At 40.3% G+C, this 115,343-nt stretch carries 101 protein-coding genes, 5 tRNA genes, 1 pseudogene and 1 CRISPR repeat array (2 of these 108 cut by a window edge); of the genes and pseudogenes, 43 read left to right on the top strand and 64 right to left on the bottom strand.

Features of this window, described 5'->3' with window-relative positions; all coding sequences use genetic code 11:
- The 4 genes from BuS5_RS18275 to BuS5_RS18260 all read right to left on the bottom strand — a co-directional run.
- Positions 1 to 442: the 5' portion of a penicillin-binding protein activator gene (locus BuS5_RS18275; protein WP_157487300.1), read on the bottom strand. 1,505 nt of this gene lie to the left of the window's left edge; 442 of the gene's 1,947 nt are visible here — the first part of the coding sequence; the start codon lies at positions 440 to 442; its stop codon lies off the left edge, out of view.
- 150 nt (positions 443 to 592) lie between these two features.
- A tRNA-Phe gene (locus BuS5_RS18270) sits at positions 593 to 665 on the bottom strand.
- Positions 666 to 758: 93 nt separating this feature from the next.
- Positions 759 to 2,375, bottom strand: coding sequence for an SLC13 family permease (locus BuS5_RS18265; RefSeq protein ID WP_027352860.1), 1,617 nt, complete (start codon positions 2,373 to 2,375; stop codon positions 759 to 761).
- Between the two features lie 453 nt (positions 2,376 to 2,828).
- Entirely contained in the window at positions 2,829 to 3,041 is a 213-nt protein-coding gene (locus BuS5_RS18260) for a dodecin family protein (RefSeq protein WP_027352859.1), read from the bottom strand.
- Between the two features lie 439 nt (positions 3,042 to 3,480).
- On the opposite strand from BuS5_RS18260, the gene BuS5_RS18255 reads away from it, so the two are divergent.
- Entirely contained in the window at positions 3,481 to 4,035 is a 555-nt protein-coding gene (locus tag BuS5_RS18255; RefSeq protein ID WP_027352858.1) for a CBS domain-containing protein, read from the top strand.
- A 438-nt stretch (positions 4,036 to 4,473) separates the two neighbouring features.
- Here BuS5_RS18255 and BuS5_RS18250 read toward each other — a convergent pair whose 3' ends face one another.
- The 6 genes from BuS5_RS18250 to BuS5_RS18225 all read right to left on the bottom strand — a co-directional run bounded on the left by BuS5_RS18250 (position 4,474) and on the right by BuS5_RS18225 (position 10,781).
- A complete protein-coding gene (locus tag BuS5_RS18250; protein ID WP_051374543.1) occupies positions 4,474 to 5,184 on the bottom strand; it encodes a response regulator in 711 nt (236 codons plus the stop codon).
- Positions 5,185 to 5,241: 57 nt separating this feature from the next.
- Positions 5,242 to 5,511: a hypothetical protein gene (locus BuS5_RS18245; protein WP_027352857.1), complete on the bottom strand. Its 270-nt coding sequence runs from the start codon at positions 5,509 to 5,511 to the stop codon at positions 5,242 to 5,244.
- A 121-nt stretch (positions 5,512 to 5,632) separates the two neighbouring features.
- Complete coding sequence (locus tag BuS5_RS18240) at positions 5,633 to 5,938, bottom strand: hypothetical protein (RefSeq protein WP_027352856.1); 306 nt, start codon at positions 5,936 to 5,938, stop codon at positions 5,633 to 5,635.
- A gap of 393 nt (positions 5,939 to 6,331) precedes the next feature.
- A complete protein-coding gene (locus tag BuS5_RS18235) occupies positions 6,332 to 7,009 on the bottom strand; it encodes a response regulator (RefSeq protein ID WP_027352855.1) in 678 nt (225 codons plus the stop codon).
- Entirely contained in the window at positions 7,002 to 8,843 is a 1,842-nt protein-coding gene (locus BuS5_RS18230) for a hybrid sensor histidine kinase/response regulator (RefSeq protein WP_051374542.1), read from the bottom strand. Before BuS5_RS18230 ends, BuS5_RS18235 begins: the two co-directional genes overlap by 8 nt.
- A gap of 285 nt (positions 8,844 to 9,128) precedes the next feature.
- Positions 9,129 to 10,781 (bottom strand): sensor histidine kinase, encoded by a 1,653-nt coding sequence (locus BuS5_RS18225; protein WP_051374541.1) that lies wholly within the window; start codon positions 10,779 to 10,781, stop codon positions 9,129 to 9,131.
- Positions 10,782 to 10,942: 161 nt separating this feature from the next.
- On the opposite strand from BuS5_RS18225, the gene BuS5_RS18220 reads away from it, so the two are divergent.
- Positions 10,943 to 11,731, top strand: coding sequence for an enoyl-CoA hydratase/isomerase family protein (locus BuS5_RS18220; protein ID WP_035264214.1), 789 nt, complete (start codon positions 10,943 to 10,945; stop codon positions 11,729 to 11,731).
- Here the strand turns inward: BuS5_RS18220 and grxC are convergent.
- The 7 genes from grxC to BuS5_RS18185 form a co-directional block, all read right to left on the bottom strand.
- Positions 11,718 to 11,984 carry a glutaredoxin 3 gene (grxC, locus tag BuS5_RS18215; RefSeq protein ID WP_027352853.1) on the bottom strand — a complete coding sequence of 89 codons (267 nt, stop codon included), beginning with the start codon at positions 11,982 to 11,984 and terminating at the stop codon, positions 11,718 to 11,720. The genes BuS5_RS18220 and grxC overlap by 14 nt on opposite strands.
- Positions 11,981 to 12,691, bottom strand: coding sequence for a hypothetical protein (locus BuS5_RS18210; protein WP_157487299.1), 711 nt, complete (start codon positions 12,689 to 12,691; stop codon positions 11,981 to 11,983). Before BuS5_RS18210 ends, grxC begins: the two co-directional genes overlap by 4 nt.
- A 157-nt stretch (positions 12,692 to 12,848) precedes the next feature.
- Positions 12,849 to 13,616 (bottom strand): enoyl-CoA hydratase/isomerase family protein, encoded by a 768-nt coding sequence (locus BuS5_RS18205; RefSeq protein ID WP_051374540.1) that lies wholly within the window; start codon positions 13,614 to 13,616, stop codon positions 12,849 to 12,851.
- A 97-nt stretch (positions 13,617 to 13,713) separates the two neighbouring features.
- Positions 13,714 to 15,054 (bottom strand): phosphoglycerate kinase, encoded by a 1,341-nt coding sequence (locus BuS5_RS18200; RefSeq protein WP_035264210.1) that lies wholly within the window; start codon positions 15,052 to 15,054, stop codon positions 13,714 to 13,716.
- A 167-nt stretch (positions 15,055 to 15,221) separates the two neighbouring features.
- Positions 15,222 to 16,298 (bottom strand): PHP-associated domain-containing protein, encoded by a 1,077-nt coding sequence (locus BuS5_RS18195; protein ID WP_027352851.1) that lies wholly within the window; start codon positions 16,296 to 16,298, stop codon positions 15,222 to 15,224.
- A 24-nt stretch (positions 16,299 to 16,322) separates the two neighbouring features.
- Positions 16,323 to 16,811 carry a hypothetical protein gene (locus BuS5_RS18190; RefSeq protein ID WP_027352850.1) on the bottom strand — a complete coding sequence of 163 codons (489 nt, stop codon included), beginning with the start codon at positions 16,809 to 16,811 and terminating at the stop codon, positions 16,323 to 16,325.
- Between the two features lie 26 nt (positions 16,812 to 16,837).
- Positions 16,838 to 17,692, bottom strand: a complete 855-nt coding sequence (locus BuS5_RS18185; RefSeq protein WP_027352849.1) for an SDR family oxidoreductase — start codon at positions 17,690 to 17,692, stop codon at positions 16,838 to 16,840.
- A 935-nt stretch (positions 17,693 to 18,627) separates the two neighbouring features.
- On the opposite strand from BuS5_RS18185, the gene BuS5_RS18180 reads away from it, so the two are divergent.
- The 5 genes from BuS5_RS18180 to BuS5_RS18160 all read left to right on the top strand — a co-directional run bounded on the left by BuS5_RS18180 (position 18,628) and on the right by BuS5_RS18160 (position 22,951).
- Complete coding sequence (locus tag BuS5_RS18180; protein WP_027352848.1) at positions 18,628 to 20,034, top strand: hypothetical protein; 1,407 nt, start codon at positions 18,628 to 18,630, stop codon at positions 20,032 to 20,034.
- Between the two features lie 399 nt (positions 20,035 to 20,433).
- Positions 20,434 to 21,063, top strand: a complete 630-nt coding sequence (locus tag BuS5_RS18175; RefSeq protein ID WP_051374539.1) for a hypothetical protein — start codon at positions 20,434 to 20,436, stop codon at positions 21,061 to 21,063.
- A 138-nt stretch (positions 21,064 to 21,201) separates the two neighbouring features.
- Positions 21,202 to 21,558 carry a hypothetical protein gene (locus tag BuS5_RS18170; RefSeq protein ID WP_051374538.1) on the top strand — a complete coding sequence of 119 codons (357 nt, stop codon included), beginning with the start codon at positions 21,202 to 21,204 and terminating at the stop codon, positions 21,556 to 21,558.
- A 578-nt stretch (positions 21,559 to 22,136) separates the two neighbouring features.
- The gene (locus BuS5_RS18165; RefSeq protein ID WP_027352847.1) at positions 22,137 to 22,331 is read left to right on the top strand and encodes a hypothetical protein; all 195 of its coding nucleotides are present in this window, start codon (positions 22,137 to 22,139) and stop codon (positions 22,329 to 22,331) included.
- Positions 22,332 to 22,444: 113 nt separating this feature from the next.
- Positions 22,445 to 22,951, top strand: coding sequence for a PilZ domain-containing protein (locus tag BuS5_RS18160; RefSeq protein WP_027352846.1), 507 nt, complete (start codon positions 22,445 to 22,447; stop codon positions 22,949 to 22,951).
- A 6-nt stretch (positions 22,952 to 22,957) separates the two neighbouring features.
- Here BuS5_RS18160 and BuS5_RS18155 read toward each other — a convergent pair whose 3' ends face one another.
- From BuS5_RS18155 to BuS5_RS18125, 7 genes are all read right to left on the bottom strand, one after another.
- Positions 22,958 to 24,004 (bottom strand): GAF domain-containing protein, encoded by a 1,047-nt coding sequence (locus BuS5_RS18155; protein ID WP_027352845.1) that lies wholly within the window; start codon positions 24,002 to 24,004, stop codon positions 22,958 to 22,960.
- Positions 24,005 to 24,038: 34 nt separating this feature from the next.
- Entirely contained in the window at positions 24,039 to 25,214 is a 1,176-nt protein-coding gene (gene phaC / locus BuS5_RS18150; RefSeq protein ID WP_084445557.1) for a class III poly(R)-hydroxyalkanoic acid synthase subunit PhaC, read from the bottom strand.
- Positions 25,215 to 25,246: 32 nt separating this feature from the next.
- The gene (locus BuS5_RS18145) at positions 25,247 to 26,143 is read right to left on the bottom strand and encodes a poly(R)-hydroxyalkanoic acid synthase subunit PhaE (protein WP_027352844.1); all 897 of its coding nucleotides are present in this window, start codon (positions 26,141 to 26,143) and stop codon (positions 25,247 to 25,249) included.
- Positions 26,136 to 26,645 (bottom strand): hypothetical protein, encoded by a 510-nt coding sequence (locus tag BuS5_RS18140; RefSeq protein ID WP_027352843.1) that lies wholly within the window; start codon positions 26,643 to 26,645, stop codon positions 26,136 to 26,138. Before BuS5_RS18140 ends, BuS5_RS18145 begins: the two co-directional genes overlap by 8 nt.
- On the bottom strand, positions 26,638 to 28,215 hold the full coding sequence (locus BuS5_RS18135) for a metal transporter (RefSeq protein WP_157487298.1): 1,578 nt from the start codon (positions 28,213 to 28,215) through the stop codon (positions 26,638 to 26,640). The genes BuS5_RS18140 and BuS5_RS18135 overlap by 8 nt, the downstream gene beginning before the upstream one ends.
- Before the next feature lie 157 nt (positions 28,216 to 28,372).
- The gene (locus BuS5_RS18130) at positions 28,373 to 28,636 is read right to left on the bottom strand and encodes a hypothetical protein (RefSeq protein WP_027352842.1); all 264 of its coding nucleotides are present in this window, start codon (positions 28,634 to 28,636) and stop codon (positions 28,373 to 28,375) included.
- A 21-nt stretch (positions 28,637 to 28,657) separates the two neighbouring features.
- Complete coding sequence (locus tag BuS5_RS18125) at positions 28,658 to 28,933, bottom strand: hypothetical protein (protein WP_051374537.1); 276 nt, start codon at positions 28,931 to 28,933, stop codon at positions 28,658 to 28,660.
- Positions 28,934 to 29,340: 407 nt separating this feature from the next.
- Between BuS5_RS18125 and BuS5_RS18120 the strand changes: the two genes are divergently transcribed.
- The 3 genes from BuS5_RS18120 (at position 29,341) to BuS5_RS18110 (ending at position 31,121) form a co-directional block, all read left to right on the top strand.
- Entirely contained in the window at positions 29,341 to 29,802 is a 462-nt protein-coding gene (locus BuS5_RS18120) for a polyhydroxyalkanoate synthesis regulator DNA-binding domain-containing protein (RefSeq protein ID WP_027352840.1), read from the top strand.
- Positions 29,803 to 29,946: 144 nt separating this feature from the next.
- Positions 29,947 to 30,372 (top strand): nucleoside-diphosphate kinase, encoded by a 426-nt coding sequence (gene ndk / locus BuS5_RS18115; protein ID WP_027352839.1) that lies wholly within the window; start codon positions 29,947 to 29,949, stop codon positions 30,370 to 30,372.
- On the top strand, positions 30,369 to 31,121 hold the full coding sequence (locus BuS5_RS18110; protein WP_027352838.1) for an RNA methyltransferase: 753 nt from the start codon (positions 30,369 to 30,371) through the stop codon (positions 31,119 to 31,121). The genes ndk and BuS5_RS18110 overlap by 4 nt, the downstream gene beginning before the upstream one ends.
- On the opposite strand, the gene BuS5_RS18105 is transcribed toward BuS5_RS18110, so the two are convergent.
- From BuS5_RS18105 to dtd, 4 genes are read right to left on the bottom strand one after another with little or no spacing between them, the layout of a single operon-like run.
- Positions 31,118 to 32,440, bottom strand: coding sequence for an ATP-dependent 6-phosphofructokinase (locus BuS5_RS18105; RefSeq protein ID WP_027352837.1), 1,323 nt, complete (start codon positions 32,438 to 32,440; stop codon positions 31,118 to 31,120). The two genes, BuS5_RS18110 and BuS5_RS18105, sit on opposite strands and share 4 nt — an antisense overlap.
- 8 nt (positions 32,441 to 32,448) lie before the next feature.
- A complete protein-coding gene (locus BuS5_RS18100) occupies positions 32,449 to 33,711 on the bottom strand; it encodes a glycosyltransferase family 4 protein (protein WP_027352836.1) in 1,263 nt (420 codons plus the stop codon).
- A gap of 28 nt (positions 33,712 to 33,739) precedes the next feature.
- Positions 33,740 to 34,132: a response regulator gene (locus BuS5_RS18095; RefSeq protein WP_027352835.1), complete on the bottom strand. Its 393-nt coding sequence runs from the start codon at positions 34,130 to 34,132 to the stop codon at positions 33,740 to 33,742.
- Positions 34,104 to 34,598, bottom strand: a complete 495-nt coding sequence (gene dtd, locus BuS5_RS18090; RefSeq protein WP_051374536.1) for a D-aminoacyl-tRNA deacylase — start codon at positions 34,596 to 34,598, stop codon at positions 34,104 to 34,106. The genes BuS5_RS18095 and dtd overlap by 29 nt, the downstream gene beginning before the upstream one ends.
- 842 nt (positions 34,599 to 35,440) lie before the next feature.
- On the opposite strand from dtd, the gene BuS5_RS18085 reads away from it, so the two are divergent.
- The 3 genes from BuS5_RS18085 to BuS5_RS18075 all read left to right on the top strand — a co-directional run bounded on the left by BuS5_RS18085 (position 35,441) and on the right by BuS5_RS18075 (position 39,174).
- Positions 35,441 to 36,229, top strand: coding sequence for an electron transfer flavoprotein subunit beta/FixA family protein (locus BuS5_RS18085; RefSeq protein WP_027352834.1), 789 nt, complete (start codon positions 35,441 to 35,443; stop codon positions 36,227 to 36,229).
- A 15-nt stretch (positions 36,230 to 36,244) separates the two neighbouring features.
- Complete coding sequence (locus BuS5_RS18080) at positions 36,245 to 37,216, top strand: electron transfer flavoprotein subunit alpha/FixB family protein (protein WP_027352833.1); 972 nt, start codon at positions 36,245 to 36,247, stop codon at positions 37,214 to 37,216.
- A 269-nt stretch (positions 37,217 to 37,485) separates the two neighbouring features.
- Positions 37,486 to 39,174: an electron transfer flavoprotein-ubiquinone oxidoreductase gene (locus BuS5_RS18075; RefSeq protein ID WP_027352832.1), complete on the top strand. Its 1,689-nt coding sequence runs from the start codon at positions 37,486 to 37,488 to the stop codon at positions 39,172 to 39,174.
- 215 nt (positions 39,175 to 39,389) lie between these two features.
- Here the strand turns inward: BuS5_RS18075 and BuS5_RS20595 are convergent.
- Positions 39,390 to 39,509 (bottom strand): annotated as a pseudogene (locus tag BuS5_RS20595) (hypothetical protein); the annotation flags it as partial.
- A 217-nt stretch (positions 39,510 to 39,726) separates the two neighbouring features.
- Here BuS5_RS20595 and BuS5_RS18065 point away from each other — a divergent pair.
- The 4 genes from BuS5_RS18065 (at position 39,727) to gdhA (ending at position 47,040) form a co-directional block, all read left to right on the top strand.
- Positions 39,727 to 40,446 (top strand): GAF and ANTAR domain-containing protein, encoded by a 720-nt coding sequence (locus BuS5_RS18065; protein ID WP_027352831.1) that lies wholly within the window; start codon positions 39,727 to 39,729, stop codon positions 40,444 to 40,446.
- Between the two features lie 572 nt (positions 40,447 to 41,018).
- A complete protein-coding gene (locus BuS5_RS18060) occupies positions 41,019 to 42,602 on the top strand; it encodes a glutamate synthase-related protein (protein ID WP_027352830.1) in 1,584 nt (527 codons plus the stop codon).
- Between the two features lie 28 nt (positions 42,603 to 42,630).
- Positions 42,631 to 45,597: a PEP/pyruvate-binding domain-containing protein gene (locus BuS5_RS18055; RefSeq protein WP_027352829.1), complete on the top strand. Its 2,967-nt coding sequence runs from the start codon at positions 42,631 to 42,633 to the stop codon at positions 45,595 to 45,597.
- Between the two features lie 93 nt (positions 45,598 to 45,690).
- Positions 45,691 to 47,040 carry an NADP-specific glutamate dehydrogenase gene (gene gdhA / locus BuS5_RS18050; RefSeq protein ID WP_027352828.1) on the top strand — a complete coding sequence of 450 codons (1,350 nt, stop codon included), beginning with the start codon at positions 45,691 to 45,693 and terminating at the stop codon, positions 47,038 to 47,040.
- 104 nt (positions 47,041 to 47,144) lie between these two features.
- Here the strand turns inward: gdhA and BuS5_RS18045 are convergent, their stop codons facing one another.
- Positions 47,145 to 47,546, bottom strand: a complete 402-nt coding sequence (locus BuS5_RS18045; protein WP_274427845.1) for a cobalamin B12-binding domain-containing protein — start codon at positions 47,544 to 47,546, stop codon at positions 47,145 to 47,147.
- A gap of 121 nt (positions 47,547 to 47,667) precedes the next feature.
- Between BuS5_RS18045 and BuS5_RS18040 the strand changes: the two genes are divergently transcribed.
- Together BuS5_RS18040 and BuS5_RS18035 are read left to right on the top strand one after the other, a co-directional pair.
- Positions 47,668 to 47,898, top strand: a complete 231-nt coding sequence (locus tag BuS5_RS18040; protein WP_274427844.1) for a hypothetical protein — start codon at positions 47,668 to 47,670, stop codon at positions 47,896 to 47,898.
- The gene (locus BuS5_RS18035; RefSeq protein WP_274427843.1) at positions 47,888 to 48,262 is read left to right on the top strand and encodes a type II toxin-antitoxin system VapC family toxin; all 375 of its coding nucleotides are present in this window, start codon (positions 47,888 to 47,890) and stop codon (positions 48,260 to 48,262) included. The genes BuS5_RS18040 and BuS5_RS18035 overlap by 11 nt, the downstream gene beginning before the upstream one ends.
- Here BuS5_RS18035 and BuS5_RS18030 read toward each other — a convergent pair.
- The 9 genes from BuS5_RS18030 to BuS5_RS17990 form a co-directional block, all read right to left on the bottom strand.
- Positions 48,179 to 48,688 (bottom strand): cobalamin B12-binding domain-containing protein, encoded by a 510-nt coding sequence (locus tag BuS5_RS18030; protein ID WP_274427842.1) that lies wholly within the window; start codon positions 48,686 to 48,688, stop codon positions 48,179 to 48,181. The genes BuS5_RS18035 and BuS5_RS18030 overlap by 84 nt on opposite strands.
- Positions 48,689 to 48,750: 62 nt before the next feature.
- Positions 48,751 to 50,412 carry an acyl-CoA mutase large subunit family protein gene (locus BuS5_RS18025; RefSeq protein ID WP_027353561.1) on the bottom strand — a complete coding sequence of 554 codons (1,662 nt, stop codon included), beginning with the start codon at positions 50,410 to 50,412 and terminating at the stop codon, positions 48,751 to 48,753.
- A 51-nt stretch (positions 50,413 to 50,463) separates the two neighbouring features.
- Positions 50,464 to 51,804: an MmgE/PrpD family protein gene (locus tag BuS5_RS18020; RefSeq protein ID WP_035264937.1), complete on the bottom strand. Its 1,341-nt coding sequence runs from the start codon at positions 51,802 to 51,804 to the stop codon at positions 50,464 to 50,466.
- A gap of 244 nt (positions 51,805 to 52,048) precedes the next feature.
- Positions 52,049 to 53,251, bottom strand: coding sequence for an acetyl-CoA acetyltransferase (locus BuS5_RS18015; protein ID WP_027353562.1), 1,203 nt, complete (start codon positions 53,249 to 53,251; stop codon positions 52,049 to 52,051).
- A 26-nt stretch (positions 53,252 to 53,277) separates the two neighbouring features.
- Entirely contained in the window at positions 53,278 to 54,720 is a 1,443-nt protein-coding gene (locus tag BuS5_RS18010) for a hydroxymethylglutaryl-CoA synthase family protein (protein ID WP_027353563.1), read from the bottom strand.
- Positions 54,721 to 54,789: 69 nt separating this feature from the next.
- Entirely contained in the window at positions 54,790 to 55,182 is a 393-nt protein-coding gene (locus tag BuS5_RS18005) for a cobalamin B12-binding domain-containing protein (RefSeq protein WP_027353564.1), read from the bottom strand.
- 200 nt (positions 55,183 to 55,382) lie between these two features.
- The gene (locus tag BuS5_RS18000) at positions 55,383 to 57,074 is read right to left on the bottom strand and encodes an acyl-CoA mutase large subunit family protein (protein WP_051374681.1); all 1,692 of its coding nucleotides are present in this window, start codon (positions 57,072 to 57,074) and stop codon (positions 55,383 to 55,385) included.
- Positions 57,075 to 57,364: 290 nt separating this feature from the next.
- Positions 57,365 to 58,330 (bottom strand): methylmalonyl Co-A mutase-associated GTPase MeaB, encoded by a 966-nt coding sequence (gene meaB / locus BuS5_RS17995; RefSeq protein ID WP_051374682.1) that lies wholly within the window; start codon positions 58,328 to 58,330, stop codon positions 57,365 to 57,367.
- Between the two features lie 22 nt (positions 58,331 to 58,352).
- Positions 58,353 to 59,564 carry a CaiB/BaiF CoA transferase family protein gene (locus BuS5_RS17990; RefSeq protein ID WP_027353567.1) on the bottom strand — a complete coding sequence of 404 codons (1,212 nt, stop codon included), beginning with the start codon at positions 59,562 to 59,564 and terminating at the stop codon, positions 58,353 to 58,355.
- Positions 59,565 to 59,862: 298 nt separating this feature from the next.
- Here BuS5_RS17990 and BuS5_RS17985 point away from each other — a divergent pair, with 298 nt between their 5' ends.
- Genes BuS5_RS17985 through ligA form a run of 3 tightly spaced genes read left to right on the top strand, consistent with a single transcriptional unit; the run spans position 59,863 to position 62,906 of the window.
- The gene (locus BuS5_RS17985) at positions 59,863 to 60,114 is read left to right on the top strand and encodes a hypothetical protein (protein ID WP_027353568.1); all 252 of its coding nucleotides are present in this window, start codon (positions 59,863 to 59,865) and stop codon (positions 60,112 to 60,114) included.
- Positions 60,115 to 60,123: 9 nt separating this feature from the next.
- On the top strand, positions 60,124 to 60,900 hold the full coding sequence (locus BuS5_RS17980; RefSeq protein ID WP_198012218.1) for a nucleoside phosphorylase: 777 nt from the start codon (positions 60,124 to 60,126) through the stop codon (positions 60,898 to 60,900).
- A complete protein-coding gene (ligA, locus tag BuS5_RS17975) occupies positions 60,885 to 62,906 on the top strand; it encodes an NAD-dependent DNA ligase LigA (RefSeq protein WP_035264939.1) in 2,022 nt (673 codons plus the stop codon). The genes BuS5_RS17980 and ligA overlap by 16 nt, the downstream gene beginning before the upstream one ends.
- A 51-nt stretch (positions 62,907 to 62,957) precedes the next feature.
- On the opposite strand, the gene BuS5_RS17970 is transcribed toward ligA, so the two are convergent.
- The 7 genes from BuS5_RS17970 to BuS5_RS17940 all read right to left on the bottom strand — a co-directional run bounded on the left by BuS5_RS17970 (position 62,958) and on the right by BuS5_RS17940 (position 69,032).
- A tRNA-Asp gene (locus tag BuS5_RS17970) sits at positions 62,958 to 63,036 on the bottom strand.
- Positions 63,037 to 63,068: 32 nt separating this feature from the next.
- Positions 63,069 to 63,144: transfer RNA gene (locus BuS5_RS17965), tRNA-Val, on the bottom strand.
- 108 nt (positions 63,145 to 63,252) lie between these two features.
- The gene (gene lon / locus BuS5_RS17960; RefSeq protein WP_027353569.1) at positions 63,253 to 65,691 is read right to left on the bottom strand and encodes an endopeptidase La; all 2,439 of its coding nucleotides are present in this window, start codon (positions 65,689 to 65,691) and stop codon (positions 63,253 to 63,255) included.
- Positions 65,692 to 65,705: 14 nt separating this feature from the next.
- Entirely contained in the window at positions 65,706 to 66,950 is a 1,245-nt protein-coding gene (gene clpX / locus BuS5_RS17955; protein ID WP_027353570.1) for an ATP-dependent Clp protease ATP-binding subunit ClpX, read from the bottom strand.
- A 1-nt stretch (position 66,951) separates the two neighbouring features.
- On the bottom strand, positions 66,952 to 67,569 hold the full coding sequence (clpP, locus tag BuS5_RS17950) for an ATP-dependent Clp endopeptidase proteolytic subunit ClpP (protein ID WP_027353571.1): 618 nt from the start codon (positions 67,567 to 67,569) through the stop codon (positions 66,952 to 66,954).
- A 32-nt stretch (positions 67,570 to 67,601) separates the two neighbouring features.
- A complete protein-coding gene (gene tig, locus BuS5_RS17945) occupies positions 67,602 to 68,906 on the bottom strand; it encodes a trigger factor (protein ID WP_027353572.1) in 1,305 nt (434 codons plus the stop codon).
- Between the two features lie 42 nt (positions 68,907 to 68,948).
- Positions 68,949 to 69,032 (bottom strand) — tRNA-Leu (locus BuS5_RS17940).
- A gap of 145 nt (positions 69,033 to 69,177) precedes the next feature.
- Here BuS5_RS17940 and BuS5_RS17935 point away from each other — a divergent pair.
- Entirely contained in the window at positions 69,178 to 69,927 is a 750-nt protein-coding gene (locus BuS5_RS17935) for an N-acetylmuramoyl-L-alanine amidase family protein (RefSeq protein WP_027353573.1), read from the top strand.
- A 13-nt stretch (positions 69,928 to 69,940) separates the two neighbouring features.
- Here BuS5_RS17935 and BuS5_RS17930 read toward each other — a convergent pair whose 3' ends face one another.
- The 7 genes from BuS5_RS17930 to hisB form a co-directional block, all read right to left on the bottom strand.
- Positions 69,941 to 71,077 carry a Nif3-like dinuclear metal center hexameric protein gene (locus BuS5_RS17930; RefSeq protein ID WP_027353574.1) on the bottom strand — a complete coding sequence of 379 codons (1,137 nt, stop codon included), beginning with the start codon at positions 71,075 to 71,077 and terminating at the stop codon, positions 69,941 to 69,943.
- Between the two features lie 79 nt (positions 71,078 to 71,156).
- Positions 71,157 to 71,229: transfer RNA gene (locus tag BuS5_RS17925), tRNA-Ile, on the bottom strand.
- Positions 71,230 to 71,294: 65 nt separating this feature from the next.
- Complete coding sequence (rpoD, locus tag BuS5_RS17920) at positions 71,295 to 73,061, bottom strand: RNA polymerase sigma factor RpoD (protein WP_027353575.1); 1,767 nt, start codon at positions 73,059 to 73,061, stop codon at positions 71,295 to 71,297.
- A gap of 22 nt (positions 73,062 to 73,083) precedes the next feature.
- Complete coding sequence (gene dnaG / locus BuS5_RS17915; protein ID WP_198012219.1) at positions 73,084 to 74,925, bottom strand: DNA primase; 1,842 nt, start codon at positions 74,923 to 74,925, stop codon at positions 73,084 to 73,086.
- 100 nt (positions 74,926 to 75,025) lie between these two features.
- Positions 75,026 to 75,769 (bottom strand): 1-(5-phosphoribosyl)-5-[(5-phosphoribosylamino)methylideneamino]imidazole-4-carboxamide isomerase, encoded by a 744-nt coding sequence (gene hisA, locus BuS5_RS17910; RefSeq protein ID WP_027353576.1) that lies wholly within the window; start codon positions 75,767 to 75,769, stop codon positions 75,026 to 75,028.
- A complete protein-coding gene (locus BuS5_RS17905) occupies positions 75,766 to 76,437 on the bottom strand; it encodes a hypothetical protein (RefSeq protein WP_027353577.1) in 672 nt (223 codons plus the stop codon). Before BuS5_RS17905 ends, hisA begins: the two co-directional genes overlap by 4 nt.
- Before the next feature lie 17 nt (positions 76,438 to 76,454).
- A complete protein-coding gene (gene hisB, locus BuS5_RS17900) occupies positions 76,455 to 77,042 on the bottom strand; it encodes an imidazoleglycerol-phosphate dehydratase HisB (RefSeq protein ID WP_027353578.1) in 588 nt (195 codons plus the stop codon).
- A 210-nt stretch (positions 77,043 to 77,252) separates the two neighbouring features.
- Here hisB and BuS5_RS17895 point away from each other — a divergent pair, with 210 nt between their 5' ends.
- A complete protein-coding gene (locus tag BuS5_RS17895) occupies positions 77,253 to 78,023 on the top strand; it encodes an SDR family oxidoreductase (RefSeq protein ID WP_027353579.1) in 771 nt (256 codons plus the stop codon).
- Positions 78,024 to 78,168: 145 nt separating this feature from the next.
- Here the strand turns inward: BuS5_RS17895 and BuS5_RS17890 are convergent, their stop codons facing one another.
- Genes BuS5_RS17890 through guaB form a run of 4 tightly spaced genes read right to left on the bottom strand, consistent with a single transcriptional unit; the run spans position 78,169 to position 85,682 of the window.
- Positions 78,169 to 79,302, bottom strand: coding sequence for a DegT/DnrJ/EryC1/StrS family aminotransferase (locus BuS5_RS17890; RefSeq protein ID WP_027353580.1), 1,134 nt, complete (start codon positions 79,300 to 79,302; stop codon positions 78,169 to 78,171).
- Between the two features lie 6 nt (positions 79,303 to 79,308).
- Positions 79,309 to 80,679: a mannose-1-phosphate guanylyltransferase/mannose-6-phosphate isomerase gene (locus BuS5_RS17885; protein WP_051374685.1), complete on the bottom strand. Its 1,371-nt coding sequence runs from the start codon at positions 80,677 to 80,679 to the stop codon at positions 79,309 to 79,311.
- Positions 80,666 to 84,211, bottom strand: coding sequence for a DNA polymerase III subunit alpha (gene dnaE / locus BuS5_RS17880; RefSeq protein ID WP_035264942.1), 3,546 nt, complete (start codon positions 84,209 to 84,211; stop codon positions 80,666 to 80,668). The genes BuS5_RS17885 and dnaE overlap by 14 nt, the downstream gene beginning before the upstream one ends.
- Before the next feature lie 7 nt (positions 84,212 to 84,218).
- Positions 84,219 to 85,682 carry an IMP dehydrogenase gene (guaB, locus tag BuS5_RS17875; protein WP_027353582.1) on the bottom strand — a complete coding sequence of 488 codons (1,464 nt, stop codon included), beginning with the start codon at positions 85,680 to 85,682 and terminating at the stop codon, positions 84,219 to 84,221.
- Positions 85,683 to 85,857: 175 nt separating this feature from the next.
- On the opposite strand from guaB, the gene BuS5_RS17870 reads away from it, so the two are divergent.
- Entirely contained in the window at positions 85,858 to 86,466 is a 609-nt protein-coding gene (locus BuS5_RS17870; RefSeq protein ID WP_027353583.1) for an L-threonylcarbamoyladenylate synthase, read from the top strand.
- A gap of 19 nt (positions 86,467 to 86,485) precedes the next feature.
- Here BuS5_RS17870 and sppA read toward each other — a convergent pair whose 3' ends face one another.
- The 4 genes from sppA to BuS5_RS17845 all read right to left on the bottom strand — a co-directional run bounded on the left by sppA (position 86,486) and on the right by BuS5_RS17845 (position 91,775).
- A complete protein-coding gene (gene sppA, locus BuS5_RS17865; RefSeq protein ID WP_027353584.1) occupies positions 86,486 to 87,391 on the bottom strand; it encodes a signal peptide peptidase SppA in 906 nt (301 codons plus the stop codon).
- Between the two features lie 50 nt (positions 87,392 to 87,441).
- Positions 87,442 to 89,307 (bottom strand): 30S ribosomal protein S1, encoded by a 1,866-nt coding sequence (locus tag BuS5_RS17860; protein ID WP_255342806.1) that lies wholly within the window; start codon positions 89,305 to 89,307, stop codon positions 87,442 to 87,444.
- A 311-nt stretch (positions 89,308 to 89,618) separates the two neighbouring features.
- Positions 89,619 to 91,418, bottom strand: coding sequence for a histidinol-phosphate transaminase (hisC, locus tag BuS5_RS20275; protein ID WP_084445794.1), 1,800 nt, complete (start codon positions 91,416 to 91,418; stop codon positions 89,619 to 89,621).
- A 159-nt stretch (positions 91,419 to 91,577) separates the two neighbouring features.
- Positions 91,578 to 91,775, bottom strand: coding sequence for a hypothetical protein (locus tag BuS5_RS17845; protein WP_157487354.1), 198 nt, complete (start codon positions 91,773 to 91,775; stop codon positions 91,578 to 91,580).
- A 169-nt stretch (positions 91,776 to 91,944) separates the two neighbouring features.
- Between BuS5_RS17845 and BuS5_RS17840 the strand changes: the two genes are divergently transcribed.
- Complete coding sequence (locus BuS5_RS17840; protein WP_051374686.1) at positions 91,945 to 93,084, top strand: helix-turn-helix domain-containing protein; 1,140 nt, start codon at positions 91,945 to 91,947, stop codon at positions 93,082 to 93,084.
- A 149-nt stretch (positions 93,085 to 93,233) separates the two neighbouring features.
- Here BuS5_RS17840 and BuS5_RS17835 read toward each other — a convergent pair whose 3' ends face one another.
- The gene (locus tag BuS5_RS17835) at positions 93,234 to 94,595 is read right to left on the bottom strand and encodes a transposase (RefSeq protein ID WP_274427802.1); all 1,362 of its coding nucleotides are present in this window, start codon (positions 94,593 to 94,595) and stop codon (positions 93,234 to 93,236) included.
- Between the two features lie 137 nt (positions 94,596 to 94,732).
- Between BuS5_RS17835 and BuS5_RS17830 the strand changes: the two genes are divergently transcribed.
- From BuS5_RS17830 to BuS5_RS20270, 8 genes are all read left to right on the top strand, one after another.
- On the top strand, positions 94,733 to 95,257 hold the full coding sequence (locus BuS5_RS17830) for a hypothetical protein (protein WP_232223128.1): 525 nt from the start codon (positions 94,733 to 94,735) through the stop codon (positions 95,255 to 95,257).
- Between the two features lie 107 nt (positions 95,258 to 95,364).
- Positions 95,365 to 97,062, top strand: coding sequence for a CRISPR-associated helicase Cas3' (gene cas3, locus BuS5_RS17825; protein ID WP_274427841.1), 1,698 nt, complete (start codon positions 95,365 to 95,367; stop codon positions 97,060 to 97,062).
- A 107-nt stretch (positions 97,063 to 97,169) separates the two neighbouring features.
- Positions 97,170 to 97,418, top strand: a complete 249-nt coding sequence (locus BuS5_RS17820; RefSeq protein ID WP_232223126.1) for a hypothetical protein — start codon at positions 97,170 to 97,172, stop codon at positions 97,416 to 97,418.
- A 12-nt stretch (positions 97,419 to 97,430) separates the two neighbouring features.
- Positions 97,431 to 98,039 carry a hypothetical protein gene (locus BuS5_RS17815; RefSeq protein ID WP_051375199.1) on the top strand — a complete coding sequence of 203 codons (609 nt, stop codon included), beginning with the start codon at positions 97,431 to 97,433 and terminating at the stop codon, positions 98,037 to 98,039.
- 182 nt (positions 98,040 to 98,221) lie between these two features.
- Complete coding sequence (locus BuS5_RS17810; protein WP_036019371.1) at positions 98,222 to 99,376, top strand: IS4 family transposase; 1,155 nt, start codon at positions 98,222 to 98,224, stop codon at positions 99,374 to 99,376.
- Positions 99,363 to 100,202 carry a hypothetical protein gene (locus BuS5_RS17805; RefSeq protein ID WP_051375221.1) on the top strand — a complete coding sequence of 280 codons (840 nt, stop codon included), beginning with the start codon at positions 99,363 to 99,365 and terminating at the stop codon, positions 100,200 to 100,202. The genes BuS5_RS17810 and BuS5_RS17805 overlap by 14 nt, the downstream gene beginning before the upstream one ends.
- 20 nt (positions 100,203 to 100,222) lie before the next feature.
- Positions 100,223 to 101,281, top strand: a complete 1,059-nt coding sequence (locus tag BuS5_RS17800) for a hypothetical protein (RefSeq protein WP_027355108.1) — start codon at positions 100,223 to 100,225, stop codon at positions 101,279 to 101,281.
- A gap of 47 nt (positions 101,282 to 101,328) precedes the next feature.
- A complete protein-coding gene (locus tag BuS5_RS20270) occupies positions 101,329 to 101,628 on the top strand; it encodes a hypothetical protein (RefSeq protein WP_027355109.1) in 300 nt (99 codons plus the stop codon).
- Here the strand turns inward: BuS5_RS20270 and BuS5_RS17795 are convergent.
- Positions 101,611 to 102,765, bottom strand: a complete 1,155-nt coding sequence (locus BuS5_RS17795) for an IS4 family transposase (RefSeq protein ID WP_036019371.1) — start codon at positions 102,763 to 102,765, stop codon at positions 101,611 to 101,613. The genes BuS5_RS20270 and BuS5_RS17795 overlap by 18 nt on opposite strands.
- A 147-nt stretch (positions 102,766 to 102,912) precedes the next feature.
- Here BuS5_RS17795 and cas6 point away from each other — a divergent pair, with 147 nt between their 5' ends.
- From cas6 to BuS5_RS17750, 9 genes are all read left to right on the top strand, one after another.
- Entirely contained in the window at positions 102,913 to 103,443 is a 531-nt protein-coding gene (gene cas6, locus BuS5_RS17790; protein ID WP_232223131.1) for a CRISPR-associated endoribonuclease Cas6, read from the top strand.
- A gap of 307 nt (positions 103,444 to 103,750) precedes the next feature.
- Positions 103,751 to 103,969 carry an addiction module protein gene (locus BuS5_RS17785; RefSeq protein WP_027355149.1) on the top strand — a complete coding sequence of 73 codons (219 nt, stop codon included), beginning with the start codon at positions 103,751 to 103,753 and terminating at the stop codon, positions 103,967 to 103,969.
- Entirely contained in the window at positions 103,966 to 104,265 is a 300-nt protein-coding gene (locus tag BuS5_RS17780) for a type II toxin-antitoxin system RelE/ParE family toxin (protein WP_027355150.1), read from the top strand. Before BuS5_RS17785 ends, BuS5_RS17780 begins: the two co-directional genes overlap by 4 nt.
- 155 nt (positions 104,266 to 104,420) lie before the next feature.
- Positions 104,421 to 105,575: an IS4 family transposase gene (locus tag BuS5_RS17775; protein ID WP_443112701.1), complete on the top strand. Its 1,155-nt coding sequence runs from the start codon at positions 104,421 to 104,423 to the stop codon at positions 105,573 to 105,575.
- Positions 105,576 to 105,908: 333 nt separating this feature from the next.
- Positions 105,909 to 107,132 (top strand): ATP-binding protein, encoded by a 1,224-nt coding sequence (locus tag BuS5_RS17770; protein WP_027355341.1) that lies wholly within the window; start codon positions 105,909 to 105,911, stop codon positions 107,130 to 107,132.
- 260 nt (positions 107,133 to 107,392) lie between these two features.
- Positions 107,393 to 107,887, top strand: coding sequence for a CRISPR-associated protein Cas4 (gene cas4, locus BuS5_RS17765; protein WP_027355342.1), 495 nt, complete (start codon positions 107,393 to 107,395; stop codon positions 107,885 to 107,887).
- Positions 107,888 to 107,895: 8 nt separating this feature from the next.
- The gene (gene cas1b / locus BuS5_RS17760) at positions 107,896 to 108,885 is read left to right on the top strand and encodes a type I-B CRISPR-associated endonuclease Cas1b (RefSeq protein WP_027355343.1); all 990 of its coding nucleotides are present in this window, start codon (positions 107,896 to 107,898) and stop codon (positions 108,883 to 108,885) included.
- Positions 108,886 to 108,887: 2 nt separating this feature from the next.
- A complete protein-coding gene (gene cas2, locus BuS5_RS17755) occupies positions 108,888 to 109,169 on the top strand; it encodes a CRISPR-associated endonuclease Cas2 (RefSeq protein WP_027355344.1) in 282 nt (93 codons plus the stop codon).
- A gap of 136 nt (positions 109,170 to 109,305) precedes the next feature.
- Positions 109,306 to 112,713: direct repeats of the CRISPR family, unit length 30 nt; unit sequence CTTTTAATCAGACCAGAATGGAATTGAAAC.
- Between the two features lie 627 nt (positions 112,714 to 113,340).
- A complete protein-coding gene (locus BuS5_RS17750; protein WP_027355345.1) occupies positions 113,341 to 114,819 on the top strand; it encodes an ISNCY family transposase in 1,479 nt (492 codons plus the stop codon).
- Between the two features lie 484 nt (positions 114,820 to 115,303).
- Here BuS5_RS17750 and BuS5_RS17745 read toward each other — a convergent pair whose 3' ends face one another.
- Positions 115,304 to 115,343, bottom strand: partial view of a hypothetical protein gene (locus tag BuS5_RS17745; protein ID WP_274427840.1) — the 3' portion only. It continues 284 nt past the right edge of the window; the window shows 40 of its 324 coding nt (coding positions 285-324); the start codon falls outside the window, past its right edge; its stop codon occupies positions 115,304 to 115,306.

Below are 115,343 nucleotides of genomic sequence, written 5' to 3'. Positions count from 1 at the left end.
GAATATGCTCTTTTGAAACGGTTTTTTTCAAGATTTGGTCTGCAAAATCTATAACTTCCTGATATTTGCCTTCCCTGTAGTAGGCCCGCAGAGATGCAACCATGGCGTCGTCGACAAATATACTTTCTGGGTATTCTTTAATCAGGCGTGCGTAACTGTTGATAGATTCGGGATAATGCTCCAGGATAGCCTCGATCGTTCCAATTTTCATTAAAGCGGCCGGAGCCATTTCTTTGTCAGGAAAGCGTTCAAGGTATTCCTGATATTTATCAATTGCTTGACCATAGTATTTTTTTTCAAACAGCTTTTCGGCTTTCATAAACAATGATTCATCCGGTTCAAGCCTTACACTTGGAATAATACGTTTGGAAACACATGAATAAAATGACAAAATTATGACCAGGATAATAATATGGATAGATTTTATATGGATAGATTTCATATGGGTAATTACTGTATTGTATATAAGTCTGAGATAAAAAGATATATGATGATTTAAAAAAATATACAACTTCAATTTAGGCTAAAACTATTTATCAAATAAAAAAAGGGTATTAAGTCAACACTTAATACCCTTTTTTATTTATACGAGTGCCGAGGGACAGAATCGAACTGCCGACACGCGGATTTTCAGTCCGCTGCTCTACCGACTGAGCTACCTCGGCGTAACAAAAATTTTTTATATTGAACAATCAAAATTTAGTCAAGTTTTTTTTGGTTAATATTCAATCTATCCTTGTAACCTTATCACTAAAAGCTTACTGTGATGCCTGAAGCACGGCTTTTGCTGTTTCGGTTATCCCCTCCGGGAATCCGAAAAAGTTGAACACCAGCATAAAGCCTAATACCCAGGTGATAGCCAATGATATGAGCCATAATACAAATCCATATTTTACAAAGTCCATCGGCTCTATCATTTTTTCCCCGGTATCAGGATAAACACCAAGCCCGTATACGATTGCGTTGTTCGGAGTGCCGACAATCAGGAAATGGGCAAAAGAGGTGGCGAAGGCGGTGGAAAGTCCTATGGCCCAAGGTTCTCCCTGTACGCCGCTCATAATCCCCATGGGAATCGCAATGGGGCCTAGTAATGCAGTTGTCCCGGCATCAGACATAAAGTTGGTTACAAGGCCAGAGAAGAAACTCATACCTGTCCATAATCCGATACCTCCTGTAATACCCGCCCTGGCCATAGTATCGAGAAATATTTGAGCGAGCCAAAGAGCTGCTCCGGACTCTTTCAAAAGAGCTCCGAGAGTCAAGGCGCCGCAATACATAAACCAGGCATCCCATGATATCCCGTCGAGTATTTTTTTCCATTCGCAAACCTTGAAAAGGACCGGAATTAAAAGAGCCAGTAAGGCCGGCCCTCCAAGTCCCAGACCGTGTCCTCCGAATATCCAGAGCAACAGAATCAGCAGCATCATTCCCAATGATACTTTTTCCTTATAACTCATAGCTCCCATTCTTTCGGTCTCTTCCTTAATTGCCGTAAGTCCTGGAGTTAAATCTTTGGTCTCTACCTTTCTGAAAATAAACATCATATATAAAGCCACAGCTAATCCTAGAAAAGGGGAGAGGGGCAGTCCATACATCATCCACCTGCCGAAACTCATGGGGACATTATAATCCGCCCAGAAACCCATCATAATGACATTCCTGCCTCCTGCCGCAGGAGACCCGACACCACCGACATTCAGTGCAAAACATAATGATAAAAGCAAAAGCTTGGCAAGGGCGGGATCGTGTTCAATTATATCGTTTTTACTCTTGGCGGCGACTGCTCCCATATAGACCGCGGCCATAACCGGCGCCATAAATGCAGCCATGGCATGGGCCGAGATAAAAGCCCCGATTACGGACATGGAAACGCATAAAACGATAATCGGAAGCGCAAAGCCTTTTGTCCAGCCTAATATCCACGTTGCAAGTCTTTTATGCAGGCCCACATCAATGACGGTGACGCCCATTGCCAAAACACCCAGCAAAAACAGGGGAGCATCGCCGGCAAATGTTTTGCCTATATCCTTGGTGGGCATCAAATGGAAAAAGTATGCAAGAACAGGCATTAAAATACCAACCAGGCCAATAGGCATGGCTTCAGTTGCAAAGTAAATTATTGCCATGGGAATCATGGCGAGTACAAGTTTGGTCTTCCACGCTGCATGCCACATATCATCTGCTATGCCCAAGTCTATCATTTTTTGGCCAAAGCCCTCCTCCTTCATAAGCTTTAATATACTTTCCGGAACAGGAATAATAAAACCTACAATAATGAAGAGTGCCGCTCCTATGGCGATCCAAAAGAGTTTGTTTGCTAAAATCCCGCTTTTTTCCCCGCTTTTTTCTAGGTCATGACCTGAATCATGGCTCATCAAAAATCCTCCTGTTTGTGATAGATTTCCACATAAATAATTTCACTGCGTTATCCGGCAAAGCCTTCGGTCAACGCACTACCAATAGACCTCCCCCAGATTTTCCCCCTATATCCTTGTGAAATTAATTACCTGAAAATCTATAGATAAAAATTTTACTTCATACAAAAAATCATTTTAAAAAATCATTTTAAAATAAATTTTACTAAAAAAATATTATTAAACTAATATTTATCTCAAAAAGCAGCTTGCATGTCAATTGCTTAAATAGGGCAATTGCATCAAAAAGAGAGATTTGAAAGTTATTCAAAAAACAACATATAAGCAAAAAAGAGGGGGGTAGAGGGGGGTAGAGGGGGGTAGAGGGGGGTAGAGGGGGGTAGAGGGGGGGATAAAACAATTACGCAAAACCTGGTAAAAGTAAACAATCATCAGGCTTTTCATAGCGTAATTTTAGTCCGCTACATATTTAAATGAAAGGCTGACTTTGGCCCGGTAGGCCACAACCTTTCCATTTTCAATCTTCATATCCAGTTCTTTAACTTCGGCAACTCTCAAATCCTTAAGTGATTTAGCTGCTGTTTCCACTGCAGCCTTTGCGGCATCTCCAAAGGAAACATCGCTGGTTCCCACAACCTCAATTATTTTATAAACGCTGTTACTCATAATCGACCTCCTTTTTTTATTAATTATTTCAATTGATATAATTAATTATTTCCAGTAGGTTTGCTCCCCCCCAAGGATATTAAAAAAGAATATTAAAAATCGCAAACCTTCAACAAATAAGCCCGAATATTTTATATACCAAATGGCATTGTGTAACAAGTGAGTATAATTAGGATTAAAAAGTTGTAAATTATATTCATATAATTGAGGTGTGTTGTCAATAGAGAAAAAAATTCATTTTATGGGTTATTTTGCCCATGATACGGGTATATATCTCGAACCGGCCCAAAGGGCTGCATCTATTTCCTGCATCTTACGATTTTTTTGATAAAATTTTATTGTATGCTTTCTAATTTTATTATAACCTCTTCATATCAAAAGGTATGCTCCTGGGAATAAGGGCTTCTTACAAATTTTTAAATCTTGAGAGGAGGTTATTATGAAAAACATTACTGTAAAGGATCTGATGGTGCCGCTTACCGGGTTTGTCAGCGTTTCAGAGGATGATTCTTTGTTTGATGCTGTTCAAGCTTTGGAGGAGGCTTTTGACACCCATGACGGAATAAAAACTCATCGCAGGGCTGTTCTTGTTTCCGGTAAAGATGGAAAAGTAGTAGGCAAGGTCAGTCAGTTGGACATCATCAGAGCATTGGAACCTAAATATAATCAGATGGATGATTCTCGCGCAATGAGCCGTTTCGGCTTTAACCCAAAATTTATAAGTAACATGTTAAAAGAGTTTAATCTCTGGAACAAACCTTTGAATGAGATCTGCCGAAAAGCGACCAATATTAAAGTTAAACAGTTTATGTATACGCTTACCGAGGGAGAATATGTTGACCAGGACGCCCCGATAAATGAGGCTGTCCATCAGTTGATTATAGGCTCGCGTCAGTCTCTCCTTGTTACAAAAGAGAAAGCGATTATAGGTATTCTTCGATCGACAGATGTATTTAAAGAAGTTTGCAAGAGAATCAAGGCCTGTAAATTATAGATTTCCGTATAAATAATTTCACTGCGTTATCGATCAAAAACTTAAGTCGACGAACTACCAGTGCGCCTCCCCCAGTTTTTTACCTATATCCTGGTGAAATTAATTCTCTGAAAATCTATATAAAATGCCGTACATTAAAAACAGGACTTGCTATAGGTGCTTTATTCTGTGGTATTAATCAGGGTTGTACCGCGTGACAGGGCATTATCGACAGAAGGGTTATAGGACGGATCAGGAACATTTAAAATTCCGAAAGCACATCCTGTGCCTTAAACTTGCCTGCCTTAAACTTGTTGGATAGCTCTTGCCTGACATGCTCTGCCACAAAAGAGTGTTCTCCGTTCACAAGTTCTCTAAAAAAGGCAGAACCGTATTAACAAAGTGGTTGGATTCGTATATTCATCCCAGTTGTTGAAATATCCCACTCTATTAATTGATTTAGCTGGATTTACATCCTCCCTGGGAATTCTGGTTTTTTAAAACTTTTTCTATATCCACAATCCCTATCCAGGCAGCGTATCTCAATAACCCGGCATTACTACCAATATTAAGTTTTTTCATAATATTCATTCTGTAATTTTCGACAGTCTCGGGAATTACAGCATGTTTTACCGCGATTTCTTTAATGGATTTTTTTTCTGCCAGATGACGCAGAATATGTTGTTCAATTCGGGAAAGCTTGTCATAGTTTCTCCTTTCCAATCCGTAATTTTCTTGGTCTGATATCAAGACACTTTTTACCAGTTGATGAGAAAGAGATCCGTCAAGAAAATACTCCCCCATTGAAACAGCTTTTAAGCATTTGGCAAGTTGGCCGGAAAGTGAGTCTTTTAGCAGATATCCTGTTGCTCCAGCTTTAAATGCTGTGGTTATATAATTGTACCTGCTGTAATTACACAGCATTACACTGCGAATATCCTTAAAGCCGGTATATAGTTGCTCTATAAGGTATATGCCGCTCTGATCAGGCAAATCCCAGTCCGTGAGCACTATATCAGGGCTTAGCTCTTCCGCTTTCATGTTTCCTTCAGAACTGTTTGTCGCCTCTCCAACCAGATCAAATTCCGGGTTACCCGACAAAAACGATTTTAAATTATTTCTAAAGGCAGACTGATTATCAATAATAAGAACTGTTTTCCTTACATCCATTACTCATCCCTTCCAGATTGACCTGAAAGAAAAACAATTTTCTGGAATTTAAAGAAGTTATTGAGGTTTCTCACGAGATAAATTTGGCAAAAAGTATTTATGCCCGGAGCCTGATTCCAAAGATGCTTTGATTAATTGAACTGTACAATAATCGAGTTCAAATTCATTCCAGCCCAGCACATTGAGTCGTATATTTAATGTTTTAAGATTGATATAGGGATCTTCCCTAATGGCAGTTTCAAGATTCCTGATATACGTCGGAATGGCTTTGAATTTCAGCCCTTTTTTTGCCAATTTCTCTAGCATGACTGCTTCAGGCTCTTCCATAATTTATTCCTTAAGATCTGCAATAAAACAAGTGTTACCTTAATGTTATTACAGATCTTACCCCCTTTATAAAAGTAGGGATGATTTTGAGCTTAATTTATTACAATCAACAAGACCAAACTTAACAAGACAAGGCTTGAATATGTTTGTTGTTTCTCGGTACCAGTCCTGAAGCCTCATCCCCGGTAAGCAAAAGCAAAGGAGAATCCCCTCTCAAGAAGTCAAGATTGCTAAGGAATACATCCCGGCCTAATGGAAGTATCCGCTTCAGGCAGCTTGTGTGTACAAAAATTTTTGATACAGCCTCGGTGCTTTCCTTTAAAAAATTTATAAGTTCAAAGGCAGATGTGCCGTCAAAATCACCAAAAAGTTTTATATGAATATTTTCACTATTTCTGTAAATGGAAAATTTAAAATTTGATGCCATTTTGTATTTCCCTCCTATTATTTTGATGATGCATTTAACTAGTGCATGAACAAAAACTAAAAACAGATACTATTTCGGATAATTAAACATTATTCAAGAAACGAAGATTTTTGAAAAGCTGTTAGCATTTAGCCGTTAGCTATTGGCTCAAGGAACTATCTGTTTGATTTTAAAAGCTAATGGCTCAAAAACTTCGATTTGGAAAATATCCTTAACCTACCGGAAATATGGCAATTTCAGCTTTTCGTTCAGGCAATTCTAATTATCCGCAAATTTACTTCAAAATTACTTTCTCTTATTTTGCAAGGAGTGTAAATAGATAGGATGGTTCATTTTAGTAGGGAAATCTCCCTATAAGCGGGAGGGTGTCATTAGGGGATCTGTGAATGTATTTTATCCTTTCCAGATTTCCACATCGATCAGCCCCAGCCTTGCCGCATAACGTACAAGTTCCAGAGTGCTGTGGATATCCAGTTTATTCATAATATTGGTCCTGTGATTTTCTACTGTTTTCGGACTTATGAAAAGTTTTTCGGCGATTACCTTACTCGATAGCCCTTCTGCCACACACCGCATTACCTCCTGTTCACGAGGGGTCAGGCTGCCATAACCGGCATCTGTAATTTTAGTTTCTTTATCTTCTGATGCAATAAGGTTTCTGATCACCTGGGAAGAAATCGAGGTATCCAGAAAATACTCATTCTTTGAGATGGTATCAAGGCCTTCAACCAGTTTTTCCGCAGCCGACTCTTTTACAAGATATCCTTTTGCGCCGGCCTTGAATGCTTCTGTGATATAATCGATTTTAGAATGCATGCTGAGTATCATTATGCATGTTCCGGGAAGTTTTGCCATTATTTCACGGGTAATTTCAATCCCGGATTTATCCGGGAGGGAGAGATCCATAATAACAAGTTCGGGTTTCATTTTTTTGGCATACCTTATTCCTTCTAAACCATTTTGAGCCTCAGCTATAATTTCAAATTTGGAATGCCGGGATAAAATTGATTTAAGGCCCTCTCTGAATAGGGGATGATCATCTACAATCATTACGGTTTTTTTTTCAGCCATTTTCATGTTCCTCTAAAGGAATTTCTATAACGATTTGCGTCCCTTGAAAAGGTTTGGATTCTACCTCCATCCTGCCATTAAGAAAACCGACGCGCTCCTCCATACTCCAGATGCCTATCCTTTTTTCACTTCTGGCTTCAACCAGCCTTTCCCGCACATTAAAACCCTTTCCATTGTCTTTGATACGTAGAATTATATTTGGATACGAAGCAACCAGACGAACTTTGACATAATTGGCGTCGGCATGTTTTTTTATATTATTTAAAACTTCCTTTGCAAAACGATAAAGTGAAATCTTAATACCGAAATCAAGAGCTAATCCTTCCATGCCCGCGGAAAAAAAATCGACCTTGATCCTGTTTTTTTTATAAAATTCGTCGCAGTATTGGCGAATCGTCTGTGCCAGCCCCAACTGATCAAGGCCGGGCGGTCGCAGTCCATAAGCTATCTCCCTGATTTGTGTTATGGCTTTATTAACCATGCCTGATAAATCCGACGCCTTTTGCAGCAGCAGATCAGGCGCATCAGGCCAGTCATAAAAAAGCGTTTCAAGACCGATCTTCAATGTAGACAGGTCCTGGGCCAGATTGTCATGGAGATCACTGGAGATAAGCTGTCGCTCCTCTTCCTGGGCGCTGACCAGCTTCTGGGAGAGTTTACGCATAGATGCCTCGGCGCACTTACGTTTTGTAATGTCCTGAATTTGTACCATATATCCTTTAAATGAATCTTTCCCTTTATCTCCCAGCAGGGTAAGAAGAATGTCAATATAGATACGCCCTGATTTTTTTCTTTTAAAATGTTTGCGCTTTCTTAATTTCTCAAAGTCGTATAGCATTTCACGCCTTAATACCCCGTTTTTATGTAGCTCAGCCATGGCTTCATCAGAAAGATTCGGGCTGTCAAACAGGTCCATATCTTTTACCAGGGAAAGATCAGAAATACCGAATATATCTAAATATGACCGGTTTGCAACGACCAGCCTGCCCTGGGCGTCGAAAAGCATAATGCCTATCGGTGATTCCTCAAAAATTGTTTTAAATTTTTCTTCACTTTCATGCAAAGCTATTTCTGCAAACTTGCGCGCACTGATATCATGACTTACACCACGATAACCAAGCCCTTTGCCGGCATCGTCAAAAAAAGGGATACCGCGTATCTCAACAATGACTTCATGCCCGTCCTTGTGAACGAGACGATTTTCAAGACCCGAAATTATCGTTTTTTCAGCCATCATTTTAAGGCTTGACTCTTTTAAGATTTCCCGCTCATTATCAGAAAAAAAGTCGTAAAAATTCCTTCCGATCACCTCATTTATGCGATATCCTATAATTTTTTCAACCCCCTGGCTTGAATATATGTATCTGCCCAGCTTGTCCATTTCCCATATCCAGCCGGATGTGCTGGCAGCCAGATCAATGAATCGTCTTTCGGATTTCTGCAGCTTTTTTGTAAAATTCTGTTCTATGGCAACCCTTTCAACTATACTGGGAAGAAGGTTAAAAAAATTGTCGGATTTGACAAGATAATCTTTTACACCCAGTTTCATTGCCCGTACAGCAACGGTTTCATCCCCTTGCCCGGTCATCATGATAACCGGGATATCACTCCCATCATTATTTAAAATCTCGAGTAATTCAATCCCATCCATATCGGGCATTATGAAATCGGTTATTATGATATCCGGTTTTATTTCATCGAAACTTTCAAGAAATGCTCCGGCCTCTTCAAAATGATACACGGAGATATCTTGAAAATAAGTCCCCAGGGTACGTTTCATGAGGTCAAAATGAGACCTTTCGTCTTCAATTATTACGACATTCAAGCCTTTCATAATATTCCCCTTGCGGGCTCCTGTTTTCTAACGCAGCGAAATTATTTAGCGCCTGAACGAAAACTAAAAACAGATACTATTTCGGATATTTAAACATTATTCAAAAAACGAAAATTTTCGAAAAGCTGTTAGCATTTAGCCGTTAGCTATTGGCTCAAGGAACTATCTGTTTAATTTTAAAAGCTAACAGCTAATGGCTCAAAAACTTCGATTTGGGAAACATCCTTAACCTACCGGAAATATGGCAATTTCAGCTTTTCATTCAGGCGCTATTTACATGGAAATCTATAGTGTGAAAAAAAATGTTGTTCCCTTACCTGTTTCTGATGATACCCATATTCGACCACCGTGAAGTTCGACTATCCGTTTTACAATCGCCAGGCCGATGCCTGAACCTCCCGCGAGTTTTTTCGTAGAAGGAAGACGTTTGAAGACCTGAAAAATTATTGCAAAAAACTTCTTTTCTATTCCAACACCATTATCCCTTACAAAAAAAACATTCTCCCCCCTTTGCTGCTCCGCCCCTATTTCGATGCATGGCGCCGGGTTTTCTTTTCCTATATACTTAACCGCATTGCTTAACAGATTCTCCAGCATCTGGACCAGCCTCTTTTTGTCACCAAAAACATCCGGCAGGCGCTCCTGTATCTTTATCTCTATATCTCTATCCGCAATCCTCGGCATAATCTCCTGCAGGGCTTCATTTACAACCGATTCAAATTTAAAATTTTCCTTTCGCCCAATCAGTCGCCCGACGCGCGAAAGTTTTAAGAGATCATTAATCAATAGAATCATTTTTTCAGCGGCATTATCAATGTATCCAATATATTGCCCGCTTTTTTCAGAAAGCAGATCGCCGAAATCTTCCCTAAGCGCATCTGTAAAACCTTTTATTGTGAAAATCGAAGTTTTCAGATCATGGAAGACCATAAAGGCAAAAGCTTCAAGTTCTTTGTTTTTACCCTCAAGTTCATCAACTAAAGATTCCAGTTTTTCTTCATTTAGCTTCAGAGTCTCTTCAACTTTTTTTCTTTTACCGGCTTTCTGAATGAGATTATTAGTTGCCGCCTGATACATTTCGATCCGCTGCATCAATAAATACAACATAAATGATATTGCTGCAGATACCGTCAAAACAAGAATTAAAAACAGAAAATTTGTTGGAACAGGTGTTGAACAAACATATGTTTTAGGTTCAACAAACAATTGCCATGTTTTACCCGGAAAATTAACATCTCGAATAAAATGCACAGCATTTTCATGATGATCCGCACCATCTTTTTGCATGTTTGTGTAAATAAGCTGTTTCCCCTCATAAAGAGCGATATAAAAATCATTAAAAAGAGCGTTAGCTTTACAATTCTCCATTAGAAGGGAAACATCAAAGACAAAATTAAGATATCCTATTCCTGCTCCATTATGGATCAATGGCCGGGAAGCCTCGAAAGCAAAATTTTTTTTATCAAATGCTTTGCAGGGAGTAACCAGTAATTCCGATTTTTTACCCATTTTGTCAAAAAAATTTTGCTCATAATCTTGAAACAGTAATATTAGTTGATTGCCGGCGTTGCCTGAAGTATCATTTTTTGGATAAATCCACTGCATAACACCCTTATGATCAAACATGCTGATTATGGAAAAGCCTGTGGAATGCTTATAAAACGCTCCGGCAAATTGTATAAAACGCTCCCGGCTGAAATCTACAGGACTCCTTTCTACCCACCTGTTCCCAAAAAATTCCATTGCTGCCATATTTGTTTGCATCATATCTTCAATGCGTATACGGATCTGTTCAGCGAAAGATTTCGTGTATCCCAGGATCAGTTCATGTTTGTAATTGTTATGAATATTCCAGCAGATATAAGATCCGGATACAAATAAACAAAATACAATTACAGGGAGTATTTTTTTTAAACCACTTATTGATATCTTAAACATAGTAAAGATGCTCTCAATTTTTGGGACGCCCCCCCCTTTTTTTTGCTAACAGCTTGAAAAAAAAATCGAATTATTATAATGATGGGTATCATATTTTATGGAATTGTCAACAATAGGCGGGCGATCGTTTTCACATTATTGAATTTTGAAAAAGAGGACAAATGCCGCAACATATTATAGTAGTAAAAAAGGATAAAATAGGCAAAATTATATTCAACGATCCGGAACATTTCAACCCTTTGACACCGGATGTTTTAAAAGAGGTCATCGCAGCGATGAAGGATCTGGAGGATGATCCCGAGATCCGCGTCATTATGTTTGCAGGAAAAGGAAAAGGTTTTTCTGCAGGGGGGAGTTATGCCTTCCTGGATTCATTAACCAGGATAACCCCGGGAGAAATCAAAACCCGCCTTTACAAGTATTTTGCAGGCGCGGTAAAAGCCATCAAGCTTAGTCCCAAACCTACAATTGCTGTTGTTGGAGGACCGGCAGTGGGCGCAGGCTGCGAAGTGGCCGTGGCATGCGATTTCAGAATTGTTTCGGAAAAAGCCGTGTTTAAAGAAGTCTGGGTTAAACTAGGCCTGCTTTCACCCCTGGGTGGCATGTTTCTGCTTCCCAGGTTGATCGGTCTCTCCAAGGCTACCGAAATGTTCATGCTGGGAACACCTGTGGACGGCAAGGAGGCCGAACGTATCGGTCTGGCCAACAAATGTGTTCCGGCCGCAAAACTGGAGGAAGAGGCCGACGCACTGGCTCAAGAGCTTGCCGAAAGCGCACCCCTGGCCTTATCGGCAATTAAGGACGGTCTGCGAAGAGGGATGGAATCAAGCCTATATACAGAATGGGAAGCCAATACTTTTGCACAGGCGGCCATGTTCAGTTCCGCAGACTTTAAAGAGGCTTTATCCGCCTTAAAGGAATCACGAAAGCCTGAATTTAAGGGGAAGTAATGCCCAGCAATGAATCGAGCCGTCCCTCTTTGTCAAGCGCATAGAGGTCATCGCAGCCTCCCACATGATAATCATCGATAAATATCTGTGGAACTGTTTTTTGGCCGCCGCTTTTTTTGACTGCATCGGCGACAAGTTCGGGATGTTTATCTATACGCACTTCCTGATAATCAACGTTTTTTGATTCTAGAAGCTGCTTGGCTTTTATGCAGTAAGGGCAGATTAATGTTGAATAGATGATTACCTTTTTCATATAGATTCCTCCGATTGATTATCAGCTTGAATACTAATCTTTTTTAATTCCGCAAGCATGGGCATAACCTTGAGTCTATGTTCAGGCGGCACCATAAGAACGTTAATAGGATTATTTTTAATAAGCCCGTTGCCTGGTGCGCCGGATATCTTTTTATTCCGCCAATTTTTTTCCTGTGCTTCAAAAGAGAGCATGACATCCATAATATTTCCTGAATAGCCATCGCAATCGATATGTTCAATAAATTGTAAAAAAAGAGTATTCACTGAAATAACAAATGGATCCATTTCCGCATAACCCTTGAGAGTACAATTATGTTTGGAAACAAAAGATCTGCACCCGAAAGGTCTTTTATCATATATAGGGCAGGCTTTATCCGTCAGCAAGGAACAATTGCCCCAGGCAGAGTCTACATCTTCATCCGGTATATCCTTATCCTGCGCACACAAAACAGCAAGCCTGTTGGTGGTTGTCAGTGGTATAAAACGCTTTGATCCATATTCTGCAGCAAATTTGAGCTTTAGTATTTTTTTTTTGGCCGCAGGTAAATTAAAAAGGATATTATAGCTTTCCAGGCTTGTTATGGTTACATTGCATGTACAGCAGACTGAGCAGAATTTTTCACACGCAACATCGATGCTTTCTATAAAATCATCATAGAGTTTATAAATTTTATTTAATAATACTAATCTGTTATCTTTATCCATAAGATATTTGCCCATATATAGATTGTCGTGTACTGACCCGATTTTAAAATTTTGCACAAGGCCATAGGGAGGTAGGGGTTCAAAATCTTGAACCCCTACCTTCGACGACCGATAAAGCAGTGAAATTATTTGTGTGAAAATATAGATTCCAGGATTATCAGTTAACGTGTATAAATTTCTTTACAGCATCACGGAAGTAGTCACCCATTAATAACTCGGCAAAAGATTCAGTCTCATATTTAACTACTGTTTTACGATCATCAAATTCCAGCTTTTCAGCCAGTTTCAAAAAAACCTCAACAGATACCTGCGCATTTTTATTGATCCTGTCTGCCATATCAATGGCTGACCGCATCAAAGCATCAGGCTCAACCGACTTATCTATAAGGCCGATACGTATGGCCTCGGATACATCTATGGTTTCACCCGTAAGCAGCAGTTTAAGAGAAGCAGACTTGCCTATTAGTTTAAAGAGGCGTTTTCCTCCGCCCCAGCCTGTAATTAAACCATTAGGCGCCTGACGCAAACCAAAAGTAGCATGAGAAGCGGCTATACGGAAATGACAGGCGGTTAAGATTTCACAACCTCCACCAAGAGCCTGACCGTTCACAGCTCCAATTACAACCCTTTTACCGTAAATCAACCTTTCCAGGATCGCCTGCATCCTTTTGGACATAGCGAAGCATGCATCATAGGTTTTCAGAGATTCAAAATAACGTAAATCCCCGCCCGCACTGAATGTCCTTGAGCCTGCGCCGGTAATAATTATTGCGCGAATTTTATGATCCGCTTCAATTGTATCAAGATGTTTTTCCCATTCTTCCATCACCTGTTCATTTACGGAATTATGAACCCCAGGTCGGTTAAACCGCAGAACAGCTATGTTTTCGTTATATTCTAATTCTATTAATTTTTTATCAGTCATTAATCTGTTCCTTATAAAAATCGAGTTTTGCTATATTTTTATGAAATTAATTCATCTGGAAATTTATAGATTATAGCAAGAAAGAAAAAAAATAAAGCTATAAAATAATTGACGAGCCCAATCTCTTACCCGGATGTTTTCCGCCATTTTGTATTAAGGCTTTGACCGGTGGGATACCATAAGGAGTTCCCTCCTCAATAGCTTTCAGCACCGTGCCGCCTCCTGTGAAAAAATAGTACTGGGCATTATCCATGGCGGCCAAATAGAGGCCTGGGCTGAGGTTCTTAAACTCTTGAAGGGTATCACCGCCGCCATAGAGTTTCTTGGCATGGAGATTCAGGTCAATGGTGCGGTCCAGTTTCTCGGAACCCTCGAAAAAATGAGGAGTAAACCCCATTACGGCATTAACGAAAATGGTCCTGGCCGAACTGATGACATCCGACACGCCCGGGACATCAAATGATTCAGGGGCGATGTCGAGAAAATAACCGTACTCATCTCCAGACTTAAAGTCTTTGATGCAACGGGTCCGAAAGGCTCCCTCCACTCGTCCCTCAAGAGTATCCGATTCTATCAAATATGGGAGTTCCACCACCTTCCCTGCTTTTTCATCCTGGAGTACCAGCTCTTTGGCGGCCTTAATATCCGACTCACTCACTCCGGCAATCTTGACATCATATTTGGCGCATAAAAAAGTATTATATATAACTCCACCCAACAACAGGTTGTCAACCTGCTTATAAATCTGTTTGAGAGGATCGATTTTTGTGTCATACTTGGCTCCTGCCACAACGGCCAAAAAGGGGCGCTCCGGTTTCAGGACATATCTCAGGTTGATTAGTTCTCTTTGCATTAGAAAACCGGCAAAGCTGGGAAGATACCTGGTCATATCGCAAGTGGTGGCGTGTGGCTGCCAGGAACCAAAAGCGTCATTAACAAAAACATTGGCCAAACCGGCCAGTTGGACGGTAAATCGTTCCCGCCTTTCATTTTGGGCCTCTTCCCCATCAAACCAGCGCGTATTGGGGAGATAAATTCCCCCGATCCTGTGAGCCAGCAGATCACGAATATGCCAGTTTATGGAAGTGTCGATCTCCCTGATACCTGCTTCATGATCCACAGGGAATTGAGGGATGGAGAACTTCGTATAAAGTTTATGTTCAAGATATTCCACAATGGGCTGAACAGAAGTATCGTCCCCCACTTGTATTTTTCCGGTCTTTTTGTTCTTCGGCCGGCCCACATGGCTCATGATTATAAGCCTCCCGCCTCGCTCCACTATATTGTATAAGGTGCCGAGTGTGGCATCAATACGGTAGGGATCATGGATTACCCCATTCTTGACAACATTATGATCAACACGTACCAGGACAACCTTGCCATCAAGGTCTGCATCCTGGACAAGCGGCAAGCGGGGATCTAATTCTTGATTCTTCATGTTCTTCTCTCCTGTGGTTATGCCAATTTTTCATAAACTTTCTCGATAAAGTACCATAGGGGCTTCGAATTTTAATTGAACGACAACTGTATTGATGCTATTGACGAAATTGTCAACATGATTGCCGGCAATGCAAAAATTTTCCCCAAGACTATGGAAATCTATACTTATTTTCGATATTCCACCGACATATATTTGCCACTTTTTAAGGCAGTTATAAGATCTCTCTCACCCTTGATCTTTTCCAAGAACCTAGTTGCATAGAGGCCTGTTTCTGAAACCTCATGGGCATCGCTGCCTCCTGTTGCCGGTAGACCCAGGCCGTGAGCAACTTCTGCGGCAAACAGGTTCTCTTTTTCGGTCACTTTACCGTTCATTACCTCAAGCGCATCAACATATTTAAAAAGAGGCCTTTGCATAGCCTTTTCTGCTGACAAGCCGAGCTCGCCGATACCAAAAGTCAAAAATCCCCTGAAAGGATGGGCCGCAATTAAAAAACCTCCGGCTCGGTCCACCTCGTCCCTGAGATCTTTAAGTCTGATAATACCTTTGATATCCCGGCTTAGCCCAAATACCAGCATATCCCCCTGATCCGTTGTTATCTCATTACCGGCAAGGACCAGAAAATCATGCCTTTGACGTAACTCTTCAACTTCAGCAGGCTCCCAGACAAAATTATGATCAGTCAGACAGATACCATCCAGGCCTATCCTTTTAGCCTCTTCAATCAGCAGATTTACATCAGCAGAACTGCATGGCGATGCTGGACTGGTATGCACATGCAAATCTATAATAAAGCCTTTTGATGATATGTCCGGACCTGCAGCTATGACTGACTTGACTGACTTGACTGACTCATCAACAGCCTTTTCCTGTTTCCGCCCGGCGTTATCATCCATATCGGCAATTAACGCGGCCTCTTTAGCAGAAAAACAGCATTCAATCAGGAGGTTTGCAAAATGTCGGCAAGCTTTACGTCCTATGACCTTATGTATTTTACCTGTGAACCCCTTTTCCACACGGAAGCCAACAGCTTCATTAAGTAGATTTTCAGCCCGGTGACACTCGGGGGTAGTCCATCTGTTCCATTTGCCATTTATGGTAATAATTTGAAGATCGGATATTCTTACTGTAATATTCAACTCAAGGCTGTATATATCGTCATCGAGAATGCCGTGAACACTGAGCGTATCATGATCTTCCCTGACCACGCTGATTAGCTTGTTACGAGAGTATTTCAACATAATTTACCGGCTCCTGAAAAATGATCAGGTCTTATCCACAAAAGAACTGCCCGGCGCGAAGGCAGCGCAGCGGTTATACATTCTGATATTCTCTTTTACCATATTAGCATAATATTCGTGCTTTTCCTTTTCATCTTTCGGAGAAAACAATAATTTCTTTTTGGTAAATGCCAGTATAATACCATGACAGCACTCCTCCACCATGAATATCAATTCCCGGCAATCTGTTTTAGCGCCCATAAGTCCCTTTAGTATCTTTAACATGCCGGAACCGATTCTGACGCCGATAACTCTTTTTAAGGATTCATTTATATCAATCAGGCATTCATTTCGCAAACTGCGTGTAAACTCTCCTGTGGCGCCGGTAATTTCAAGATCAGGCAGGCAGACCATGATTTCAACATATGCTTCAGTAAATGTATCCTGAAACCGGCAATAGGATTTCATTGTATAATCATCCATCTGTTCGACACAGGTTGATCTGTTTCTTTTATAGCTTAATATATTATTCATTATTGAAGCTTTCCCAAAGGGCAAATCTAGCTGCTTTTTTGCGCGTAAGTCAATACCATCCCGCCGTCAAAAAGCAGGTCTCCGCCAACAAGGTACCTCGCAAAGCGCGAAAAACCCATGAGAAATAAATTGCCGACATCTATGGGAGCCATCATTTCTTTGACACGGGAATTCCCCATCATTACATCCTGCACCACTTCATCCTGGGTAATGCCGCGCTGCTCGGCCTGGGCCGGAATCTGTTTCAGGGCCAGGGCTGTCTTTATAAAACCGGTGCTTATAGAAAAGGAACGAATCTTTCCATCCCCTTCTGCGGCAATGGACTGGGTCAAAGCGCGCAACCCGAATTTGGTTATATTATATACGGATTTGTTAAGTGTACATATATGAGCATGCACAGAGGCCATATTTCCTATGGCTCCTGTTCCATCACTACTCTTTTTCATATGGGGAATAGTCAGCCTGGATAGAAAAAATGGGGCCCGCAGCATCAGTCTCATCATGTAATCGTATTTTTCCATAGGAAAATTGTCAATTGAGTCTATATGCTGTATCCCTGCTATGTTGGCTACATATTTGATGCTCCCCAATCCCGCAGCCTCTTCAACGGCATCTTCCAAATCTTTATCGGAACAAAGGTCGGTTTTACGGAAGATCATCCGTCCCCCCATCTCCCTGGCCATTTCCTGTGTCTTACGCCCCCCCTCTTCATCAATGTCAAGCCCGACTGTCATAAGATTGTTGGCTGCCGCAGCCACGGCCGCGGCCTTTCCAATCCCGCCGGCAGCGCCGGTGACAATACAGACATTCCCGATGTTGAAATTATCGTCCTCTAAAAAAAGAATTTCATCTTTTTTGATTTCCGGTTCTCTAATATCCATTTTTCTTCTCCTTCCTGTTGATATTTTGGGTGACAGATATCCTTGTATACAATATGTATCCAGGCAAACTCAAGGCCCGAATCTGACATCCCTCACAAACCATAAAAAGTAGTTAACACTTTTCTTCATATTAGAACCGGTATTTTCACCGCAGAGTACGCAAAAAGCGCTGAGAAACTGCTTAATTTTTAATGTAATATCTCAGCGAACTCTGCGTTCTCCGCGGTGAAATATAATTTTTTATACAAAGTAAATGTAAACTAAATTTGAAAGATGCCCCGAATCTGTATATTTTTTTGTACCGGTCTACAATAAGGTATATATTAATAAGATATATATTAGCTCCGGTCATATTTTTAGCATTTTCCCCATTGCTCCGGCAACAGGTTTTGCGTATGAAAAATGGATCTTCACAACAACAGCCGCTTCTCAATGTCTCAGCCGAATAAATAAAACACTTATGCATCAGCCGAATAAATAGAACATTTTAAAGAAGTCTCACAGGCATTATGCAAATGCATCTTTCGAATTAACAGACCAGGATATATAAAAAAATACCCCATATCATGAAAATATCTTCCTAAAAGAATTAAACAAATATCCTTCTAAAAAGAATGGGACAAAAAAATATATTCTACATATGTATTCGAAAAACCGCATTGCCTCATACGATAATTTTATTAGAAAAATCAAATAGTTATAGGCAAAAGCTATCCAGCACGCTACAGCAGTTCATTACTGCAAATAGTCTTTCCGGCATAAAAATTGCTTGTAAAATTGTTGACTTAAAGATATTAAGCTGTCAAAAGATTTTGCTCTAAAGCAATTAATTGATGGAGTAAATGCTGTAAGACAAATACTTAATATGAATTTTAAACCCTTGAGTGATACAGATTTCTATTCTTCTGTACATTTAAGTGGAAAGGAAAAAAATCATGCCGGATTCTTTTATGACATTATTTCCCCAGGCCCTTAACACACTAGAGGCTATCAAAATTCCGCTTCAAACCAGCGCCAACCTGTCTGGGGCGGCAATTCAATCTTGTTTCATGGGTTTTGAAAACCTCAGGGATACATACCGATTGGCTTACGGGCTGATGAAAAATGTTATGCCCTTTGCTCTTCCCCAGCTCAATGGATCAGGCAATAAGGTCGTTGATATGTGCTCTGCCGGAGCGGATAATTTTTTATCTCTTACCCAAAAAAACATGCTGGATAGTCTGCGTGGGTTCCAGCAAAAACGACGGGCAGAGCTGGAATTTATCAAGCTCTTTACCGACACACCGCCTGATCAAGACTGGAAGGTTGAATATGGCGACACGGACATAATCCTGGACTTGCCAAGCATCAGGCTCATAGATATCTCATTGAACACAAAACATAAAATCCGGAACTACGGGGTAATTTTTGCCCCCCGGGCAGGGCACCATTCCAATATCGCCGAACGGGTCGCCCTTTACATGCGAGATCATGGAATCACCCGCATGGCCATTGCAGAGCAAAAATGTGCCGATGATATACCGCTTCATGTAAACGGCAAAAGGCATTATGAAAATTTTGATGGACAGGTGGAGCAGTACAAAAGCATACTCGAACACCTGAAAGGCCTGACAGGATCTCCTCCTCACCTAGTGGGTATCTGCCAACCGGGGCCCCTCCTTATGGCCACCTTGATCCTGAACCCCAACCTTGCGAAAACATTCGGATCGGCAGGATCACCCATGGACACAGAGGGAGAAAAGGGATTTTTGAGCGATTTTGCCCGCCTGGCCGGGAAAAACTATATCGATATGATGATACGCTTTTTAGGCCATACAGTAGCAGAAGGCAAGAAAGGCGCAGGAAGAGAATGTTATGACGGCAGACTGCAAGTACTCGCCTTTTATGCAATGGGGATAGATCAGCATATTAAAAACCTGGATACTTTTATGTCCGACCTGCAAGAGGGTAACGAAACCCGCGCCGAGCGCCAAAAATCTTTTTATCAATGGTATAATTATGCGCACCACAGTCCTGCCGGCTTTATACGCGATACTTTTAACAAGATCTTTATCCGCAATGAACTGATCAGGGGCGAGCTGGTGATCGGAGAAAAAAAGATCGGCATCAAAGACTATCCGGCCAATGTTCCCATATGGGCACTTGGAGGTTCAAGGGATGAGGTCGCACCTCCCCTTCAAGCGACCGGCCACTTGAAATATATAAATTCCCTTCCGAAGGATGACAAACTCGATCTCATATCCGATGGAGGCCACATGGGTCTTTTTAGATCCCGCAAAATCCTGAAGGAATATTATACCAGGATTGTAGATTTTATCCTCAACAACTCTGATGTCGAATAATAACACCCCCCCCTTTTTTTTAAAAAAAAAGGGGGATCCTTCCATTAAATCCCCCCTTTCAAGAAATATTTTGTATGCATTCCAAGTATTGCCATATTTTTCAAAAAAAACTTTTTTTGCAATCCTGAACTCTCCACTGAGAACTCTCCACTGATTTTTATTATGTTATATTGCACAATAAATCACCATAGTATATCCTCCTTTATTATTATGATAAAAATAAATACTTATAAAAATAGATAATTATCTTATAAAATCAAGCTACTATCCTAATTGCAATCTGCATATTTTATTTGTTGCAGCGCATCATTTTTTCCTTGACAATCCATGAGAAAACTTTATAATTTTACCATCCTTGATTAATATAATCTATTATTTCCTAAGGGAGGGACATATAACATGGATACTGCAAAATTGACAAAACAGTTTATCGGCTTTAACAGGAGTGCATTTGACAAAAGCTTCAATGCAATAGCGATGTTGCAAGAACAGACAGAAAAAATATTCAATACATCGTTGGGACGGATCTTCCCTATTCCTGAGGAAGGGAGAAAAATGATGGATGGATGGTTGGAGTCGTACAAAACAGGATGTAGTGACTTTAAAAAGGCCGTTGATAAAAATTTTGAAAAAATGGATTTTGAGAGTGAAGGGGCCGACAAGGCAATGGAGCAAAAAATAACCCAGGTTCATGAGGATATCGGGGCTATGGGGTCAAGACTTGCTGCTCTTGAAAAACGGAACTGGCCGCAAGAGGTAGTGAACAGCATCTTGAAAAAAAAGACCTTAACGGCAAAGGAAGATCTCGAACCCCTGAAGAAAGCTCTCAATCAGATCGAAAAAGGAATGCCCGCCGCTTCTTCACTCGAAAAGATCAAAAAGGCCGTAGACCAGTTAGAAAAAAAAATGGATGGCCTCCAGGAAGACATAACCAGGGCCAGCGAAGTTATTGCAGCACTACCCATGAAACTTAACCCCTTATCTGCGCCCCCTGAAAAGGTGGTGAAAGCACCAGTCCACCAGTCATAAAACAGCCGGAACAGCCGATTTAACTGGTTCGCAGCCAGCCATATCTTTACAGGATTTATAAACCGGTAGGCAATATAAATGTATCCTGGAGACAACCTCCCGGGATAGAGAAACCACTTAAAAGATTAAGGAGAAAAAATGGAACAGGCTACAATGCTAAAACAGATAATCAACTTTAACAAAACCATATTTAATAATGCCTTTAATGCCATGACAATGCTCCAGGAGCAGATGGAAAAAATGGCAAATATGTCGCCCATGGGGCAGGGCATATGGATGATGCCGGGAGAGGGTAGAAAATTCGTGGATGAATATGTCAAAGTATACCAGAAGGGATGCAGGGATTTCAAAAAGGCCGTTGAAGAAAATTTCAAAAAGGCTGAGGAGTTTTTTGCGGAGCCTGTGAAAGAAAAAGAGAACGTAACTAAAAATACGACGGAAAAAAAACCCGCGCCCAAAAATGCGGCGGAAAAAGAAAACGTAACCAAAAAATAGTTTCAAGACATATATAAATTGTCAGATAATAACCCGATTTTAAAATTTAGCACGAGGCCAGAGGGGGTAGGGGTTCAAAATTTTGAACCCCTACTCCGACGACCGATAACGCAGTGAAATTATTTATGTGGCGGTCTATACTGAGCCTACTTCAATACCTTTTCAACCAAATACACTATCACCTGCTGAGATACCCTCCTCCTTCTTTGGTGGCAAAGCTCTTTCGCAGTATTTTGACAATCCACAATTCACAAACCCAAACAACATAAAGCGCATGGGACAATTTCATATATCATAAGTATTTCCCCCCATTAAAATAAAGCCGTTACTCTATTTACATGGTAGCTCAAAAAATTTAATTAAAAAATTAGCTTATTGCAGATAGACGTCAAGCTAAAAATTAACAATTTTTTAACAATATCCTCATAAAGACATAACACAGGGATGTTTTAAGCAACACTAAAATTGATAAAACAAACAACCTGAAACCCGTCAGAAAAAAACTCTCTCAGAAATTTAAAAGATCATTTTGTACTTTTTTAACTTATCGATATTTCAACAAAAAAGGAGAAGGGGATATGGCTAACTATCTTGATGCCGTAATTAGAAATTTTCAACGTACCGAAGGTCATGCTGCCTGTTTCAACACTATGGAAAGCAACTGTGAAGAATTAGATTGCAAGTGGTATGACGTTTGCCAGAAAAAGGATCAAGATTTTAACCTGGAGGAAATCATAGGCGATCAGCCCCGTTTTGATTACAAGGCTGCGTAAAACTTTTTTGCGCAATGTGCTTTATTCCAGCCCTTGAAAACAATCATAGGGGGCCCGCATTATGCAAACATATCGGTCTTCTTTGAATACTTTGAATACAAGGAGGTGGAAAAATGTTTCCATATGCAAAAAGAAATTATTCGCGCAATAATTATAAGGCTCACATCCTGTATGCAGATTATAAAACTGATAATTACATTGATGCCAAAATGTTTAATTACAGCCAAAACGGCATGTATTTCGAGATAGCCCGGGACTTAAAACCCGGGACGGATATTTACATCGAGATGGTCAATTATTTACCTGACGAGCCAGGCCCGGAAGCGTATAAGGCTTACAAAGCAAATGTAAGATGGCGCAGGAAAACACAAAAACAAGGCGCTTTACGCTACGGGATAGGGATCGAGTATCTGTACAAAAGTCACATAGTTTTTGCCGACAAAATCTATAAAATTACCTGCTCGTGCGATTTATGTGGAGCTAATAAGCCTTCCCGGGAAATCTGCAAAGAAGATGACTGTGTTTGTTTATGCCATAATTGCTATAGATATCTAAACGCGCTGCCTGACGGTACCACAAAAGCAAATATAAAACGAATCCTGGTGGGAAATGTAATTTAATACCTGTTAAAACCACATGCGATGGCTCCAGATATCATCCTTAAGACCTTTCATCTCATCCTTGAGCGCCAGATGTAATGACGCATTCTGAATTGCAAGCCCCCCCTGAAGCGCAAGAGCATTCACCATGGTTATCTCATCTTCAGTAAATTCACGTATGGTTCCGCTGTACAGGGTCATCACGCCGATAATCTTTTCACCGGCCCTGATAGGGGCGTAAAGCATAGATGCAATCTCTTCTTCCTGTTTTTCCTTTTTGTATTGAATTCTTTGATCAGAAAGGGCGTCTTTAACGTTTATTATATTACCATCCAAGACTTTGTTGATATTTCTTCCCATGCTTATCGCACCCTTGTTTAAATATTTAGTGCTCAATCCATAACTGGTCACAAGCTGCAGACCTTTTTTATCTTCGCTGAGAAGACGTATTGTCAAGGCCTTTAAGTCGAAAAAATGTGCAATCTCGGAAGCGAAGATATTAAGGACCTTTTTCACATCAAGGGAAGAATTGATCTTTGACGAGATACTGAAAAAAAGCTTGTTGTTCTCCCTGATCTGTTCCAGCAGCCTGGCATGTTCCAGGGCCATTCCTCCCTGTTCAGCAACCGCTGACAGGAATTCGATCTCATCGCTGGTAAAATTTCTCGGAGTTGAAGTATAGAGGCTTAAGATACCTATGGCTTTATCCTTGACCATGACCGGAACAACCAGGATGGAGGCGATGCCTTCGGCTTTTTTTGATTCGCAGTCTCCCGCCAGCGGGTCGGATGTGGCGTCATAAATAAAAATATGACCTCCTTTCAGGATATCCTCAACCATCTTCCTGGCGTGCTTCGGCCTTGTGTGGTAGTAGTTTTTCGACAGGCCTTTTTCTGCAGCCGGCACAAATATATCCTTTTCTTCATCCGCCAAAAAAATGCAGGCCGCCTTGCCATCCATTGTGTCAATCACGTTTTGAATTAGAAGATCCAAAATTTCATTAACGTCGGCGCTGGTTCCTAATACCCTGCAAATTTTACAGAATGATTGAAAAAAACTTTGTTTTCTTATCATGTGCAGTTCTCCTTCTAGAAAATAATTATTTTAACTAAACGGCCGCACCCTTAATTTTTCGTTTAAAGACAACTTTTTCTTCAGCTTTTTTTGCTGTTTTTGTTGCAGCCTTTTTTCGTTTTGTTTTTTTAATTGTGTCCCTTTCTTCCAGCCATTTTACAATCCTGGGGACCAATTTGTTCTGAACCCTGGAACTTACATATATTCCGATATGCCCTGTCTCAAGGCAATCATCCTGAACATCTTTGCTTCCCACCTTACTAGAGAGGAGATCGCATGCAGCAGGAGGGACCAGGTGATCATATCTGCCATAAATATTTAAAAGCGGCATGGTAATTTTTTTCAGGTTCACCCGTTGGTCTCCGAGCATCATTTTGCTTTGGATCAATAGATTCTTTTGATAACAGTCTACAACAAACTGCCGGAAAGTTTCACCCGCGACATCAGGACTGTCGAAAATCCACTTTTCCATCCGGACAAAATTTTCCACAAAGGTCTTGTCGCCAATGTTCTCCAGCAATCCGACATATTTGTCGATCATAAGTCGGGCCGGATTTAGAATCAAAAAACCAAAATTCATCATATCTCCCGGCATATTGCCGAAAGTGTCCACAAGAGAATCTACGTCTATATGTTTCATCCAGATATGCAGCAACCCCTGATCAGTCTCAAAATTTGTCGGTGTAACTGTGGTAATCAGATTCCTTACCTTACCGGGATGCAGGGCGGAATACATAACGCAAAAGGATCCTCCCATGCAAATCCCCATAAGATTAATTTTTTTAACCTTATGTTTTTTAAGAATATAATCGGCAATGTTGTCCATGTAACCGTTGACATGATCATCGATGGTAATAAACTTGTCTTTGCGGGTAGGATAACCCCAGTCGACCATATATACGTCGATCCCCTTCTCTAAAAATGATTGCACAACGCTTCTGCCGGGCTGAAGGTCGAGCATGGTCTCCCTGTTAATAAGGGCATAAACAATAAGCAGCGGGGTTTTAAGCGATGATTCGGTTACAGGCCTGTAATGTTTTAGTTTAACCCGGTCTTCTTCGTACTCAATATCATAGGGCGTGGTGGCTATTTGGGTATCGAGCTTATCCAATAAAACATCAGAACCTTTTTTTACACGTTCATGAAACTTTTCCGTATCTTCTGCAAGTTTAGATAAAATCAGGTCTACAGGAATTCGCGGCGCTTCCAAAATGATGCCTCCATTTTCAAAAATCTTATTATTTATTTACTGCCTGCTGCGAATTTCTTATCCAATTCTTTTACTTTCTTTTTTAGCAGATACAAATCTTTGTAAAGTTCATCCATATCCTTGTTGGTAGGAATAGGAAGAGATTGCAGGACATCGTGTAAAAAATTGTCTTTGGCTGAAATGAACAATCCCATGTCTTTCAGGGCACGCGCTAAAGACTCGCCATATTCCGAGGACTTGAAAAGTGTCATAAAATGCCCTTCAAGTATTTTAACCCATAGTCTGTAAATTTCATGCGGATCCGAAGGAAATTCACCGTTTTTTTCCAGTTCTTCAAGTTGTTGCTGTAATACATTAAATGATTTTTCTATAGGCAGGCTGAGAAGATGAATAAATTCACCCATTGAAGATTGAAAAATGTTAAAATCATCTAAACCCTCCATAAACCTTTCCTGGTAACCACGGAGCAATCCAAACTGGGGAATTTTCAGAAACTGCCTGATTTCTTGTTCATACAACTCCTTCCAGGCCGTAAACATTTCCTGGTCAAGGTGATCAAAACTGTATGCTTTGGTGTTTTTTCCCATCCGGCCTGCTTTTTCCTGCCATTGCTGATAAAACTGTAAAAAACCTGTCAGCCCTGTGCCGGCGACCTTTAAGAAGGTATCAGGCATGGCATTGATTCCTTTCAAAAATGTGCCTGCAAATGAGGGCTCGGCCAGGACAGATGCAAACAAGCGCCACATCCTAAACGCCGATTCCCATCCTTTTTGGTTGCCGCCATTATCACTCTTATCTTGCGTGGCCGAAGCACAGCCTGTTTGCAGGGAATCCTGCCATATTTTGCCCATAGATCCCCAGAACTCGTTTGCGCTGTTTAACCACTCTGAAAACTTTGCCCCTGGGTCTTTATTGCCCGTATCAGTCATGATTTTTTCTCCGGCTTGCTGATATTTTTGCGCTGCTTTTTGCAAATTGCCCAAAACTATCCATCATTTTTTGGAACTGATCTGTTTGATCATTGATGAGGGATTGAAGGTTTTCAGCTATTTTTTCCTGCCCGGTTAAACTCTCACCGCTCCGGCTCTGCAGCCTTTTTATAGTTTTTTCCTGCTCGTCGGCCTTCTTTTTAAGCGCTTCGTATTTATTGACAAGGGAAAGATGCTCTTCAAAGGATGCCGTACTGAAAAAACTAAGATAATCACTAAATAATTTTTTAAAATCTTTAATAAATTTTTCCCGGGTTTCAGGGTAATCCGGAGGCTTATCTTTCAGTCGCTCTAACCCATAAAACTTTTTAAACATTTCAAACAGATCGCCAAAATCGTTCAAGCCCCGGCTCATCCCTCTTTCCATATCTTCCATATGTTTTTGGCCCTTGGCGGCGCTGATGAAACAATTACCTATAAATTCTAAAAAATGTTTATCCATCAGATTTTTCGTCCAGTTCTTTTTCTAAATCGAGTTGGTAACGCACAGGTCCACGGCAATTCTCGCCAAAACAGGTATGCAGGGCACACTTGGAATCAGGCTTGGACCATGACGTGGCGATTGCAGCATGCCCCTTTGGAAAGACCGTTACCTCAGCATCGATATAGTCAAGCGGAGCCAAAGCTGAGGGCATATCCACCAGATCATCTTTATCGCCACAGCAGATAAGAAATTTTATCCCTTTTTCCTTTATGCGCTTAAAATTCAGCTTTTTCCCAAAAAGTTTAACAGGAAGGGTTCCATCCCCGGCTACCGGGATTGTGTAAGAGTTAAAGCTCATTTTTGTAATTTCAACCGGAAAATCGTTGCGGTCATAAATCAGCCAGTGATTAATGGCCACGCCGGTTTTGTTAATTGGCAGATCAGTTCCGTTTGCCCTGTCAAACATTGCCAGATCTCGATAAAAGGTAACGAGGGGCGCCTCTACTTCCATACTTTTCAACTTGTATACCCAGCTCATTACTTCACCATCCACAACCTGATTACCGCTTGGCAAAGTCCTGACGGCATAGCCCAAATCCCTGAACCGCTTTGGCAGATGCTGCAGGTATTCGACCAAAGAAACGCTTCTGGTGCCGTCCATCGGGCTATTGCAGGTTATGAGGGCATCGACCAGCCCGTCAAGTTTTCCTGAAAGGACATCAACGGCAGCGATAAAACCACCCTGGCAGTAACCATTCAGAGTAACCGCTTTTCCATGTTTGGATATCAGTTTCCTGCAAAACATCTGCGTATCCAGCGCATCGTTTTCACCGGTCATGATCTGAACAGACGGGGTCGTATCGATATCCTTGGTGAACCTTAGATAAGTGGGGATACCCTGATCGGCAAAGGCGTGTATATAACTCTTTCGTTCCCGGGGCAGAAAAGCAAGAATATTGGGTCCTAAAACATACGGAGGAATAATAATAATCGGCTTTCCGTTTTTTCTGACTTTAACCTTCGGATCCAGGGGAAGAACCTGGTAGAGATAAAAGCGGTCCGTCTCCGCTTCTATTTTATATCCTCCGCCCTCAAGGTGGATACCGTATTCCTGTCCAATATTTTTTATTGCCTCGGGGTAGGTATAAACCAGATGATTAAGGAGTTTTAATTGCCTGGCGGAAAAAGATGCGATATCTTCACCGTCTTTATCCAGAATTGTATTGAACCATGCTTGGCAAGCCTCATCAAACTTTTTCAGATGATACTCCTGCACAGCTTTAGTACTGCCGGAAAGCCCTTTTTCCGCTATCTGCAAGCTAAACTGAAGAAGCTTGGCATAGTCCCTGAAACTCTCCCAGGGCGGGAGTTGAACCAGCTTTTCCGCTTCCAGGGCATTAAATGCATTTAAAGCGGTCCGGAAAGGGCTGGCAAATGCTTCTAAATACTTATTAACACCACCCCAGTAGCTAAACGAGATTTTTACATTATCCGTTGCTGCCCGCTCTATTTTGTTATATTTCTGCAACAATAAAAATAATTGCTCCAGCATACTAAAAATTTTATAGTCCCCATCATATCTGCTCATATACGCCTTTTGGTTTTATTGCGATCGACCAACCCATAAAAAGCTCCCTCATCCGCAGAGCGAAGTGCGGGAGCTTTTTGCAGGAACAACAATAAAACAGGATTAATGGGAATAGATAGACGTTACCAAATAAATGTCTGTTTCTGAGTAAAACTACCTAATCTGACCCCTTCAAAAAATCTTCAACTTTGCTAAAGTTGTCATCAACGATTTTTTTAAAATCTTCACGACCTTTTTTAACTGAATTAATCCAGTCTTTAATAGCCTTTTTCCCTTCATCAGGAACCCAGGGCGCCTGGTCCAGTAACGAGGCTGTCATCCCCTCCGACTGCTGCTGGAACAAATCGATGGCATTGAGCATGTTGTTAAAAGTAGTCTTGTTAAAGTCTATAAACTGTTTAATGAAAATTGACTGATCCATTCTTATCCCTCCAAGTAAATTTTATGCTTTTGGGCCTGCATCTGAAAAAAGAGTTTCCATTTTGCTAAAGTTGTCATCAAGGACTTTTTTAAAATCTTCACGCCCTTTTTTAACCGCCTGGCTCCATTCCTGAACAGACTTTTTCCCCGTCTTAGGAATAGCAGGGCTCTGTTCTAAAAACGCCATTGTCATTTTTTCAGACTGTTCTTGTAGCATATTCATGGCATTAAAAACATTGTTAAAAGTAGATTTTTGATAATCAATCATCTGTTTTGCCATATCCGCAACTTCCATCATGGTTTTTCCTCCCTTTTCCTTGATTATTATTTAGCCAAAATTATACCTAAAAAGGCCATATTTCACAATTTTTTAATGGCCATGAACATCAATATCTGCGTTGCTCTTGTTGTTCATTGTTCACCGAAAAAACGCAATTTATAACCGTCCGAAGTATATTACTCCTGCAAATTTATTTCCATATTTCCATAATAAATCATTCACCTGGATTGTCAAGAAAAAAAATGTTGCGCCGCACAATTCTTTTTGCTGTTTTATATTTAATAATATTTAATTATATTTTTTAAATTTTCTCTTGTTTTCAAGCTATTATTATATTATCTAAAAATTTGGGAATTAATATATAATATTTTTTTTTGCGGCATAACATAAAATCCTCACAACCATGATATCGCGGAAATAACATAATGAATGAAACAGTGTTTTTAAAAAAATATGCAAACAGACGGCTGTACAACACGGAAGAGAGCAAATATGTCACCCTGGAGCAAGTCGCCGTTATGGTTAAAAAAGGCCGGGACATAAAAGTCGTTGATGCCAAAACAAAAGAGGATGTCACTGCTTATGTTCTCACCCAGATTGTAATGGAAGAGGCTAAAAAAAACAATACCTTATTGCCTGTTCCCCTTCTTTATCTGTTTATTAAGTATGGAGACAATCTGCTGGTTGAATTTTTTGAGGTATACTTGCAGCAGGCTATTCAAACTTTCTTAAATTATAAGGCAAGTTTTGATAATCAGTTTAAAAAATGGTTTACTTTAGGAGTCGACATAACAGATATTACTCAACGGTCAATGACAGGCCTATCGTCTTTAAAATCATTTCTTGATATTTCGTCCAGCCAGGATAAACAAAAAAAAAAGTCATAACTTACAAGTAAAACCAGCAACTTTAAACCTGTGCCATTCCAAGCAAATCACACATGCAATTACTCTCACACAAAATCAAAGCCACGTTGACTTGATCGTTTCTATTTGGTATTCAGCGTGAATTATTAATTTACGGAGGTTTATATGAACAAAAAAGAACAATCACTATCAATCATCAAGCCGGACGGAGTTTCCCGGAAATTGATCGGCCAGGTTGTAAAGCGCCTTGAAGAAAATAGTATCAACATTATTGCCATGAAGATGATACATATGAGCATAAAAGAGGCCCAGGGTTTTTATGCCGTCCATAAAAAACGTCCATTTTTTAACAGCCTTACAGATTTCATGTCATCGGGACCGGCTGTGGTTATGGTTCTGGAGGGTGAAGATGTAATCGCAAAATACAGGAAACTGATGGGCGCTACAAATTACAAAGAAGCTGCGGAAGGGACTATAAGAAAAGATTTTGCAACAGATATTGAAAAAAATGTTGTGCATGGATCAGATTCACTCGAATCAGCTGCTTTTGAAATTGGTTATTTTTTTAACAGCTTTGAAATAAACGGATGAATTCCGGCCAAAAAAATCTAAACAGCATCAACCTGAACAACATTGCCATAGTTCTGCATAAGCCCCGCTATCCGGAAAATATCGGGGCCGCTGCCCGGGCGCTCTGCAACATGGGCATCAAGCGGCTGCTTGTTGTGGATCCTGAAAATTACGACATTGACAAAGTCCGCAAACTTGCCACACATACCGCATCCGATATTATTGAAAATATAGAAATCCATCAAACATTAAGCCGAGCTCTAGCCGATTTTACTTATGTTGCGGGGACAACAGCACGTCTTGGAGGCCAGCGACGAATGATCAATTCTCCTTCTATGCTGGCGGAAAAGCTTGCACCTATTTCCGCAGATAACCTCATAGCGATCCTTTTCGGCCCCGAAGACAGAGGTCTATCGAACGAGGATATAAGGAACTGCCATTTACTGGTCAATATACCAACGTCAGACTTCTCTTCCCTTAACCTGGCCCAGGCAGTGATGATTATCTGCTATGAAATTTTTACTTACGCCTGCGTGGAAAAGAAAGATTTTACTCCCCGGTTTGCCAACAGGCATGAACTGGAAGGCATGTATGCTCATCTTAAAGATATTTTAATAAAAATCAGCTATATCAATACTGAAAATCCCGACTACTGGATGAACAAGCTCCGTTATTTTTTTAACCGTCTTCCACTCCGCGCCGGGGAAGTCAGCATTATCCGGGGAATATGCAGGCAAATAGAATGGTACGGAAAAAGGAAAAAATACTAGTTCTTTAAAGTGCCCTGGCCTGTCGATTCCAGAACCGTGCGCCATAATTTCCCATGGGGAATAATCTGTTTCCGCTTTCCCATGGAGAGACTCATAGGCACATGCACAAGATGCGCATTCCAATAGCTTAGAATAAGCCTGGTTTTTCCCGCCATGCCGGCGTGAACTGCTCCGTGCCCCAAAAAACCGCAGAATACACTGTCGTTCGGGTTAGCCGGAAGGCTCCTTATCATATAGCTTGGATCAATATATTTTAGCGCAATTTCCATATTTTTTGACGCAAAATATGAAGAAATTTTATCTTTTAAAAACAGGCCTATATCTTTTAATCTGACATTACCGGACTCATCATGTTCGTCCTCTATATTCTCAAAATATTTTTGCCCGGCCCCCTCAGCCACAACAATCACGGCATGTTTTCTCGCTCTCAACCGCTCCTCAAGAGAATGCAAAAGACCATTCGGACCCTCAATATCAAAATCGACTTCCGGAACCAGGGCAAAATTAACATCCTGCTGTGCCAGAGTTGCAGTACCCGCAATAAAACCGGAATGACGGCCCATAAGTTTGATCAGCCCTATTCCGTTGGGATAGCTTGCAGCTTCATTATGCGCGCTTCTGATAGCCATGGTTGCAACATCTACCGCCGTATCAAAACCGAAAGTTTTTGATATCAGATGCATATCATTATCAATTGTCTTGGGAACTCCTATAACGCCGATCTTGAGACCCCTGTCGGATATTTCATCTGTAATCCTGGAGGCGGCAACAAGAGTTCCGTCACCGCCAATGGTAAACAGGATGCCTATATTCATCCTCTCAAGACAATCAACAATCGCACCAATATCCTGCGGCCCCCGTGACGAACCGAGTATAGAACCGCCCATATCAAGAATATTGGATACAAAGTCAGGATTCAGTTCAATTACATCGTGCCCGTATTCCGGTATAAAACCCTGGAGACCGTACTTTATACCATAAATATTTTTTACTCCATACCTGTAAAACAATCCCAGAACTATTGAACGGATTACATCGTTCAGACCGGGGCACAGTCCCCCGCAGGTTACGATGGCGCACTTGAGTTTACTCGGGTCAAAATAAATCTTTTCTCTCTGGCCGGCTATTTCAAATGAAGGCGGTTCCTTCCCTTCCAGTATCATCCGGCTTAGATTATTCCGGAATACATCGATTACAATTTTTTCATCGTCGGATATAAAATTCATATCCGCTTTTATATCCGCGGATTTAAGAATTGGAGATTCAATTTTTGCCTCGCCGAGGATCTGTATAGTTGTATCCAGTGAATCATCAAACATTTTACACCTCACATATATTCGGATAGTAAATGCTTAAGCTTACCCTGCAAAACAGAGTAGGAAAAATAACGTGTAGCAATTTTATAATTATGTTCCACCATTTTCCTGGTGAGTTCTTTATCATTTAGAATATTCCTGGTTTGTTTGATAGAGTCGTCGGTTACGAATCCGTCTATCTCAACTACTGAAAACCCCCTTGGTTTAATATCCGAAGCGTAGATTGAATAATTATTTACTACAATCGGTTTTTTAAAGTATATAGCCTCAAGAAAAGCGTTACCGAAACCTTCAAAATTTGATGGGTATGTAATAAGATCAGCATGGGGGTAGATATCATCCAGAGTGTAAATTTTTTTACCCGATGCGGTGCGTCCTCTTTGTTCATTAATAATGTCTGAAACAAAAAGCGTATTAACACCCAGCATATTTGAATATTCCCTGATCCTGACTTCATACTCATGCCCTTCATCACCGGAAGCATGGGAAATAACCAATTTGGCTTTTATATTCAGCCTGTGTACCAGCTCTACGGCATGTTCTATACCTTTTCTCTCCACCACCCTTGTGGGCTGGAGAATAAAAAGCTCATCAGGTTCAATCCCGAGGGCATGCCTGACATCAGAAGCATAATCATCAACAGGCGGGGGGGGGGTTTCAAAATCCATTACATTGGGTATAATAGTTGATGATATGCCCATCCTAAGGCCTAATTGCTTATCTGCAGATGAGTTTATCACAACATGCTTTATAGAAGGCAAGGGTGGAGGGAATGCCATATTCAAATAATCCTGAATTGCGCTTGTTAAAAACCGCGTTCGCTCCCAGAAAAAATCATGGTGATGCGCTATGGTGTGTATTCCTATTTCTGCAATCAGCTCTGTGACGGCCAGACCGAGTGGAACATTCAACGGTATGGTGAGTGCATTTTGCGGAACCAGGATATCTATATCGAATTTCTCAATAAACTTGTAAAGATGATCTTTTATTAAACTTTTAAGCCTCTGGATTTTCTGTGTTAGAAAACGTCCCCTTATGCTTGTTCCGAAACAGTTGGTAAAAATATCCCTGATATCCGGATGGTTAAAGTGAGCCTCATCGAGTAAATAGGATCTCTCTGCGGGGCGATCAATCTCGCCGGCAAAATAATAACAGGTCAAGCCTTCTTTTTCAAAAACATCCGCCCATTTCGCAGCTTCAAGAGACACGCCGTCCGTGCCCGCCAGCCGAACAGAAATAAACCCGACATTTTTTATCTTTGTTTCATTTCCCATGACCCGCCCCTTCTTCACAACAATAAATTTACTCCGCCTCGCGCATGCTGCTGCACAGCTGTTCAAAAGCGCCCTCTATCGCCAGTTTGAGCACCTTGATATTTACAGGTTTGCATAGATGACCGTCAAACCCGATCTCTTCAAACAGTTCAGGATCAAATTCGGCAACATGCCCTGACAATGCATAAATTACAGATTCGGAACCTATCTCCCTTATACGTTTACACAACTCCATTCCGTCTATTCCGGGCATCTTTAAATCAGTTATGATAAGTGGATATTTATTCTTAGCCAGTACTCGTATTGCTTCTTCAGAGCTACCGACAGTCTCAACCGTATATCCAAGTTTTTTGATTATATCATTAATGATCCCCCTTTGTGCTTTATCATCGTCAATAAACAGGATCTTTTTTTCTTCCATATATTACACCTCTTTCGATAGCATTGATTTTACTATCAATGGTCAAGGTCACAGGCCCATCGTTTATTAGATGGACATCCATCATAGCCCCGAAACGGCCGGTTTTGACCTTAACACCTTTTCGACTGACATGCTCAACAAAATATTCATAAAGAGTATTAGCCCTTTCCGGTCCGGCAGCATTGATAAACGATGGTCGCCGTCCTTTTTTGCAATCGCCCAGAAGAGTAAACTGTGAAACAACCAGCATACTGCCGCTTGTTTCTATCAGTGACCTGTTCATCTTGTCTTTTTCATCTTCAAAGATTCTCAAATTAACAATCTTCTCCGCCAGATAATCAGCATCAGACTCCACATCACTTTTCGCTACGCCAAGAAGAACTAAAAGCCCCTTTCCGATCCGGGCAACAAATTCACCCTTCACCTTTACAGCACTCTCTTTTACCCTTTGAATCACTGCACGCATAACAAAATATTCATAACGCTGAAAATAATTCCAAAAATCAAAGCTTCGTCACTTAAAACTTTAATTTTATACTGTAAAATCGTATAATCAGTCAACTGTTTTGAGAAGTTTTAACCATATGCTTGAGAAATAATTGAATTCCTTATAACTTACATTCCGCACCTTTAAAAGCACAATATATTGTGATGTTGACTGATAATTTCACTATATAAAGTACAAACTAATTAATGAACTTTTCTAACAAAAAAGTGCTAATGTTTAACATATCTATATATTGATATAAACCTTAAACCAAGACACAATATATAGTATTGTTAATTCAAAAAACATATTGTTTAGGTGCGAAATGTCGATTATAAATAATTTCACTGCATTATCGGTCACAACCTTCAGCCGACCTACTATGGGATCCATATTAGTATCGGCATTCTTATTAAATACTTTAGTTTTTTATGCCCATCGCGGCTGTTGAGCCGCGATAAGTGGACCGTGTGCGTAGCGCAGCGGAGCTCACGGTCCACTTATCAGGGTTATACTAATAAAACCGCATTATTTTATGAATGCTCACACAAATAACGCCCGACGAAAACAGTCTTTTTAGTCAATCCCTGCATCAGGCTCAAACACCCATAGCATTTCTAAGCCAGGACTCAATGGAATCTAAAAAACTTTTTTCATCCTCTACCTGTTTAAAAATTTTGTAAATTATTCTGCCCCCTAAAACTCCGATGTGATTACTTGACAAACAGACTTAAATATATGTATATTATAGTTTTTTTTAAAATAACTTCATAATGAAAATACGTTGTAAAAAACTATAGATTATAAGAAAGGAATGTAATATGGATATTCTTGTTCTTGTCAAACAGGTACCGGATACCGAATCGCTTATCCAGATCGCAGGGGATGGTGTTTCCATCAAAACCGATACTATTAAATGGGTCATGAACCCTTATGATGAGCTGGCGGTGGAAGAGGCTCTGCAAATCAGGGATGCCCAAAGCGGTTCCGTTACAATCCTGTCGATGGGACCAAAAAAGTCAGTAAAAACAATACAAACAGCTCTGGCAATGGGAGCCGATAAAGCGGTTCATATTGATGACCCGCAAGCCGAGGGGAGTGATTCACTGGCCACTGCAAAGATTCTTGCGGCGGCGCTCAAGGACATACCTTATGATCTTATTATTGCAGGCCAGCGCGCTGTCGATCAGGACAATTTTCAAGTAGGAGCAGCAGTAGCCGAATATTTAAGTATTCCCCAGATTTCACAAGTGGTAAAGGAAGAAATCTCCGACGGAAAAATAAAATGCCACCGAGTCGTAGAAGGCGCAACCGAAGTAGTTGAGGCTGCCTTGCCGGTTCTTTTAACCACTCAACGTGGACTTAATGAGCCAAGATATGCAACTCTCCCCGGTATAATGAAAGCCAAAAAGAAACCGATGGAGACTAAAACTCTTGCAGATCTTGACGTTGATCCCGGCGCTGTGGGCGAATCAAATCGCAAGGTCAAAATTATTGCCCTGAACCTTCCGCCTGAAAGAAGCGGTGTAACAATGATAGCCGGCGATTCCGCATCGGATCAGGCAGCAACGCTTGTTAAAATGCTTCATGATGATTTAAAGATCATATAATACAAGGAGATTAATATGGCACAAGGAATATTAGTTTTAGCTGAACAACGTAACGGAGCTTTCCGAAAGGTAGCCTTCGATGCTGTAAGCGAGGGGAGACGCCTTGCAGATAGTATGAATACTGACCTGACGGCTGTAGTTCTAGGTTCCGGCATTGAAAATATTGCAGGAGCACTTAGAAAATACGGCGCAGATAGTATTCTGGCAGCCGATGATTCTGCCCTGGCAGATTATAATACAGATGCATATACTAATGTTTCAGCCAATATAATAGAATCCAAAGATCCCGCATTGATTATCCTGGGAGCATCGATCCACGGCAAGGATCTTGCCGCCAGGCTGGCCGCCAGACTCGATGCCGGTCTTGTTATGGAATGTATCAACATTAAACAGGATGGCGACAAACTGGTCTTTACCCGCCCCATGTACGGTGGCAAAATACTGGCTGATATAGAAATAGAGGGAACCCCTAAAATAGCAGCTATCAGACCGAATGTTATGACGATTGAAGAATCAGAAAAAGCCGTAACAGTGGACAAGGTTGATGTCCGGGTTGGTGAGGTTAAAACATCGGTTGTTGAAAAACTTATTGAAGAAGGTGATAAAATCGAATTAACCGAAGCTGACATTATTATTTCCGGCGGACATGGAACAAGTGGTGATTTTACCGCAATTGAAGATCTTGCCTCTGCTCTGGGCGGCGCTGTCGGTGCTTCCAGGTTTGCCGTTGACGAAGGCTGGCGTCCGCACAGTGACCAGGTTGGACAGACCGGCAAAATAGTATCTCCGAGCCTCTACATAGCTTGCGGAATCTCAGGCGCCATCCAGCATGTGGCCGGTATGTCCACATCCAAAAATATTGTGGCAATCAACAAGGATTCTGAAGCTCCGATTTTTTCCGAATCAGATATAGGGATAGTTGGAGATCTTGTCGAGGTAGTTCCAGCGATAACTGAAGAAGTAAAAAAATTATCTAAAAATCTATAATCAGAAATTTACAAACTGAATAACTGTTTGATATTGTTAACTTTGGTGGATTCGTCGCTACGCTCCTTAATCCACCCTACAATTTTTATATAAAAGTTGGTAGTTTGTAGGGTGGATTAAGCGAAGCGAATCCACCAAAAAAAATTGATTGCTAATCATTTTTTTACCTATCAGATAGTTATAATTCTGATAATTAAAATTATTATTACATCGGGGTGCTGAGTTATTGATCCGCCACTTCCGGTTTAACAGGGATAAAAATTAAGATTATGACTGATTCAAGAGACAGGATGGAGTTTGACGTCCTTTTTGTTGGCGGCGGCCCTGCCAACCTGGCCGGCGCTATTCATCTTATGAACATGGCCCGGAAAAAAGGGCTGGAACTTGAGGTTTGTATTATTGAAAAAGGTTCTACCATCGGCTCCCACTCCCTTAGCGGCGCTATTCTGGATCCTGTGGCATTAAAAGAACTGATGCCTGATTATATTGAAAAAGGATGTCCGATAGAATCTGCCGAGTGCAAAGACAGCTTCTACTATCTTACTCCGACGAGCAGTTTCTGTATGCCCTTTATGCCTAAATATATGAATAATGAGGGTATGAATAATGAGGGATATTTTATAATCAGCCTTTCAAAATTTACTGCCTGGCTGGGAGAAATTGCGGAAGGTATGGGTGTTAATATCTTTCCCGGATTTCCCGGAACAGAGGTGTTATACGATCCAGGTCATACCCGCGTTTTAGGTGTAGCCACAGGCGACAATGGTGTTAACAAGGACGGAAAACATAAACCGAACTTTGAGCAGGGCATTGACCTGATTGCAAAGGCCACCGTTCTTGGTGAAGGCCCTAAGGGGAGCCTGATAAGAAATGTCGGGCAAAAAATGGGGATTTTTAACGGAAAGATGCCCCAGGTTTTCGAGACAGCCATTAAAGAGGTGATTGAGCTTCCGGAAGATAGCCCTTTTATGGCTTCCGATACCACTGTTGTGCATTCTTTTGGCTATCCTCTTGGTTTAAACACCAAAGGCGGAAGCTTTCTCTATAAAATGAAGGATAATATGATTTCCCTTGGCCTGGTTATTGGCCTTGACTATGAAGATCCGGCTTTGGAACCGTATGAAGCCTTCCTGCAGTATAAGAAACATCCGCTTATTGCGGATATAATCAAAGATGGAAAAGTATTGCAGCAGGGAGCTAAAACTCTTTCCGCCGGCGGCCTCTACACCATACCCCAACTCTCAGTTGATGGCGCCCTTTTTGTGGGCGACTCCGCTTCCATGCTGAACATCCAGAGATTAAAGGGTGTTCATACTGCTATGAAATCCGGCATGCTGGCCGCGGAGGCAATCATCAGCGCTGTGGAGAAAAACGATTTTACCCGCAATACCCTGGCATCATACGATGCAAGCTTTGAGGAGAGCTGGATCAGGGATGAGCTTTATGAAGCCCGTAATTTTACCCAGGCCATGGCTAAAAAAATAATTCCCATGGCTATACACCTTGGCGCTCAATATGTTACCGGCGGCAGGGGAATTAAAGACCCGTTGAAAATTGAACCAGACAGCTCAACCCTTAAGAAGCTGACTTCAAAACAGGCTGAGATGATCGACAACAGAACCAAAGAGGAGGTTGACGGGAAACTCCATATTGACAAGTTGACCGGAGTATATCTCTCAGGAACCCAGCACGAGGAAGATCAGCCCTGCCATCTTATAATTCATGACCTCGATATATGTTCCACCCAGTGTTATCAACTATATAGAAGTCCCTGCACCCGCTTCTGCCCCGGAGAAGTTTATGAAATAAAAAAAGACGAGACTTCCAATAAAATACAACTAAAACTTAACCCCTCCAATTGTCTTCATTGCAAAACATGTGAGATTAAAGATCCTTTTAAAAATATTACATGGACATGCCCGGAAGGTGGAGGAGGACCCGGTTATTCGATAGTGTAAAATAAAAAAGGAAGGCAATGATAATTGCCTTCCTTTTTTATTATCTGGGATATCCACTTAACTCAACCAAATAACGTTTAACTATTTGATAACTTGTGATATTTTGTGATTTCTGTTTAATTTTTAAAAATAAGACAAAACCCTTTTAATTACAACAAGTTAGTCCAAGTTAAGTTGAGCCAAATGGATACCCCATATTATATTATACCAACCCTTGATCCAGAAACAAGGCAGATTTTTCCTGTCATGCTGGTGTTTTTTGTAGCCAGCATTTCCGCTACAAAATATACACATCCGTATCCTGTAGCTTCAGGACGACTCAGACTCCCGCCCCAGTACCAAAAAAATCTTTTTTATTTTCGATTATTACAGCCGCTGAAACAGTTTCCATGTGGTAATCAATGCTAATGTATGCTATTTTCATATTATCTATGGCTCGTAGCAAGTGAATTGATACCATCTTATTATTAATAAAGATAAAAAAGTATCAAATCATGTGCGACGAACTATAATTGGAACAATTATTTTTTTGTGTCTTTTTAGTGTTTTAAAATGGAAAAAATAAAACCGGATACATACGATAAATATATTAAGGCTATCACGGACATCAGCCGTGCAATAACTTCCGACAAGTATCTGGAAGATATTCTCAAATTAATTGTGATGGTTACTGCTAAAGTTACTGGTTTTGAAATCTGTTCTCTGTGGCTTGTGGATAAAAGCGTGTATCCCAAAAAAATACATCTCAAGGCGACTCAAGCCATTGAACCGGAATATGTGAAAAATCGCTCTCTTAATCAAGTAGAAGGTGTTGTTGGCTTTGTTGCGACCCACAATCAGCCCCTTGTTGTTCCGGATGTCCTAAAAGAGCCACGGTTTAAAGAAAAAGAGATGGCTAGAAAATTAGGACTGGTTTCCATGCTTAGCATCCCGTTGGAAGTCAAAGAGGATAAGGTCATTGGGGTGCTCAATTGCTTTACAGTTGAAACCCATAAATTTAGTCAGGCAGAGATCAATTTAATTACTGCAGTGGCGAATCAGGCAGCTATTGCGATTATGAATACGGAACTGATGGTAAAGACCAAGGTGATTCAGGAAGAGTTGGAGACACGCAAGCTTGTGGAACGAGCCAAAGATATTCTTATGCACAAACGAAAAATAAAAGGAGACGAAGCATACCGTTGGTTGCAAAGGCATAGCATGGACTCGCGTAAATCCATGCGGCAAGTAGCTGAGGCAATTCTTCTTTCCGCAGAATTGATGAACTCGTAAAAAGTCCCAACTTTTTATTTTGGCTGCAACATATAGTGTTATTAGCCTCTACTATGCCTAATATATTGTAAAGGCAAATTGATTTTTCAACTTTTTACGAGACTATCAGAATTGGAGCAGGTTAAAAAATAAGTGTAAACTATTTTTACGTTCCAAGGGACGCAGAAGGATTTCCCGCTTTGCAATAAAAAGCTTGACAAAATTTTTATTTTAACTATATAAGGGTGTTGCAAAGATTGTTATTATCGGTAGTTAAAACAAGTAGTTACGCCATAATGGAAAAATGGGGTTTTTCTGGGTTAACTAATTGATTTTATTATAAAAGTTTTTTTACTTTGCAATACCCTTTATATATAAAAGTTTTGTCTTAGCTAATGTTTAATTTGCACAATGGCGTGTAGATGTGTTGAATAGTTAAGTGAAATTGTAAACGCAGTTATATAAAAAAGACAAAGGCGTCTTGTTTCCCTTCAATGGGAATAGGCGCTTTTTTTTGCGCCTGTTTTTACTAAGAAACGGGGACGAAATTTTTTTTCCCGTTCCTAAACAATAAAAATAGGAGGCTGATAACAATGAATTTACAAAAACCAAATGCAAATGACGCCCTTCAAACCAAAAACCGTTCTCGAGACGTTGCTCCCCAGTCCGGCATATGCAGCAAATGCATTGACGGGTGCAAAGGAAACTGCGATATGTTTCGAGCCACTTTTCGTGGCAGAGAACTTTTGTATCCGGAACCTTTTGGGAGCGTTACTGCCGGTGCCGACAAAGACTATCCCGTTGACTACTCATATCTAAATATTATGGGGTATGCCCTGGGTGCTAAAGGTGTAGAGCCGGATCCTGATCAGGCCACTTTTCCCACTGTTAATACGGAAACGTCCTATGGCGTTACTGAAAAAGTCAAACTAAAGGTGCCCATGTTTACCGGGGCACTGGGCAGTACTGATATCGCTCGAAAGAATTGGAAACATTTTACAATTGGGGCCGCAATAAGTGGCATTACATTAGTATGTGGCGAAAATGTGTGTGGTATTGATACTGAACTGGAACTGAACAGCAAGGGAAAGATAAAAAAGTCTCCTGAAATGGACCGTCGTGTCAAGGAATATCGACGCTATCATGAAGGTTATGGCGATATCACCGTTCAGATGAATATGGAAGACACTCGAAACGGCGTTGCTAAGTATGTAATAGACAAACTCGGAGTGGAGACCATTGAATTGAAATGGGGCCAAGGTGCCAAGTGTATTGGTGGCGAGATAAAGGTGAGCTCTCTGGAGCGGGCAATTGAACTGAAACAACGGGGCTATATCGTAACCCCTGACCCTGAAAACCCTGCTTTCCAGGCAGCCTTTAAGGCCGGACCGCTGAAGCAATTCGAACGTCATTCCCGCCTTGGGTTTATTAATCAGGAAGGCTTTATGAAAGAGGTTGAAAGAGTGCGAGGCATTGGTGCCAAGCGCGTAACCTTAAAGACCGGGGCATATCCCATGAGAAAATTGGCAATGGCAATCCGCTGGTCCAGCGATACAAAAATTGATCTGTTGACCATAGATGGCGCACCTGGAGGCACCGGCATGAGCCCATGGCGAATGATGTCCGAGTGGGGCATACCATCTATCTATCTCCATTCTATGACTTATGAACTGTGTGAGCGCTTGGCACAGAGAGGAAAATGGGTTCCGGACATTGCCTTTGCAGGCGGATTTTCTTCTGAAGATCATGTGTTCAAAGCATTAGCCTTGGGCAGCCCATATTGTAAGGCCGTATGCATGGGGCGTGCGTTGATGATCCCAGGCATGGTTGGTAAAAATTCTGAAAAATGGCTACGGGGCGAAGATGGAGGTCTGCCTGGGACAGTTTCAAGATTTGGCTCGACAAAGGAAGAAATTTTCATGAACTATGAAGTTTTAAAGGAAAAGTACGGTGCCGAAGCAGACAGTTTCCCTCTTGGTGCCGTTGGTATATTCAATGTTACGGATAAAACAAAGGTGGGATTGCAGCAGATTATGGCTGGTTCCAGAAATTGGGAAGTCCAATATATCAGCAGAAAGGACATATTCTCTTTGACTGAGGAATGTGCCAAAATTACGGATATTCCATATGTTATGGATGCGTATAGGGAAGAAGCACTCGGTATAATTGATTCTTGATAACTTCCATTACAATAGGGTATGCAATATGCTTTCAATTGATAATCTCTTTGCCAGTGAATTTCATGCACGCTTTAAAGTGTTTCATGAATTGATGACTATCAAGGTCAGAGAGATCCTGCTGGTTTCCAGTCTTTATGATGCGTTTATTATGGAAGAGGACGGCAGGCTTGCATCAAGGATTATGAATGAATATAAAGGGTTAAATCTTAGCCAGCCACCTAGGTTCACCCGGAAGTCGTCTGCCAATGAAGCTTTAGATCTCCTGAAAAAAAAAAAATTCGACATGGTCATAACCATGCCGCATCTTGATGAAATGGACGCCTTTTCTTTGGGCCTGGAAATCAAAAAAATCAAACCTGGTCTTCCCGTAATCCTTCTTGCCCACAGCCCAAGAGGTATTTATCCCCTTCCTGAAAATAAAGATTGCAGTGGGGTTGACAAAATATATATTTGGTCCGGAAATTCCAACCTGCTTCTGGCATTGGTAAAAAATATGGAAGATCACCTGACCGTTGCGCATGATACCAGTAAAGCAAATGTCAGGGTATTGATATTGGTTGAAGATTCCCCAGTTTATTATTCGTCTTTTCTGCCGCTGATTTATAAAGAGATCGTCACTCAGACGCAGGCTGTTATGGAGGTGGGGCTTAACGAAGAACACCGTCTGCTCACCATGCGTGCCAGGCCAAAAATACTGCTGGCCGAAAATTATGAAGAGGCCTTGGATCTCTACCAAAAATTTCGCGACTTTGTATTCGGCGTAATATCGGACACCCGCATCCCCAAGGACGGTAAAATAGTGGCCGACGCAGGTGCCCGGTTGTTATCCCTGATAAGACAGGATCTTCCTGATCTTCCTTTACTCCTCCTTAGCGCTGAACCGGAAAACATGGCAAAGGCGACTGAGATACCGGCAGTATTTCTGGATAAAAACTCTCCAAATCTTCTGGCAGAAATACATAATTTTTTTCTGACCAAATTGGGATTTGGAGATTTTGTCTTTCGCACACAGACTGGTGCAGAGATCGACAGGGCCACTAATCTTCTTCAGCTTCAAGGAAAAGTAGCTCAAATATCGGATGAATCCCTATTGTATCATGCAAAGCGAAATCATTTTTCCAACTGGATGATTGCCCGTTCAGAGATCGCCCTAGGTTCCAAATTTCGTGATGTTAAGTCTGATGACTTTAGCAATACTGAAGACTTGAGACAATATATTGTCTCTAGTATTCGTCGATTACGTAAATTGCGTCAAAAAGGGATTATTGCCAAGTATGACCCGGATCATTTTGATCCATATGTTCGGGATTTCGTGAAAATTGGCGAGGGTTCCCTGGGCGGTAAAGGAAGAGGATTGGCATTTATGTCAGCTCTTCTTGAGGATAATCAGGATATATATGAGAAATACCCTGAATTTAATATCCTTATTCCAAAAACCTTGGTCATCGGTACTGACTGCTTTGAATTGTTCGTATTTCAAAATAGACTTCAAGGCTTTGCAAACGATGGTTTTTCCGACCAGGAAGTAGCTGAAGGTTTTTTAAAGGCGAAATTGCCTGAATGGTTGAACAAACAACTTGAAACGTTCCTATCTCAGGTTCTATACCCTCTTTCCGTCCGTTCTTCAAGTCTCCTTGAAGATGCGCAATTTCACCCTTATGCAGGTCTTTATCAGACGTACATGATTCCAAACAATCATCCCGACCTCTCTAAAAGGCTTCACCATCTCGTAAGGGCCATAAAACTTGTATATGCATCTACCTATTTTGAAGGCCCCAAGGCATTTGCAAAAAATACAATCAATAAAACCCAGGAAGAGGCAATGGCTGTTGTTATTGAACAGATTGCCGGAACCGAGTACGGAGACTATTTTTATCCGGACATTTCAGGGGTTGCACAGTCCCATAATTTTTATCCGGTTTCCTATATGAAACCCGAAGATGGAATTGTACATCTTGCTTTGGGTTTTGGTAAAACAGTAGTGGAAGGGGAGAAAACTCTGCGCTTCTCACCTAAATATCCGGCCATATTACCCCAGTTTTCCACCGTTGATGATATCCTGTCAAATGCCCAGAGGTTTTTTTATGCCTTAAAGATTAAAAATAATTTTAAAGAGCTTGATTTTGACAATTATTCCAACCTGGAAAAAAGAGAAGTGGATGAAGCTGCAGACGAATTTCCGGTTAAATCCCTTGCAGGTACGTATATTCCGGACGAACATCGTATAAGGGATACGGGGTATATGCCGGGTCCCAAGATTTTAACGTTTGCCTCGGTATTGAAATATAAATTGATCCCTTTGCCTGAACTGTTGTGCGATTTTTTGGAGCTGGGGCGTAAAAGCATGGGAACTCCAGTTGAAATTGAGTTTGCTGCTAATTTAAGTCCAACTAAAGGGGAAAAGAGTAATTTTTTCTTTCTTCAGATGCGACCTATGGTGGCTGATGAAAATCGGTATGGAGTGCCGATAACCCGGGAAGATTATGAAAATGCCTTTTGTATTTCTTCCCAAGCCCTGGGCAGTGGGAAAAATAATCAGATCGCAGATATTGTTTATGTCAAACCTGATGATTTTAAGCTGCAGAAAACAGTTAAAATGGTGGATGAGATAAACCGTATAAATGCCGATTTGTTGAAGGTAAAACGTCCATACCTTCTCATTGGACCAGGAAGATGGGGTTCTGCGGACAGATGGCTTGGTATCCCTGTCCAGTGGCGGAATATTTCAGGTGTTAGTGCTATTATTGAAATCAGGAATGAACAATTACAGGCTGATCCTTCACAAGGGTCTCATTTTTTTCAGAACATTACTTCTCTGGGCATACCTTATATTACTGTTACCGAAGGTTCGGAAGATTCTCTTGATTGGAAATGGCTTGATTCCTTGTCCAGCATAACGGAAACAACTTTTCTTCGTCATGTAAGGCTGGAAAAACCTATGGTTTTAAAAATCGATGGCAGGAAGTCTCAATGCGTAATTATTGCGACTTGATAAAAATATCAAGTTTTTGTGTGTTACGCGTTTGATAAAGACGTAAATTTAAATTTGTCAGACGGCATATTATTAATTAACAGGAGGTTAACAGTGACAAACATTTTAGATGTGGTAAAATCCAAGGATCCGGATCAGAAAGAATTTCATCAGGCTGTAACTGAAGTATTGGAAACGGTTCAGCCTGTTTTGGATAGAAATCCTGAATTTCGTCAGGCTGCTATTCTGGAGAGAATCGTGGAACCTGAAAGGTTAATTATGTTTCGTGTCCCGTGGATGGATGATCAGGGGCAGGTACAGGTAAATCGTGGTTTCAGGATAGAAATGAACAGCGCTATTGGGCCATATAAAGGCGGATTGCGTTTTCATCCATCAGTAACCCTGAGCATTCTCAAATTTTTGGCTTTTGAGCAGGTCTTTAAAAACGCCCTGACCACCTTGCCGATGGGAGGAGGTAAGGGAGGTTCAGACTTTGATCCCAAGGGAAAATCCGATAATGAAGTGATGCGATTTTGTCAAAGTTTCATGTTAGAACTTTTTCGACATATCGGTCCCAATACGGATATTCCGGCCGGCGATATTGGAATAGGGGCCAGGGAGATCGGTTTTCTTTTTGGCATGTACAAGAAATTACGGAATGAATTCACTGGTGTTTTGACCGGCAAGGCTCTGGCATGGGGCGGGAGCTTGATTCGTCCAGAGGCAACCGGATATGGATGCGTCTATTTTGCAGCTGAAATGTTGTCCACCAAATATGACAATTTTGAAGGCAAATCCTGCCTTGTTTCAGGCTCCGGGAATGTTGCCCAATATACTGTGGAAAAGATAAATGAACTAGGCGGTAAAGTGGTAACCCTTTCTGATTCCACAGGATATATTTTTGATGAAGAAGGCATTGATAAGGACAAGCTTGACTTTGTTATGCGCTTAAAAAACATCAGGCGCGGCAGAATCAAAGAGTACATTGAAAAATATTCCGGAGCGGTTTATACGGAAGTGGATACTTCTCTTGACCACAATCCATTGTGGGATCATAAAGCGGACTGCGCCTTCCCCAGTGCGACACAAAATGAGATCAATGAAAAGGATGCTAATAACTTGGTAAATAATGGAGTAAAACTTGTTGCTGAGGGCGCTAACATGCCTTCAACGCCGGAAGCTATTGATATTTTTGTTGAAAACAAGCTTCTTTATGCTCCGGGTAAAGCAGCCAACGCCGGAGGGGTAGCCGTATCAGGTCTTGAAATGGCACAGAACAGCATGCGTATAAGCTGGCCCAAGGAAGAGGTGGACAACCGCCTCAAGATAATCATGAAAAGTATTCATCAAAGTTGTGTAGATGCATCTGAGGAATACGGCGCTCCCGGCAATTACATGGTAGGCGCTAACATTGCAGGTTTTGTTAAAGTAGTGAATGCAATGCTGGATCAAGGGCTTGTATAAAAAAAACAGTAACTAATCAGGTTCGTGATTAATCGGCGCTCAGATTGTGGAGGTTCCCGGGCAGAAGCCCGGGAACCTGGAGAAACAAAAGATTAACCCTGTAATCAGCCTACCTGGACATTGTTATTGATAAAATCAACAATAACATCGATATTGGTCTCGACCCCAAAGACTGCGTCAGCGCCCATATCCTTTAACTTCCGGACATCAACCCCGGGGATAGTGCCGCCGACAAGAAGCAACTGATCATCCAGTCCTTTTTCTTTGCTCAGATTTATATATTTTTTAGTTAGAGCCAGGTGACTGCCGGATAGTATGCTCAGGCCTACAACGTCAACATCTTCATCCATAGCGGTAGCTACAATATTCGGTATTTTCTGGTGCAAACCGGTATAGATCACTTCCATGCCGGCATCTCTTAACGCCCTTGAAATAAACTTGGCCCCGCGATCATGACCGTCCAGCCCAGGTTTGGCAAGCAATACCCTGATTTTTCGTTGTCCCATAATTTTCACTCCTTGAATCAAGCTATATTCTTTGTGTTGAAAAAATATAATCATACTGATAAACATTTAAAAGTTAATAAACTCAAAATCATTATTAACCTAATATAAAAGGATGCTTGTCATGGATTGCCAATACATCACTGATAAATCAGGCGTTCCGGTTTCTGTAATAATTTCAATTTCAGAATGGGAATCAATTCAGAAACAACTCCGGCATAAGTCTGAAAAAAAATCAATAAAAAACATAAAAAATGAAATCAAACTCCTAACAGAAAAATACAAAAGTGTACGACCATTCAAATCAATTTCAGACCCATCAGCATGGCAAAAAGGAATTAGAGATGAATGGTAAGAAAGCTCTGATCGATAGTAATATTATCATTTATCTTTCAAAGCAGGATCTTCCCCTGAATTTTTTTGATGCGTTAGATGATTTATATATTTCAATAATTACATACATGGAAATTCTTGGATATGCATTTGAAAGTCTGAATGAAGAAAAATATATTAGGGAGTTACTGGGAATATTTGGAGTTATTTATATTGATCAGGAAATAGCTGATACGACAATTAACATTAGAAAAAAAAGCAAAATAAAATTACCTGATGCAATTATCGCTGCCACTGCAATTTCAGAAGGTCTTGATCTTGTAACAAGAAATGTTGAAGATTTTAAAAATATAGATGTAAAGTTGATTAATCCATTCCAAAAATGAATTAAAAAGCACTTGAATAACATCGAAGAATAGAAAATCTATGTTATTGATAAAATCAACAATAACATCGATATTGGTCTCGACCCCAAAGACTGCGTCAGCGCCCATATCCTTTAACTTCCGGACATCAACCCCGGGGATAGTGCCGCCGACAAGAAGCAACTGATCATCCAGTCTTTTTTCTTTGCTCAGATTTATATATTTTTTAGTTAGAGCCAGGTGACTGCCGGATAGTATGCTCAGGCCTACAACGTCAACATCTTCATCCATAGCGGTAGCTACAATATTCGGTATTTTCTGGTGCAAACCGGTATAGATCACTTCCATGCCGGCATCTCTTAACGCCCTTGAAATAAACTTGGCCCCGCGATCATGACCGTCCAGCCCAGGTTTGGCAAGCAATACCCTGATTTTTCGTTGTCCCATAATTTTCACTCCTTGAATCAAGCTATATTCTTTTTTGCTTTTTTATTAAAAAGGTCGAAACCTTATACTGGTTCAACAAACTCACCAAATACATTTTTGAGTGTTGCGACTATCTCCTCAACCGTTGCATAAGCCTTGACCGCATTGATCAGTAAAGGCATCATATTATCCGTGCCTTCGGCCGCAACCTTTAAAATTTTAAGAGTCTCCCCTACCTTCACATTGTCTCGTTCTTTTTTTAACTGTTTTACCCTGGCAATTTGACGTTCCACCGCTTCTTCATTCGCCTGGTGTATCTGGATTTCTTCAATGTCACCTTCCATTGCAAACTTGTTTACACCAACAACAATATGTTCTCCGCTCATTTTGGCCTTGGTCGTATCGTATGCTACCCGGGCCATCTCACTCTGAATATAACCTTTTTCAATCAATTCTATAACAGTACCCTTGCTCTCCAGTTCCACCATATATTTCCTAGTCTCTTTTTCTATAAGGTCGGTCAGCCATTCAATATAATACGAACCGGCCAATGGGTCTACGGTATTTGCTACTCCGGATTCATGGGCGATAATCTGCTGGGTTCTAAGACCTAAAAGAGCTGTTTTCTCTGTGGGAATAGCGTAAGCCTCATCATATGCAGGTGTAAAATAGGACTGAACGCCCCCCAGAACACCTCCCAGGGTCATCAAAGTCAGACGTATGATATTATTTTCCGGCTCCGCGTGTGTCAATTCATCGCCGCATCCGGCCGAAAAGACTCTGAACATCATGGATTTAGGATCCTTGGCGCCGAACCTCTCCTTCATTATGCTGGCCCAAAGTTTTCTGGCGGCCCGGTGTTTTGCTACTTCTTCAAAGAGATTCACATGGTTGACCACAAGATAACTCAGCCTGGGAGCAAAATCATCAACATCAATGCCGCGGTCGACTATAGTCTGAATATACTCTATTCCATTGAGCATCATAAAGGCAAGTTCCTGGATCAGGCTTGCGCCCCCGCTCCTGTAATGGCCTCCTGAAATACTGATGGCATTGAACCTGGGCACCTCTTTCATACAAAAGACGATGCTGTCGGCAATTAACCTGACTGAAGGTTTGGGCGGAAAAATATATGTTCCCCTGGCAACATATTCCTTCAGGATATCATTCTGGACGGTCCCTCCGACCTTTTCCCGCGGGACTCCCTGCTTTTCTGCGGCAGCAACATACATCGCGAGAATTATAGGCGCAATGCCGTTAATCGTAAAAGATGTGGTAACTTTTCCCAGATCTATCCCGTCAAAAAGAATCTCCATATCTTTTAAAGAACTTATAGCAACGCCTACTCTTCCAATCTCTTCCTTGATATCTTCATTATCAGAATCATACCCCATCTGGGTCGGCAGATCAAAAGCGACGCTCAAACCCATATTACCCTGCTCAATTAGATATTTGTAACGAGCATTAGATTCATCTGCCGAATCACATCCGGCATACTGCCGCATGGTCCACAATCTTCCGCGATACATGGAGGGATAAGCCCCACGGGTAAATGGATACTCACCAGGGAACCCTATATCCTTATTATAATCGATATGCTGAATATCAGCAGGTGTAAAAAGCACCTCAACATTTTCATCCACCCCTTCAATTATCGGTTTAACATCCTTTTTATAGGGCTTCTTGTTAAGGAGCTCTCTTTTCCATCTTTCCTTTTCCTTTGCAATATCTTCCAAAACAGTCATTCTTCTCCCCCCTGTTTTTGCCGCCGGCATTCTCCGGTCGTGTGTAATAGATTAATGACAAAGCTCCAGGAGTTCTGTAACATCCTGCAGCTTATCAAGATTTTTAACCAAATCTATCAATTTATCAACATTTTGAACCGGAATAACATTGATTGCCAAATCCTTAAATTTTTCCCCAAGCTCTATATATGAAATCGGATTTAAGGGACTCCCCTTAGGGGCATCCGTCTCGGCCCGGTATTCAGCGCCGTCTTTCATTTTCACTAAAGCTTTGGCGCGAAAATCTAATTCCAAATCAGGGATAATATTAAGTTTAACTTTTTTACGTAAAGTAACAAGCTGGGGATTATTAACCTTTTCATCCGTAAATTTATCTATCCCGGCTTCTCCGTCGGATAGAGCCAGGGCAGCGCAGAAATATACACTGAACTTGCCTTCCAGCCCGCTTTTGGGATCAATCTCTCCGGAAGCGTCACCTGCTATTTTGGTGACGTCCAATAGTATCTCCGCAACATCTTCGATATTTATGTTTTCCCTCCGGCGGATCTCCTTCATTAAATCGATGGTTGAATGTGTTGCGCCGCATGAAGCATAAGGTTTAAAACTAATGGTGGGTAGATGAAAAAATTCTCCTAGTTTGTCCACCATCTTATCCATATCCGGCTCGTCAGAAAAAAGATCCATAAAGCCGTGTTTACCCTCAAGAATATTCTGGGAACACTCAAAACCTTTTTGAGCCAGAATAGCTGCCAGGACCCCATCCATGGAGGCTTTTCCGGCGTGAAATGATTTTCCCATATTTCCAAAAACCAGCCTGAGGCCGCCGGCAGTGGTTCCTGCTATTCCGAATGCATTGCCAAGTGTTTCAACATCAAGATTAAGAAGCTTGCCGGCACCGGCTGCAGCGCCGAATTTACCGAGCGTGGAAGTTGCGTGCCAGCCCCGGTCATAATGAAGTCTTTTAGCTCCGTATCCGACCCGGACCATTATATCAAAAGCGATAATCAAAGCTGTAACAAGATTTTGGCCGCTTAATTTTTTATATTCGACAACTGCTAAAACAGCAGGCAAAAAAGCAACTGTAGGATGACTAAGAGTCGGTCCGTGGTAATCGTCCATATCGAGCACATGGGACATTGATCCGTTAGCCAGAGCAGCCTTAAGCATATCCGTCTTAATTCCTTTGCCGATAATTGTAGCCTGTTGCGGGCCGTTTTCTCCGTCAAGTTCAGTAATCATATCCGCCATGACGGAGCCCATCTTCTTCCTGGAGCCTGCCAGGGTTACTCCCAGCCAATCGAGAAAAACGAGTTTGCTGTGCTCTATAACATCCGCAGGTATATCATTATATGAAGTATTACATACAAATTCCGATAGTTTTCTGGTTGGCATCGGATTCTCCTTCCAAGGAACGAGGACGAAATAACTTCCCCAACTATGCATCACATCTTCAGGCCATCTTTATGCCTACTTGTGGAATTTATTTCGTCCCCATTCCTTACCCACCACTTTATATAGATTGTCAGATAATAACCTAATTTTAAAATTTGGCACAAGGCCAGCGGGGGTAGGGGTTCAAAATCTTGGCCCCCTACTCCGACGACCGATAGCGCAGTAAAATTATTTATGTGACAATCTATAGTTCGTTACCCCAGATAGTTACGCCGATAACACAGTTAGGAGGAAAGCCTCCGAGATTCTGTGTAAGCCCAAGTCTCGGATTTTTAATTTGACGTTCTCCGGCTTTACCCTGAAGCTGTTTATAAACTTCATAGGTCATTCTGATGCCGGAAGCGCCGATCGGATGCCCGAAACTTTTCAGCCCGCCGTCAGTTTGGCACGGAATCTGGCCGTCCAGATTATAAAAACCGGCATCAACATCATCTTTGGCCTTGCCCCTGGGAGATATCTGCAGGTCCTCATATATAACCAGCTCTGTAATAGAAAAACAATCATGAACTTCCATCATGCTTATCTCTCCCCTGGGATTTTTTACTCCCGCCTCTTCATATGCTCTCACGCCGCAGCGATAGGTTGTTTCTACATGGGTTCCGTCCCACTGATTAAAGCGATATTCTTCTTCCGGGCTGACAGCGATCTGCTGGGCCTTGGAATAAAGCGGGTCGGGACGAAATTTTTTCGCGTCTTCGGCTCTGACAACAATAGCAGCGGCAGCACCTTCCGTTACCCCGCAGCAATCGAAAAGACCTAAGGGCCAGGCAATCATAGGAGCATTCATGATTGTCTCCACATCGACTTTCCTTCTCAAATGCGCCTTGGGAGTCATAGCTCCGTTGGCATGGCTTTTGGCCGATATTTTGGCCAGAGTTCTTTTCCCCTCTTCCGGAGAAAGTCCGTACCGGTCAAAATACTTGGTAGCCAACATGGCGAATAGTCCAGGTGCCGTAACATTGGGAAATACCTGGCGATTATAAATGCCCCGCAACTGACTGAAATCAGGCAAACCCCCATAGCCGATATCCTTTAATTTTTCCACGCCCAGAGCCAAGGCGATATCGCACGCTCCGGAAGCAACCGCATAACTTGCCGCCCGGATTGCTTCGGTTCCACTGGCGCAGAAATTTTCTACCCTGGTTATGGGAATAAATGGTAATTTCAAAGCGCCGGCCAGGGGAATGGCGCTTTTGCCCACGTTAACCTCGTCAAAGCAGCTTGAAAACCAGGCTGCGCCAATATCCTTCTTTTCTATGCCTGCATCTTCAATTGCTTCTTGAAAAGCCTCGGAAGCCAGAGATTCATGGCTTCTGCCAAAATGCTCTCCAAATTTGGTACATCCCATACCAATAATTGCAACTTTATTTTTAATACCTTCAGCCATTTCTATTACTCCTTATCTTCAAATGATTATCCTTTAAAGGGCGTTGCTTTCCAGAAATAACCGGAAAGACCACGTGCCTGATCAAGATATTTTCTTCTGAAAGTCATTTGCAAAGACTGTCCCACCTTAAGATCATCCATCTTGCAGTCAGTGATATCAAACCAGTATCTTCCTCCTCCTTCAAAATCGACGATACCGTAAAGTCCCGGAGGAGATTCTGTAAAAGCCAGATGATCGGCAGTATAGGTAAAAAGCTTGGCAACCTTGTCCGAAAATGAGTAGTCTTCCATCTTTTCCACTGCCCCGCAGCCAGGATTAACGCAAACAGACTCGCGTGGAAACTGAGGTGTGCCGCATTCCCTGCATTTAGACCCAACCAGTTTTATAATTGCATTCTGTTCTCTCCACAGAAGTGACTGGCTGGTAGGAGCAACCTCTTCCCCGCGTATTCCGATTTCCTTGTCGAGCATCCCCTTGAAAGAAAGATATTGAGTATAAGACTCAAGCTCTGTTTTATAATCAAGATTTTTCTGTAATTTGTTTCTTGATTTTATTTTTGTTATCTCATCCGTAATTTCCAAAATTAATGCATCGCTTCCGCTGCCGATGCTTGCCACCAGAATTTTATCGCCCGGTTTGGCTTTATCCAGAGCTCCCGCCAGAAGAAGCAAAGAATGGGCAGAGCCTGTATTGCCCACCTCATTCAGCAAAGGTGCCTGAACTTTTTCATAATCTACACCTAATTTTTTGGCCAGACCAATATGATCTTTAATACCTATCGGAGGATAGATCACCTTGGAGATATCATCCATCTTGAGTCCGCATTTATTCAGGACCCCGTTAATGGCTTCAGGCAGTATCTTGGTGTAACCTTCTTCCCTGATCCATCGTTCTTCCCAGGTTCGAATATACTTATCTCCAGTAATCCTTCTATGATCCGCAAAATCATATGAGACCGAATAAGAACCAACAAGGGATGCGATAACGCCTTTACTGCCCACCACCAAAGCGGCGGCCCCGTCTCCCAGCAGTTGTTCATGTATTCCGCCCGCCTTGGCAAGACGCATGTCGGAAGCGCAAACCATTGTAGTATCTTCGTTCGACCCCCCTAAAGCCGCTATCAAAGCAGTTGTGCCTGACTTGAGGCAGCCGGAGAAATCCGCAGTTCTGGTACTGGGAGACAAATTGAGCGCTCCCGCGGCGATAGATGAATTGGCCCTCTCCAGATTAGGAAAAGTTGTGGAAGCAAGATATAAACTGTTTATCTTTTCCCTCTCAATATCGGTAAAGCAGTCCATGCCGGCGGCAACAGCCAGTGTCAAACTGTCTTCATCAAAATTGGCCACAGCCTTTTCCCCTTTTGCAATACCTGCCGTTCCGGGATTAAACCACATCATAGCCTTGAAAATGGTTTCACGTTTAAGCCGATTATATGGCATATAGATTCCGTAAGCTGTAATTCCTCTCATTTTACCTGCTCCTTCCTGAAAAAAATATTAATAGTTTCCCGGTCTGTTATTTAAAAATTTTACTTTAATTTAAGTCTTGCCGGCCTTCCTGACAAAATTCACAATATCTTTCAGAGATGACCCCGGCCCAAAGACCTCTGCAACCCCCATTTTTTTCAGTTTGGGGACGTCATCCGGCGGAATAGTGCCGCCAACCATAACAATCGTATCTTTCAAATCATTTTCTTGCAACAGTTTGACCACTTCAGGGGCCAGAATCAGATGATTGCCGGACAGGGAACTTAAACCGATTACATCAGCATCCTCCTGTATTGCTGTTTCGACAATTGCATCCGGCATCTGATTGCCCATATAGACCACCTCGTTCCCGGCATCACGTATGGCACGGGCAACAACCACACTTCCCCGCCAGTGTGCATCCATGCCAAGACGCGCTATAATAACCTTAACTGCTTTTTTCATATTCCGAATCTCCTTAGGGAACTGGAAAAAAATAATATACCTATATCGTGCAGAACTTTTGTTCGTCTTCAAGGCGTGATGGCAGGTGCATAGCAAGGGCTATTGCAACGTAGAAGACGGGCAAAAGGGCAAGCCGGATGGGTAAATTATTTTTTGAAAGTTCCTTTAATATTATTTTAAAAAACATAAGGTGTTGTTTATTAAAAGAGTGGCGGGTCCCATATTCCGTATTTCTCCCTGAGTTTCTTGGTTATCTCTCCCTCGGTGATATTGGCCTGAACAAATTCAACTATCACTTCCATAAGGTTATTCTCCTCATCGCAACATCGTGATATGGCATCCAGGGCCTTTTGAACTGCGGCAGCGCTCCGTTCTTTCTTTATTTTATTTAGTTTTTTCTCCTGAACGGAAACTGTTTCAGGCAATTCAAAAAGTTCGATAGGGAGCACTTCATTTTCAATTACATTGCAATTTACTCCAACAACCGACATCTTCCCGGTTTCAATATTCTGCTGATATTCATAGGCTGCATCCGAAATATTTCTATGAATCCTGCCTGTTTCAGTTGCCTTGACTATTCCGCCGGCCAGGTCAACATCGTATATAATTTTCATTATCTGTTCTTCAAGCTGGTTGGTAAGGCTCTCCACAAAGTATGATCCCCCCAGGGGATCTATAGTTCTGGTCACTCCTGTTTCGAGCTGGAGAATCTGATTAACCCGCAGAGCTGTAATAGACGACAATTCAGTAGGAATACAGAGCCCTTCATCATATCCGTCCACGTGCACAGACTGGGCTCCTCCCAGAACTGCAGCCATGGCATGGTAGGCGGAACGTGCAATATTATTCAGCGGCTGCTGTGCCGTAAGAGCTACGCCTGCTGTCTGCACATGGAATCTGAACGCCATTGAACGTGGATTCTTGGGGTTGTATCTCTCCTTCATTATCTTGGCCCATACCCGCCTGGCAGCGCGATATTTGGCAATCTCTTCAAAAAAATCGTTGTGGCCGCTCATAAAGAAGCTTAACCTGGAAGCAAAATCATCAATATCGAGTCCTCTTTTAATCATCTCTTCCGCACAGGCCAGGGCATTGGAAATAACAAAGGCTACTTCCTGGGGAGCAGTACATCCTGTTTCCCTGTAGTTATACCCCGCAAAACTGACCGGATTCCAGCGCTTGGCATATTTTGCGCAAAACTCAATCGCATCACAGCTTAACTTAAAGGCAAAACTCGGCGGCGAAACTCCGGGAGCAGTTGCCATACAGGTTTCCATCAGAAAATCGTTCTGGCTTGTTCCGATGAGATTATTAAGCGGCACTCCCCGATTCCTGGCATTGGCAAAGTACATCGACTGAATCGTGATGTTGCAGATCGGCTGGCAGGTAACCAGGGAACTGCTAACCTTCTCCAGCGGGATGCCGTCAAAAAGAGTCTCCATGTCTTCCAGGGTGTCTATCGCCACGCCGCCGCGGCCGCAGTCGGCCCGCGCCATGGGGTCTGTAGAATCGTATCCCCGAAGTGTAGGATAATCAAAAATTCCGTTTATTCCGGTTGCGCCTTCTTTCAGCAGCAGCTTGTATCTTTCATTGCTATGCTCGGGAGTACCGAAACCGGCCAATTGCCTCATGGTCCAAGTGCGCCCCCTGTACATGGTCGGATGAACTCCGCGCACAAAAGGGGCTTCCCCCGGAAAACCTAGATCATCAATATAATCCATATCAGCCACATGTTCCGGAGTATACATCGGCTCCACCGGAATGCCGGAAAGAGTCTTATGCTCTTCATCATTATTCGTTTTTTTTTCGAATTCAGAGACCTTTTGTTTCCACCGGTCCCTTGCATCGTCACACTTTTTAATAGAGTCTTGATTAAACAGTTTTGAACTCATGGTCTCTCCTTTACGCCTGAAACCCTGTCATAACAAACAAGAGAATTAGGGGTTGGTTTTATCTTCGGTCACTTATAGATTTCCACATAAATAATTTCACTGCGTTATCGGTCATCGAAGTAGGGGTTCAAAATTTTGAACCCCTACCACATCCGGCCTTGTGCCAAATTTTAAAATCAGGTAATTATCTAAAAATCTATAGAGTTGCGTGTTGAATAGTGAGTGATGAGGAAAACCAGATCGCATCTTTATTCTCAATACTCATACCTCATATCCTGAAATGACCGAAATTAAAAATTTAAAACCTCATCTGAAACGGAATACGGATTAGTAGCTCCTTCAATAATGCTGTTGATGTACTCTTTCTTCTTTCCGGTGCTTTTCAGCTCATTATAAATCTTCCTCTCCATCTTTTCCTTGAATACAACACCCAGTTCCTGTTCCACCCGCGCGAATCTGACTCGATCAATATGATTACCGGCATGCAAATGTGCATCATGCTCCGCTATGGTATCCATGAGTTCATCAATACCCTTAAGATCCTCAAGTTTGGCGGCCATGGAAACGGTTGCTATAACTTTCGGCACCCAGGCCCCCGCTTCAAAACCCGCGGCGGATATGGAGTTCCTCAATTGTCTGAAACTGGTATCGGCGCCTTCTTGGTCAGCTTTATTCAAAACATTGATATCCGCAATCTCCATTATTCCGGCTTTCATGGCCTGAATATCATCTCCCATATTGGGCGTATGGACCAGCAAACAGGTGCCGGCTATATGGATAAGATCAATCTCATCCTGGCCTGCGCCGAGTGTTTCGACTATTACAACATCCATGCCCATGGCCTCCATAATGCGAATTACATCATAAGTGCCCTTGGACAAACCTCCCAGGTACCCCCTGGAGGCCATACTCCTGATAAATACGCCTGGATCGAGGGTGTGGCTCTGCATCCTGATCCTGTCACCCAGCAAGGCTCCACCTGAAAAGGGGCTGCTCGGATCAACAACAATAACCCCTACTTTTTTGTCCTGTCCCCTCAGCTTTCTTACAATATGGTTGGTTAGGGTACTCTTGCCTGCGCCTCCCACACCGGTTACGCCTATAATACGTGCCTGCCCTGAATGGGGATAGATAAGTTTCATGATTTCATGGTGCTCGTCCATCTCATTTTCAACCAGAGTGATAGTACGGGCTGCTATCCGGCGGTCTCCCGTAACTACTCTTTCCACCATTTCAGCCGCACTTAATTTTTTCATCAGAAATAAATCTCCTAACTATTTATATATTTGCACGTTTTTCCGTTTTCATAGCCTGCTCTTCCGCATCTTTCTCGAGCGCAGCTATCTTTTCATCGGAATATCCCAAAATGTCCTTTAAAACTTCATTCCCATGCTGATTGTAAGTAGCGGGCGGCAGATGATCGCCTGTTATCTGATCCTTTATACGTATTGGGCTTGCGATCGCCCGCATCGGCCCGCAAACAGGATGATCCATGTGGATAACATTTTTATTGTGAACAACCTGGGGATCCTCCAAAACCTGGTCGAGGGTATATATCGGCCCTCCGACTATATCGTGCTTATCGAATAACTCCAGCCATTCTTCTGTATTTTTTTCAAGAAGAGTCTCTTCAATAATTTTCTCAAGCTCATTCTTGTTTTCATTCCTCTTATTATTTGTGTCAAACCGCGGATCCGTCAAGAGCCACTCCTTATCTATTGCGGTGGCAAGTCCGGGCCATGAAGGACCAAGGGTTATATAACCGTCTTTAGTCGCAAATGCTCCTATTATGACATTAGGATGCCTTTTCCCCTGGGGCTGCGGCGGCTTACCGGATAAAAAGTAGTTCTGAAAATGATTGGACATGAGAGACATGGTAGAGTCAATCAAGCTGACTTCCACTTTTGAACCTTTGCCCGACTTCTGCTTCTCATAGAGCGCAACCACTACTCCCATGGCGCAAAAAAAACCGCCGGCCAGATCAGCTATCGGCAGACCGGGACGCATAGGCCCGCCGCCGGGTTCTCCGCACAGGCTCAAAGCGCCGGCAATACCCTGCACGATATCATCAAAAGCGCCCTTAATTTTATATGGCCCTGACTGACCGTAGCCTGTGATAGAAGCACAAATTATATCAGGATTAATTTTTTTGACGGTTTCATAATCAGCCCCGAGCCTTTCAATAACTCCGGCCCTGAAATTGTCATAAATCACATCCGATACTTTAACCAGATCATAAAAAGCCTGCTTGCCAGACTCAGTGCGCAGATTCAGCGCAATACTCTTCTTATTGCGATTCAAGGCCAAAATATAATAGCTTTCACCTTTGTTATCAGGCTTGACGCCTCTTAACATATCCCCTCTTCCATATGCTTCAATCTTGATAATATCCGCACCAAGATCACCCAGAAGCTGCGAACCGTACGGCCCCGCATGTGCTTGTGACAAATCTATAATTCTTACTCCGCTTAATGGTCCCTGTATTGTCATTTATCCCTCCTATTATGATAGCATAGATTGTCACCTAAATAATTTCACTGCGTTATCGGTCGTCGGAGTAGGGGTTCAAAATTTTGAACCTCTACCACCTTTGGTCTTGTGCCAAATTTTAAAATCAGGTTATTATCTGACAATCTATAGATAATATGTAAAAAAAAATAAAGTCCATAATAGGTTAAAATCCTCCGCTGATTTTCATTAACCCTCCCGATTAATAAAAAGAATTGATTATTATGCCGATTTTCTATAAGAGATGACAAACTTTTTAAATTATCAAACGGAGGTGCATATGGCTTTCGATCCTACAAAGGACAAAGTGTTAAAGCAATGGAAATGCGACGAAACCGGCCTTGTTATTTCAATAAACAGGTACGGCGAAGGGGAAGCAAAAATCCAGATAGGGCCAAGAATTTTTATAAAAAAGGACGGCGGTGAATCACAACGCCGGGCCGGTCGCCTTACCATGGAGGACCTCACATGGTTTTATGAAATGATAGATGAAATTAAAGACGAACTCGCAAACCATGTAACTCCTGAGTAAATGGTAAAAATGAACAATTCTTATTCTATTGTTAATCCGGTTAAAGGAAAAAATTCCCCGGACCCCGGCTTCCGTGTCATTATTATAAGTGACAAAAATGACCTTGACAAGCTATCTTCCTTGCTTGACCTGAAACAAGACGCTGCTTTCTTGCTTATGAATAGCAACTTCTATTGCGGTAAAGGTTTTTCTCAAGCATTTTCCCTGGCAGGGCCGGTAATCGGAGCATCATATGCCGTCTTGCTGCTCGAAACCCTTATTGCCTGGGGCGCTCGTGAAATAATATTCTTCGGCTCATGCGGGGCTATTTCACGAAGTGCAAAAATAGGTGATATTATAGTTCCCACATGCTCTATTATAGATGAAGGTGTCTCAAAACATTATAATGGCCAGTGGCTTAAGGCATCCAAAAACTGGCCGGAAAATTATGAAGGCGAAGATGCCCTGGCATACCCTTCTGATAATTTAACCAAGATAATTAAAAACGAATTATCAAAAAACGGGCTTAACTTTAAATCCGGTATGATTTGGACAACAGATGCCGCCTTCATGGAGACCTATGAAAAAGTGAAATACTTTCAGCAAAAGGGGGCACTGGGAGTAGAGATGGAAACATCCGCTCTTTTTACCGTGGGCAATTACAGGGGAGTTGAAACAAGTGCAATACTTGTTGTGTCCGATGAACTATCCACATATACTTGGTGCCATGGTTTCAGCGCAGCGCGATATAAAAAAAGCCGCAAAAAGATAATAGAGAGTTTAAGCGCTTTATGCAAAAAAATATAGATGGACTGACAATCAGCAAAATCGAATTTTTACGAAAAGAACTCCACAAACATAATTACCTCTATTATATTAAAGACGATCCTGAAATATCCGATTCCGAATATGACCGGATGATGAAAGAATTAATCGAGCTTGAAAAGTCTTATCCCGATCTTTCAAGCCCCGATTCACCGTCCATGCGTGTAGGAGCCCCGCCCTTATCAGTATTTGCAACTACGGAACATACCATTCCGATGCTCAGCCTTGATAATGGGTTTGATGACAGCGACGTCTTGACGTTCGATAAAAGAATAAAAAAAAATCTTAATACAAGCGATGAGATTCTATATACGGCAGAACCTAAATTAGACGGTATAGCCGTTGAGCTTGTTTATGAAAATGGCAGGCTGTCAAGAGCTTCAACCCGCGGAGATGGAACCAGGGGGGAGCTTATAACGGAAAATATCAGAACTATTCGCTCGGTTCCCCTGCTCCTGCAAAATTCGGATAAAATCAAAACACCCGCCCTTCTTGAAGTCAGGGGTGAGGTTGTAATGGGACATGCCGGATTTAAAAAGCTTAACCGCAATCAGCTTGCGAACAACCTGAATATCTTTGCAAATCCAAGAAATGCCGCGGCTGGTTCCCTGCGTCAATTGGACTCAAAAATAACTGCGCAAAGGCCCCTGGAAATTTTCGTTTACGGTATCGGAAGAGCAACGAATATTTTTGCTGAATCACACTGGGAGTATCTTTGTATTTTAAAAAAACTCGGATTCAGGATCAACTCTCTTATAAAATCCGGTCTGACAATTAAGGCTGTAATTGAGTATTACAGGGAAATTTCTGAAAAAAGAAATTCTCTGCCATATGATATTGACGGTGTTGTTTTAAAGGTCGACAGCCTGAAAATGCAGCAATCATTGGGTGCAACGTCCAGGAGCCCCAGGTGGGCAATAGCATACAAGTTCGCAGCCATGCAAGAAACCACTAAAATTATCGATATTGATGTACAGGTGGGACGTACAGGGGTCCTGACTCCTGTCGCAATTCTTGCTCCTGTAAATATAGCCGGCGTTAATGTCACCAGGGCCACACTTCATAATGAAGACGAGATCAAACGCAAAGATATCAAAACAGGAGATACTGTTCTGGTACAGCGGGCTGGGGATGTAATACCTGAAATTGTAAAGGTGATCGATTCCGGACGCACAGGTGATGAACAAAAATTTTCCATGCCTGCAAACTGCCCTGTCTGCGGAGCTGAAGTTGTACGTGAAAAAGATGAATCTGCTGCAAGATGCGTAAACACAGATTGTCCCGCACAAATCAAGGAAAGGATAAAGCATTTTGCATCAAAAGCTGCCTTTGATGTGGAAGGCCTTGGCGATAAACTTGTTGAACAGCTTGTAGAGAAAAAAATCTGCACTTCATGTGCGGATATTTTTTATCTAAACATTGAAAAACTGAAAACCCTTGACCGTATGGGAGATATCTCTGCAAAAAATATAATAAAAGCAGTTGAGAAAAGTAAGAAAATCTCATTTTCCAGATTTATCTATGGGCTGGGCATACGTCATGTGGGTGAACACCTGGCAAAAATACTTGCGGATCATTATAACAGCTTTGACGGGCTTGCAAAGAAGCTGCCTGAGGAGATAGAGGCTGTGGAAGGGATAGGCCCGGTTGTGGCCGAAAGCATCTTCAATTATTTCAGGCAGGATAAAAACCTGGAAATAATAAATAGCATTATTAAAAGCGGTGTAAAGGTCATTTATGAATCTGCAAAAAAAAAAGGTACGCTTGAAGGCAGCGCTTTTGTAATAACCGGCGTACTTGAAACCTGGACGAGGAGCCGGATAAAGAAAATTATCGAATCCGCCGGCGGCCGTGTCAATAGTTCCTTAAGTCACAAAACAGACTACCTGCTTGCGGGCAAATCAGCAGGCTCCAAACTAACCCGCGCAAAAACCCTTGGCATAAAAATCATTGATGAAGATAAATTCAAGTCCATGCTTGACTCTTGATTAGGCAAAAGAAAAGGGGCAGCAATATTTGCTAACCCCTTGAATTTGTTATGGCGGGAGTGACGAGACTTGAACTCGCGACCTCTGGCTTGACAGGCCAGCGCTCTAACCGAAACTGAGCTACACCCCCCTGAAAAATGTTATATATTTACTATTTTTTGATGGTAGGCGGAACAGGGCTTGAACCTGTGACCCTCGGCTTGTAAGGCCGATGCTCTCCCAACTGAGCTACCCGCCCAGAAAAAAAATATTTAGAAAAAAATGAATAATACAAGCTAAACATATTTATGTCAAGAATAAATTAAACTTTTGCCATTCAGATATTTTTATTTAATTTATCCTTTATTTAATTTATCGAGGTACTCTGCTCGACATTATCAGCCATTATGTCTAACTTTATATCATTATTTGTAAAAAATTTATCACCCGGACTGATTACTAACGCATGGGGAAGAACCTCATCCATATTCTCAACAAATATAATTTCTATTTGTTTTAAAACATTGGAAGGGATATCCTTTAAATCTTTTTCATTCTCCCTGGGAATGATAACCTTTTTTATCCTCCCCCTATGAGCGGCAAGAATCTTCTCTTTTAATCCTCCAATGGGAAGAACCCGCCCCAGGAGAGTTATCTCACCCGTCATGGCCAAATCGCGGCGGGCTGATCTTTTTGTAACAGCGGAGACAAGAGAAGTGCATATGGCAATACCGGCAGAAGGACCATCCTTTGGTGTAGCTCCTTCAGGCACATGTATGTGGATATCATATTTATTGTAAAACTCATTATCTATCTGGAGAATTTCTGAACGGGAACGCACATAACTCACAGCCGCCCTGGCTGATTCTTTCATAACATCGCCGAGAGTGCCGGTTAAAATCAACTCACCCTTACCCGGCATAATTAACGTCTCGATGCTGAGCAATTCTCCGCCGACCTTTGTCCAGGCAAGACCTGTAACCATTCCGATCTGATCATTTTTCTCGATCTCTCCATGTTTAAAAGGGGGAGGACCAAGAAATTTTACCACCGAATTAGCTGTTACTTTGTATGAAGTGGTATCTTGACTATCTTTAGTATTATTGACAACTTCCCTGGCAATTTTACGGCAAATAGAAGCGATTTCACGCTCCAGGTTTCTCACCCCGGCTTCTCGTGTATAACGCTGTATGATTTTGTGAACAGCATTAGGAGTAAACCGAATATTATTACCATCAAGCCCATTAACCGAGATCTGTTTTGACAACAAGAATTTATCGGCTATATGATATTTTTCATACTCGGAATAACCGGATAATTGTATAATCTCCATTCTGTCCTGCAATGGAAGAGGTATATCGAGGGTATTTGCTGTTGTTATAAAAAGTATGTCCGACAAATCATAGTCAAGATCAAGATAATGATCGTTAAATGAATTGTTCTGTTCGGGATCGAGAACCTCCAGTAACGCCGCAGAAGGATCTCCCCGAAAATCCATACTCATTTTATCTACTTCATCAAGACACATCACGGGATTATTAACACCGGCTTTCTTCAGGGACTGGATTATTTTGCCCGGCATTGAACCTATATACGTCCGCCTGTGACCACGAATCTCAGCCTCATCCCTTACGCCGCCGAGTGAAAGACGAATATACTTTCTTCCCGTAGCCCTAGCAACCGACTTGGCCAAAGATGTTTTTCCTACACCAGGAGGCCCTACAAAGCAAAGAATAGGGCCTTTTATTTTTTGTATCAACAATTGCACTGCAAGGTATTCAAGAATACGTTCCTTAGGTTTTTCCAGACCGTAGTGATCCTCGTCCAGGATAATTTCAGACTTACCTATATCGTCCGCAACCTCGCTGGTTTTCAACCAGGGAAGAGATAAAATCCAATCAATATATACTCGAACAACAGTAGCTTCGGCTGACATAGGCGGCATCAGCTTGAGTTTTTTGAATTCATGGTCAACTTTCTCACGAGCTTCTTCAGGCAGCTTGGCTTTCTTAATCTCCTCCTCTAATTCAGCTAATTCCTCATAGGGAGTATCCTGTTCACCCATCTCTTTTTTTATGGCTCGTATCTTTTCATTAAGGTAATAATTCTTCTGGGATTTCGCCATTTGATCCTGGACACGCCCCTTAACCTTTTCATCAACCCGAAGAACTTCTATCTCAACCTTCATTAAATCAAGAAGCAAGCTTAACCGGTCAGCGATTTTTTGGGTTTCTAAAAGACGAAGTTTCTCCTCTATGGGAAAAGCAAAGTGAGACGACACCGTATCTGTTAACCGGGCAAGATCTGTGATACCAAGAATATTGTTTTTCAGATCATTCGATATATTCTTATTCAATTTGGAATATTCTTTAAATTTATCCTTTATTGCCCTGCCCACAGCGATATGCTCAGGATCCGAGGCATCCACTTCCGTTAGCGGCTCCGCCTCAACCTTGAAAAACTCCTGATTATCTAAAAACTGGATAATTCGTGCCCTGCGGCTCCCTTCGACCATGGCCTTTACAGTTCCATCAGGAAGACGAAGAATCTGCAATACCCTCCCGATAGTTCCTTTCCGGCTGATATCTTTTTCGCCAGGGCTGCTAATACCAGCTTTTTTCTGCGTAGCGAGAAAAATACTTTTATCTTGATTCATAGCTGCGGCCAGCGCACTGATAGACTTAGAGCGGCCCACAAATAGTGGCGCAACTGAATGGGGGAATACCACAATATCCCTAAGGGGCAACAAAGGAATACAAACATTCCCCTCATCGGGTTCATCTGAAATTTTAAAAAATTTAGCCATTTTCACCACAAATTCTAAGCCTGTTTTTTTGTCTGCTCATATACGAGCATAGGCTTTTCATCATTCATAATAACTTCTTCATTAATAACACATTCTTTGACATTCTGAATCGAAGGGATCTCATACATGATATTCAGCATGCTGCTTTCCAGTATTGCACGCAAACCTCTTGCGCCGGCTTTCCGTTTAACAGCCTTTTGCGCAATAGCAGTTAAGGCGCTATCCGTTATTTTTAAATCCACCCCTTCAAACTCAAAAAGTTTTTGGAACTGCTTAACCAAAGCATTCTTTGGTTCTAGCAAAATTCTTACCAGGGACTCTTCACTCAATTCATCAAGTGTTGCTATAATAGGAAGTCTGCCAAGAAACTCAGGTATCAGACCATATTTAATCAGGTCCTCGGGTTGAAGTTTTTTTAAGAGCGCACCTATCTTTTCTTTTTTATTACTTACCACCGTAGCGCCAAAGCCCATAACCTTGGAACCTGTTCGACGCTGAATTACATTATCAAGGCCGTTAAAGGTGCCTCCGCATATAAAAAGGATATTGGAAGTATCGACTTTTACAAAATCCTGCTGGGGATGCTTCCTGCCTCCTTTGGGCGGCACACTGGCAGTTGTACCTTCGATAATCTTGAGCAACGCCTGTTGAACGCCTTCACCTGACACATCACGTGTAATAGAAGGATTGTCGGACTTGCTGGCTATCTTGTCTATCTCGTCTATATAAACAATCCCCCGCTTTGCCTTCTCAACATCGTAATCAGCATTTTGAAGAAGAGAAAGGATAATATTTTCAACATCTTCTCCAACATAACCGGCTTCAGTGAGGCTGGTGGCATCCGCAATGGTAAACGGTACATTAAGAAATCTGGCAAGGGTCTGGGCCAGAAGGGTCTTGCCACACCCGGTGGGGCCTATAAGAAGAATATTGCTTTTCTGGATCTCCACATCTCCTGAGCTTACAGTGGAATCGAGCCGCTTGTAATGATTATAAACGGCAACGGCAAGAGTCTTTTTTGCATCCTCCTGTTCGATAACATAATCGTCGAGCATCTCTTTAATCTCTTTAGGGACAAACAGAGCCTCAGTGCTATCCACGTCTTTCTCATTCTCTTCTTCGATTATCTCGCTGCACAACTGGATACATTCATCACAAATATAAACGGCGGGTCCTGCAATAAGCTTGGTAACCTCTTTCTGATTTTTTCCACAAAATGAACAAAAAAGATTTTCGTTTGGATCTTCTTTTTTTGACATTTTAAGCCTCCTCAGCCTTTGTGAGCTTATCTAAATCACTCCTGCTGGCCATTACATGATCTATCAATCCGTATTCTTTTGCCTCATCTCCTGACATGAAAAAATCACGATCCGTATCCGTATTGATCTGTTCAATCTGCCTCCCGGTATGCAAGGCCAGAATATTATTAAGGGAATCCCTCATACGAAGAATCTCCTTGGCTTGAATAGCAATATCTGATGCCTGCCCCTGTGAGCCTCCCAGGGGCTGGTGTATAAGAATACGCGAATGGGGTAATGCATAGCGTTTGCCGTGTTCTCCGGCGGCCAGCAAAAGTGCGCCCATACTGGCTGCCTGGCCGATACATACCGTCGCTATATCCGGTTTTATATACTGCATCGTGTCGTATACAGCCAGACCGGCCGTAACTACTCCACCGGGGGAATTGATATAAAAATTGATATCCTTATCAGGGTCCTCGGATTCCAGAAAAAGAAGCTGCGCTATAAGAAGATTTGCGATCTCATCATTTATGCCGGACCCAAGAAAGATTATTCTGTCTTTGAGCAGTCTTGAATAGATATCATAAGCGCGTTCACCTCTGCTACTTTGCTCTATTACCATCGGTACCAAGGGCACAGTGATCTCCTTTCTTTGTTTGGTTTAACATTCTATATTTCCGGTTCAACTTCTTCAATAGTACTTCTTTCTATAATAAGACGCATAGCATTTTTTTCAAGCAAAGTCTGCTTAAAAAGCTCCATACTTCCCATGTTCTGGCTATATCTTTTCTTTATTTCATCAAGAGGCAAGTTCAATCTGGCAGACATATCCCTCAAGCCTTCTTCTACCTCTTCATCAGAAAGAGTCAGCTTCTCCTGATTCGCAACTGTGGTCAACACCATATGACGTTTCACCTGCTGTTCAGCAAGACCGCGATATTTTACCGCCAAATCATCCCTTAATCTTTTAAGTTCATTCGTGGTCATCTCCTTTACAGGATATGATTGAGACATGGGCGCTATGATTCCATCCAGCTCATGTTCAATCATGACCGAAGGAACTTCAAAGTCCATTTTAGCTAAAATAGCTGTAAAAACCTGTTCACCTAATTCCTGATTAACCCTGGCCCCATAACCCTGTTTTAGGTTGTCAGCTACGGCATTTTTCAAATCATCAAAAGACTGAAATTGGCCAAGCTTCTTTAGGAACTCATCATCAAGTTCAGGCAAAACCTCTTCCAGTATCTCATTAATTTTCACTTTAAATGTTACTTCAGCGCCGGCCAGGATATCTTTAAAATGATTATCAGGGAATTTTATGTCAATATCATACTGGCTGTCACCAGGTTTTAAACCTATCAGAGCCTCATCAAGATCTTTTGAAATGAGACCTTCACCTATCTTCAGCTTAAAATTGTCCGCGCTGGGCACCTCTTTAAAGGGCATTCCATCTTTGAAGACTGCGTAATTCAACAAAACCAGATCTTGGTTGCGGATTGCACGGTCTTCCTGAACAGCTTTATGCTCCGCCAGATTTCTCTGCAACATTTGTACCTGCATCTCGATCTCTTTTTCCGTAACTTTGTAGATATTTTTTTTGAGGGTCAACCCGTTGAAATCTACATCACCAAGTTCAGGCATTACTTCGACATGCGCATCATACTTATAAGGTCCGGTATCGGATAGCTCAGCAGGCTCAACTACCGGATTCCCTACTGCTTTCAGTTCGGCCTTACTTATTGCCTGATAGACTGAATTCTGAACTAATTTGGATGCAACATCTTTATGAACATCTTTTTTAAACATTTGTTCCAGAACATTGCGAGGAGCCTTGCCCTGGCGAAAACCTTTTATTTTTGCCGTTTTTTTAATATCTTTATAAGCTTTGTCTATTTCAACAATCACATCTTCTTCAGGTATCTCAATATGCAGCAATTTCTGTACAGAGCTTAAATCATCTACACTAACTTCCATAGCATTCCATCCTAAATGAATTTTGAGTAACAAATATATAAATGCGAGAGGGGAGACTTGAACTCCCACTCCGTTGCCGGAACTGGATCCTAAGTCCAGCGCGTCTACCAATTCCGCCACTCTCGCGTAAAATATAATTATTTATTGAAATAAAAATCAATAACCTGCTATACGCAATATATAAGTTGATTTGATTCCAATATTATAATAAAATGCTTTAACAGTAATATCAAACAGCCTGAGTGTCAAGAAAAAATCAAGGGTTACGGCTTTGAAAAATTTCTGCAAGCGCTATATAATTATTTGTTTTTTAAGCCCGTTAATACTCGCAGCAATCTCTTTCATCACCACTCCGGCAGCGGTTGCGGCAAAACAAATTATTACCAATAAAAGTCAAAAAACAATTGTTGTGGATCCAGGGCATGGCGGGCATGACATAGGAGCAAAAGGCCTCGGCAACACAATGGAAAAAGATGTTGCCCTTAGACTCGCTCTAATGCTTTCAGAGGAACTTGGTCATAAATATAAAACTGCACTTACCAGGACAGATGACTACCATATTGATCTTGATGGCAGAACTGCTGTCGCAAACCATCTAAAAGCCGATGTTTTTATAAGCATTCACACTGGCGGAAGCTTCCTTCATGATACCGATGGTATAGTTATATTCTATTTTAAGGAAGTAAAGGAGCGGCCTATTTCAAGAGACCTGTATTCTTCCGACGCTGATAACGTATGGCATCACCTTCAGATTAGACATATAAAAGCAAGCGGACTCCTGGCAGAATTAATTAAAAAAAGCATCTATGAATATAAACTTTATCCCAAAGTGATTGTAAAAAACAGACCTCTTTTAATTCTTGAAGGCGCCGATATGCCCGCTGTTTTAATTGAAACAGGCTATCTAACAAATCCTTCTGAAGAAAAAAAATTTAATACCCCTAACTATTTACAGGGTTTAGTAAAATGTATCAGCATGGGTATAGAAAGATTCTTGTTAGAAACGTCCCATGCAGAATAGAGTCTATATCAAATCATAAAATCATAAATGGATCCGATTCCATATCGCAGGCCTTAATTCCAACATCAAAACCGGCTTCAGTTAATATATTACCGAGTTTTTCGGCAAGATTCTTTACAGCTATATGCTCCGATTCAAAATGTCCAATATCTATCAAGCCACGGCCTGCCGCTTCCGCAGTTCTTGCATTATGATAACCAAGGTCACCGCTTATATAAACCTCAGCGTCTGATGCCAAAAAGTCTTCCATAAGACTTGATCCGCTTCCCGAACATACTGCAACCTTGTCAATTGTCAAATCCGGGCGTCCTGCAATTTTGATATATTTTAAACCTAACTTCTCCTTAATATTTTTTGCCAATGATAAAAGGCTTACCTTGCCATTTGTTTCACCTATACGGCCCAAGCCTTCGGAGGATTCTGTTTCTGATACAAATCCTGGTTCAAACAGAGGATAAATATCATATCCCAAAGTTTCATAGGGATGATGTTTTCTGATATTATCGATAAGTTGTTTAAGGTTGTCTTTTTCAACGACCAATTCTATTCTTGACTCATCAGTATGAAAAATTTCGCCGATCTTTCCTGTAAAAGGCTTTGAGCCGGAACCGGGTTTAAAAGTTCCCTTACCGTGATTTCTGAATGTACAACATGTATAATTTCCTATTCTACCCTCACCTGATTCAAAGAGAGCTTCAAATACTCGCTTTTCATACTCTAACGGTACATATATAACCAGCTTGAATTTTTCCGTTTCAACCGGTTTATTTAATACTGTCAAATTGTTGAGCCCTATCATGTCTGCAAGTATATCATTTATACCTCCCCTTGCTTTGTCAAGGTTTGTGTGCGCCGAAAAAATAGCCATCTGGTTACAAATAGCCATGTTTATTATTGAACCGGCAGTGGTTGACAGGTCAATGCACTTTAAAGGTTTAAATATCATGGGGTGATGTGTTATTAAAAGATCAATCCCTTTTTTACACGCAGCTTCAACTACTTCTTCTAGAGGATCCAATGCGATCCAAATATTTTTTACCGCCCAATCCTTTTCTCCAACTTGCAGCCCAACATTATCCCATTCCTCGGTAAGGTAGTGAGGGGCTATAGTTTGCATCACTTTTATTATATCTCTTACCCTGGCTTTCACTGTTCCACTACCTCAACTTGTACTCGTCAAAGCAAAAAAAAGCGCAGTCACTTTTATGCAACCGCGCTTTTATATGTTATGGGCCCACCTGGGTTCGAACCAGGGACCTACCGGTTATGAGCCGGTGGCTCTTCCAGCTGAGCTATGGGCCCGGAATGAATACCCAAAATAAATACTAAGAGTTTTAATTAACTTTATAAGTTTTTTTTGTCAAGGGCTACCTTGATATAAAGCTTTTTAATTTACGACTTCTGGTCGGATGCCTGAGCTTTCTCAAGGCCTTGGCTTCTATCTGCCTTATCCTTTCACGTGTTACGGCAAAATCCTGCCCCACTTCTTCCAGGGTATGGTCAGCTTTTTCACCTATGCCGAATCGCATGCGTAATACTTTTTCTTCCCTTGGCGTCAAAGTGGCCAGCACCTTTCTTGTTTGTTCAGCCAAATTGAGACTGACTGCGGCATCAGAAGGAATTATAAACTTTTTATCTTCTAAAAAATCGCCAAGATGGCTATCTTCTTCCTCACCGATAGGCGTTTCCAGGGAAATAGGTTCTCTTGCAATCTTTAATACCTTACGCACTTTGTCCAACGGGATCTCCATCTTTTCGGCCAATTCTTCGGATTTAGGTTCACGCCCCAGTTCTTGAACCAGGCATCTTGAAGTTCGTATAAGTTTATTAATGGTTTCAATCATATGCACTGGTATCCTTATCGTTCGTGCCTGATCGGCTATAGCGCGAGTGATGGCTTGTCGTATCCACCAGGTTGCATATGTTGAAAATTTATACCCGCGGCGATATTCAAACTTATCCACCGCCTTCATCAGACCTATATTACCTTCCTGAATTAAATCGAGAAATTGCAATCCCCTGTTAGTATATTTTTTTGCAATACTGACAACCAGGCGCAGGTTTGCCTTGGTAAGTTCTCTCTTGGCCATTTTGGCCGTGAAACGTCCTTTTTTAATTTTTGAGGTAATTTTTTCTAAAGTCGTTTGGTCGGCTTTTAGAGCATATTCTTTTTCCCTTATTTCCCTTTCAATATTAGTTAATGCTGAAAACTTGTATTCTATCTCAAGTTGTGTAAGATCATAACCAACGCTTAACAGTTCGACAAAAGAATCTTTATTTGCAAGCGCAGATCTAAGTTCTGAAATAGAGATATTTAATTTATCTGCTTCATATTTGATTTGATCATGCCTTGTTATAAACCAGTCTAACTCCTGACCTATCCGCTCCTCTATTGTATCGATAACCCTGTTTCCAAGCCGCCAACTGTTAAGCAGCAAAAATATCTTATTATTTCCACTACCTATAGCCTTTATAGTTTTGCGCCGATCCATAGTATCAAGATCCGGTGAAAAAAGTTTTTCACGCAAGGATTCATTTTGATCGTTTATTTGTCGTATTACCCCTACTAATTCTAAAAATTTTTCGGTCTGCAGTATTTCGTCAACAAACATATCACCCTCATCAAGATCTCGTAAGACATGCTTAGGGCGCATTTCTCCACTTTTAATTCGCTCGGCAAAAAACAAAATACAATCCAGGCTTATTTTTGTATCTAGCAAAGCCCTTAAGACTTCCTGTTCCCCCTGTTCAATTTTTTTTGCGATCTCGACTTCGCCCTCTCTAGATAAAAGGGTAACCATCCCCATTTCACGAAGATACATTTTAACAGGATCCGCCACTCCACCGAAGTCCTCATTAACGGCGTCATGCAATTGCATATCGACAGGTTGTATCTTCTTACTTTTTTTCTCTTTTTTAACTTTATTCTTGTCTACAACCTTTATGTTGCACCCTTCAAGCATTATAATTATGTTATCGATTTGCACTGAATTTATGATATCAGCGTCGAGGGCATTATTGATATCATCATAAGTGACAAACCCATCCACCTTACCTTTGGCGACAAGACTTTTAAATGCTTTTGTGGTTATTTCTGTAGCATTTTCCCGTTTATGAGCGGATTCATTAGCCATAGAGCTTTGCCTCCTGCATACTCTAAATATTGTAAAGGCCTCTTTTTTTCAATTTAACCTGGCTATCTTTTAAATTTTTTAAACGGCGATTACCTTCGATCAAAGATTTTAAGAGCAATTCATCATTATTGTTCTCTTCAGCTTTTTTGACGCTATTAAGTATAAAATTATTTCTGTTGTTCCGCCGGAAGTCAACAAATTTGGTAATCATACTGGTTCTGGCATTAAGGTCCCATGGCTCTTTTTTTAATGCTAAAGCAATAATAATGTTTTTTTCAACTTTATCATCAATAAGAGCAATAACCTCAGAAACTTTTTTTCCTGCACCGCCCATTTGTTGCAAAAGAATCCTTCCGACTGCCTTTAAGGAAGTATCCTCGAAATATTCCAGCACATTCTTTTTGCTGATTTCTGATAAAATATCAGGAAATTGAAGCATCATAGATATAATATGCCTTTCTATACGAAACTCTCTTCTATTCCAGCCATCACTACCTGAAGGTCCCCCAGTATCACCCGATTGCTTAAATCGCTTGTTAAATTGAGTATGATTTTTTGTCCTGGCCTGTCTAATTCTTTCCATAATAGCCATTTCACTTATGCCTGTTCGTTCTGCCAATTCCTTAATATATATAGCCCTTACCAGATTATCATTAACAGATGCCAAAATTTTTGATAATTCGGTAACTATTTTGATTTTACCTTCTGTGGAAAGCCCATATTTTTTTTCGGCCGACTCTATTAAAAAAGGTATAACTGCCAACGCGCGGGATGAGGCTTGAAGAAAAGATTCTTTACCAAAATTAAAAATGTATGAATCAGGGTCGTATCCATCAGGTAGTTTTAAAATCCTGGCGTCAACATATCCTTTATCAAAAATCCCGATGCTACGTTGGGCAGCTTTTAACCCTGCTTCATCTGAATCATAAACAAGCAGGACCCTGCCATTTTTACCAATAAAACCCTTAAGCAGCTGTAGATGCTCAAGAGTCATAGCTGTTCCAAGAGTCGCCACGACATTCTTTATGCCGTGCTGATAGAGCGCAATAAGGTCGAAATACCCTTCAACTATATAGACTATGCCGGTTTTTCGGCATTCGTCCTTTGCCATATTGATGCCATATAGGGATCTGCTTTTATTATACAAAACAGATTCAGGAGAATTAAGATATTTGGGTTTTGAATCGTCCATAACCCGTCCGCCAAAACCTATTATACGGGAATTTATATCGATGATCGGAAATATTATTCGATCCCTGAAACGATCATAAAAACCCCTGCTCTCTTTTTTGGGAATAACAAGACCAGTCTTCTCAACAAGGCTTAATGATTTTTTATTTTTTAAACAATATGTTACAAAATTATTCCATCCATCAGGAGCATAACCCAAGCGGAAATCATTAATAACTTCTTGCGATATCCCTCGCTTATTCAAATAAGATAAAGCCTTATTGCCTTTATCAGTCTCAAGCAGTGATCGCCGAAAAAAATCTCCGGCCTCCCTGTTGATGGCAATAAAGTAATCTCTTTCATTTGCCCTTCTTTTTTGGCCGGCCGACATTTGCCTGTCGGGTATATCTATACCGTATCTACCGGCAAGCATTCTTGCGGAATCAGGAAATGAGAGCCCGTTATGCTTCATCAAAAAATTAAAAACATTTCCGCCCTCATGGCAGCCATGGCAGTAAAACAATTGTTTCTCTCTGTTAACGGTAAACGACGGGGTCTTTTCCGCATGGAACGGACAAAGTCCCATATGTTCCCTACCCGCCTTTTTCAACAAAACCACATCAGATATAACCTCTATAATATCTGATGCATTGATAATTTCGGAAATTTTCTCTTCGGAGATATACTGCGCCAAGAAAAGCATCCTCCATAATTTACTTGCAGGACAAGATTGATAGAGATGACAGGGGTATGATGAAACCTTAACTATAGATTTTCAGAAACACCTAATCGCTTTAAATCTGCTTAAAGCAACTATTTTGTAATACTTGTACAGCCTCTTTAAGGCTTAAGGTACCGGCATAAAGAGATCTGCCGGCAATAACACCTGTGACACCGACTTCCTGCAGTGGAAGAAGATTTTTTATATCCTCTATCGTGGAAACTCCGCCCGAGGCTACGACTGGTATTGAAACCGCCTCTGCAAGCAGCCTAGTCTCTTCAATATTGGGTCCGCTCTGCATACCGTCCCTGTGGATATCGGTAAAATTTATAGCGGACACCCCGCTGTTTTCAAATTCTTTTGCCAGATCTACAGCTCTTATTTGGGTCGTTTGGGTCCATCCTTCAACAGCAACAAGTCCATTGCGTGCATCAATACCGACTATAATACGGTCAGGAAATGCTCTGCATGCTTTTTTAACCATTTTTGGATTTTTTATAGCTTCTGTCCCTATAATAACCCTTGCTACTCCGAGATCAAGGTACATTTTAATAGTACTTTCATCTCTAATGCCACCACCGACTTGAACTGGAATGTTAATATTTTCAAGTATTTTTTTTATTGAATCAAAATTTTCCGGCTGCTTTTGCACGGCTCCGTCAAGATCGACAATATGGATGATCCCAGCTCCCTCTTTTTCCCACCTAAGGGCTATGGCTGAAGGATCGTCTGAAAAAACCGTTTCTTTATCCATACGTCCTTGTAAAAGACGTACACATTTACCTTTCTTAAGATCTATTGCAGGAATTATAATCATGATTTCGGAAATTTTTTAAAAATCTTTTCAAGACCCAAGACAGCCAGCTCTTCCGAGGTGACCCAACTGCCCCCTCTCTTAAAAAAAGAGGCTATTTCAAACAGATTATTGCTTAAATGATGTTGAGTATCATCGATTTGACCTGACCACAACATCCTGCCGTCAGAGCCATTGATCATATGAACGCCGAAAGCGACAGAAGCAGGTGATTCCGCGGCATAGGCTGTTCCTACACGTTGTTTGAAACGATAAACATATCCTGAAATTACAGCATCAGCACCAGCAATACGTACCGCTTCAATCAAAAGCATACGTTCCGACTTTTGTGCAGCATCCCCGGATGCAGGATCGGGTAAAAGGATATTAATGTGATTTCCAGGGATAACTGTAAAATCAGTACGGCTTTTTATTATCCCTGTAAGATGTTCCGTGAGAAAATCTGCGGCTCCTTTCGGCACTTCTCCGGTGAGATAGACTCGTCCGCACAAAGGACACCGCACAGAATTCGACTTTCCATAAATAGCGGACATATCCTTGAAAGGTAAAATCAGCAGTTTATTAATCTTAACCGTCTTAGAAAATTTAGCCGGGTCATCTACTTGCGCTGCACACGCTGAAAACACCAGAAAAGCCATACCTGCCATCAATTTGGAAAAAATCTTTTTCATAATGGAGCCTGTATAAACTATAAAGAACCTTTTGTTGACAGCACACTCTTTATACGTTCATCATACATAGAGGCTTGATCAAGGGCTCTGCCTGTGGCTTTAAATATTGACTCAAGTATATGATGCTGGTTTTCACCGTATAAAACGTTTATATGGAGATTCATTCCACCGTTAATTGTAAATGCTCTGAAAAACTCTTTAGCAATCTGGATATCGAAAATGCCTGAAGCATTTATCGTATACGGAACATTATATACAAGAAACGGCCGTTTTGACAGATCTATGGTTACTGAAGTCAGCGCATCGTCCATAGGGGTAACTGCATGCCCGTACCGCTTGATCCCCCTCCGGTCTCCAAGGGCTTTGTTTATAGCGCCGCCTAATACAAGGCCTACATCCTCAACCGTATGATGCAAATCCACATCCAGATCACCTGACGCGGCAAGATTAAGATCAAAAAAACCATGAACTGTAAATAAAATAAGCATATGATCAAAAAAAGCAATGCCGGTAGATACATTGCTATCTCCCTGCCCGTCCAGATCAAGGCTAATGTTTATTTGCGTTTCTGTAGTATTACGATTAATGGAAGCTGTACGTTTCATATTTTATGTATGATATTAACCTTTTTCAAAAAAATTTAATCTTTAATAATATTCGGTTCTTCTTAAAAAGTCAAGACGATTGAAACGCGTAAAAAAATAATATCCCATCTTGAATTGACAATCACTCGTATTTTAAGTATTTAGATACTGGTTTTCAATCTGTTCATATTTTTAAACTCATAAATCTTAAATAATAGAAAGGAGTTACAAATGAATTTAAATGGAAAAACCGCTGTCGTAACCGGAAGTGCCGGGGGAATCGGCTTTGCAATGGCCGAATTATTTGCATCCAAAGGTGCAACCTCGATAATAACGGATATACCTGCAGCTCCAATTGATGAGGCTGTAAAAAAAATTATCGATAATGGCGGCAAGGCAATCGGAATCCCTTGTGATGTTTCCAAGGAAGATAATGTTGAAGCGTTGATGCAAAAAGTAGTTGAAGAAACCGGACGCCTGGATGTGGCGGTACTGAATGCAGGCATTCTACGTGATGGCGTTTTGGTTAAAGCTGATCGTGAAACAAAAAAAGTTGTAAAAAAAATGACACTAGAGCAGTGGCAGGCTATTATCAACGTTAACCTTACAGGAGTATTTCTTACAGGACGGGAAGCTGCCGTGCAGATGATTAATTGCGGAAACGGAGGGGTTATAATCCCAATGTCGTCAATTGCCAGACATGGCAATATGGGACAGACTAACTACAGTGCTGCGAAAGCAGGTGTGTCTGCGATGACGGTTGTATGGTCAAAAGAACTTGCCAAATACAAAATCAGAGCGGCTGCGATTGCCCCCGGATTCATAGGAACGCCTATGGTTATGAAGGATATGAAACCGGAAGCCCTTGAAAAGTGGAAAAAAATAATTCCAATCGGACGGATGGGTGAACCTGAGGAAATGGCTCATACAGCTCTTTATATTATAGAGAATGGTATGATTACGGGTATTACAATTGATGCTAGCGGTGGTGTCAGAATCTGATACACCTAATGCGACACTATAGATTTTCAGATAATTACCCGATTTTGACACAAGGATAGATGTAAAAACCCGAGGGAGGCGTACTGGTAGTACGTCTCCCGAAAGTTTTGACCCATAACGCAGTGCAATTATTCAGATGGAGATCTTATGTATAAAATTCCTTGATGGTTGTAACCACATATTCCAGTTGGTCATCTGAAAGCTCCGGATAAACAGGGAGCGCCAGGGTATGCTCCGCTGCATATTCTGATTCAGGGAAATCTCCTTTTTTATAATTCATATATGCAAAACACTCTTGCAGATGCATGGGGACAGGATAATAGATTTCTGTTCCTATGCCTGCTTCCTGCAGGTATTGCCTCAGTTCGTCTCTGTTCTTTTTCAGGCTTATAACAAACTGATTGTATATATGCCGCTTTTCCTTTTCAAGCGGCAGTTTAATCATGCCGTCTAAGTCCTCTTCCGCAAAAAGCTCTCTGTATCTATTTACGTTTTCCTGCCTGGCGGCAGTCCATTTATCCAAATATTTGAATTTTATGGAGATTACCGCAGCCTGAATTGCATCCAGCCTGAAATTTCCTCCTATCAATTTATGATAATATTTAGGATCAGAACCGTGGCCCCTGAGTGTGCACAGTTTATAATGGAGTTCCTCGGAATTTGTTGTTACCATCCCCCCGTCGCCAAAAGCGCCAAGATTCTTGGAAGGGAAAAAGGAAAAGCATCCCATATCACCGATAGACCCTGCACGGGTACCTTGATACTCAGCACCTATGGCCTGGGCAGCATCTTCAATAATTAGAAGATTATATTTTTTGCTGATTTGCAAAATCTCATACATTTCAGCGCACTGCCCATAAAGGTGAACAGGGATTATGGCTTTTAAAGAGGCTTTTTCTGAATCGTCAAGCCCCGCAAGTTTTTTTTCAATACTTTTTGGGGATATATTATATGTATCAGGATCAATATCTGCAAATAAAACCCTTGCGCCTGTACGAGCTATTGAACCTACTGTTGCAAAAAAGGTATAAGGTGTTGTAATAACAACATCTCCTTGTTGTATACCAGCAGCCATAAGGGAAACCAGCAGTGCATCTGTGCCGGAGGAGACACCTGTTGCAAATCCGGCCCGGCAATAAGCTGCTATATTTTGTTCAAGAGACTCAACATGTGGCCCGAGTATAAAATACTGACTTTCAATTAATTCATGTAAAGATTCAAGAATTTCACCCTTAATGGTCTGGTACTGTTTTTTTAAATCGAGCAGCGGTACTTTCATATCTTTTTAATATCCGATCTCCACCTGAATAATAGATAGTGGATTTGAATCATTATTTATTATTTTTACAGCAACTTTATCGGAAATCATAACAGATTCACCTTTCTTACAGGCTTGGCTGTTACGACCGTAAGATATTACCATGCAGCCTTTAGTGACTGTAAAATGCGTTATACCTGAATTACCAAATTCTGCATTTTTTCCAGGATAAACAAGAAGCCTTTTTACGCAATAACCCTCTTTCTGTTCCAGATTGGTTACTATGCCCCATGGCTGATGGACAAATTTATGCTGGTGGTATTCCCGACGTTCTTTTTCTTTAAGTTTTGTTACAATAGCTTTGACTTCACGACTGTTATCAAGATTAGATACAAATACAGAATCCGGCGTTTCTATTACAGCAATATTTTCAAGATCACAGACAGCAACAAGCCTTTCATGACCCTTGATAAAACATCTTTTAGTATTAAGTGCGATCACATCACCGTCTATCACATTATTATTATGGTCTTTTTCAAGGAAATCATAAAGTGATTTCCATGATCCTATATCGCTCCATCCGAAATCCGAAGGCAGGACAACGCCTTTGTCTGTCTGCTCCATAATGGCATAATCTATTGAAATATTTTCCAATCGCTCATAATCTGTTTTAGTGACCGGCTTATTGTTATGGAATATTCCTTCCATTGTTCGTAAAAGAGCGGGTTTATGAATTTTGAATTCTTCAATAAGGATAGATGCTTTAAAGGCAAACATACCGCTGTTCCAAAAAAAATTACCTGCTTTTAAATATTTTTCGACGGTTATCCTGTCCGGTTTTTCAACAAACCTTTTGATTTGCCGGGCGTCATCATGGAAAGTATGCGATTCTGATCCCTCGATATATCCATATCCTGTTTCCGGATAATGGGGTGTTATTCCGAAGGTCACAATATAACCTTCTTCAGCCAGTTGTATGGCTGATTTAATCTTATTATGGAACTCGTTGACATCTTTGACAACATGATCGGCCGGAAAAATCAGCAAAACAGCGTCATCTTCTGTTGCCAAAACATCAAACGCAGCCAGCAAAATCGCAGGCGCCGTGTTTCTTCCGCAAGGCTCCGAAATAACTTTTCCACCAGACTCTATACCTGTTTCATCCATCTGTCTTGCAATTTCATAATAATGCTCCCTGCCGCAGACTATCTTTACCTTTTCTTTATTCAATACAGGGAAGAGCCTTTTTATTGTGCTTTGAACCAGGGAATCTTCACCTATAAATCTGACCAGTTGTTTGGGATAAAGCGCCCTGGAGACTGGCCATAGACGTGTTCCGGTACCACCCGCAAGCAGAATGGCATAAGTGTTTAACCGCTCAGAATTAAGAACCGGCATTATGATATCTCCTTTTTTGAGTCTTCCCTCGGTAGTCATTATTTTGAGAGAGTAATCCGGCAGGGCTGCACGTGGTTTTAACAGAATCATATCCTGTCAGCAGATTAACCTCCCGGGTTAATGCTTTGCAGGCCTTTAATTTTAACTGATCGGAGATGGAAAAAATAGTATCGGTTTTTTTATCATCAAGAAGATGTATGAAACCATTGCATGTGCCGGGATATCTTTTAAAAATGTCCCTGAGTTTGACAAGAAGACTTTTTTCAGTCCCTTCGAGCTGCAACTTAAAATGAATGCTTGCTGTCCATGTTTCCTCGGCCTGCTCCATCGGTATAATTGTGTCAGCAAGAATTTTTATGCTGTTTTCATCCTTTTCTACCTGCCCCTGAACCAGGACTGGCACATCAACAACTAAAAGATCGCATGCTTTTAAATAAACTGACGAAAAAACGGTTATTTCAATTGAACCGAACATATCTTCCGTTGCTATAAATGCCATCAAGTCGCCTTTTTTTGTTTTTATGGTTTTGATTTTAGATATTATTCCGCCTATCCTGACAGCAGAACCTTCTTTTTTTTCCTTAATCGAAACCGCATCTGCATCTGTAAATTTGTCTATAATTTCCTGGTATTTGGATAAAGGATGGCCCGATATATAAAAACCTAAAGCTTCTTTTTCAAGCTTTAAAAGCTGTTTCTCATCCCATTCTTCTATTTTTGGGAGTTTGGGCCGGTTAATGGCCTTGCCCGCCTGATCGCCCATATCAAACAGGCTCATCTGGCGATCGGCTTTTTCTTTTTGTACTCGCTGACCGTACTCGATAGCATCTTCCAGGGCAGCAGTCATGCTACTGCGGGAATCTCCCGTGGAATCAAAAGTTCCGCAGTTAATAAGACTTTCCAGGACCCTTTTGTTAACCTTTTTTAAGGCAACCCGTTCACATAAATCAAAAATTGAGGTAAATGGTCCTTGTTCGCGTGTTTTGCAAATGGATTCGATTGCTCCTTCGCCGACATTTTTTACTGCTACAAGTCCAAACCGAATTTTACCATCTTTTATTATAAAGTCACGATTGCTTTCATTGATATCCGGCGGCAGCACTTTAATTCCCTGACTGCGGCATTCATCAATATATTTTACAACATGAACAATATTGTGCATTTCGCTGGTGAGTATGGCCGCCATCAGTTCCACCGGATAGTGAGCTTTCAGAAAGGCGGTCTGAAATGCAATTAGAGCATAAGCTGCGCTATGGGATTTATTAAATCCGTAGCCTCCGAATTTTTCAATTAAGTCAAAAAGCATGCCGGCCTTGCCGGGATCTATACCGTTCTTCCCTGCCCCTTTCAGGAAGCGGTCTCTATGCTTGGCCAGAATTTCAGGAATCTTTTTTCCCATGGCTTTTCTGAGATCATCAGCCTCGGACATTGAATAATCAGCCAAAACGCCGGCAATTTTCATGACCTGTTCCTGATAGACTATTACCCCATAGGTCTCTTTTAGAATAGGCTCCAGTTGTGGAAGAAGATATTCAACGGATTTTCTGCCGTGCTTTCTTTCCACAAAATCATCCACCATGCCGCTTTCAAGAGGACCCGGTCGATAAAGAGCGACAAGCGCGATAATATCCTCAAAACACTCAGGCCTCAGTCTGACAAGAAGATCTCTCATGCCGGAGCTTTCCAGTTGAAAGACCCCTTTGGTCTCGCCGGATGAGAGCAGACGATATGTATCCTGATCTTCGAGATCAAGGTTCAAGACATCAGGAGCTGTTTTTCCCTGCTGCTCAACCAAAGAAATCGTATCTGCAATTACGGTGAGGTTTCTAAGTCCTAAAAAATCAAACTTAACAAGCCCGATTTTTTCAACATACTTCATACTGAACTGGGTTACGACCTCGCCCTTTTTCCCTTTATAAAGAGGAAGATATTCAACCAGCGGCTTATCTGCTATAACAACTCCTGCGGCATGGGTTGATGCATGTCTGGTCAGCCCTTCAAGTACGCGGCAGATCTGTATGAGATCGTTTATTTCAGATTGACTTTCGGCGAGTGCTGTAATGTTGGGTTCCTGTTCCAGGGCATCGTTCAGACTTATATTCAAGACATCCGGAACCATTTTTGCAATTGAGTCGACTTCTCGCAATGGTATGCCAAGGGCACGACCGACATCCCTGATTACGGCTCTGGTTTTCAGCTTGCCAAAAGTAATGATTTGAGCGACATAGTCACCGCCGCCGTATTTTTCGACAACATATTGAAAAACTTTTTCCCGGCCGTTAATGCAGATATCAACATCTATATCCGGCATGCTTTTGCGGGCAGGATTAAGGAAACGCTCAAATATAAGGCCGTATTCCAATGGATCCAGGTCTGTGATTCCCATGGAATAGGCAACCAGGCTTCCTGCGGCTGACCCCCTCCCCGGTCCTATGGGAATATTATTGTTTTTTGCATAATTTATAAAATCTGCGACAATCAAAAAATATCCCGGGAATTCCATATCATTGATAATCGAGATTTCATATTCGAGTCTTTGATCATAAACTGTTTTATCAATGCCAGGATTTTTTTTTGAAATTATTTTCCAGCGCTGATTATAGCCGTCTTTTACCTTTTGCTCAAAAATTTCATCTACAGTCTGCTCTGAAGAAGGGTCGAATTTTGGGAAATGGTATGTTTTAAAATCAAATTCTATATTATTGCATCTATTTGCGATTTCAATGGTATGTTCAATAGCGCCTGGAAAATCATTAAAAGAAGCAATCATTTCCTGTTGAGATTTAAAGTAGAGCTGATCAGTACTAAAGCGGAATCTGTCTTTATCGTTTATTGTATGTCCTGTTTGAATGCATAAAAGGACTTCATGTGCTTTTGAATCTTCCCTGTTGAGATAATGGCAGTCATTTGTGGCGACTAATGGCAAGGAAAGCCTTTGGCTCATCTCCAGCAGAGCATGATTGACTCTATCCTGAAGCTCAATGCCGTTTTCCTGTACTTCAAGATAAAAATTGTCTTCACCAAAGACTTTGCTGAAAAAAATAGCGGCTTCGTCTGCCTTTTCTATTTGATTTTTCTTGATCAATCTGGGAATCTCACCGTGAAGACAAGCAGAGAGCCCGATCAGGCCGCCAGCGTACTTTTTCAAAACCTCCTTGTCTATACGGGGTTTATAGTAAAACCCTTTAAGCTGGGCTATAGAAGCAAGTTTGCACAGATTTCTATAACCTTCGTTATTTTTGGCAAGCAGAACCAGATGCGAAAGCTCCTTGCTGTCTTCCACGGTTTTATATGTCAGGGATCTTGGCGCAACATAACATTCACATCCTATAACAGGGTTAAGCCCTTGTTTTATTGCTTTTTCATAGAACTCGACAACTCCGAACATGGTCCCGTGGTCTGTTATCGCAACAGACTCCATTCCAAACTTTTTGACGCGGCCTAACAGGGCATCAATGGTAATGGCGCCGTCCAGAAGACTGTATTGTGTATGAACATGAAGATGGGCAAAGGGTGATATGTTTTCCGGCATATTTTTATCAATCCAGGCGATAGTTAGGAGCTTCTTTGGTGATAATGACATCGTGGACATGACTTTCGCGCAAGCCGGCAGAACTTATCTTGATGAATCTTGCTTTTTCTCTTAATTCTTCAAGAGTTCGACAGCCGACATAACCCATACCTGCTTTTAATCCGCCCATAAGTTGTAAAATGTTTGCCGAAAGAGGCCCTGTGTATGGAACTCTACCGACTATACCTTCAGGTACAAGTTTGTCATTTTCGACTATATCTCTTTGATAATACCTGTCCTTGCTCCCTTTTTGCATTGCTTCCAAAGAACCCATACCCCTGTAAACTTTGTAGCTTCTGCCCTGGTAACGAACCATTTCCCCCGGGCTCTCATCCGTCCCTGCGAACAGCCCGCCTATCATGACAGTATGGGCGCCTGCTCCGATTGCCTTTGTGATATCTCCTGAATACTTGATACCTCCATCTGCTATTAACGGAATTCCTGTTTTGGAGGATATGGATCTGCAGTTCATGATTGCGGTTAGCTGGGGCACACCTATACCTGCAACAATGCGGGTCGTGCAGATCGATCCCGGCCCAATGCCTATTTTTACACCATTGACACCCGCTTTAATCAGGTCTTCCGCACCTTTTGCAGTGCCGACATTTCCTGCAATCAATTCCATTTCCGGAAAAGAGTCTTTTAATTTCATAACAGAATTAATAACATTTTTGGAATGACCGTGTGAAGTATCGATTAAAATAACGTCGGCATTTGCCCGCAAAAGAGCTTCTGCCCGTTTTTCCATATCCTCACCCACACCTATGGCAGCACCTGCGCGCAGCCTTCCCAAAGAGTCTTTGCATGCATTGGGATATTTTTTTATCTTTTCTATATCTTTAATCGTTATCATTCCTGTCAGGTGACCGTTTTTATTGACTACCAAAAGCTTTTCTATTTTGTGCTTATGTAGTAATTGTTTTGAGTTATCAAGAGATATTCCCTCCGGTACTGTAACGAGATTATCTTTGGTCATAATTTCAGATGCTTTTTTTAAAAAATCGGTTTCAAACCTCAGATCCCTGTTTGTAACAATTCCTACAAGCTGCGTACCCTTTGTTACCGGTACTCCGGAGATTTTATAGCGCTTCATAATGGTCAGAATTTCACCGACTGTCTGATCAGGACGAATAGTAACAGGATCAACAATCATGCCGCTTTCTGATTTTTTAACCTTATTAACCTCGTTGACCTGGCTTTTTATGCTCATGTTACGATGTATAAAACCGACCCCCCCCTCACGCGCGAGAGTAATGCAGGTCCGTGCTTCAGACACCGTATCCATTGCAGCGCTGACAACTGGTATATTTAACGAAATATTAGTGGTTAATCTTGTACTTACATTAACATCTTTGGGAAGTAGATCCGAATAGTTCGGAATCAGTAAAACATCATCAAAAGAATAGGCTTCCTCTGGCGGAATTTTTAACATAGTATACCTCATGGTAGATAGAGAATTTCTTTTATCTTTGTTACTTATTGTTTGCATAAAATAAAAATAAATGGTGGAATAGCAAAAGGAATAATCTTTAGCAAACAATTATTATAACCGTTTACAGTTAACGGTTTACGTTTGAATGCATAAACCTTTAACTATTTGACCTGATATGCTTATTAAATTAAATACTGAAAATCCTCCGGATCGATTAATCAAAAAAGCTGCGGATATTCTGAAGAGGGGCTGCATTATCTCTTATCCTACAGATACATATTACGGAATAGGATGCGATATAATGAATAAAAAAGCAATCGGAAGGATATATCAAATAAAGCAGCGCAATAAGAATAAACCCTTTAGTTTTATTTGTTCAGGACTCACAAACATCAGCCGTTACGCAAAAGTCTCTAATTACGCATACAAAACAATGAAGCGTCTTTTGCCGGGCCCTTACACATTTATTCTTGAAGGTTCGAAAATGGTGCCGAAAATCATGCTGACCAAACGTAAGACTGCAGGTATACGAGTTCCGGATAATAATATATGTATCGCCCTGATCAAGGAACTCGGCAATCCCATTATTTCCACAAGCGCGTCTATGCCCGACAATACGATTTTGCACGATCCTTCGCTGATTCAGGATTATTACGGTACAAGACTCGATTTAGTAATAGACGGCGGTCCTGTACCCGGACAGCCATCAAGTGTCGTCTCTTTGATAAATGATGTCCCTGAAGTTATAAGGAGTGGCTTAGGGGATGTTAGTATTTTTGAATAATATTTTTCAAAGGTCCACATTATATCGGCTGCATCATAAAATCCGCGTATAAATATCTTTTTGAAACCATGTTGAAAATGTTATTAAGAGCAGATTCTGTAAGATATTGTAAAAAGGGAAGGCGTTTATCTTTTATATAAACGCTTTTTATTTTACCCTTTATTCCGCCCATTCGACCCGCCCACTCAATAGCATCCTCAAGATTGCCGAGCCGATCTACAAGGCCGAGTTTTCTTGCTTCTTCTCCCGAAAAGATCCTCCCATCCGCAATAGATTCGACTTTCCGCAGATCCATCTTTCTTCCCTCTGCTATTGCGCTGATAAATTGCCTGTGGATTTGATCCGATAAATTCTGAAGAATTTGTCTTTCTTTTTCAGTCATTTTACGCACAGGCGACCCGATGTCTTTGTAGCTGCCACTCTTTATTACTACAGGGATCAGCCCGATCTTCTGCAAAAGTTCCTGAAAATTTGTAAATCCCATTACAACTCCGATACTTCCGGTTATTGTTCCGGGATTAGCAATTATACCTTCTGTCCCTGCAGCTACATAATATCCACCTGATGCCGCCACAGCCCCCAGGGAGGCAACGATTTTCTTTTTAAGGGCTGTCTTTTTAATCTCCCTAAAAATTTCCTGCGCCGGGCCTACGCTGCCGCCTGGAGAATTTATTCTGACAACGATAGCTTTAATTGAATTATCAGCGCAAAGGCGTTTAAGTTTATCGAGAACATCCTTCGATTCATTGATAACGCCGTTTATTTCAATAATGCCGACTTTTTCCCCGCTTAATTTATTTAATCCTGAATAATCAGAATCCTTTCCTGCGAAAGAAAATATAAGGGAAAGTCCGATTAATGAAACGCTGAATATTGATGCAATAATCAGCAAAAAAAATAGATATGGATGTCTTCGGGAAAACATTTTATTACCACGCTGAACCTATAGTATAGATTGTCTGATAATTAATTTCACTATTCCCCGTCGCCTTCATGCTTCTGGTTATCATTCAATTTTTCCTGGAGATTATCGCGAAGAATTTCACCAAAAGTGGATGTCGGAGGACGTAAATTGTTTACATATTCGCTCAAAAGCTCCTGGTCGTCTTCAATCGCAAGCCGTTTTATTGAAAGGGCAATCCTTCTTTCTTTTTTATTTATACTCATTACTTTTGAGGTTATCACCTCTCCAATCTTGAATTTCTCGACCGGGGTTTTTATTTTTTCTTTAGCGATTTCAGAAACATGCACAAGGCCCTCAATACCTTCTTCAAGTTCCACAAAAATTCCAAAATCCGTCACATTGGTTATAGTTCCCGTTATCTCTTTTCCCACTTCATAACGTCTTTCGGCAGATTCCCATGGATCTTCCTGCATCTGTTTTATACCTAAAGAGAATCTTTCATTCTCCTTTTCAATATCAAGCACAACCGCGTATATCATATCTCCTTTTTTATATAGTTCAGAAGGGTGTTTGATACGCTTTGTCCAGGAGATATCAGATATGTGAACCAACCCGTCGATGCCTTCATCAATGCCGATAAAAAGGCCAAAGTCCGTAATGTTCTTGATTTTGCCTTCAATTGTAGTTCCAACAGGGTATTTTTCACTTATTAAATCCCAGGGATTAGGGACAACCTGCTTTATGCCCAGGGATATGCGCCTGCTTTTAGGTTGTATATTCAAGACCACCGCTTCAACCTCTTCGCCCACATTAACAATTTTTGAAGGATGATGTATTTTGCGGGTCCACGACATCTCGGAAACATGAATCAGTCCCTCTACGCCTTCTTCAAGTTCAACAAATGCGCCATAGTCCGTTAAGCTGACGATCTTGCCGGTTATACGGGATCCTACCGGATATTTTTCAGCAGCTGACAGCCATGGGTCTTCAGCGAGCTGTTTCATACCTAAAGAGACTCTCTCTTTTTCGATATCAAAACTTAAAATTTTTACATTTATTGTATCGCCTACCGTGAATAGCTCTGAAGGATGTTTTACCCTTCCCCATGAAATATCTGTTATATGAAGCAGGCCGTCAACACCGCCAAGGTCAACGAAAACTCCATATTCGGTAATATTTTTTACTATTCCTTCAACAACTTTGCCTTCGTAAATCGATTCCAGGGTTGCAGTACGTTCATGTTCTCTCTCTGCTTCCAGTATCACCCGTCTTGACAGGACAATATTGCTTCGTTTTTGATTATATTTTAGAATTTTAAACGTAAAGGTCTTTCCTACCATTTCGTCCAGGTTGCGAATAGGACGCAGATCAGCCTGTGATCCAGGCAAGAAACCCTGCACCCCGATATCAACTGCAAAGCCGCCTTTAACCCTGCTTAGAACAACGCCATCAATAGTTTCTTCGCTTTCATATTTTTTCTTGATGGCTTCCCAAACTTTCACTTTGGCCGCTTTTTCCTTGGAAAGGATAACGCGTTCTTCCTCATCATCCCACCATTCAACCATTACATCAACAGAATCACCGACCTCAGCTACAATCTGACCCTCGTCATTTTTGAATTCATTGATCCGTATCTGACCCTCTGACTTATATCCGATATCTACCAGCGCATAATCTTTGTCCACGGAAATAATCTTGCCTGAAACGACTTCTCCGTCTGCAAAACGTTTGAAGTTTTCCTCGTACATGCTCATCAGACCTTCCATGGTTTCTTCCTCATCTTCCATGGTTTCTTCCTGGTCTACCATGGTTTCTTCCTGGTCTCCTTTAATAGCATGATCGCTATCGGTACTTTGATCTTTTCCCATAGTGCCTGCATCGGGCTGGTCGCCCTGTTTTAATTGTTCAGTTAAATGATTCTCTTCAATACTTGCCATGAAATACAATACCCCCTAAGGATTTATTAGCTTTTTGAAATACTCTCAAAATAGCTTTTCTTTCTATTTATATTAACACTTGCAGTTAATATAATCTTTCATTTATATCAGGCTCATTTTTAAAAAACAATAACTAATTATGGGGGCTTTATAAAAAAAAAGGGGGTATATTTTGAACAAGCCCTTCGTGGCTATTCTGAATTCCTGTAGATTGTCAGATAATTACCCGCTTTTAAAATTTGGCACAAGGCCAGAGGGGGAAGGGTTCAAAATCTTGAACCCCTACTACGACGACCGATAATGCAATGAAATTATTTATGTGACAATCTATATGCACTATGAAGTTCTATGTGCGACATCATAATCGCCAAGACTTCCTCTTTCGAAATAGATGTGGAATCTATTATTATAGCATCATCCGCCGGCTTTAAAGGAGCCAATACTCTTGAGCTGTCGTTTTTGTCTCTCTCATCAATATCTCTCTTAACCTCTTTTACTGTCAGGGCAGTGCTTGTGGATAACTCCTTATGCCTTCTGACGGCTCTTGTGCTGCTGTCCGCATCGAGGAAAAATTTCAGATCTGCATCAGGAAAGACCACTGTTCCCATATCCCGCCCCTCAAATACAGCCCTTTTTTCTCTGCCCAGATCTCTTTGAATTTTTAAAAGCGCTTCCCTGACAACCGGCAGGGCAGATGCTGCAGAGGCAAACATCGTTATTTCCGGTGTCCTGATTCTATCGGTAAGATCCGTATCACCCGAAAAGAGACGCAGTCCATTTTCAACAAGGACAAAATTCAAATCAATTTTATCACAAAGCTGCTTTAACCCGGTATGGTCATCATGGCTAATCCCGGCTGATAGCGCTTCAAAGGCGACTCCCCTGTAAAGAGCGCCGGTATCGATATATTTATAACCAAGACTATCCGAAAGCATTTTGGCGATTGTTGTTTTGCCGGCCCCTGCAGGCCCGTCAATGGTGATCAGCAGGTTTTGTTTTTTAATTTTTTCAGTATCGGCCGAACTTTGCATGACAGCTTTCAAGGCTGAAATAAATCTGGCATTCTCCTCCGGCAGTCCCGCGTTGATCCTTATATATTCAGGATATCCGTATGATTTCATCGACCGGACAATAACACCCATTCTGAGCATTTTTTCGAAAACAGCATCGGCATCCCGACCCACATCAATCAATAGAAAATTTGCCTGGGTTGGAAAGGCTTGTATCCGCATCTTTTCAAGGGATTCAAATAAATAATCAATCCCTTTATGTACAATGCCTACAGTTTTTGTTAAAAACGGCTCATCTTCCAGGGCGGCTAATGCTCCTGCCTGAGCAAGTCTATTGGCATTAAAAGGCTGCCTGACCCTGTGCAGTAATTCAGCAATCTCTTTGGGCATTACACCATATCCTATTCTTAGCCCTGCCAGACCATAAGCTTTGGAAAATGTGCGAAGAGTAACAACCGCCCTGCCACTATTTATATAATCAACACCGTTAACGCATTCAGGATCACGCACAAATTCTATATAGGCTTCATCAAGAACAACCGGAACGTTTTCAGGAATATTCTCAAGAAACCTGTTAAAATCTTTTTTTGATACTATGGTGCCTGTTGGATTATTCGGATTACAGATAAAAATCAGGCGTGTTTTTTTTGTAATTTTGGCGGCCATACCCTGTAAATCAAGCGCGAGTGATTTTAAAGGGACATGAACTGGTGTTGCACCGGACGAGTTTACCATAATATCATACATCAGGAAAGACGGCTTTGGCATGATAGCCTCATCACCAGGTTTTAAAAATACCCTGGCAAGCATGCCGATAATATCATCTGAACCGTTCCCCAAAACAATGTTTTCAGGCGCGACGTTTAAATCTTCAGACAGCTTCCCTGTAAGGTCATGCCCGCCTCCGTCAGGATAGCGATTAAGCATTCCAAGTACGTTTCCAATAGCTTTGACAGCCATTGGAGAGGGGCCTAACGGATTTTCGTTGGATGCCAGTTTTATAGAATCGTTTATTCCGTATTCCCTTTCCAGCTCTTCAATAGGTTTTCCCGGCGCATACGGTTTTAATGATAAAATATAGTCAGGAACAGATAAAGTCATTTTTCCCCTGTTATTTAAAAGATATATTCATTTTGGCATCCTTCCTTTTAAGTGATATGAAGGATGTCTTCATTTCTATATTAACAACGAACAATACAGATTAACCATATTTATTTTTAAATGCCGTTCTTGTCAAATATCAAATGGGGCAATCAAAAATTAATCAAAAAGCGCCTTAAAAGAAGCCGAACTCAGATTGAGTCTATCTCCAGACAATTGGCAAAGCTTAGCCGGAAAATCGACAAGGGCAGGCTGCATGGACAGGACAAGATTGGTGTTCGTGTCGGCAAGCATTTCGAACTCGACATTCGTGACAACGATTTCAGCTTCGGAATCAGACCAGCAACCGTCGTACATAAGAAAAGTGTCCAAAAAATTATGCTTAAAATGCTATTTTTTTCCTAGGTCTGTACCCAAACATTTCGTTTTTTTGGGACGGAGAGTATAGTACCCAAAAGCCCTTAAAAAAGCAATTAATCACCAAATCAACTTGACAAGTAAACCTGAATGGTATGTATATATTCATATGATGACATTAGACTTAAGCTTCATTGGGAAAAATATAAGAAAATTACGGCGACAGCGCAACTGGAGCATAGCAAAGCTGGCGGCAAAAGCAGGCATGAATGAAGTCCCCCTGGGACGGATTGAACGTGGTGTAAACGCGCCGTCTGCATCTGTAACTTACCGTCTTTCCAAAGTATTAGGAGTATCTATAGATACCCTTTTTGCCGAAAAAGAGCAGGATTTCCGTTCTCTGCAGCATGAAAGTTTACTTGAACCATTTCTCATAACAGCCGGAGAAAAAGAGAGAGAACTCCCCTCAAGGGTTTTGCTTGCAGCGCATGAATTAATCGACTCCTTCCAGGCCCTGGAAGATATTTGCAACGCACGGAAAATAGCCGGTATCCCGCTTTTTGTGCCTTTTGATCCCACAATCAAGGAAATGGAAACGCTTTCGGAAAAAATCCGCAATTTTACCGGAATAAAAAATGGTATAGTCTTTGACTATTTTGAACTTTTTGAAACCCTTGGATTCCGTGTGATCGTACTTTCCCTGCCCAAAAAAATTGAAAGCTTTTCATACTATGACCCCTTAAACCATAATGCCTTTTTCTTTCTTATGGCAAGGCTGAATCCTGAAAGGCAGCTATTCCGTCTGGTTTATGAACTTGGAAGAATCCTGATTATGACAAATGCAATCCGTCAAAATACCAACCCCTTTCAGACCGCCCCCGTCCCCGAAGATTCAAAAGAAAAACCCTTTACAGCGCATAGAGCCGCCGGACGTTTTGCGGCCACATTCCTGATGCCCGCAAAGGCCGTCAATAACACGGTTAATCAACTCGGGATTAAACAAAAACAATGGTCATATGAGCTTCTCCTGAGAATTAAACACCGATTCGGGGTATCGGCTGAAGCTTTTTTGTATCGTCTCGATGAACTCGATTTAATTGACAAATCTTTAGTTGGGCCGCTCAAAAACAAAATTCATGAATACTACGCAAAAACCGGCTTTGGCGAACCGGATTCTTCCCGAAGGCTGCTTACACCGAACGGCCGGCTTTGGGATCTGGTCTTAACCGGCAAAGAATCGGAAGAAGGGAAAGAAGAAGTCTCTGCAATTGAGGATACATTGAAAAAATTTAATGTTGTGAAAAAATAAGCGGAATCAAATAAAGATTAAAAAGGATTATTACTCTGACATTTGCCTGTAAAATGTGAAAGGATTTAGTATTATCATGTATTTTGTTAATTATCCTCAAGTTTTCGAAAAATAGTTCCTGTAAAAATTGACATCTGGCATATTTTTTGCTATGCGGCCTTTTTTATAGGAGCAGTAACATCCCCATTAATAACAACTAACTCTTTGTATTTCTTACGATTGCGGTTCATGTTAGCCCTGCTGAATTCAACCAGTTTGTTAACGAAATCCTCATCGGATTGTACTCGCAAGACAAACGCTTCCAAATTTTCGTTTTGCGCTCGGCGAACTATTGAAGGAATCGTTAATGGTTCCTTTGGCAGTTTTCCAACAGTGCATTGCTTGTAATTCTCCAAATGGAGGAGGAAGTCAATCCAGGACACCAGGTACAACGCTAGTGTTGCGCCTTGTTCACTCCTGATAGTGGCTCCCTCCATATCGGACAACTGCTTTGCATTCTTGAAAAACTCCTCAATAACCCAGCGGTGGCTATAAACAGAAATGATTTTGGTGGCTTCCCAGGTGAGACAATTGGTGAGGAGATACTTGATGGTTTGAGTGGCAGGGTCGTGACTTTCAACTATTCGATGTTTGCCAGGTATGGCATTCAAGCGAACTGTTGAAGCCTTGGTTATGTAAAGTGCTTTTTCCTTTTGACCTGTTTCCGGGTCGGCAGGAAATCCACAACGAACAAAGGTTGTTATTTTTTCAAAATATTTTGCTAATCCAACAAGATCGTATTGATATTTTGCTAATCGTCCCTTTGGAGTTAACTTTGGTTCTTTGCATGATTCTCTTATCTTGAGATTAGCTTTTATCTCAAGCACATAGTCAAGATTAAGCCGATTAAGCTCCTTGATAAATGGCGATATTCCAAACCAGGAGTCGGCAAGAACAATACACTTTGGAAACCCTTTTAATATGGCCCACTCCATCATTTCTACTGCAAGATCATATTTGGTTATGCAGTCACACCGTTTACCGCGTTGCCAAGGCATAAGAGTACCGGTTCCCTTGTGATATACTCGAAAAGCAATGGGGAATTTGATAAGTGCCCCATCACTATAATAGAGGAAAACAATGCAAGTTGCTTTTAAATTGGTTCCAAGTGCATGATCGAACAATATGAAAACACCATGAATCCATTTACAAAATTTGGTATGATGTTTCATGGTATCATCTATGATGAAATAGCCATGAGAAATTTTGTATGTGTTGAGTGTCTGAAGCAAATAGAGCATTTGCAATTCATCTGTACAAATTTTTGCATTCGAAAAAAGATAGGAAAGTGTGCTCACTGCTTTCTCTTTCAGCAACATACAGCTAATTTCAGTAAGATGTAGACGTGACCCTAATATTAATGCTGTAGCAACCAAGGTAAAGTCATACATCTGGGCATTCGTCAGTGCGGGTTGAAGAAAAGAGAGACCACTTACAACAAAACCAAGCCGTTTGGCACATGGAATTTTCATTTGTTCTCCTTGATGTATATGTGAGAAAAAAAATGAACCAAACTATTTTGACACGTTTTGTTAATTTTGTCTACTATTATTTTTCGAAAACTTGAGATTATCGCGGACCGTTTGGATTTATTAAACCTTGGACTGCCGTGAGAGATAGTGAAACTTTTAGCCAACAGTTTTTAACACCTTCGATAGTGGCAGGTATTGAAAGGAAACTATTTCCGGATCTTTTAGCCAAGCCATATGATTTGTATAAAATTAAAAGACACAGGTTATCTTATAAACAAATTTCTCATCAGCAAGAACAAATCCAGCCCAGAGGATGGAATAAAAAAAGCAACTGCTTTTACAGGCCATATTCGATAATAGTCAGGGGTGTTCTTATAGAGCCTGATTTATATCTTGGATTTGATAATGAAAAAGATGCTATCCATGCCGCAAAGCAACATATATGCGTTTGCAGGAATGAAGATATTTTATTCCCCAACGGATCAATAATTAAAATTCCTGAAAAAGACTTTGATACTCAGGAGGATATTTTTAATGGTTTTGAATTAATATTTGAACAAAACGAACAGGCCTTTTTATCAGGATATAACCGTTTTGATGATAATAAACCTATGTATGGATGGCTTAAAATCATCGGCAATCCTGTAAAGTATATATGTTGATTATGGACATTTGTCATCACATAAAAGCAAAAGGAGCTCCTGAGTTCACAACCTTATACGATCACCTTTATCATGTCAGGCTATCAATTGAAAAATTTGCTGAATGCTTGGATTTTGATGTTGAAATTGCAAAAATAGGAGCTGTTCTCCATGATATTGGAAAAGCAAGTCCGATTTTTCAAAAAAGGCTTGTATCAAAATACAGGACTGGTCAATCAACATTCCGCCATGAAATTGCTTCATGCTTTTTTATTTCTCTAATCAAAGAGAAACACCAACCTCAGATAATTGAAATGATAATTGCCCATCATAAATCAATTGAAGGAGACAAAAAGCTGAAGGGCATACTTGATCTTGAAGAAAATGAAGGTGATATTTTTGAATCCCACATAAAAGACTGGGATATCTGGAAACCGGATACCCTGAAAATACTCTCCGCCTTTGGTATTAAGACCAGAGACATTTCTTATGACGAAGCTCATGATAATTATTGCAAAGTGTTAGCCTACTGCGAGACAAGAGTTAAGGATTATGGCTATTCAAGATGGCGCGGTTTACTTATGGCTGCAGATTATTTTGCTTCTGCCCTGTCTGAATCCACAAAGCATTATTTAAAAAATACATTTAAAAAACCAGTCTTGAATTTCTATAATAGAAAATCAGAATTTTATCCTTTGTCATTGAAAGAAGCTATATCGGAAAAACCACACACAATTGTAGTTGCATGTACGGGTGCAGGAAAAACAGACTATCTTTTCAGGCGGTGCAAGGGACGAGTATTTTACACACTTCCGTTTCAGGCATCAATAAATGCAATGTATCAACGAGTTAAAAATGAGTTGTTACCTTCAAATCCGGAACTGGATATTCGAATGCTTCATTCTTCTTCAAAAATAGCAGTTAACGATGAATCACAAGAAGAGATTGTTTTGCAGCGACTCATTGGTTCCAGTGTAAAAATTCTAACTCCATATCAATTAGCTTCTATCATATTCGCCACAAGAGGCTTTGAGTTTCAAATTGAAGATATCAAAGGTTGTGATGTTATTCTTGATGAAATTCATACTTATACAGGTGTCTCAAAGGCAATAGCGCTGAAAATTGTGGAAGTGCTAAATTATCTTGGCTGTCGTATCCATATCGGCACAGCTACCATGCCTTCTTCGTTATATGAAAAAATTATAAAATTGCTTGGGGAAAATTCTGTTAAGCAGGTTTCTTTGGATAAAACAGAGCTTGAAAAATTTGATCGCCATAAACTTTTTAAGATAAATTCATGGGAGGATTCAGATCAAATAATTGCTGATGCTGTCAAAAAAAAACAAAAAGTATTGCTTATTTCTAACCGTGTAAAATCAGCCCAAAGTGTTTTGGCCAGAGTAAAAAACTTATTTCCTGATATTCCATCCATTCTTATTCACAGCAGGTTTAAACGTGGAGACAGGTATGAAAAAGAAAAAAAACTTTTAGGTATCAATAAAAAAGGACAGCCAACAGGTAAATTTAATACTTCATTGGATGCTTGTATCGTAGTCTCCACACAGGTTGTTGAAGTCAGCCTGGATATCAGTTTCGATCTAATGATTACTGAGACAGCTCCTGTTGATTCCTTAATTCAACGTTTTGGAAGAGTTAACAGAAAAAGATCATCATCTACTATCGGCGTTTATAAGCCAATATATTTAATAGCACCTCCGGAAGATATAAATGAAGCAGCTCCTTATGATTTGGAAATATTGAAAAATAGTTTTGAAGTCCTGGAACATAATAGCATTCTTCACGAATCTGATTATCAAAAAAAATAGATTATGTTTTCCCTGCAATATCCAGTTTAAGCATAGAAACCCATGTAGCATTTAAAGGAGGTGGCAAATGGAACATTGAACTGCTAACTCATAGAAACAACTCTATATTGCTCGACCTGCTTGAAATTGACAGCGTAAACTGCATCATTGAATCCGACTGTGAAAAATACAAGGATGCAAACTATAAGGAACAGACCATGATAGAGATACCTGTAAGATATTATTCTGTTAAAGACTTTTACCAGTTAAATTATGGCAGTGACCCATTTGTTATACCGGATCAAGGATATTCTGATGAGATGGGGTTGGAAATTGACAAGGCTAAATCAAATCAAACAGACTTAAATTTTATTTAAAAAGATATTATTATGATCTCAATAAATGTCGGACGCATATTTTTAAAAGCTTTTAACGAAAAGAATAACAAATCATATTCCTCTAAGGAATTTTTTGAAAAAATCTTTTTTGACCTTTTTTTTAATCATTCCAAATATATGAGCTGGTCCACAAACTCGCCTTTTGTACAGATGAAAAAAGGTCAAAAAGTACATCTTTTAAGCGAAGAAGAAAGACGTGATAAACTGAATGAATTTTTTGTAAAGGCAAAAACAGAAACACCTGATTCTAGTTTTGCTATTGGGTTTCCTGCTTCAGAATTAAAAGAGTTTGCAACAACATCAGGACTTGTAAGCGATCTGGAAATCCCTGCTGATGAATCTGACATCTATTACTCATGGATCGGGTCTGGTTTGGGACTTGGAGTCTCAGGCGGAGTGACTATCTTTTTTACTGAATCTGAAATTTTGCTAAAAATTTATGAAGGCTGGAGAGTTTACAGAAATTTTTTAAATGATGAGACCTTAAATAAACTTGCACCTAATAAAATAAACAGTTGGAATGGACAATGGTTAAATTGTGTTTACAACAAAAAAAACAAAACAAATTTTGATTTTGAAAGTTTTATAAATTTACAGTAGTGTCCGGTTAGGTTTTTGCATGTTATATGGGATAAAAAAATTCAGTAGTGTCCGGTTAGGTTTTTGCATGTTATATGGGATAAAAAAATTAGAAAAATGTTCATTTTTTACTTGACAAACCAAATAAAAATTTTTTATCGTTTTGTTATAAAATATAATTATAACAAGGAGTTAAGACAAAAATGGACATATTCAATATCCCAAAAAAGAATTTTAATCCCCAATCTCATGCTCGATTTCTCAAACCTTTGCAAAAGATTTTTCCTGACACGCCACAGCTTAAATCCCGAGGTCACAGGCCATTGAAAATGACTTTTGAAGATCAGCTTCACGCACTGATATTTTTCCATCTACAAGAACATGAATCAGCTCGTGATCTTATTCAACACCTTAAAGAAGACGATTTTGCCAAAGAATGTGTCGCTCCAGATGGAGGGATCAGTCGTAGCAGTTTTTCCGAAATTATCAATTCTCGAGGGCTTGAACAGCTTGAATATGTTTTTCAAGCTCTTTGCAGCCAGGCACAAAATGCTTTACCATCAAATTATTCAGATCTCGGTGAACTCGTTTCCATTGATGGATCTTTAATTGATGCAGTTCTGTCCATGTACTGGGCTGATTACAGAAAAGGCGCTAAAAAAGCAAAAGGCCATTTCGGCTTTGATGTCAATCGCAAGATTCCTATAAAAATTCATCTGACAAATGGAAATGGCGCTGAACGCCCCTTTGTCAGGTCTATCCTTACAAAAGGCCAAACAGGAATCATGGATCGGGGGTATCAATCACATAAGGATTTTGATCTTCTTCAGGATGAAAAAAAACATTTTGTTTGCCGCATCAAAGCGAAAACAACAAGAACTATTATCAAAGAGCAGCCTGTTGATCCCGACAGCTATATTTTTTATGATGCTGTGGTTCTTCTTGGCACTCCTGGGGTAAACCAGACCAGAAAGCCGGTTCGACTGGTTGGTTATAAAATTGCCGGTGTCAAATATTTTGTGGCAACTGATCGTTATGATCTTACAGCCGAGCAGGTTGCAACCGTTTATAAGCTTAGATGGGATATCGAAACTTTTTTCAAATGGTGGAAGAAACATTTAAAAGTGTACCACTTGATTGCTCACAGTAGATATGGCCTGATGGTTCAAATCCTTGCGGGGTTAATAACCTACCTGCTTATGGCCATATACTGCCATGAACAGTTTAATGAACCTGTATCAATAAAGAGGATTCGTCAGCTTAGAAATACCATCCAGAACGAATTACGTACTGACGAAAAAAACGTATGGTCTAATAATCTGATTATCAAAGAGCAAATGCTATATGCAAAAACTTAACCGGACACTACTGATAAATTTAGATAATTTACAATTTTTTAAACGAGAAAAAAATGGAGATATTATAATTGAAACTATTAAATGGAGTAAACTATTTTTCAATATTTCCAAACAATTCTCAGATCAAACATTAATAGGGTATGTTTACAGCTTAGGACAAACAAATAAAACTTTCGGTTTTATACCATTTCATTTTAAGCAGGCACAAACAATTAAACACTTTTATAAGCTTCTTTTTGGAGAAAACAATGCAATGAGGGATAGTGCCGCATATGAGGATATATATGGCACTCATATAAAAAGGGCTTGTGAATTAGGAGTAATAGGACTCCATGCATTACAGCCAAAAGGCTTAAAACAATATTTTGCAGAAGGGAAAAAACCTGACTTCAAAAAAACAAAGGTTACGCAAAAAAGGAGGGAAGATGAAAATGCATATAAAATCAGAGAAGAAAAAGCATTTTTAAAGGATAAGGGGAAAGTTATTTTATTTAGAACCTATAAAACATGGTTGGTTGCTATGATTACAAAAAATAAAGAAGAAATGATTGATTATACAAAAGAGATTGCAATTGCTCTACATTCATATAGGGCAAACACTACAACGACTGTCGCCAAAAATCTTATTGCAAAAGAATTGCTTATTGCAAAATCCAAGAAGAACTTTATAGATGCCTTGGCGGAAATTGTGAAGAATATCCAACAAGAGCACCTGGAGGCATTTAAAGAACTGAAAAACAGGGTTCACCTTATGACATCGGAGGATTTTGGATATTTTGTTGTTCTTCTCAGATTTGATTACGCTTATGAAGAAAGAAATATTTAACTATGAGTTAAGGAGAAAATATGCATACTATTTATATTAGAACTTTAAAAAGGGCAGAGCATACTGTTTTTTGTGTTGCAAATGGGCAGAAAACCTATTTTGATCCTCAATTTAACAGGTTAGTCCCTTACTCCAGCGGGCAACAGATAAAACGCTCAATTATTGATAGACTATCAACAGAATTAAATGAGATTCCGGCCCCTGTAACATTTCTGTCTGACGTGACTACCAAAAAAGAGATCACAGAAGGCGAGGTTTTCGGCACATGTGATCCTTCTCATTTTGACCAGTTGCTTGGCGGCTGGATGAAAGCCATAAAAGGTGGAAAAGAAAAAACTATAAAACGAAGAAGTCCTTTTTCCATATCTGCCATGAGAGCGCTGCATCCATTACTTGCAGGTGTAAATAAAGAGGACATTACTTTTGATAGAAGTGGGCGATCAAATAATAAAGTTATCGTAAGAGGCCCTAAAGGAGATCATCTTTCTGAAGATGATATAAGAACTCTGCTTGAAGGTAAAGATAGGAGCCTGGTACGCAAATTTATACCAGACCACAGAACGGTTACTGGTTTATTCGTCCAGGATATTGCAATTGATTTAAGGCGATTGTTTTGTGTCAGTCTAAATATTTATGAGCCGGAAATAAACCAGGTTACTGAAGATAAATTAAGAGGGAATGGTTGGATTGAAGCAAGGAACATCTTCGGAGATTGCCTGGTGGCACCGCCAAAAGCAAGAGAAAAACTTATCCCTGCAATTGCCAAAGCAATTATTAACTGGCAGATTACCTCAAATCAATCCAGAACATTCAGCCTCATGGAAACTCTTGCGGTTGCAGTAAGTGATAATGCTAATAAAATTGCAAGCAGTATCCGGGGGAAATTAAGTGAAGAGCATGAAAACAGAGCTGTCCCTGTAATAGAAGAAAATTTTGACGGGGTTGATATCTTTATCACTCTCACTGCAGGAGGCTATGTCCTCACAAAGTCAGAAAAAGCTGACGCCTTAGAATTAGCAGAACAAAATATTACAAACAAAATAAATACCTTTGATTATGAAAATCAATTGAATGATTAGTTTTGAATTTAAAATATTAAATACATGATTTATTACGGGGATATATTTTGCGTATTATAATAACTGCAATAAGCGAACAACCATCTTTTTTTCCATACAATTATCAGTATGCGTTACATTCAGCTATATACTCTTTAATGAATGAGTCTTCGGCTGAATATTCAGATTTTTTACATGATAATGGCTATGTAAAAGATGGAATTAATAAAAAATTCAAATTTTTCAGCTTCTCAAAACTTAAATTTTTTCCAAAAAAAAGAGATAGAGAAGGTTTTTATAATGTGAAAAAGATTCAGTTCGTATTTACTTCTTCAATCAGTAGTGTCCGGTTAAGTTTTTGCATATAGCATTTGCTCTTTGATAATCAGATTATTAGACCATACGTTTTTTTCGTCAGTACGTAATTCGTTCTGGATGGTATTTCTAAGCTGACGAATCCTCTTTATTGATACAGGTTCATTAAACTGTTCATGGCAGTATATGGCCATAAGCAGGTAGGTTATTAACCCCGCAAGGATTTGAACCATCAGGCCATATCTACTGTGAGCAATCAAGTGGTACACTTTTAAATGTTTCTTCCACCATTTGAAAAAAGTTTCGATATCCCATCTAAGCTTATAAACGGTTGCAACCTGCTCGGCTGTAAGATCATAACGATCAGTTGCCACAAAATATTTGACACCGGCAATTTTATAACCAACCAGTCGAACCGGCTTTCTGGTCTGGTTTACCCCAGGAGTGCCAAGAAGAACCACAGCATCATAAAAAATATAGCTGTCGGGATCAACAGGCTGCTCTTTGATAATAGTTCTTGTTGTTTTCGCTTTGATGCGGCAAACAAAATGTTTTTTTTCATCCTGAAGAAGATCAAAATCCTTATGTGATTGATACCCCCGATCCATGATTCCTGTTTGGCCTTTTGTAAGGATAGACCTGACAAAGGGGCGTTCAGCGCCATTTCCATTTGTCAGATGAATTTTTATAGGAATCTTGCGATTGACATCAAAGCCGAAATGGCCTTTTGCTTTTTTAGCGCCTTTTCTGTAATCAGCCCAGTACATGGACAGAACTGCATCAATTAAAGATCCATCAATGGAAACGAGTTCACCGAGATCTGAATAATTTGATGGTAAAGCATTTTGTGCCTGGCTGCAAAGAGCTTGAAAAACATATTCAAGCTGTTCAAGCCCTCGAGAATTGATAATTTCGGAAAAACTGCTACGACTGATCCCTCCATCTGGAGCGACACATTCTTTGGCAAAATCGTCTTCTTTAAGGTGTTGAATAAGATCACGAGCTGATTCATGTTCTTGTAGATGGAAAAATATCAGTGCGTGAAGCTGATCTTCAAAAGTCATTTTCAATGGCCTGTGACCTCGGGATTTAAGCTGTGGCGTGTCAGGAAAAATCTTTTGCAAAGGTTTGAGAAATCGAGCATGAGATTGGGGATTAAAATTCTTTTTTGGGATATTGAATATGTCCATTTTTGTCTTAACTCCTTGTTATAATTATATTTTATAACAAAACGATAAAAAATTTTTATTTGGTTTGTCAAGTAAAAAATGAACATTTTTCTAATTTTTTTATCCCATATAACATGCAAAAACCTAACCGGACACTACTGTTCTTCAATGGATGAAAGTCTCAAACATTTAATATTAGGCGGTTTTTCCAGTCAAAAAATTAAATTAATGTTAAATGGGCAAAAATGTGTTTTTACTATAGTCAATGTAGACATACAACCGGAACCGATCTTCAGTAATCGTGAAAAATTTATTTGTCTCTCTCCAATAACTGTTACAACAATAAAAATCGACGAAAATGGAAAACGGAAACAGCATTTTTTAAATTATATGATTCCGGAAGAAAGAAATCATTTTATTGATAATCTTAAAAAAAACCTGATTAACAAATACGAAACGATTAATAATACCAAATATCAAAATTCAAATTACCCCTTTAACTTTAATTTCGATATTAATTACATCACAAAACGAATGGGTAACATTACAAAGTTAATGGAGTTTAAAAATAAAATTAAAATAAAAGCTATAGAGGCTCCTTTCAGCATTGAAGCTGATCCGGAATTAATAAAGATCGGTTACGAATGTGGCTGGGGTGAAAAAAATAGCGCTGGTTTTGGCTGCGTTGAACAAATTTAAGTATCTGGCCTGAACATAAAAACCTGCTCTTTAGATCAATTACCTTTCGGCAAAACAAAACATCCCTTTTTGTTATAGGCAAACTATAACAAAAGGTAACAATTATTATGGAAAATATAAATCAAGAGCAGGGGGAATTCTTTGATTTTCTTGATAATGAAAAAAATAAAAAGAAAACAGGGAAAACATTCCTCCTTATTCTGATATTTTATCAAACCGTTTTATTGCTTGTTCGCCAATACTACTATTTGATATCGTTAATCCAACATGATAATTTTAAATAATATTCACTATGGGATTTAATAATATGCAAAACACAATAGAAATAAAGCATCTTTCCCGGGAAGAAAAATTGATGGTAATGGAAGCCATCTGGGAAGACCTTTTAAATGAAGATGAACCAGTTAAATCTCCTGATTGGCACAAAAAAGCTCTACAAAAAACAGAGGATGGATATTGCTCAGGACAAGAAAAAATTCTGGACTGGCAGGATGTAAAAAAAGAGCTTAGGAAACGCTTCGAATGAAAATAAAGCTTCTTTCTTCTGCACTTGATGATCTAATTAAGGGGCGTTTATTTTATGCAAAGCAGGGAGAAGGGATAGGAGAATACTTCTTTGATTCCCTGTTTTCTGATATTGACTCTTTAACACTGTACGGTGGTATCCATCCGAAATTTTATGGTTATCATCGAATGCTTTCCAAAAGATTTCCTTATGCCATTTATTATAAGCTTGAAGATCAATCTGTGGTGGTAGTATGGAGAGTGCTTGACTTACGTAGCAATCCTTCTAAGATCAAAAAATCATTAGAAAAATGGTGAATAATGTATTTTACCCCAGTAGTGTCCGGTTAGGTTTTTGCATGTTATATGGGATAAAAAAATTATAAAAATGTTCATTTCTTACTTGACAAAACAAATAAAAATTTTTGTCGCCTTGTTATAAGATATAATTATAACAAGGAGTTAAGGCAAAAATGGACGTATTCAATATCCCAAAAAAGAATTTTAATCCTCAATCTCATACTCAATTTCTCAAACCTTTGCAAAAGATTTTTCCTGACACGCCACAGCTTAAATCCCGGGGGCACAGGCCATTGAAAATGACTTTTGAAGATCAGCTTCACGCACTGATATTTTTCCATCTACAAGAACATGAATCAGCTCGTGATCTTATTCAACACCTTAAAGAGGACGATTTTGCCAAAGAATGTGTCGCTCCAGATGGAGGGATCAGTCGTAGCAGTTTCTCCGAAATTATCAATTCTCGAGGACTTGAACAGCTTGAATATGTTTTTCAAGCTCTTTGCAGCCAGGCACAAAATGCTTTACCATTAAATTATTCAGATCTCGGTGAACTCGTTTCTATTGATGGATCTTTAATTGATGCAGTTCTGTCCATCTACTGGGCTGATTACAGAAAAGGCGCTAAAAAAGCAAAAGGCCATTTCGGCTTTGATGTCAATCGCAAGATTCCTATAAAAATTCATCTGACAAATGGGAATGGCGCTGAACGCCCCTTTGTCAGGTCTATCCTTACAAAAGGCCAGACAGGAATCATGGATCGGGGGTATCAATCACATAAGGATTTTGATCTTCTTCAGGATGAAAAAAAACATTTTGTTTGCCGCATCAAAGCGAAGACAACAAGAACTATTATCAAAGAGCAGCCTGTTGATCCCGACAGCTATATTTTTTATGATGCTGTGGTTCTTCTTGGCACTCCTGGGGTAAACCAGACCAGAAAGCCGGTTCGACTGGTTGGTTATAAAATTGCCGGTGTCAAATATTTTGTGGCAACTGATCGTTATGATCTTACAGCCGAGCAGGTTGAAACCGTTTATAAGCTTAGATGGGATATCGAAACTTTTTTCAAATGGTGGAAGAAACATTTAAAGGTGTACCACTTGATTGCTCACAGTAGATATGGCCTGGTGGTTCAAATTCTTGCGGGGTTAATAACCTACCTGCTTATGACCATATACTGCCATGAACAGTTTAATGAACCTGTATCAATAAAGAGGATTAGTCAGCTTAGAAATACCATCCAGAACGAATTGCGTACTGACGAAAAACACGTATGGTCTGATAATCTGTTTATCAAAGAGCAAATGCTATACGCAAAAACTTAACCGGACACTACTGATTTTACCCAAAATTAGCCGGCATTTCACGACGCTCAATCAATATCTTCGCCATTTTTATTTTTGTTTGAGTTGCTATCCATATATTGTGACACACTCACTACTAAGACACAATATATGGTGCATAAAATCGTAGTTCAAAGCCAGATTTTCAATTTGGCGAAGGTATTGTCAATATGACGTTATTTGATATATGTGGAGGAAGATTTTTGACAGATTCAGTATCTATGTCCAAATTGTAATCAATAAGTTGTAACATCCCTTTTGTTTCTTTTATTTTACGCCAGGGTTCACTATGAAGGAAGGTGGAAAATAACCAATATGGACAAAATAGAACTTTTAAAACTTATTAACAAAGGCGAATCCAGCTTTGTGGAATTTAAAGCAGATACACCGGATATTAAAGCGGAAACAATTGGAGAGTATGTTGTCTGTTTTGCAAACTCAAAGGGCGGGAAAATTCTGCTCGGCGTAGACGATGACGGTACAATAACAGGACTGAAAGGCAGGTTTTCAGAATATGGCAAATGGATATCTGACGCTGTTCAGGGCTGGGTGCATCCGAATATTATTGTTGATTATGAGGAGGTGCCTGTAGAAGAAAATTTGCGGGTTGCAGTGATTACTGCGCCGATTGGTGTTGCCAGGCCGTATTCCAAACGCAAGGGCAAGGATGCAAAGGAACGTTACTATATTCGCGATGTAACCAGTTGCCGGGAAACAGATAGAGAAGAACTAAGACGTTTATTTCAAAGCTCCGGAATGATTCATTTTGAGGTGACGCCTGTGCCAAGATCAAAACCGGAAGATTTGAATGAAACGATGCTTGTTGAGTATTTCAGGCGGGTCAGAGATATCGGTTATGATGATACGCCAAAATGGCTTCGGATTTTGATTGACAATCAGATACTTTCTGAAGAACTTGGCGCTGTTAATTGTACTCTGGCAGGGCTTGTTTTATTTGGCAAAAAGAATAGAGTTAAAAGATTAATTCCTCAAAGCGGTATTACCGCTGTAGAATATGACGCTCCTGATGCTGATGTAGCGGGTCGTTTTCGCAAAGAGATCAACGGCCCCCTGATTTCGTTGCGTGAAAACGCGGGAGTTATTGCTGAAGAAGGCATAATTGACCAAGCTGTAAATTTCGTTTTAAGGGTAAGGTCAAAAGAAAAAATTGAAGGTACAAGACGTGTGACTGAATATGCTTATCCTCCTGATGTTTTGCGTGAAGCCGTTGTTAATGCCGTTGCCCACAGAGATTATACCATCGGCGGGACAAATATCGGCCTTTGGCTCTATCCTGATCGGTTGGAAATCGATAGTCCGGGTAATCTTCCAAACACTATCACAATACAACAGATGAAAAGCGGCGCCCGCTATCACCGCAATCAAACCATTGTAGATTATCTGCGCGATATGAATTTTATCGAAGGCAGTGGAAGGGGTGTATCACGCAAAATCATCCGTGGCATGATTGAGCATAATGGCAAAGAGCCGGACTTTGAGCTAAGGGGCGAAGCATTAAGAGTTACTTTATATGCTTAAAAGTAACTATTCAGCCACAGATTTACACAGATGAACGCAGATAGGTTTAAATATAAAGAAATCAAGGTAAACACTCAGGTAGATGGGCTGAAGACTGTTAGGAAAAAGCGCATTTTTGCCTGGTTCCCATGCTCCTGCGTGGGAACCCTTGCAGGATTCCTTGCAGCAAGCTACGGGGAATGCGCTCGCTATTGCGGTTCAACAGTGAACCGATAACTGTAAACCGTGAACGGTTACAAAATATTTATGGACATTAGTTTATGCAAAACCTGAATTTCACCGGAACCCAGATAAACTACTATTTTGTATGTCATCGCAAACTCTGGCTGTTTACCAAAGATATAAGGTTTGAGGATAAAAACGAATATGTGCAATTGGGGCGGCTTATTGATGAAAACACCTATAAACGGAATAAAAAACAGATTGAAATCGGCAAAATTAAAATTGATTTTATTGATAATAAGGGCGTAATCCATGAAGTTAAAAAATCAAACAAGATTGAAAAGGCTCATATCCACCAGGTGAAATATTATATCCTTACCTTAAAGAGAATGGGGGTTGAAAATGTCACAGGTGAAATTGATTACCCAAAACTGAAGAAAAGGGAAACCGTATTATTGACGCCTGAGGATGAAAAAGAATTTGAAAAGATTTTTTCAAATATCCGGGAAATTCTTGATAAACCAAAACCGCCCGCTGTAATTAAAAAAACTATATGCAAAAAATGTGCATATCATGAATTCTGCTTTGCATAAAGGATGAGATGAAACAATCTTTATATCTTTTTTCAAACTGTACCATTAAAAGAAAAGACAACACCCTGATGTTTGATATTGAAGGTAAAAAAAAATTCCGTCCTGTTGAAGCTGTTTCTGATATTTTTCTTTTTAGTGAACACACGCTTAATACAAAGCTGCTGAATTTTCTGGGGCAGCAGAAAATTCCTGTTCACATATTTAATTATTACGGATTTTACTCCGGTTCCTTTTTCCCAAGGGAACAGTATCTTTCGGGGCATGTCACAATAAGCCAGGCCAAGCATTACCTTGATAAGAAAAAAAGAATGCTTTTGGCTTATGAATTTTTAAATGCAGCAGCTTCAAATATTCTTACAAACCTGACATATTACAATAACAGGGGAAGGGATGTCGGTGAAAAAATTCTAAAAATAAAAGTATTGAAAAAATCATTAAAAGCAGCAGATTCTATCCCATATTTAATGGGTATCGAAGGAAATATCAGGGATTTGTATTATTCCGCCTTTAATGAAATTGTTCAAAATAAAATCGAATTTCAAAACCGTGTAAAAAGACCTCCTGATAATTTTATCAATTCGCTGATTTCCTTTGGCAATTCACTTGTTTACACATCAATTTTATCTGAACTTTATCGAACCCAGCTTGATCCTACCGTCAGTTTTCTCCATGAGCCGGGATACAGGCGTTATTCCCTTGCCCTGGATATATCTGAAATTTTCAAACCCATCCTTATTGATAGAATGATCTTCACGATGATCAATAAAAATGAGTTAACTGAAAAAGATACGGAAAAAGACCTTAATTACTGCTATTTGAAAGACAAAGGCAGGATGAAATTTTTAAGAAAATATGATGAAAGGCTGAAAACAACTGTTAAACATAAAAAGCTCAATCGGCATGTTTCTTATAAAAGACTTATCAGGCTTGAGTGTTATAAAATCGTTAAACATATTCTTGGTGAAGAAAAATACTCAGGATTTAAGATGTGGTGGTAAACATGTATGTAATTGCAATGTATGACATAAATACGGAAACAAAGGCTGGCCGGAAAAGGCTTAGGCATATTTTTAAATTAATGAAAAAATATCTTATTTGGATTCAGAATTCAGTCTTTGAAGGGGAAATTACCAAAGCCAAATTTGAAGAAATGAAATTAAAAGTTAACAATCTTATTGACAACGCTATAGATTCGGTTATTTTCTTCAAAAGCCGTGATATCAAGTGGATGGATAAAGATATTTGCGGCGTTGAAAAAGATGATACTGATAATTTTTTATAAACAGATGCTCTTCGATAAATCACAAAAAACAAAAAATCCGTCAATCTCCCTATGTTTTTACATCATTGGAGGTTGACGGAAAAAATCATTTATTTTATTATTATAACTTATTAATTTTATATTATTTATTGGGCGGCTTTTAATCAGACCAGAATGGAATTGAAACAAACTGTGAAGATCTGACAATCCTGAACACTTTTAATCAGACCAGAATGGAATTGAAACTTCTATGGAAGCCCTCCATGTTAAGTTCCATTAGGCCGCTTTTAATCAGACCAGAATGGAATTGAAACCAACGGCCGGCGGGGCAAAGTCTTTGTGGCTGCCGGCCTTTTAATCAGACCAGAATGGAATTGAAACCCTCAAAACTTAATGATGCTATGAGGGGGTGCTGTGTGTCTTTTAATCAGACCAGAATGGAATTGAAACTCTAAAATCCAGCGATAAACATCACAGGTGAAATAACTTTTAATCAGACCAGAATGGAATTGAAACGCATATATAATTGGCCAGGATGACTCATTGCATTTAACTTTTAATCAGACCAGAATGGAATTGAAACCCCCCGCAACAAGTCAACCTTGCAGGAAGATATCAGCTTTTAATCAGACCAGAATGGAATTGAAACTTATTTCGGCCTTGCCCTCTTCAAAATGTTTTATTCCTTTTAATCAGACCAGAATGGAATTGAAACTATCGAAGAAACAGGTTCAGGCGGCCGGATTCGATTTGCTTTTAATCAGACCAGAATGGAATTGAAACAAACCGGAACTGTGTCTATACAGGTTGAATAAATGACCTTTTAATCAGACCAGAATGGAATTGAAACCACTCAACACACAGCGGATTTAAACGCAGGAAATGTCTTTTAATCAGACCAGAATGGAATTGAAACAAAACCGGTCTTCGGCCGCATGAGCTTTGCACATCTCTTTTAATCAGACCAGAATGGAATTGAAACATAAAAACCTGGTCAACATTTGCAACAGCCTGGGCGCTTTTAATCAGACCAGAATGGAATTGAAACTTTTGAGCCCTTTTTACTATACCATCCCTCTTTTTTTGCTTTTAATCAGACCAGAATGGAATTGAAACCCGGCAACATATCCGGTTTCAGTAGAAGAAGCAGCCTTTTAATCAGACCAGAATGGAATTGAAACAAAACAGGGATTAATGCTGGTAAAAGAAATTTTAAGGCCTTTTAATCAGACCAGAATGGAATTGAAACATTGGCAGTATAGAACATAAAACGTATAAAGGCAGGTCTTTTAATCAGACCAGAATGGAATTGAAACAAAGCAAATTTTGAACGGCGGCGGCGGCGGCAAGGACTTTTAATCAGACCAGAATGGAATTGAAACGCAAATCGAAAACTCAGGACGAATGAAACAATTAATCTTTTAATCAGACCAGAATGGAATTGAAACTTATGATGACCGCATAGTGTTTTGCATTTATCGAGATCCTTTTAATCAGACCAGAATGGAATTGAAACTTTCGCGCGCCAGCTCAAATCGCAGTCATCGTGTAAGCTTTTAATCAGACCAGAATGGAATTGAAACCAGAAGATTATGCTGATTATAGATACGATGTTACACTTTTAATCAGACCAGAATGGAATTGAAACCTAGAAATCTGATAAGTGCTGTTTCTACGCAACTATCTTTTAATCAGACCAGAATGGAATTGAAACAAAGTTGTTTCAGGAGCATAAAGCCGGATAAAAAAGGCTTTTAATCAGACCAGAATGGAATTGAAACAAAAAAGGAGTAAAAAACTGAAAGCATTGTCTATTCCTTTTAATCAGACCAGAATGGAATTGAAACATTTTCATATTGAAGGATTGAAAGAATTAGAGATTCTTTTAATCAGACCAGAATGGAATTGAAACACTTTTTGGTTTACTCCGGTTGCAACCGCTGCAAAACTTTTAATCAGACCAGAATGGAATTGAAACATCTAAAACAGAAACTGGTGCTTGGGTTAATGAGGGCTTTTAATCAGACCAGAATGGAATTGAAACAAGCTTACCCTGTTGATATTCTCTGCCTTCATACCTCTTTTAATCAGACCAGAATGGAATTGAAACAAATTTTTATCTGCTGAAGCATCCGAGGAATGGGACACTTTTAATCAGACCAGAATGGAATTGAAACCGGATATCAAGGTGCATAAAGAAAAGATTATGGTTCTTTTAATCAGACCAGAATGGAATTGAAACATGCGGGTTTTATTTTCGGCAACTGTTTTGATTTTACTTTTAATCAGACCAGAATGGAATTGAAACAAATCCAACATGATTTTTTTTTGGCTTTTGATTTGCTTTTAATCAGACCAGAATGGAATTGAAACAGCGAAGAGATTGAACCAGAGTCGGATTTGAAGGAACTTTTAATCAGACCAGAATGGAATTGAAACGAAAAAGGATTGAAACCATAGAATCTTTCGTAGCTCCTTTTAATCAGACCAGAATGGAATTGAAACGAGGAACGGAAAAAACAATTCGCAATTAAGGAAAACGCTTTTAATCAGACCAGAATGGAATTGAAACATTCTCTATTTTCTTTCGTTACTACCCAGAAAGGTGACTTTTAATCAGACCAGAATGGAATTGAAACCATTCATCCCGCATAAGCTGCGCATTCGACGTGAACTTTTAATCAGACCAGAATGGAATTGAAACAAAGAAAACCATTCAAAAATCGTTTTCTGTGTAGTACTTTTAATCAGACCAGAATGGAATTGAAACTTATCCCCGTACAGCGTGGCGTTCTGGCCGTCTGGCTTTTAATCAGACCAGAATGGAATTGAAACAAAAAGGCTTAGAAGAACTTCAGACACTCGTTGACAGCCTTTTAATCAGACCAGAATGGAATTGAAACCCAAATCAGCCGACATCAACCGGCCTGCAACCTGCGCTTTTAATCAGACCAGAATGGAATTGAAACTCCCAGGAGTTACCCAGGGGAAAACGAAGAAATTTAACTTTTAATCAGACCAGAATGGAATTGAAACTTTCAAGGATATATTTTTCTTGTGCCGTCCACTGCTCTTTTAATCAGACCAGAATGGAATTGAAACCCGGCAAGGTAAAGCAGAACGTCATACACAGCGTACTTTTAATCAGACCAGAATGGAATTGAAACGACGCACGGCAAACTCGGCCCAGCCTGTAGTAAGAACTTTTAATCAGACCAGAATGGAATTGAAACAATCTGCTATGGGTGGCGCTGAAAGCCTGGATCAGGCTTTTAATCAGACCAGAATGGAATTGAAACGGGCATATCGTGTTTTTACAAAAGATTCACTGCTTCCTTTTAATCAGACCAGAATGGAATTGAAACTTTATCAGCAGTGAATATTCGGTCCGGAGCGGAGACCCTTTTAATCAGACCAGAATGGAATTGAAACGTTAAAGTAGTATGTAATGCTGATGTTATTGATGGCCTTTTAATCAGACCAGAATGGAATTGAAACATTGTAACAATGTTCGGGAACGCCTATGTGGAGGACACTTTTAATCAGACCAGAATGGAATTGAAACTAATCTTTTTCACGATAGAAGAAATCGTAATCCCCGCTGTTAAGTTCCACGATAAATTGAACAGAAAAAGGGGAAAATTTTCAAATTAATTTGACCAGTTTGAAAATTTTTCATTTTATTTGGCTCATAATTTGAAGTAATTCAACCCCGAATTCTCTGATGAAAGAAAAAAAAGCTTAATATATTTTGGCATGCCGTTCGTTTTTGCTGCAAAGTGCATTATTATGTAAGCTTAATTGAACCTAAATATATCAATTAGTGTGAGAATTCCAAAATCTATGACTCTTTCCCCTACCCCTTGGAAGGGGGAGCGTGTGTCTTTTAAAAAGTTTTAAAAACAGTAAAAAATGTAACAAAATTTATCTCAAATAAAATGGAAAAATCTAAGTCTGGTCAATTTAATTAGTGTCTGAACGAAAATATTTTTATCACGAAAAAACAATCACTTAGCTATTTAATGGTCAACGAAGTTTTCGCATAAAATTACTTTTTACTTCTAAAAAATATTTTACTTTTTTCTTCAGTTATGATATCAATCTAATTGATATCATAACTGATGTTCTTAATGTTTGAACATTGCTTTCTTTTAACAGGTCATAAAAAAAAGTAAAATTTCGGTGGAAATATATGCGAAAAGTTATCGATATGCAAATAAAATTTGGAGAGACGGCTATTGCTAATATTCAGTTTGATCCACATTCACGGGATGAAATTCCAAAACTTCTTCGGGGCTTGCAATCTATCTGGTGTAACCGTGAAATCAGGGATCAGGTTTTTGATGCCTTAAAAGGAATTATTCCTGAAAACGTTAATCCAAAGAATGGGCGCAAGGGTATGGATTTATGGAAAATATTTGTGCTTGGGACATTAAGATTAAATTGCAATTGGGATTATGACAAACTTCTTGAAATGGCCAATAACCACGGCAAATTGCGTCAAATGCTTGGGCATGGGAAAATGAATGCGGATTACAAATATGCTTTACAAACATTAAAAGACAATATTTCCATGTTTACTCCAGAAGTCCTTGATAAAATTAATGTAATTGTTCTTGGTCATGGTTATAAAATTGTCGGAAAAAAATCTGAAGAAACTTTGAAAGGAAGCTGCGATTCTTTTGTTTTAGAAACAAATGTTCATTATCCTACAGATATTAATCTGCTTTTTGATGCAGCTCGGAAAGTAATCATCTTGATTATGTGCCTTTGTGACAAATTAAATATTTCTGATTGGAGACAAGGCAAAAGCAACCTTCGCAAAATAAAAATCCTTTTCAGGAAAGCTCAGCAATTAAAAAGATCTACTTCAAAAAATGACGACAAAAAGGCTGAAAGAGAACGATTGATTATAAATGCTCACAAGGCATATATTGAATTGGTTCAATCATGTATTGATAAAACCAGGCAAACTATTGATTCAATTCAGTTTCCAGGCATAATATCATCTTTTATAATTGATAGTATAAAAAAATACATAACGGATGCCGACAAGCAAATAGATCAGATTCGCCGGAGAGTTATTGAAGGCGAAACAATTCCTCATCACGAAAAAGTTTTTTCAATTTTTGAGAAGCATACTGAATGGATCAGTAAAGGCAAGGCCGGTGTCCCTGTGGAATTAGGTCTAAAGGTTTGTATTGTCAAAGATCAATATGGCTTTATTCTCCATCATCGTGTCATGCAGCATGAAACCGATGATAAAGTTGCTGTTATTATGGTAGAAGAAACTCAAAAAAAATTTCCTGATTTTAAAAGCTGCAGTTTTGATAAAGGCTTTCATAGCCAGGATAATCAAAAAAAGTTAGCGGCAATACTCGATAAAGTTATCCTTCCCAGAAAAGGAAAGCTTTCCGCAATAAATAAAGAGATTGAAAATTCAGAAGAATTTATTAAGGCCAGACATAAACACTCTGCCGTTGAGTCTTCGATTAATGCTTTGGAAAATCATGGTCTTGATCGTTGTCCTGATCATGGAATACATGGTTTTAAACGATATGTCGCCTTAGCTGCAGTAGCACGAAATATTCAAATTATAGACCATGTACTTCAACAAAAAGAAATAAAAGCATTACAGCGCGCCAAGCAAAAAATACAAAAAGCAGCGTAATTTTTGCTTAAAAACACTTTGATGGATAGGTGTGTCCAATTTTAGGAAATATTTCAATTTTATAGGATTTTATTATCTTTATTACAGGATGAACCAATAATTGGTTTTATCTGTTAATAATTTTGAACAGCGAAGCTAAAAAAAAATTAAAAATTATCGCCAGCAAAACCTGAAATTAGGGGTTTTCGTTCAGCCATTAATTAGGAAATTAATGCCAGAATAATGTGCAACTTAGGAACGGGGACGAAATAACTTCCACAAGTAGGCGCACAGATTTAGGTTAGGTTTGTTCGATCTAAAAGTATAAAAGTTGCAGGAATAGCAAGCTATTTCAAGATTTTTATACTTTTATATCGGGCAAAGATGGCCTGAAGCTGTGATGTATAGTTGGGGAAGTTATTTCGTCCTCGTTCCTTAACAACACCCCAGCCTTAAACAGCAGGAGTTGTTGATTGCACAATATGAGATCCATAACCTGGGCATCCTATCGCAACGCTAAATCGATAACCGCGTCAGTTTTTCCG

The organism is Desulfosarcina sp. BuS5 (assembly GCF_028752835.1).
GTDB lineage: Bacteria > Desulfobacterota > Desulfobacteria > Desulfobacterales > BuS5 > BuS5.
Note: the sequence above shows the minus strand (reverse complement) of the source record. Positions and strands in the feature narration are given on the sequence as shown.

Coding starts and splice junctions, on each gene's coding strand:
- BuS5_RS18265 (WP_027352860.1), bottom strand. CDS start 2,375: ATGAGCCATGATTCAGGTCATGACCTAGAAAAAAGCGGGGAAAAAAGC.
- BuS5_RS18260 (WP_027352859.1), bottom strand. CDS start 3,041: ATGAGTAACAGCGTTTATAAAATAATTGAGGTTGTGGGAACCAGCGAT.
- BuS5_RS18255 (WP_027352858.1), top strand. CDS start 3,481: ATGAAAAACATTACTGTAAAGGATCTGATGGTGCCGCTTACCGGGTTT.
- BuS5_RS18250 (WP_051374543.1), bottom strand. CDS start 5,184: ATGGATGTAAGGAAAACAGTTCTTATTATTGATAATCAGTCTGCCTTT.
- BuS5_RS18245 (WP_027352857.1), bottom strand. CDS start 5,511: ATGGAAGAGCCTGAAGCAGTCATGCTAGAGAAATTGGCAAAAAAAGGG.
- BuS5_RS18240 (WP_027352856.1), bottom strand. CDS start 5,938: ATGGCATCAAATTTTAAATTTTCCATTTACAGAAATAGTGAAAATATT.
- BuS5_RS18235 (WP_027352855.1), bottom strand. CDS start 7,009: ATGGCTGAAAAAAAAACCGTAATGATTGTAGATGATCATCCCCTATTC.
- BuS5_RS18230 (WP_051374542.1), bottom strand. CDS start 8,843: ATGAAAGGCTTGAATGTCGTAATAATTGAAGACGAAAGGTCTCATTTT.
- BuS5_RS18225 (WP_051374541.1), bottom strand. CDS start 10,781: ATGTTTAAGATATCAATAAGTGGTTTAAAAAAAATACTCCCTGTAATT.
- BuS5_RS18220 (WP_035264214.1), top strand. CDS start 10,943: ATGCCGCAACATATTATAGTAGTAAAAAAGGATAAAATAGGCAAAATT.
- grxC (WP_027352853.1), bottom strand. CDS start 11,984: ATGAAAAAGGTAATCATCTATTCAACATTAATCTGCCCTTACTGCATA.
- BuS5_RS18210 (WP_157487299.1), bottom strand. CDS start 12,691: ATGGATAAAGATAACAGATTAGTATTATTAAATAAAATTTATAAACTC.
- BuS5_RS18205 (WP_051374540.1), bottom strand. CDS start 13,616: ATGACTGATAAAAAATTAATAGAATTAGAATATAACGAAAACATAGCT.
- BuS5_RS18200 (WP_035264210.1), bottom strand. CDS start 15,054: ATGAAGAATCAAGAATTAGATCCCCGCTTGCCGCTTGTCCAGGATGCA.
- BuS5_RS18195 (WP_027352851.1), bottom strand. CDS start 16,298: ATGTTGAAATACTCTCGTAACAAGCTAATCAGCGTGGTCAGGGAAGAT.
- BuS5_RS18190 (WP_027352850.1), bottom strand. CDS start 16,811: ATGAATAATATATTAAGCTATAAAAGAAACAGATCAACCTGTGTCGAA.
- BuS5_RS18185 (WP_027352849.1), bottom strand. CDS start 17,692: ATGGATATTAGAGAACCGGAAATCAAAAAAGATGAAATTCTTTTTTTA.
- BuS5_RS18180 (WP_027352848.1), top strand. CDS start 18,628: ATGCCGGATTCTTTTATGACATTATTTCCCCAGGCCCTTAACACACTA.
- BuS5_RS18175 (WP_051374539.1), top strand. CDS start 20,434: ATGGATACTGCAAAATTGACAAAACAGTTTATCGGCTTTAACAGGAGT.
- BuS5_RS18170 (WP_051374538.1), top strand. CDS start 21,202: ATGGAACAGGCTACAATGCTAAAACAGATAATCAACTTTAACAAAACC.
- BuS5_RS18165 (WP_027352847.1), top strand. CDS start 22,137: ATGGCTAACTATCTTGATGCCGTAATTAGAAATTTTCAACGTACCGAA.
- BuS5_RS18160 (WP_027352846.1), top strand. CDS start 22,445: ATGTTTCCATATGCAAAAAGAAATTATTCGCGCAATAATTATAAGGCT.
- BuS5_RS18155 (WP_027352845.1), bottom strand. CDS start 24,004: ATGATAAGAAAACAAAGTTTTTTTCAATCATTCTGTAAAATTTGCAGG.
- BuS5_RS18145 (WP_027352844.1), bottom strand. CDS start 26,143: ATGACTGATACGGGCAATAAAGACCCAGGGGCAAAGTTTTCAGAGTGG.
- BuS5_RS18140 (WP_027352843.1), bottom strand. CDS start 26,645: ATGGATAAACATTTTTTAGAATTTATAGGTAATTGTTTCATCAGCGCC.
- BuS5_RS18135 (WP_157487298.1), bottom strand. CDS start 28,215: ATGAGCAGATATGATGGGGACTATAAAATTTTTAGTATGCTGGAGCAA.
- BuS5_RS18130 (WP_027352842.1), bottom strand. CDS start 28,636: ATGGATCAGTCAATTTTCATTAAACAGTTTATAGACTTTAACAAGACT.
- BuS5_RS18125 (WP_051374537.1), bottom strand. CDS start 28,933: ATGATGGAAGTTGCGGATATGGCAAAACAGATGATTGATTATCAAAAA.
- BuS5_RS18120 (WP_027352840.1), top strand. CDS start 29,341: ATGAATGAAACAGTGTTTTTAAAAAAATATGCAAACAGACGGCTGTAC.
- ndk (WP_027352839.1), top strand. CDS start 29,947: ATGAACAAAAAAGAACAATCACTATCAATCATCAAGCCGGACGGAGTT.
- BuS5_RS18110 (WP_027352838.1), top strand. CDS start 30,369: ATGAATTCCGGCCAAAAAAATCTAAACAGCATCAACCTGAACAACATT.
- BuS5_RS18105 (WP_027352837.1), bottom strand. CDS start 32,440: ATGTTTGATGATTCACTGGATACAACTATACAGATCCTCGGCGAGGCA.
- BuS5_RS18100 (WP_027352836.1), bottom strand. CDS start 33,711: ATGGGAAATGAAACAAAGATAAAAAATGTCGGGTTTATTTCTGTTCGG.
- BuS5_RS18095 (WP_027352835.1), bottom strand. CDS start 34,132: ATGGAAGAAAAAAAGATCCTGTTTATTGACGATGATAAAGCACAAAGG.
- dtd (WP_051374536.1), bottom strand. CDS start 34,598: ATGCGTGCAGTGATTCAAAGGGTAAAAGAGAGTGCTGTAAAGGTGAAG.
- BuS5_RS18085 (WP_027352834.1), top strand. CDS start 35,441: ATGGATATTCTTGTTCTTGTCAAACAGGTACCGGATACCGAATCGCTT.
- BuS5_RS18080 (WP_027352833.1), top strand. CDS start 36,245: ATGGCACAAGGAATATTAGTTTTAGCTGAACAACGTAACGGAGCTTTC.
- BuS5_RS18075 (WP_027352832.1), top strand. CDS start 37,486: ATGACTGATTCAAGAGACAGGATGGAGTTTGACGTCCTTTTTGTTGGC.
- BuS5_RS18065 (WP_027352831.1), top strand. CDS start 39,727: ATGGAAAAAATAAAACCGGATACATACGATAAATATATTAAGGCTATC.
- BuS5_RS18060 (WP_027352830.1), top strand. CDS start 41,019: ATGAATTTACAAAAACCAAATGCAAATGACGCCCTTCAAACCAAAAAC.
- BuS5_RS18055 (WP_027352829.1), top strand. CDS start 42,631: ATGCTTTCAATTGATAATCTCTTTGCCAGTGAATTTCATGCACGCTTT.
- BuS5_RS18045 (WP_274427845.1), bottom strand. CDS start 47,546: ATGGGACAACGAAAAATCAGGGTATTGCTTGCCAAACCTGGGCTGGAC.
- BuS5_RS18040 (WP_274427844.1), top strand. CDS start 47,668: ATGGATTGCCAATACATCACTGATAAATCAGGCGTTCCGGTTTCTGTA.
- BuS5_RS18035 (WP_274427843.1), top strand. CDS start 47,888: ATGAATGGTAAGAAAGCTCTGATCGATAGTAATATTATCATTTATCTT.
- BuS5_RS18030 (WP_274427842.1), bottom strand. CDS start 48,688: ATGGGACAACGAAAAATCAGGGTATTGCTTGCCAAACCTGGGCTGGAC.
- BuS5_RS18025 (WP_027353561.1), bottom strand. CDS start 50,412: ATGACTGTTTTGGAAGATATTGCAAAGGAAAAGGAAAGATGGAAAAGA.
- BuS5_RS18020 (WP_035264937.1), bottom strand. CDS start 51,804: ATGCCAACCAGAAAACTATCGGAATTTGTATGTAATACTTCATATAAT.
- BuS5_RS18015 (WP_027353562.1), bottom strand. CDS start 53,251: ATGGCTGAAGGTATTAAAAATAAAGTTGCAATTATTGGTATGGGATGT.
- BuS5_RS18010 (WP_027353563.1), bottom strand. CDS start 54,720: ATGAGAGGAATTACAGCTTACGGAATCTATATGCCATATAATCGGCTT.
- BuS5_RS18005 (WP_027353564.1), bottom strand. CDS start 55,182: ATGAAAAAAGCAGTTAAGGTTATTATAGCGCGTCTTGGCATGGATGCA.
- BuS5_RS18000 (WP_051374681.1), bottom strand. CDS start 57,074: ATGAGTTCAAAACTGTTTAATCAAGACTCTATTAAAAAGTGTGACGAT.
- meaB (WP_051374682.1), bottom strand. CDS start 58,330: ATGAAAAAATTAAGTGCGGCTGAAATGGTGGAAAGAGTAGTTACGGGA.
- BuS5_RS17990 (WP_027353567.1), bottom strand. CDS start 59,564: ATGACAATACAGGGACCATTAAGCGGAGTAAGAATTATAGATTTGTCA.
- BuS5_RS17985 (WP_027353568.1), top strand. CDS start 59,863: ATGGCTTTCGATCCTACAAAGGACAAAGTGTTAAAGCAATGGAAATGC.
- BuS5_RS17980 (WP_198012218.1), top strand. CDS start 60,124: ATGAACAATTCTTATTCTATTGTTAATCCGGTTAAAGGAAAAAATTCC.
- ligA (WP_035264939.1), top strand. CDS start 60,885: ATGCAAAAAAATATAGATGGACTGACAATCAGCAAAATCGAATTTTTA.
- lon (WP_027353569.1), bottom strand. CDS start 65,691: ATGGCTAAATTTTTTAAAATTTCAGATGAACCCGATGAGGGGAATGTT.
- clpX (WP_027353570.1), bottom strand. CDS start 66,950: ATGTCAAAAAAAGAAGATCCAAACGAAAATCTTTTTTGTTCATTTTGT.
- tig (WP_027353572.1), bottom strand. CDS start 68,906: ATGGAAGTTAGTGTAGATGATTTAAGCTCTGTACAGAAATTGCTGCAT.
- rpoD (WP_027353575.1), bottom strand. CDS start 73,061: ATGGCTAATGAATCCGCTCATAAACGGGAAAATGCTACAGAAATAACC.
- hisA (WP_027353576.1), bottom strand. CDS start 75,769: ATGATTATAATTCCTGCAATAGATCTTAAGAAAGGTAAATGTGTACGT.
- BuS5_RS17905 (WP_027353577.1), bottom strand. CDS start 76,437: ATGAAAAAGATTTTTTCCAAATTGATGGCAGGTATGGCTTTTCTGGTG.
- hisB (WP_027353578.1), bottom strand. CDS start 77,042: ATGAAACGTACAGCTTCCATTAATCGTAATACTACAGAAACGCAAATA.
- BuS5_RS17895 (WP_027353579.1), top strand. CDS start 77,253: ATGAATTTAAATGGAAAAACCGCTGTCGTAACCGGAAGTGCCGGGGGA.
- BuS5_RS17890 (WP_027353580.1), bottom strand. CDS start 79,302: ATGAAAGTACCGCTGCTCGATTTAAAAAAACAGTACCAGACCATTAAG.
- BuS5_RS17885 (WP_051374685.1), bottom strand. CDS start 80,679: ATGCCGGTTCTTAATTCTGAGCGGTTAAACACTTATGCCATTCTGCTT.
- dnaE (WP_035264942.1), bottom strand. CDS start 84,211: ATGCCGGAAAACATATCACCCTTTGCCCATCTTCATGTTCATACACAA.
- guaB (WP_027353582.1), bottom strand. CDS start 85,682: ATGTTAAAAATTCCGCCAGAGGAAGCCTATTCTTTTGATGATGTTTTA.
- BuS5_RS17870 (WP_027353583.1), top strand. CDS start 85,858: ATGCTTATTAAATTAAATACTGAAAATCCTCCGGATCGATTAATCAAA.
- sppA (WP_027353584.1), bottom strand. CDS start 87,391: ATGTTTTCCCGAAGACATCCATATCTATTTTTTTTGCTGATTATTGCA.
- BuS5_RS17860 (WP_255342806.1), bottom strand. CDS start 89,307: ATGGCAAGTATTGAAGAGAATCATTTAACTGAACAATTAAAACAGGGC.
- hisC (WP_084445794.1), bottom strand. CDS start 91,418: ATGACTTTATCTGTTCCTGACTATATTTTATCATTAAAACCGTATGCG.
- BuS5_RS17845 (WP_157487354.1), bottom strand. CDS start 91,775: ATGTACGACGGTTGCTGGTCTGATTCCGAAGCTGAAATCGTTGTCACG.
- BuS5_RS17840 (WP_051374686.1), top strand. CDS start 91,945: ATGATGACATTAGACTTAAGCTTCATTGGGAAAAATATAAGAAAATTA.
- BuS5_RS17835 (WP_274427802.1), bottom strand. CDS start 94,595: ATGAAAATTCCATGTGCCAAACGGCTTGGTTTTGTTGTAAGTGGTCTC.
- BuS5_RS17815 (WP_051375199.1), top strand. CDS start 97,431: ATGATCTCAATAAATGTCGGACGCATATTTTTAAAAGCTTTTAACGAA.
- BuS5_RS17810 (WP_036019371.1), top strand. CDS start 98,222: ATGGACATATTCAATATCCCAAAAAAGAATTTTAATCCCCAATCTCAT.
- BuS5_RS17805 (WP_051375221.1), top strand. CDS start 99,363: ATGCAAAAACTTAACCGGACACTACTGATAAATTTAGATAATTTACAA.
- BuS5_RS17800 (WP_027355108.1), top strand. CDS start 100,223: ATGCATACTATTTATATTAGAACTTTAAAAAGGGCAGAGCATACTGTT.
- BuS5_RS17795 (WP_036019371.1), bottom strand. CDS start 102,765: ATGGACATATTCAATATCCCAAAAAAGAATTTTAATCCCCAATCTCAT.
- cas6 (WP_232223131.1), top strand. CDS start 102,913: ATGGATGAAAGTCTCAAACATTTAATATTAGGCGGTTTTTCCAGTCAA.
- BuS5_RS17785 (WP_027355149.1), top strand. CDS start 103,751: ATGCAAAACACAATAGAAATAAAGCATCTTTCCCGGGAAGAAAAATTG.
- BuS5_RS17780 (WP_027355150.1), top strand. CDS start 103,966: ATGAAAATAAAGCTTCTTTCTTCTGCACTTGATGATCTAATTAAGGGG.
- BuS5_RS17775 (WP_443112701.1), top strand. CDS start 104,421: ATGGACGTATTCAATATCCCAAAAAAGAATTTTAATCCTCAATCTCAT.
- BuS5_RS17770 (WP_027355341.1), top strand. CDS start 105,909: ATGGACAAAATAGAACTTTTAAAACTTATTAACAAAGGCGAATCCAGC.
- cas4 (WP_027355342.1), top strand. CDS start 107,393: ATGCAAAACCTGAATTTCACCGGAACCCAGATAAACTACTATTTTGTA.
- cas1b (WP_027355343.1), top strand. CDS start 107,896: ATGAAACAATCTTTATATCTTTTTTCAAACTGTACCATTAAAAGAAAA.
- cas2 (WP_027355344.1), top strand. CDS start 108,888: ATGTATGTAATTGCAATGTATGACATAAATACGGAAACAAAGGCTGGC.
- BuS5_RS17750 (WP_027355345.1), top strand. CDS start 113,341: ATGCGAAAAGTTATCGATATGCAAATAAAATTTGGAGAGACGGCTATT.